The sequence below is a fragment of the Mesorhizobium atlanticum genome (genome assembly GCF_003289965.1).
GTDB classification, from domain to species: domain Bacteria; phylum Pseudomonadota; class Alphaproteobacteria; order Rhizobiales; family Rhizobiaceae; genus Mesorhizobium; species Mesorhizobium atlanticum.
In genome coordinates this window covers 565,678-677,010 of sequence record NZ_QMBQ01000002.1, presented here as the reverse complement: position 1 = coordinate 677,010, position 111,333 = coordinate 565,678, and the positions used below count along the sequence as shown (strand labels likewise).

111 protein-coding genes, 1 tRNA gene and 1 pseudogene (2 of these 113 cut by a window edge) are annotated in these 111,333 nt (G+C 63.5%); 63 read left to right on the top strand and 50 right to left on the bottom strand.

What is annotated here, in order from left to right; genetic code table 11:
* Both DPM35_RS08240 and petA read right to left on the bottom strand, forming a co-directional pair.
* Positions 1-729: the 5' portion of a cytochrome b gene (locus DPM35_RS08240; RefSeq protein WP_112126776.1), read on the bottom strand. 573 nt of this gene lie to the left of the window's left edge; only the first 729 of its 1,302 coding nucleotides appear in the window; it begins with the start codon at positions 727-729; its stop codon lies off the left edge, out of view.
* Between the two features lie 16 nt (positions 730-745).
* On the bottom strand, positions 746-1,306 hold the full coding sequence (gene petA / locus DPM35_RS08235) for a ubiquinol-cytochrome c reductase iron-sulfur subunit (protein WP_112126775.1): 561 nt from the start codon (positions 1,304-1,306) through the stop codon (positions 746-748).
* A gap of 311 nt (positions 1,307-1,617) precedes the next feature.
* On the opposite strand from petA, the gene DPM35_RS08230 reads away from it, so the two are divergent.
* Positions 1,618-1,962 (top strand): cupin domain-containing protein, encoded by a 345-nt coding sequence (locus DPM35_RS08230; RefSeq protein ID WP_112126774.1) that lies wholly within the window; start codon positions 1,618-1,620, stop codon positions 1,960-1,962.
* A 6-nt stretch (positions 1,963-1,968) separates the two neighbouring features.
* Here DPM35_RS08230 and DPM35_RS08225 read toward each other — a convergent pair whose 3' ends face one another.
* Genes DPM35_RS08225 through DPM35_RS08210 form a run of 4 tightly spaced genes read right to left on the bottom strand, consistent with a single transcriptional unit; the run spans position 1,969 to position 6,494 of the window.
* Positions 1,969-2,280, bottom strand: a complete 312-nt coding sequence (locus tag DPM35_RS08225; RefSeq protein ID WP_112126773.1) for a DUF6665 family protein — start codon at positions 2,278-2,280, stop codon at positions 1,969-1,971.
* A gap of 9 nt (positions 2,281-2,289) precedes the next feature.
* Entirely contained in the window at positions 2,290-4,173 is a 1,884-nt protein-coding gene (locus DPM35_RS08220) for an ABC transporter ATP-binding protein (protein ID WP_112126772.1), read from the bottom strand.
* A complete protein-coding gene (locus DPM35_RS08215; RefSeq protein ID WP_112126771.1) occupies positions 4,170-6,050 on the bottom strand; it encodes an ABC transporter ATP-binding protein in 1,881 nt (626 codons plus the stop codon). Before DPM35_RS08215 ends, DPM35_RS08220 begins: the two co-directional genes overlap by 4 nt.
* 27 nt (positions 6,051-6,077) lie before the next feature.
* The gene (locus tag DPM35_RS08210; protein ID WP_112126770.1) at positions 6,078-6,494 is read right to left on the bottom strand and encodes a hypothetical protein; all 417 of its coding nucleotides are present in this window, start codon (positions 6,492-6,494) and stop codon (positions 6,078-6,080) included.
* A gap of 467 nt (positions 6,495-6,961) precedes the next feature.
* Here DPM35_RS08210 and DPM35_RS08205 point away from each other — a divergent pair, with 467 nt between their 5' ends.
* The gene (locus DPM35_RS08205; protein ID WP_112126769.1) at positions 6,962-7,420 is read left to right on the top strand and encodes a tRNA (cytidine(34)-2'-O)-methyltransferase; all 459 of its coding nucleotides are present in this window, start codon (positions 6,962-6,964) and stop codon (positions 7,418-7,420) included.
* Positions 7,421-7,568: 148 nt separating this feature from the next.
* Positions 7,569-8,024 carry a redox-sensitive transcriptional activator SoxR gene (gene soxR, locus DPM35_RS08200; RefSeq protein WP_112126768.1) on the top strand — a complete coding sequence of 152 codons (456 nt, stop codon included), beginning with the start codon at positions 7,569-7,571 and terminating at the stop codon, positions 8,022-8,024.
* A gap of 9 nt (positions 8,025-8,033) precedes the next feature.
* Here soxR and DPM35_RS08195 read toward each other — a convergent pair whose 3' ends face one another.
* Positions 8,034-9,557, bottom strand: a complete 1,524-nt coding sequence (locus DPM35_RS08195) for a helix-turn-helix transcriptional regulator (RefSeq protein ID WP_112127110.1) — start codon at positions 9,555-9,557, stop codon at positions 8,034-8,036.
* Here DPM35_RS08195 and DPM35_RS08190 point away from each other — a divergent pair.
* Together DPM35_RS08190 and DPM35_RS08185 are read left to right on the top strand one after the other, a co-directional pair.
* Positions 9,556-10,980 carry a YadA-like family protein gene (locus DPM35_RS08190; protein WP_181591964.1) on the top strand — a complete coding sequence of 475 codons (1,425 nt, stop codon included), beginning with the start codon at positions 9,556-9,558 and terminating at the stop codon, positions 10,978-10,980. The two genes, DPM35_RS08195 and DPM35_RS08190, sit on opposite strands and share 2 nt — an antisense overlap.
* Positions 10,965-11,612: a hypothetical protein gene (locus DPM35_RS08185; RefSeq protein WP_425373344.1), complete on the top strand. Its 648-nt coding sequence runs from the start codon at positions 10,965-10,967 to the stop codon at positions 11,610-11,612. Before DPM35_RS08190 ends, DPM35_RS08185 begins: the two co-directional genes overlap by 16 nt.
* Before the next feature lie 15 nt (positions 11,613-11,627).
* On the opposite strand, the gene DPM35_RS08180 is transcribed toward DPM35_RS08185, so the two are convergent.
* On the bottom strand, positions 11,628-11,885 hold the full coding sequence (locus tag DPM35_RS08180) for a hypothetical protein (RefSeq protein ID WP_042639873.1): 258 nt from the start codon (positions 11,883-11,885) through the stop codon (positions 11,628-11,630).
* A 284-nt stretch (positions 11,886-12,169) separates the two neighbouring features.
* On the opposite strand from DPM35_RS08180, the gene hemF reads away from it, so the two are divergent.
* The 5 genes from hemF (at position 12,170) to DPM35_RS08155 (ending at position 15,956) form a co-directional block, all read left to right on the top strand.
* Positions 12,170-13,084 carry an oxygen-dependent coproporphyrinogen oxidase gene (gene hemF / locus DPM35_RS08175; protein ID WP_112126766.1) on the top strand — a complete coding sequence of 305 codons (915 nt, stop codon included), beginning with the start codon at positions 12,170-12,172 and terminating at the stop codon, positions 13,082-13,084.
* A 256-nt stretch (positions 13,085-13,340) separates the two neighbouring features.
* Positions 13,341-13,601 (top strand): DUF1344 domain-containing protein, encoded by a 261-nt coding sequence (locus DPM35_RS08170; protein WP_112126765.1) that lies wholly within the window; start codon positions 13,341-13,343, stop codon positions 13,599-13,601.
* Between the two features lie 277 nt (positions 13,602-13,878).
* Positions 13,879-14,064 (top strand): DUF1059 domain-containing protein, encoded by a 186-nt coding sequence (locus DPM35_RS08165; protein ID WP_112126764.1) that lies wholly within the window; start codon positions 13,879-13,881, stop codon positions 14,062-14,064.
* Positions 14,065-14,339: 275 nt separating this feature from the next.
* Complete coding sequence (locus DPM35_RS08160) at positions 14,340-14,918, top strand: hypothetical protein (protein WP_112126763.1); 579 nt, start codon at positions 14,340-14,342, stop codon at positions 14,916-14,918.
* Between the two features lie 78 nt (positions 14,919-14,996).
* Complete coding sequence (locus DPM35_RS08155; RefSeq protein ID WP_245431473.1) at positions 14,997-15,956, top strand: S8 family serine peptidase; 960 nt, start codon at positions 14,997-14,999, stop codon at positions 15,954-15,956.
* 25 nt (positions 15,957-15,981) lie between these two features.
* Here DPM35_RS08155 and DPM35_RS08150 read toward each other — a convergent pair whose 3' ends face one another.
* From DPM35_RS08150 to DPM35_RS08140, 3 genes are read right to left on the bottom strand one after another with little or no spacing between them, the layout of a single operon-like run.
* On the bottom strand, positions 15,982-17,250 hold the full coding sequence (locus tag DPM35_RS08150) for a CCA tRNA nucleotidyltransferase (RefSeq protein WP_112126761.1): 1,269 nt from the start codon (positions 17,248-17,250) through the stop codon (positions 15,982-15,984).
* Positions 17,247-17,879 (bottom strand): CoA pyrophosphatase, encoded by a 633-nt coding sequence (locus DPM35_RS08145; RefSeq protein ID WP_112126760.1) that lies wholly within the window; start codon positions 17,877-17,879, stop codon positions 17,247-17,249. Before DPM35_RS08145 ends, DPM35_RS08150 begins: the two co-directional genes overlap by 4 nt.
* A complete protein-coding gene (locus DPM35_RS08140) occupies positions 17,879-18,523 on the bottom strand; it encodes a DUF1285 domain-containing protein (protein WP_112127109.1) in 645 nt (214 codons plus the stop codon). Before DPM35_RS08140 ends, DPM35_RS08145 begins: the two co-directional genes overlap by 1 nt.
* A gap of 154 nt (positions 18,524-18,677) precedes the next feature.
* Here DPM35_RS08140 and DPM35_RS08135 point away from each other — a divergent pair, with 154 nt between their 5' ends.
* Genes DPM35_RS08135 through DPM35_RS08120 form a run of 4 tightly spaced genes read left to right on the top strand, consistent with a single transcriptional unit; the run spans position 18,678 to position 25,557 of the window.
* Complete coding sequence (locus tag DPM35_RS08135; protein WP_112126759.1) at positions 18,678-19,682, top strand: AAA family ATPase; 1,005 nt, start codon at positions 18,678-18,680, stop codon at positions 19,680-19,682.
* Positions 19,682-20,656, top strand: coding sequence for a DUF58 domain-containing protein (locus DPM35_RS08130; RefSeq protein ID WP_112126758.1), 975 nt, complete (start codon positions 19,682-19,684; stop codon positions 20,654-20,656). Before DPM35_RS08135 ends, DPM35_RS08130 begins: the two co-directional genes overlap by 1 nt.
* Entirely contained in the window at positions 20,653-23,466 is a 2,814-nt protein-coding gene (locus tag DPM35_RS08125; protein ID WP_112126757.1) for a DUF4159 domain-containing protein, read from the top strand. Before DPM35_RS08130 ends, DPM35_RS08125 begins: the two co-directional genes overlap by 4 nt.
* A gap of 3 nt (positions 23,467-23,469) precedes the next feature.
* Positions 23,470-25,557 (top strand): hypothetical protein, encoded by a 2,088-nt coding sequence (locus tag DPM35_RS08120; RefSeq protein WP_112126756.1) that lies wholly within the window; start codon positions 23,470-23,472, stop codon positions 25,555-25,557.
* A gap of 49 nt (positions 25,558-25,606) precedes the next feature.
* On the opposite strand, the gene clpS is transcribed toward DPM35_RS08120, so the two are convergent.
* The 4 genes from clpS to DPM35_RS08100 form a co-directional block, all read right to left on the bottom strand.
* Positions 25,607-25,912, bottom strand: coding sequence for an ATP-dependent Clp protease adapter ClpS (gene clpS / locus DPM35_RS08115; RefSeq protein ID WP_112127108.1), 306 nt, complete (start codon positions 25,910-25,912; stop codon positions 25,607-25,609).
* A gap of 128 nt (positions 25,913-26,040) precedes the next feature.
* The gene (locus tag DPM35_RS08110; RefSeq protein WP_112126755.1) at positions 26,041-26,367 is read right to left on the bottom strand and encodes a hypothetical protein; all 327 of its coding nucleotides are present in this window, start codon (positions 26,365-26,367) and stop codon (positions 26,041-26,043) included.
* 153 nt (positions 26,368-26,520) lie between these two features.
* Positions 26,521-26,820 (bottom strand): hypothetical protein, encoded by a 300-nt coding sequence (locus tag DPM35_RS08105; protein ID WP_112126754.1) that lies wholly within the window; start codon positions 26,818-26,820, stop codon positions 26,521-26,523.
* Between the two features lie 38 nt (positions 26,821-26,858).
* Entirely contained in the window at positions 26,859-27,167 is a 309-nt protein-coding gene (locus tag DPM35_RS08100; RefSeq protein WP_112126753.1) for a hypothetical protein, read from the bottom strand.
* Between the two features lie 237 nt (positions 27,168-27,404).
* On the opposite strand from DPM35_RS08100, the gene DPM35_RS08095 reads away from it, so the two are divergent.
* The 3 genes from DPM35_RS08095 (at position 27,405) to DPM35_RS08085 (ending at position 29,995) form a co-directional block, all read left to right on the top strand.
* Positions 27,405-28,121, top strand: a complete 717-nt coding sequence (locus DPM35_RS08095) for a response regulator (RefSeq protein ID WP_112126752.1) — start codon at positions 27,405-27,407, stop codon at positions 28,119-28,121.
* The gene (locus tag DPM35_RS08090) at positions 28,118-29,527 is read left to right on the top strand and encodes an ATP-binding protein (protein WP_112126751.1); all 1,410 of its coding nucleotides are present in this window, start codon (positions 28,118-28,120) and stop codon (positions 29,525-29,527) included. The genes DPM35_RS08095 and DPM35_RS08090 overlap by 4 nt, the downstream gene beginning before the upstream one ends.
* Before the next feature lie 93 nt (positions 29,528-29,620).
* Positions 29,621-29,995: a YciI family protein gene (locus DPM35_RS08085; protein WP_112127107.1), complete on the top strand. Its 375-nt coding sequence runs from the start codon at positions 29,621-29,623 to the stop codon at positions 29,993-29,995.
* Positions 29,996-30,016: 21 nt separating this feature from the next.
* On the opposite strand, the gene DPM35_RS08080 is transcribed toward DPM35_RS08085, so the two are convergent.
* Both DPM35_RS08080 and DPM35_RS08075 read right to left on the bottom strand, forming a co-directional pair.
* A complete protein-coding gene (locus DPM35_RS08080) occupies positions 30,017-31,498 on the bottom strand; it encodes a pyridoxal phosphate-dependent decarboxylase family protein (protein WP_112126750.1) in 1,482 nt (493 codons plus the stop codon).
* Between the two features lie 79 nt (positions 31,499-31,577).
* A complete protein-coding gene (locus DPM35_RS08075; protein ID WP_112126749.1) occupies positions 31,578-32,663 on the bottom strand; it encodes a PLP-dependent cysteine synthase family protein in 1,086 nt (361 codons plus the stop codon).
* A 171-nt stretch (positions 32,664-32,834) separates the two neighbouring features.
* Between DPM35_RS08075 and DPM35_RS08070 the strand changes: the two genes are divergently transcribed.
* Positions 32,835-34,907 (top strand): BTAD domain-containing putative transcriptional regulator, encoded by a 2,073-nt coding sequence (locus DPM35_RS08070; RefSeq protein WP_112126748.1) that lies wholly within the window; start codon positions 32,835-32,837, stop codon positions 34,905-34,907.
* Positions 34,908-34,998: 91 nt separating this feature from the next.
* Here the strand turns inward: DPM35_RS08070 and DPM35_RS08065 are convergent, their stop codons facing one another.
* From DPM35_RS08065 to DPM35_RS08045, 5 genes are all read right to left on the bottom strand, one after another.
* A complete protein-coding gene (locus DPM35_RS08065) occupies positions 34,999-36,036 on the bottom strand; it encodes an MBL fold metallo-hydrolase (RefSeq protein WP_112126747.1) in 1,038 nt (345 codons plus the stop codon).
* A gap of 181 nt (positions 36,037-36,217) precedes the next feature.
* Entirely contained in the window at positions 36,218-38,251 is a 2,034-nt protein-coding gene (locus DPM35_RS08060) for an autotransporter family protein (RefSeq protein ID WP_112126746.1), read from the bottom strand.
* 111 nt (positions 38,252-38,362) lie between these two features.
* Positions 38,363-39,544, bottom strand: a complete 1,182-nt coding sequence (gene choV, locus DPM35_RS08055; RefSeq protein ID WP_112126745.1) for a choline ABC transporter ATP-binding protein — start codon at positions 39,542-39,544, stop codon at positions 38,363-38,365.
* Positions 39,541-40,395 (bottom strand): choline ABC transporter permease subunit, encoded by an 855-nt coding sequence (gene choW / locus DPM35_RS08050; protein WP_112126744.1) that lies wholly within the window; start codon positions 40,393-40,395, stop codon positions 39,541-39,543. The genes choV and choW overlap by 4 nt, the downstream gene beginning before the upstream one ends.
* Before the next feature lie 201 nt (positions 40,396-40,596).
* Positions 40,597-41,532, bottom strand: coding sequence for a choline ABC transporter substrate-binding protein (locus DPM35_RS08045; protein WP_112126743.1), 936 nt, complete (start codon positions 41,530-41,532; stop codon positions 40,597-40,599).
* A 251-nt stretch (positions 41,533-41,783) separates the two neighbouring features.
* On the opposite strand from DPM35_RS08045, the gene DPM35_RS08040 reads away from it, so the two are divergent.
* Complete coding sequence (locus tag DPM35_RS08040; protein ID WP_112126742.1) at positions 41,784-42,395, top strand: thymidine kinase; 612 nt, start codon at positions 41,784-41,786, stop codon at positions 42,393-42,395.
* A 97-nt stretch (positions 42,396-42,492) separates the two neighbouring features.
* On the opposite strand, the gene DPM35_RS08035 is transcribed toward DPM35_RS08040, so the two are convergent.
* Positions 42,493-43,389 (bottom strand): DMT family transporter, encoded by an 897-nt coding sequence (locus tag DPM35_RS08035; RefSeq protein ID WP_112126741.1) that lies wholly within the window; start codon positions 43,387-43,389, stop codon positions 42,493-42,495.
* 101 nt (positions 43,390-43,490) lie between these two features.
* Between DPM35_RS08035 and DPM35_RS08030 the strand changes: the two genes are divergently transcribed.
* The 9 genes from DPM35_RS08030 (at position 43,491) to DPM35_RS07990 (ending at position 54,481) form a co-directional block, all read left to right on the top strand.
* A complete protein-coding gene (locus tag DPM35_RS08030) occupies positions 43,491-44,348 on the top strand; it encodes a LysR substrate-binding domain-containing protein (RefSeq protein ID WP_112126740.1) in 858 nt (285 codons plus the stop codon).
* Positions 44,349-44,435: 87 nt separating this feature from the next.
* Positions 44,436-44,825, top strand: a complete 390-nt coding sequence (locus tag DPM35_RS08025) for a c-type cytochrome (protein WP_112126739.1) — start codon at positions 44,436-44,438, stop codon at positions 44,823-44,825.
* A gap of 276 nt (positions 44,826-45,101) precedes the next feature.
* Positions 45,102-46,190, top strand: a complete 1,089-nt coding sequence (locus DPM35_RS08020) for a hypothetical protein (RefSeq protein ID WP_112126738.1) — start codon at positions 45,102-45,104, stop codon at positions 46,188-46,190.
* Between the two features lie 136 nt (positions 46,191-46,326).
* Positions 46,327-47,475 (top strand): hypothetical protein, encoded by a 1,149-nt coding sequence (locus tag DPM35_RS08015; RefSeq protein ID WP_112126737.1) that lies wholly within the window; start codon positions 46,327-46,329, stop codon positions 47,473-47,475.
* A 24-nt stretch (positions 47,476-47,499) separates the two neighbouring features.
* On the top strand, positions 47,500-49,404 hold the full coding sequence (locus DPM35_RS08010; protein WP_112126736.1) for an AAA family ATPase: 1,905 nt from the start codon (positions 47,500-47,502) through the stop codon (positions 49,402-49,404).
* A gap of 61 nt (positions 49,405-49,465) precedes the next feature.
* Positions 49,466-49,873: an endonuclease domain-containing protein gene (locus tag DPM35_RS08005; protein WP_112127106.1), complete on the top strand. Its 408-nt coding sequence runs from the start codon at positions 49,466-49,468 to the stop codon at positions 49,871-49,873.
* Positions 49,874-49,943: 70 nt separating this feature from the next.
* Entirely contained in the window at positions 49,944-51,251 is a 1,308-nt protein-coding gene (locus DPM35_RS08000; RefSeq protein ID WP_112126735.1) for a DUF6638 family protein, read from the top strand.
* Positions 51,252-51,356: 105 nt separating this feature from the next.
* Positions 51,357-52,481 (top strand): DUF2333 family protein, encoded by a 1,125-nt coding sequence (locus tag DPM35_RS07995; RefSeq protein ID WP_112126734.1) that lies wholly within the window; start codon positions 51,357-51,359, stop codon positions 52,479-52,481.
* Positions 52,482-52,801: 320 nt separating this feature from the next.
* On the top strand, positions 52,802-54,481 hold the full coding sequence (locus DPM35_RS07990) for a formate--tetrahydrofolate ligase (protein ID WP_112126733.1): 1,680 nt from the start codon (positions 52,802-52,804) through the stop codon (positions 54,479-54,481).
* A 64-nt stretch (positions 54,482-54,545) separates the two neighbouring features.
* Here the strand turns inward: DPM35_RS07990 and DPM35_RS07985 are convergent, their stop codons facing one another.
* On the bottom strand, positions 54,546-55,187 hold the full coding sequence (locus DPM35_RS07985; RefSeq protein ID WP_112126732.1) for a cysteine hydrolase family protein: 642 nt from the start codon (positions 55,185-55,187) through the stop codon (positions 54,546-54,548).
* Positions 55,188-55,314: 127 nt separating this feature from the next.
* Here DPM35_RS07985 and DPM35_RS07980 point away from each other — a divergent pair, with 127 nt between their 5' ends.
* Positions 55,315-56,292: a helix-turn-helix domain-containing protein gene (locus DPM35_RS07980; protein ID WP_112127105.1), complete on the top strand. Its 978-nt coding sequence runs from the start codon at positions 55,315-55,317 to the stop codon at positions 56,290-56,292.
* Here the strand turns inward: DPM35_RS07980 and DPM35_RS07975 are convergent.
* Positions 56,279-56,836, bottom strand: coding sequence for a sugar O-acetyltransferase (locus DPM35_RS07975; RefSeq protein WP_112126731.1), 558 nt, complete (start codon positions 56,834-56,836; stop codon positions 56,279-56,281). The genes DPM35_RS07980 and DPM35_RS07975 overlap by 14 nt on opposite strands.
* A gap of 133 nt (positions 56,837-56,969) precedes the next feature.
* Here DPM35_RS07975 and DPM35_RS07970 point away from each other — a divergent pair, with 133 nt between their 5' ends.
* The 6 genes from DPM35_RS07970 to DPM35_RS07945 all read left to right on the top strand — a co-directional run bounded on the left by DPM35_RS07970 (position 56,970) and on the right by DPM35_RS07945 (position 64,707).
* Positions 56,970-57,431 (top strand): DUF4126 domain-containing protein, encoded by a 462-nt coding sequence (locus DPM35_RS07970; RefSeq protein ID WP_112126730.1) that lies wholly within the window; start codon positions 56,970-56,972, stop codon positions 57,429-57,431.
* The gene (locus DPM35_RS07965) at positions 57,428-58,804 is read left to right on the top strand and encodes an FAD-containing oxidoreductase (RefSeq protein WP_112126729.1); all 1,377 of its coding nucleotides are present in this window, start codon (positions 57,428-57,430) and stop codon (positions 58,802-58,804) included. The genes DPM35_RS07970 and DPM35_RS07965 overlap by 4 nt, the downstream gene beginning before the upstream one ends.
* Positions 58,805-58,998: 194 nt before the next feature.
* Complete coding sequence (locus tag DPM35_RS07960; RefSeq protein ID WP_112126728.1) at positions 58,999-60,171, top strand: MFS transporter; 1,173 nt, start codon at positions 58,999-59,001, stop codon at positions 60,169-60,171.
* Positions 60,172-60,261: 90 nt separating this feature from the next.
* The gene (locus tag DPM35_RS07955) at positions 60,262-61,317 is read left to right on the top strand and encodes a succinylglutamate desuccinylase/aspartoacylase family protein (RefSeq protein WP_112126727.1); all 1,056 of its coding nucleotides are present in this window, start codon (positions 60,262-60,264) and stop codon (positions 61,315-61,317) included.
* 237 nt (positions 61,318-61,554) lie between these two features.
* Positions 61,555-63,744 carry an anthranilate synthase gene (locus DPM35_RS07950; RefSeq protein WP_112127104.1) on the top strand — a complete coding sequence of 730 codons (2,190 nt, stop codon included), beginning with the start codon at positions 61,555-61,557 and terminating at the stop codon, positions 63,742-63,744.
* 33 nt (positions 63,745-63,777) lie between these two features.
* A complete protein-coding gene (locus DPM35_RS07945; protein ID WP_245431472.1) occupies positions 63,778-64,707 on the top strand; it encodes a cation diffusion facilitator family transporter in 930 nt (309 codons plus the stop codon).
* A 186-nt stretch (positions 64,708-64,893) separates the two neighbouring features.
* Here DPM35_RS07945 and DPM35_RS07940 read toward each other — a convergent pair whose 3' ends face one another.
* Positions 64,894-65,994, bottom strand: coding sequence for a hypothetical protein (locus DPM35_RS07940; protein ID WP_112126725.1), 1,101 nt, complete (start codon positions 65,992-65,994; stop codon positions 64,894-64,896).
* A 98-nt stretch (positions 65,995-66,092) separates the two neighbouring features.
* Here DPM35_RS07940 and DPM35_RS07935 point away from each other — a divergent pair, with 98 nt between their 5' ends.
* The 7 genes from DPM35_RS07935 to DPM35_RS07905 all read left to right on the top strand — a co-directional run bounded on the left by DPM35_RS07935 (position 66,093) and on the right by DPM35_RS07905 (position 70,527).
* On the top strand, positions 66,093-66,527 hold the full coding sequence (locus DPM35_RS07935) for a DsrE family protein (RefSeq protein ID WP_112127103.1): 435 nt from the start codon (positions 66,093-66,095) through the stop codon (positions 66,525-66,527).
* A gap of 81 nt (positions 66,528-66,608) precedes the next feature.
* On the top strand, positions 66,609-67,382 hold the full coding sequence (locus tag DPM35_RS07930) for an SDR family NAD(P)-dependent oxidoreductase (protein ID WP_181591963.1): 774 nt from the start codon (positions 66,609-66,611) through the stop codon (positions 67,380-67,382).
* Between the two features lie 51 nt (positions 67,383-67,433).
* The gene (locus DPM35_RS07925) at positions 67,434-67,745 is read left to right on the top strand and encodes a putative quinol monooxygenase (RefSeq protein WP_112126723.1); all 312 of its coding nucleotides are present in this window, start codon (positions 67,434-67,436) and stop codon (positions 67,743-67,745) included.
* 147 nt (positions 67,746-67,892) lie between these two features.
* Complete coding sequence (locus DPM35_RS07920) at positions 67,893-68,138, top strand: type II toxin-antitoxin system Phd/YefM family antitoxin (RefSeq protein WP_112126722.1); 246 nt, start codon at positions 67,893-67,895, stop codon at positions 68,136-68,138.
* A complete protein-coding gene (locus DPM35_RS07915) occupies positions 68,135-68,521 on the top strand; it encodes a type II toxin-antitoxin system VapC family toxin (protein WP_112126721.1) in 387 nt (128 codons plus the stop codon). Before DPM35_RS07920 ends, DPM35_RS07915 begins: the two co-directional genes overlap by 4 nt.
* A gap of 100 nt (positions 68,522-68,621) precedes the next feature.
* On the top strand, positions 68,622-69,725 hold the full coding sequence (locus DPM35_RS07910; protein WP_112126720.1) for an AbrB family transcriptional regulator: 1,104 nt from the start codon (positions 68,622-68,624) through the stop codon (positions 69,723-69,725).
* Positions 69,726-69,774: 49 nt separating this feature from the next.
* Positions 69,775-70,527 (top strand): SDR family NAD(P)-dependent oxidoreductase, encoded by a 753-nt coding sequence (locus DPM35_RS07905; protein ID WP_112127102.1) that lies wholly within the window; start codon positions 69,775-69,777, stop codon positions 70,525-70,527.
* Positions 70,528-70,550: 23 nt separating this feature from the next.
* On the opposite strand, the gene DPM35_RS33280 is transcribed toward DPM35_RS07905, so the two are convergent.
* From DPM35_RS33280 to DPM35_RS07885, 5 genes and pseudogenes are all read right to left on the bottom strand, one after another.
* A complete protein-coding gene (locus DPM35_RS33280) occupies positions 70,551-70,676 on the bottom strand; it encodes a hypothetical protein (RefSeq protein ID WP_425373350.1) in 126 nt (41 codons plus the stop codon).
* An 80-nt stretch (positions 70,677-70,756) separates the two neighbouring features.
* Positions 70,757-70,987: pseudogene (locus DPM35_RS33275) on the bottom strand (hypothetical protein); the annotation flags it as partial.
* 50 nt (positions 70,988-71,037) lie between these two features.
* The gene (locus DPM35_RS07895) at positions 71,038-71,352 is read right to left on the bottom strand and encodes a nuclear transport factor 2 family protein (RefSeq protein ID WP_112126719.1); all 315 of its coding nucleotides are present in this window, start codon (positions 71,350-71,352) and stop codon (positions 71,038-71,040) included.
* The gene (locus DPM35_RS07890; protein WP_112126718.1) at positions 71,352-72,128 is read right to left on the bottom strand and encodes an esterase family protein; all 777 of its coding nucleotides are present in this window, start codon (positions 72,126-72,128) and stop codon (positions 71,352-71,354) included. Before DPM35_RS07890 ends, DPM35_RS07895 begins: the two co-directional genes overlap by 1 nt.
* A gap of 4 nt (positions 72,129-72,132) precedes the next feature.
* Positions 72,133-73,299, bottom strand: a complete 1,167-nt coding sequence (locus DPM35_RS07885) for an ATP-grasp domain-containing protein (protein ID WP_112126717.1) — start codon at positions 73,297-73,299, stop codon at positions 72,133-72,135.
* A 492-nt stretch (positions 73,300-73,791) separates the two neighbouring features.
* On the opposite strand from DPM35_RS07885, the gene leuA reads away from it, so the two are divergent.
* From leuA to DPM35_RS07860, 4 genes are all read left to right on the top strand, one after another.
* Positions 73,792-75,468, top strand: a complete 1,677-nt coding sequence (leuA, locus tag DPM35_RS07875; RefSeq protein WP_425373349.1) for a 2-isopropylmalate synthase — start codon at positions 73,792-73,794, stop codon at positions 75,466-75,468.
* A 196-nt stretch (positions 75,469-75,664) separates the two neighbouring features.
* Positions 75,665-77,455 carry a tetratricopeptide repeat protein gene (locus tag DPM35_RS07870; protein WP_112126715.1) on the top strand — a complete coding sequence of 597 codons (1,791 nt, stop codon included), beginning with the start codon at positions 75,665-75,667 and terminating at the stop codon, positions 77,453-77,455.
* 291 nt (positions 77,456-77,746) lie between these two features.
* A complete protein-coding gene (locus DPM35_RS07865) occupies positions 77,747-78,550 on the top strand; it encodes an alpha/beta fold hydrolase (protein ID WP_112126714.1) in 804 nt (267 codons plus the stop codon).
* A 147-nt stretch (positions 78,551-78,697) separates the two neighbouring features.
* The gene (locus DPM35_RS07860) at positions 78,698-79,315 is read left to right on the top strand and encodes a hypothetical protein (RefSeq protein ID WP_112126713.1); all 618 of its coding nucleotides are present in this window, start codon (positions 78,698-78,700) and stop codon (positions 79,313-79,315) included.
* Here DPM35_RS07860 and DPM35_RS07855 read toward each other — a convergent pair.
* The gene (locus DPM35_RS07855) at positions 79,305-80,237 is read right to left on the bottom strand and encodes a metallophosphoesterase family protein (protein WP_112126712.1); all 933 of its coding nucleotides are present in this window, start codon (positions 80,235-80,237) and stop codon (positions 79,305-79,307) included. The two genes, DPM35_RS07860 and DPM35_RS07855, sit on opposite strands and share 11 nt — an antisense overlap.
* 170 nt (positions 80,238-80,407) lie before the next feature.
* Here DPM35_RS07855 and DPM35_RS07850 point away from each other — a divergent pair, with 170 nt between their 5' ends.
* Complete coding sequence (locus DPM35_RS07850; RefSeq protein ID WP_112126711.1) at positions 80,408-80,911, top strand: NUDIX domain-containing protein; 504 nt, start codon at positions 80,408-80,410, stop codon at positions 80,909-80,911.
* Here DPM35_RS07850 and DPM35_RS07845 read toward each other — a convergent pair whose 3' ends face one another.
* Positions 80,912-81,898 (bottom strand): glutathione S-transferase family protein, encoded by a 987-nt coding sequence (locus tag DPM35_RS07845; RefSeq protein ID WP_112126710.1) that lies wholly within the window; start codon positions 81,896-81,898, stop codon positions 80,912-80,914. It abuts the gene before it with no gap.
* Positions 81,899-82,188: 290 nt separating this feature from the next.
* Here DPM35_RS07845 and DPM35_RS07840 point away from each other — a divergent pair, with 290 nt between their 5' ends.
* From DPM35_RS07840 to DPM35_RS07815, 6 genes are all read left to right on the top strand, one after another.
* The gene (locus DPM35_RS07840) at positions 82,189-82,794 is read left to right on the top strand and encodes a GNAT family N-acetyltransferase (RefSeq protein ID WP_112126709.1); all 606 of its coding nucleotides are present in this window, start codon (positions 82,189-82,191) and stop codon (positions 82,792-82,794) included.
* Between the two features lie 27 nt (positions 82,795-82,821).
* Positions 82,822-83,583: a 3-hydroxyacyl-CoA dehydrogenase gene (locus DPM35_RS07835; RefSeq protein ID WP_112126708.1), complete on the top strand. Its 762-nt coding sequence runs from the start codon at positions 82,822-82,824 to the stop codon at positions 83,581-83,583.
* A gap of 6 nt (positions 83,584-83,589) precedes the next feature.
* Positions 83,590-84,774 (top strand): CaiB/BaiF CoA transferase family protein, encoded by a 1,185-nt coding sequence (locus tag DPM35_RS07830; protein WP_112126707.1) that lies wholly within the window; start codon positions 83,590-83,592, stop codon positions 84,772-84,774.
* A gap of 39 nt (positions 84,775-84,813) precedes the next feature.
* Positions 84,814-85,584: a HugZ family pyridoxamine 5'-phosphate oxidase gene (locus DPM35_RS07825; RefSeq protein WP_112126706.1), complete on the top strand. Its 771-nt coding sequence runs from the start codon at positions 84,814-84,816 to the stop codon at positions 85,582-85,584.
* A 158-nt stretch (positions 85,585-85,742) separates the two neighbouring features.
* Positions 85,743-86,081: an ArsR/SmtB family transcription factor gene (locus DPM35_RS07820; RefSeq protein ID WP_112126705.1), complete on the top strand. Its 339-nt coding sequence runs from the start codon at positions 85,743-85,745 to the stop codon at positions 86,079-86,081.
* A gap of 53 nt (positions 86,082-86,134) precedes the next feature.
* Entirely contained in the window at positions 86,135-86,932 is a 798-nt protein-coding gene (locus DPM35_RS07815) for a TrmH family RNA methyltransferase (RefSeq protein WP_112126704.1), read from the top strand.
* 42 nt (positions 86,933-86,974) lie between these two features.
* Here DPM35_RS07815 and DPM35_RS07810 read toward each other — a convergent pair whose 3' ends face one another.
* Both DPM35_RS07810 and DPM35_RS07805 read right to left on the bottom strand, forming a co-directional pair.
* Positions 86,975-88,114 carry a coiled-coil domain-containing protein gene (locus tag DPM35_RS07810; RefSeq protein ID WP_112126703.1) on the bottom strand — a complete coding sequence of 380 codons (1,140 nt, stop codon included), beginning with the start codon at positions 88,112-88,114 and terminating at the stop codon, positions 86,975-86,977.
* Positions 88,115-88,248: 134 nt separating this feature from the next.
* Positions 88,249-88,785 (bottom strand): DUF1134 domain-containing protein, encoded by a 537-nt coding sequence (locus DPM35_RS07805; protein WP_245431486.1) that lies wholly within the window; start codon positions 88,783-88,785, stop codon positions 88,249-88,251.
* Between the two features lie 384 nt (positions 88,786-89,169).
* On the opposite strand from DPM35_RS07805, the gene chpT reads away from it, so the two are divergent.
* Entirely contained in the window at positions 89,170-89,799 is a 630-nt protein-coding gene (gene chpT, locus DPM35_RS07800) for a histidine phosphotransferase ChpT (protein ID WP_095817211.1), read from the top strand.
* A gap of 229 nt (positions 89,800-90,028) precedes the next feature.
* Positions 90,029-90,397 (top strand): response regulator, encoded by a 369-nt coding sequence (locus DPM35_RS07795; protein ID WP_112127101.1) that lies wholly within the window; start codon positions 90,029-90,031, stop codon positions 90,395-90,397.
* 71 nt (positions 90,398-90,468) lie between these two features.
* Here DPM35_RS07795 and ctrA read toward each other — a convergent pair whose 3' ends face one another.
* On the bottom strand, positions 90,469-91,164 hold the full coding sequence (ctrA, locus tag DPM35_RS07790) for a response regulator transcription factor CtrA (RefSeq protein ID WP_006203583.1): 696 nt from the start codon (positions 91,162-91,164) through the stop codon (positions 90,469-90,471).
* A gap of 448 nt (positions 91,165-91,612) precedes the next feature.
* On the opposite strand from ctrA, the gene DPM35_RS07785 reads away from it, so the two are divergent.
* The gene (locus tag DPM35_RS07785) at positions 91,613-91,990 is read left to right on the top strand and encodes a flagellar export protein FliJ (protein ID WP_112126701.1); all 378 of its coding nucleotides are present in this window, start codon (positions 91,613-91,615) and stop codon (positions 91,988-91,990) included.
* Between the two features lie 102 nt (positions 91,991-92,092).
* Here the strand turns inward: DPM35_RS07785 and DPM35_RS07780 are convergent, their stop codons facing one another.
* Positions 92,093-92,491, bottom strand: coding sequence for a winged helix-turn-helix transcriptional regulator (locus DPM35_RS07780; RefSeq protein ID WP_112126700.1), 399 nt, complete (start codon positions 92,489-92,491; stop codon positions 92,093-92,095).
* 90 nt (positions 92,492-92,581) lie between these two features.
* Between DPM35_RS07780 and DPM35_RS07775 the strand changes: the two genes are divergently transcribed.
* Positions 92,582-93,508 carry an NADP-dependent oxidoreductase gene (locus DPM35_RS07775; protein WP_112126699.1) on the top strand — a complete coding sequence of 309 codons (927 nt, stop codon included), beginning with the start codon at positions 92,582-92,584 and terminating at the stop codon, positions 93,506-93,508.
* Positions 93,509-93,584: 76 nt separating this feature from the next.
* On the opposite strand, the gene sciP is transcribed toward DPM35_RS07775, so the two are convergent.
* Positions 93,585-93,860 carry a CtrA inhibitor SciP gene (gene sciP, locus DPM35_RS07770; RefSeq protein ID WP_006203587.1) on the bottom strand — a complete coding sequence of 92 codons (276 nt, stop codon included), beginning with the start codon at positions 93,858-93,860 and terminating at the stop codon, positions 93,585-93,587.
* Between the two features lie 254 nt (positions 93,861-94,114).
* Between sciP and mnmA the strand changes: the two genes are divergently transcribed.
* Entirely contained in the window at positions 94,115-95,305 is a 1,191-nt protein-coding gene (gene mnmA / locus DPM35_RS07765) for a tRNA 2-thiouridine(34) synthase MnmA (protein ID WP_112126698.1), read from the top strand.
* Positions 95,306-95,334: 29 nt separating this feature from the next.
* Here mnmA and DPM35_RS07760 read toward each other — a convergent pair whose 3' ends face one another.
* Positions 95,335-96,300 carry a Gfo/Idh/MocA family protein gene (locus DPM35_RS07760; RefSeq protein WP_112126697.1) on the bottom strand — a complete coding sequence of 322 codons (966 nt, stop codon included), beginning with the start codon at positions 96,298-96,300 and terminating at the stop codon, positions 95,335-95,337.
* A gap of 252 nt (positions 96,301-96,552) precedes the next feature.
* On the opposite strand from DPM35_RS07760, the gene DPM35_RS07755 reads away from it, so the two are divergent.
* Positions 96,553-96,629 (top strand) — tRNA-Met (locus tag DPM35_RS07755).
* Here the strand turns inward: DPM35_RS07755 and DPM35_RS07750 are convergent.
* The 4 genes from DPM35_RS07750 to DPM35_RS07740 all read right to left on the bottom strand — a co-directional run bounded on the left by DPM35_RS07750 (position 96,586) and on the right by DPM35_RS07740 (position 99,686).
* Positions 96,586-98,211, bottom strand: coding sequence for a recombinase family protein (locus DPM35_RS07750; RefSeq protein WP_112127100.1), 1,626 nt, complete (start codon positions 98,209-98,211; stop codon positions 96,586-96,588). The two genes, DPM35_RS07755 and DPM35_RS07750, sit on opposite strands and share 44 nt — an antisense overlap.
* On the bottom strand, positions 98,208-98,495 hold the full coding sequence (locus tag DPM35_RS07745; RefSeq protein WP_146767927.1) for a hypothetical protein: 288 nt from the start codon (positions 98,493-98,495) through the stop codon (positions 98,208-98,210). Before DPM35_RS07745 ends, DPM35_RS07750 begins: the two co-directional genes overlap by 4 nt.
* Before the next feature lie 307 nt (positions 98,496-98,802).
* Positions 98,803-98,949, bottom strand: a complete 147-nt coding sequence (locus tag DPM35_RS32370) for a hypothetical protein (RefSeq protein ID WP_181591962.1) — start codon at positions 98,947-98,949, stop codon at positions 98,803-98,805.
* A complete protein-coding gene (locus tag DPM35_RS07740; protein WP_181591961.1) occupies positions 98,946-99,686 on the bottom strand; it encodes a hypothetical protein in 741 nt (246 codons plus the stop codon). Before DPM35_RS07740 ends, DPM35_RS32370 begins: the two co-directional genes overlap by 4 nt.
* 158 nt (positions 99,687-99,844) lie before the next feature.
* On the opposite strand from DPM35_RS07740, the gene DPM35_RS07735 reads away from it, so the two are divergent.
* Positions 99,845-100,060: a helix-turn-helix domain-containing protein gene (locus DPM35_RS07735; protein WP_198419714.1), complete on the top strand. Its 216-nt coding sequence runs from the start codon at positions 99,845-99,847 to the stop codon at positions 100,058-100,060.
* Between the two features lie 369 nt (positions 100,061-100,429).
* On the opposite strand, the gene DPM35_RS07730 is transcribed toward DPM35_RS07735, so the two are convergent.
* Positions 100,430-101,341 (bottom strand): LysR substrate-binding domain-containing protein, encoded by a 912-nt coding sequence (locus tag DPM35_RS07730; protein WP_112126695.1) that lies wholly within the window; start codon positions 101,339-101,341, stop codon positions 100,430-100,432.
* A gap of 104 nt (positions 101,342-101,445) precedes the next feature.
* Between DPM35_RS07730 and DPM35_RS07725 the strand changes: the two genes are divergently transcribed.
* On the top strand, positions 101,446-102,594 hold the full coding sequence (locus DPM35_RS07725) for an acyl-CoA dehydrogenase family protein (protein ID WP_112126694.1): 1,149 nt from the start codon (positions 101,446-101,448) through the stop codon (positions 102,592-102,594).
* 434 nt (positions 102,595-103,028) lie between these two features.
* Here the strand turns inward: DPM35_RS07725 and DPM35_RS07720 are convergent, their stop codons facing one another.
* The 6 genes from DPM35_RS07720 to DPM35_RS07690 all read right to left on the bottom strand — a co-directional run bounded on the left by DPM35_RS07720 (position 103,029) and on the right by DPM35_RS07690 (position 110,292).
* Complete coding sequence (locus DPM35_RS07720; RefSeq protein WP_181591960.1) at positions 103,029-103,403, bottom strand: nitrile hydratase accessory protein; 375 nt, start codon at positions 103,401-103,403, stop codon at positions 103,029-103,031.
* Positions 103,390-104,049 carry a nitrile hydratase subunit beta gene (gene nthB, locus DPM35_RS07715; protein WP_112126692.1) on the bottom strand — a complete coding sequence of 220 codons (660 nt, stop codon included), beginning with the start codon at positions 104,047-104,049 and terminating at the stop codon, positions 103,390-103,392. The genes DPM35_RS07720 and nthB overlap by 14 nt, the downstream gene beginning before the upstream one ends.
* Positions 104,046-104,693 carry a nitrile hydratase subunit alpha gene (gene nthA, locus DPM35_RS07710; protein ID WP_245431470.1) on the bottom strand — a complete coding sequence of 216 codons (648 nt, stop codon included), beginning with the start codon at positions 104,691-104,693 and terminating at the stop codon, positions 104,046-104,048. Before nthA ends, nthB begins: the two co-directional genes overlap by 4 nt.
* A 320-nt stretch (positions 104,694-105,013) precedes the next feature.
* Positions 105,014-106,435 carry an FAD-binding oxidoreductase gene (locus DPM35_RS07705; RefSeq protein WP_245431469.1) on the bottom strand — a complete coding sequence of 474 codons (1,422 nt, stop codon included), beginning with the start codon at positions 106,433-106,435 and terminating at the stop codon, positions 105,014-105,016.
* A gap of 610 nt (positions 106,436-107,045) precedes the next feature.
* Positions 107,046-107,963: a ketopantoate reductase family protein gene (locus DPM35_RS07695; RefSeq protein WP_245431485.1), complete on the bottom strand. Its 918-nt coding sequence runs from the start codon at positions 107,961-107,963 to the stop codon at positions 107,046-107,048.
* Between the two features lie 814 nt (positions 107,964-108,777).
* Positions 108,778-110,292: a winged helix-turn-helix domain-containing tetratricopeptide repeat protein gene (locus DPM35_RS07690; protein WP_112126688.1), complete on the bottom strand. Its 1,515-nt coding sequence runs from the start codon at positions 110,290-110,292 to the stop codon at positions 108,778-108,780.
* A gap of 208 nt (positions 110,293-110,500) precedes the next feature.
* Here DPM35_RS07690 and DPM35_RS07685 point away from each other — a divergent pair, with 208 nt between their 5' ends.
* Both DPM35_RS07685 and DPM35_RS07680 read left to right on the top strand, forming a co-directional pair.
* Positions 110,501-110,797 (top strand): YjiS-like domain-containing protein, encoded by a 297-nt coding sequence (locus DPM35_RS07685; protein ID WP_181591959.1) that lies wholly within the window; start codon positions 110,501-110,503, stop codon positions 110,795-110,797.
* 116 nt (positions 110,798-110,913) lie between these two features.
* A protein-coding gene (locus tag DPM35_RS07680) for a response regulator (RefSeq protein ID WP_112126686.1) crosses the window boundary here: on the top strand, positions 110,914-111,333 show its 5' portion. 63 nt of this gene lie beyond the right edge of the window; 420 of the gene's 483 nt are visible here — the first part of the coding sequence; its start codon is at positions 110,914-110,916; the stop codon falls past the right edge of the window.

The following is a 111,333-nucleotide window of genomic DNA, read 5'->3' as shown; positions in this document are numbered from 1 at the left end:
GGTGGCGTAGGGCGTGAAGGCGACGGTGTCGGTCTTCGACTTGACCTCGATGCCGGTCGGGTTCGACTGGCCCACGACATGCAGCGCCCAGATATGCAGCACCACGACGCCGGCGATCATGAACGGCAAGAGGTAATGCAGCGCGAAGAAGCGGTTCAGCGTCGGATCGTCGACCGCGAAGCCGCCGAGCAGCAGCTGCTGGATCCAGTTGCCGACCAGCGGAATGGCGCTGAAGAAACCGGTGATGACGGTGGCGCCCCAGAAGCTCATCTGACCCCAGGGCAGCACATAGCCCATGAAGCCGGTGGCCATCATCAGGAGGTAGATGATGCAGCCGAGGATCCACAACAGCTCGCGCGGCGCCTTGTAGGAGCCGTAGAACAGGCCGCGGAAGATGTGGATGTAGACGGCGACGAAGAAGAACGAGGCGCCGTTGGAATGGAGATAGCGCAGGAGCCATCCCGAATTCACGTCGCGCATGATCTTCTCGACCGAATCGAAGGCGAGATTGGTGTCGGACGTGTAGTGCATCGCCAGCACGATGCCGGTCAGGATCTGCGAGGCGAGCATGATCGACAGGATGCCGCCGAACGTCCACATGTAGTTGAGGTTGCGCGGCACCGGATAGGCGACGAAGCTGTCATAGATCAGCCTCGGCAGCGGCATGCGCGCGTCGAACCAGCGCTCGATACCGGTCTTGGGCGTATAGGTCGAGTGTCCCTCGCTCATCGAAATGTCCCCTGCCTCAACCGATAAGGATCTTGGTATCGGAAATGAACTTGAATACCGGGATCGCCATGTTCTCCGGCGCCGGACCTTTGCGGATGCGGCCGGCGGTGTCGTATTGCGAACCGTGGCACGGGCAGAACCAGCCGCCGAAATCGCCTTCCTGGCCGAGCGGGATGCAGCCGAGATGGGTGCAGACCTGCACCATCACCATCCAGGCCTCCTTGCCGGGCGTGGTGCGGTTGGCGTCGGTCGCCGGCGCATCGGCCGGCAGGTTGGCGTTGCGCGCGATCGGGTCCTTGAGATCGGCGAGATTGACGGCTTCGCCGTCCTTCATTTCCTTTTCGGTGCGGTTGCGCACCACCACCGGCTTGCCGCGCCACTTGACGATCAGCGAAGAACCCGGCTGCAGCGAGGAGACGTCGACCTCGACCGAAGCGAGAGCCAGCGTCGAGGCGTCGGGGCGCATCTGGTCGATGAACGGCCACGCGACGGCTCCGGCGCCGACAACGGCGGCCATGCCGGTGGCTACATAGAGAAAATCGCGACGGTTGGGATCGTGGATGTCGGTTGCGCTCACGGGTGCCTGATCCTTTCGCCTCTTCCTAACCGGAGGCCGAGCCTTGTCCCCGCTCAATCGCACCTGCCCGACAGCGCATGGCGAACAGGCTAGCGAATTCCTCCGGCATTTGGATTTTCGGTTTATGCGTGCGGCCCGTTTTTGTCCAGACGGGTGAAGGCACAAGGGCAGATTGTCGCGGGGATGCGCAGCAGTGGCCGCCGGCTTGCCCTCGCAGGGCCGGCTGGGAACGTGAACCAACGGAAAATCAAAGGCGAATCGGGCCGGTGCTCGCCTCGACATGCCCTCCTGGCCCGGTCTATTGTCCGGCCATGGCGCATGTCATCGAACGCGACAGCTGGGCCGAAGCCCCCGACCGCTGGAAAGGCGAGCTGCAATGCGGCCAGTTCGGCGCCAATTCCTGCCTGATCTTCAACTATCAGGAAAAGATCGGCGCCGGCCCGCGCCTGCACAAGCACCCCTATGCGGAGATTTTCGTGATCCGTTCCGGCACCGGCCTGTTCACGATCGGCGACCGGGAAATCAAGGCTTCCGCCGGCCAGATCCTGATCGTGCCGCCCGGCACACCGCACAAATTCACCAATCTCGGCCCCGGTCCGCTCGAAAGCACCGACATCCACGAGAACGGCCACTTCATCACGGAATGGCTCGAATGACTGGTTCTAGCTGGCGCCGAGCCTGACCAGCACGGCCCTGGGTATATCGTACTCGCGGATCACCGCATCGTGCTTGCGCAGACCGCAAAGCTCGCGCTGGATGAAATAGGCGTGGACGGCCGCGGCCGCTTCCTTGAGCAGCCGGTTGCGATGGTCGCCTTCGCCACCCTCGCGCAATCTGGCAAGGGTTTCCTCCACGCGTTGGCCGGCGCGGCCAAGCGCTGCGGCTTTCTCGGCGAGGATTTCGTGGCCGAGCAGGTCGAGCGCGCTTTCCTGCGCGCCTGAGCGTCCGAAATTGGTGGGCATGCGTACCGACATGGGGCCGTTCTACTCCGCCGGCCGCGTCTCTTCCAGCGCGCTTTCCTCGTTGAACAGGAAGCCGCCGGACTGCCGTTTCCACAGCCGCGCATAGAGCCCGTCGAGCGCCACCAGCTCGTCATGCGTGCCCTGTTCGACGATGCGGCCGCCGTCGAGCACCACCAGCCGGTCTAGCGCTGCGATGGTGGAGAGCCGGTGCGCGATGGCGATCACCGTCTTGTTCTCCATCAGCCGGGTCAGATTTTCCTGGATCGCCGCCTCGATGTCCGAATCGAGCGCCGAGGTCGCCTCGTCGAGAATCAGGATCGGCGCATCCTTGAGGAACACGCGGGCGATGGCGACGCGCTGCCGCTGGCCGCCGGAGAGTTTCACGCCGCGCTCGCCGACATAGGCCTCGTAGCCGGCGCGGCCTCTGGTGTCGCGCAGTCCCAGGATGAAGTCATGCGCCTCGGCCTTTCTCGCCGCAGCGATCACCTGCGCGTCGGTCGCGTCCGGCATCCCGAGCTTGATGTTGTCGCGTAGCGAGCGGTGGAACAGCGCCGTGTCCTGGCTGACGACGCCGATATTGCCGCGCAGCGAGTTCTGCGTCACATGCGCGATATCCTGGCCGTCGACCAGGATCTGGCCGCCTTCGAGGTCGTAGAGGCGCAGGATCAGATTGGCCAAGGTCGTCTTGCCGGCGCCGGACGGACCGACGAGCCCGACCTTCTCGCCCGGACGCACGACGAGGTCGATGCCGTCGAGCACGCCTGCCCCTTTGCCGTAGTGGAAGATGACCTTGCTGACGTCGATGCGGCCGCCGGTCACGACCAGTTCCTTGGCGTCCGGTGCGTCGGTCAGGCCGAGCGGCTGCGAGATCAGCGCCTTGGAATTCTCCAGCACGCCGAGATTCCTCAAAATGCCGTTGAGCTGCATCATCAGCCGCCCAAGCAGCATGTTGAGCCTCAGCACCAGCGACAGGGTGAAAGCAACGGCGCCGACGGTGATCGAGCCTTCGACCCAGAGATAGATGGCGAAGGCGGCAATCGCGGTGATCATGACGCCGGAGAGCATGGTCAGCGCCATGCGCACGCCGGTCAGGCGGCGCGTGAACGGCCGCAGCGCGTCGAGATAGATGTCGAAGCCGCTGCGGATGTAGCGATCGTCGCCATCGGCCGAAAACAGTTTCAGCGTCTGCACGTTGGAATAGGAATCGACGATGCGGCCGGTGATCATCGAGCCGGCCTCGGCGGTCGCCTCGGCATGCTTGCGGATTGCCGGCAGGTAGAGCTTCGCCAGCCAGCCGAACGCGGCGATCCACACCACCACCATGACCGCCAGCCTGAGATCCAGCCCGGCGACCAGCGCCAGCGTCGTGACCGTGTAGACGATCATGAACCAGACCACCTCGATGAAGCTCTCCATCAGGTCGCCCGTCGCCTGCCCCGCCTGCCAGACTTTTGTGGCGATGCGGCCGGCGAAATCGTTCTGGAAGAAGGCATAGGACTGGCGCGAGACATGCCGGTGCGCCTGCCAGCGCACCAGATTGTAGAAGCCCGGCGTGATGGTCTGCTCATCGACCAGCGCCGACAGGCCGACGACGGCGGTGCGGATGACGAGCACCACCGCGCCCATGAACAACAGCTCGGGTCCGGCCGCGGTCCAGAGCGCATGCCAGCTGCGCTCGCCGGGCAACTGGTCGAGGATGTCGACCAGCCTGCCGACGAAATAGAACAGACCGGCCTCGACCAGCGGCGCGATGCCGCCGATGATCAGCATGGCGAAGAAGGCGAGCTTCGCCTGTCCGACATAGTGCCAAAGGAACCCGCCGACGCTGGCGGGCGGCCGCAGATTCGCGGGCTCGCGGAACGGGTAGACCCAATGCTCGAACCAGCGATAGATGGCCTGCATCATTCGGCGGCTTCACCTTTGGCAATCGCATCGTTGGCGGCGTCGGCCGGTGCGTCATCGAGCAGGAAGCCGCCGGACTGACGCTGCCAGAGCTGGGCATAAAGCCCGCCCCTCGCGACGAGCTCCTCATGCGAGCCTTCCTCGATGATGCGGCCCTTGTCCATGACGACGAGCCTGTCCATCGCCGCGATGGTCGACAGACGGTGCGCGATGGCGATGACGGTCTTGCCCTGCATCAGCCTGTAGAGGTTCTCCTGGATGGCCGCCTCGGCTTCCGAATCGAGCGCCGAGGTCGCCTCGTCGAGGATCAGGATAGGTGCGTCCTTCAGCATGACGCGAGCGATCGCGATGCGCTGCCGCTGGCCGCCGGACAGTTTGACGCCGCGGTCGCCGACATGGGCGTCGAAGCCCTTGCGGCCATTGTGGTCCGAAAGCCTGCCGATGAAATCGAGCGCCTCGGCCCGCCGGGCCGCCTCGATGAGCATCTCCTCGGTCGCGTCCGGCCGGCCGTAAAGGATGTTCTCCTTCACCGAGCGGTGCAGCAGCGAGGTGTCCTGCGTCACCATGCCGATCTGCGCGCGCAGCGAATCCTGCGTCACCGCCGCGATCTCCTGGCCGTCGACGAGGATCCTGCCGCTTTCGAGGTCGTAGAAGCGCAGCAGCAGATTGACCAGCGTCGACTTGCCGGCGCCGGAACGGCCGACGATGCCGACCTTCTCGCCGGGCTTCACGGTGAGCGACAGGTTCTCGATGACGCCCTTCTGCTTGCCGTAATGGAAGCGGACGTCGTCGAAGCGGATTTCGCCCTGGCTGACCGTGATGTCCTTGGCGCCCGGCTTGTCCTCGACCAGGCGCGGCAGTGAGATCGAGGCGATGCCGTCCTGCACCGTGCCGATATTCTCGAACAGGCCCGACATTTCCCACATGATCCACTGCGACATGCCCCACATCCGGAGCACCAGGCCGATGACCACGGCGACGGCGCCTATCGTGACCGCCTGGCCGAGCCACAGCCACAGCGAGATCGCCGTCACGGAGAACAGAAGCAGCGAGTTCAGGATGTAGAGCAGGCCATAGAGCACCGTCACCACCCGCATCGAGCGGTAGACTGTGTCGAGGAAGCTCGCCATGCCTTCCCTGGCAAAGGTCGCCTCGCGGCGCGCATGCGAAAACAGCTTCACCGTCTGGATATTGGTGTAGCTGTCGACGACGCGGCCGGTCATGGTCGAGCGCGCATTGGCCTGCTCCTCGCCGACCTTGCCCAACCTCGGGATGAAAAAGCGCAAGAGCCCGATATAGCCGACCAGCCAGACGGCAAGCGGCGCCGCCAGCCGCCAGTCGGCCGAGCCGACGATGAACAGCATGCCGATGAAATAGACGATGACGTAGTTCAAGACGTCGATCAGCTTGATGACGCATTCGCGCACGGCGAGCGCCGTCTGCATCAGCTTGGTGGCGATGCGGCCGGCGAACTCATCCTGGTAGAAGGCCATCGACTGTTTCAGCAGATAGCGATGCACCTGCCAGCGGATGCGCATGGGATAGTTGCCCATCAGCGTCTGCTGGTTGAGCAGCGAATGCAGCCAGACCGTGCCCGGCAGCGCGAACAGCACGACGAAAGCCATGCCGGCAAGCTTCCAGCTCTCCGTCTGCAGGAAGGTTTCGCGGTTCTGCGCCGACAGCCAGTCGACGATGCGGCCGAGGAAGCCGAACATCCAGACTTCCGTGAAGGCGATCGCCGTCACCAGCACTGCATCGAGGATGATGTAGGGCCAGGCGCCGCGCGTATAATGCACGCAAAACGCGACCAGCGTCTTCGGCGGCTCGACCGGCTCCGCGGCGGGAAACGGATCGAGCCTCTGTTCAAACCAGCGGAACATTCCAGGCACTCACGATTCTATGCGCGCTCACGCGGCGCGGGATTGATGGGCAAGGCTTTTCGACCGCGCGCCGCGACGGGCCGGCGATACGGAATCATCCGCATCGCCGGCCTTGCTGCTCGCAATATAGGGTTTCGCCGGCTTTTCGCCGACAGGCTCGCTCGACGATCCTGACGGCGCCGTGCTTCCCGACGAAAAGCCGGAGTCTGCCCGGTTCCTGTCGCCCGGCCGGAACAGACGGATGATCCGACGCACCAGCGTGGGCCGGCTGTGGTCGGGCACCGCTCGCGAGAAATCGACATCCGGCAGCATGCCGCGATGCGGCCTGCGCCGTTCCTCGGCATGCACCGCCGACGAATAGGTCTCGCCGATCAGCAGCGCCCAGGTTGCCACCTTGCGCTCATGCAGGCTTCTTGACCCTGGTATCTTGTAGGGATCGAACATTGGTCCGTCCTCCATATGCAAATGCGTTAAAAAGGGTGATGCGGCCTCGACCACTGGCATGCGACCGAAGGCTCGGATCGAATCGGCCGGAACGGGACAGCAAGCGTCGACTGGGACGCGGCAAGCGTCGGCCTCGACACGTTCGGGTTGGGCGTGGCGCCCCTTTGTCAGTTTGAAAAACATCGCAAGATTCCTTCGGAGGCCGAAAACTGGGTTCGGCGGGAATCGGTGCGATGAGGACTTAAAGTGTCAGAAGAATCGTCGTACCGAAACCGCCATTGGGCATACGAGGGCCCAGGAGAGGCGCTGGATGTGCATGGTCATCATGTATTCCCCTCCATTCGGTTCGGGTTGACGATGGTGGGCATATACTCGACTTCGCAGAAAATGGCCACCCGCCAGCCTAGAAATCGCCGAAAGCCGGAGATGCCTGTGGCCGATCTGCCACTTATTAGCAGAATGCGAAAATGAACGATCGTCTCCGCATCGCGCTCTACCAGCCGGATATCGCCGGCAACACCGGCACAATCCTGCGCTTCGCCGCCTGCCTCGACATCGGCGTCGATATCATCGAGCCGGCCGGATTCCCGCTCTCCGACCGGGCGCTGAAACGGGCCGGCATGGACTATCTCGAAATGGCGGCGCTTTCCCGCCATGCCGACTGGCACGCCTTCGAGGAATGGCGAAAAGCGCATGCGCGCCGCTTGGTGCTGCTCACCACCAAGGCCACGATCGCCTATACCGGCTTTGCTTTCGCCGCTGGCGACATTCTTCTGTTCGGCCGCGAATCCGCCGGCGTCACGGAAGAAGTCCATCAAGCGGCGGATGCCCGACTGACCATTCCGATGCGGGCTGGCGCGCGCAGCATCAATGTCGCGCTGTCGGTCGCCATGGTCGCGGGCGAAGCGCTCCGCCAGCTCGGCTAGGACGCGCCGGGTTTCCTCGCTATCCCGAACGGCTGTCCCTTCCGCCGTCATTTTCACCCAGGCGCACATCGCCTTCTCCTGCGTTTGCCATATCGTCCTCCCTTCGCTACAAGCTCAACTAAACTTGAGGTCAAGCGGGAATTCGAAAATGGCTCCAGTGCGGGAATTGACGGTCGGCCAGGTCGCCATGCGCAGCGGCGTCGCGGTATCGGCGCTGCATTTCTACGAGGCGCGTGGGCTGATCCGCAGCCACCGCACGTCCGGCAACCAGCGGCGCTACAGCCGCGACGTGCTGCGGCGCGTGGCGATCATCCGCGTCGCCCAGGAGGTCGGCATCTCGCTTGCCGACATCGCCCGGGCGTTCCAGTCCCTGCCCGAAGAACGCACGCCGACGCGCGAGGACTGGCACCTGCTGTCGACGGCCTGGCGCGACGAGCTTGACCACAAGATCGCCCAGATGAAGAAATTGCGCGATGGCCTGACCGATTGCATCGGCTGCGGCTGCATGTCGATCGACAAATGCCCGCTGAGGAACAAGGAAGACCGGCTGGCGAAGGAGGGAACAGGCGCGCGCAGGCTGGTTCTGCCGCATCCGGCCGAATGACCCACAGGCTCAGCGGGAAAAGCCGCGAACCAGCGCGACCAGGGCAGCCTGGCTATGCGCCTCGGTCTTTTCGAAGGCGCTTTTGAGATTGTGGCGCACCGTGCCGGGCTTGATCCTGAACCGGCCAGCGATGACGTCGACGCTCATGCCCTCTGCCAGCCGGCAGACGATCTCGCATTCGCGGCGGGTCAGGCCAAAGGTTTCGATCAGCGCGGTCTGATCGATCGCCGGGCGCACCTCGGGCTCCCTGATGAAGATGACAACACGCGGCGCGCGTAATCCCGGCGCCGCGAGACCGAGGCGCCAGACCGGCATGATGTCGAGCAACAGTGGCAGCCGCTGTCCGAGGCGCGGCAGACGCAGCCGCTGTTCCTGGTGCGTCGGGGAGGCCACTGCCGTGGCGATGGCCTTGCGCAATTGGTCTGTCAATGAAGGCGTCGCGGCCTGCAATCCGCTCGCAGCCTGCGTAAGCCCATCGCCCCGGGCGAGGATTTCCATGGCGCGCGCGTTGACGATCAGGGGGCGGCTTGCGGCATCGAGCACGATCGCGGCCTCGCTCAAGCGTTCGATGACGGTCGCCAGTCCCACCGCCTGGTCGTTGTCGATCCGCAGCCGCTGATACAGCGTTTGAGCGCGCCGCACATGCGGGAAAAGTCCTTCAAGCACCCGGGTCTCATGCTGCAGGAATCCGCCTCTGCCCCGTGTTCGGCATATCCACATCCCGAACGGCAAGTCCTCGCCGCGATTGGCGATGGCCGTGCCATAGAACGTGCCCATCGGCCGAATGATTTCATTATAGAAGCTGGACCGTTCGAATTCGGCATCTGTCAGGACCCTGCCCTGCACGACCGCGCGCCCCGATGGCAAAGTGGCAAGATAAGGATTTAGCAGCGGCGCGAGAAAACCCACGGCTTCCGGTGACAGGCAACGATTGAGATCGGCATCGCTCATTCCCGTTTGCGCGACGAATGGCGCCTCCGGCACCGGCTTGCTGGTCCCGCTCATTCCCGTTTGAGCGATGACCGGCATCTGCGAGACAGGCCTGTTGGTCATGACGACATGGCCGTGATCGGCACGTAGCAGGCCGGTCAGGCTGGTGAGCGCAACTGTCCACAAGCCGGGCTCGAGCGCCGCCTGGTAGATCATGTCGATCAGGGCAAGTGCTTCGCCGTCCACGTCCTGCGCCCACGGTTCACGTCCCGGTTGCACCTTTGCATAAAATGACGCGGAGACAAGGGAGGCAGGGTCCCGTTCTGGCGTCTTCTCAAGGTCTATGGCCAATGGGTGTGGTGCTTCCGCCACACCGCCCCTTAGTTGCGAGACCCTGCCCATATGGGCAATGCGGACAGCGCCTGTTTGTCGGATCAGTTTCGCGAAAGGCGCTTCGGAGTTGCGCCGGGCGAAGGCGGCGGGGTGGTTTGTGAGGAAGACATCGAAACCGGTTCTTGAAGCGCTTGTTCGGCAGGCTGCCGGCTGCGCCGTTTCGGCGGGCAAATTGCCATGCCTTGTGCTCGCGGTGGCCGTCTTCGGCATGTCGCCGGCCTTGGCGGAATGCTATTCCACCGCGACCGGACTTGCGGGAGACTGCACCGCGGTGGTGCCAACCGGTCCTTTTGCCACCGCTTTTGGGAATACCGCAAGCGCCAACGGCTTCCGTGCGACCGCAACCGGCGCATTCAGCACTGCGGATGGCGCCGCCGCTACCGCGACCGGGGAGCTCAGCCAAGCCACCGGTGACCATGCCACCGCGACAGGCGCAGACAGCCATGCGACAGGCACGGACGCGACAGCAACGGGTGACAGCAGCAACGCGATCGGCGTCAACGCGACCGCGACCGGGCAAGACAGCCAGGCCATCGGCGCGCAGGCGACGGCGACAGGCCAGGGCAGCATCGTCAACGGCGACAACGCCACGGCGACAGGGCAGAACGCCAACGCGATCGGCATCAATGCGACCGCGACCGGGCAAGGCAGCCAGGCCCTCGACGCGCAGGCGACGGCGACAGGCCAGAACAGCTACGCCCACGGCAACAACGCCACCGCGACAGGCCAGAACAGCAGCGCCAATGGCGTCGACGCCACCGCAACGGGCCAGAACAGCCAGGCCGTCGGCGCGCAGGCCACCGCAACCGGCCAAAGCAGCGTGGCCACCGGCGAGAACGCAACGGCCACCGGCCAGAGCGCCAACGCCTATGGCGCCAACGCAACGGCGACGGGCGAGTTCAGCACGGCCGACGGCGCCAACGCCACAGCCAACGGTCAACACAGCAATGCCACGGGCGCCAATGCCACCGCCATGGGCCAGAACAGCATGGCTGCGGGTTCGGCAAGCGCCTTTGGCCAGGGCAGCCGGGCACTGGGCGATCAGGCTACCGCCATCGGCAATTCGAGCCAGGCGATCGCGCCGGGCGCCACGGCGCTTGGCGACAGCGCCACCGCGGCCTATGCCGGCTCCGCCGCCATCGGTGCCGGCGCAACCACCACGGCGGCCAACCAGATGTCGTTCGGCACCGCGTCGAATACCTACCGCATGTCCGGCATCGACAGCGCCGCCAGCAAGGCCGCGCAAGCGGGAACGACGCATTTCGTCACCTCCGATGCCGGCGGCAACCTGGCGACGTCCGCTTTCGGCCCGGACGACATCACCAGCCTCGACGGCCGTGTCGGTGCTCTGGAGGGCAGCATCGGCAATCTGGGCGGCGAGATCGGCGAGACGCGCGACGAGGCGCGTGGCGGCACCGCCCTGGCGCTGGCGGCGGCCGGGTTGCGCTATGACGACCGGCCGGAGAAGCTCTCGATTGCCGGGGGTGTCGGCTATTTCAAGGGAATGACCGGCCTGTCGTTCGGCGTCGGTTACGCGACCAGCACCGACTTTCGCGTGAACGCCGCCATATCCGGCGTTCCGCAGCGTGGCGATGTGGGCTTCAGCGCTGGCGTTTCATGGACCCTGAACTGATTTGGGTCCGGCCAAGCCGGGCCACGCTGCGAGCGACCATTCCTTGCAAGCTCCTCGCAGCGCTGCTGGCGCTGACGGCGACACTGGCGGGTCCGCCGGCGGGCATGGCGGTCGCGCAGACGCAGGGAACCGACAAAACCCAGGCGCCAAAGCCTGCGCCGATCGATCGCAATGGCGTGCTCATCCTCATCCGGTCCGCGCTGCTTGCCCTCGACCAGGCCAACAAGACCGGCAATTACACGGTGCTGCGCGATCTCGGCGCGCCCGGTTTCCAGGTCAATACAGCGGCGCGGCTGGCGGAGATTTTCGCCAAACAGCGCGAGCAGAATCTCGACCTGTCAGGTGTCGCGGTCATCGACCCGCAGCTCAGCCTGCTGCCGCAGATCGAGCCCAATGGCATGATGCATATGGCAGGGTCATTTCCCTCGATCCCCTCGCCCGTCAATTTCGAGCTTGTCTTTACATCCGTGAGCGGACAATGGCGGCTGTTCGGCATCAGCGTCTCGATTGGTCAGACGTCCACGCCGTCGCCAGTCGCCCAGGCGACAAGTCCGCTGCCCCCGGAGGACGGCAAGTCGTCGCGTGTCGGCAAGCAGAAACATCGCCCCCTGGCTACGCCCAAGCAGCCATAAAGGCATCGCGGCGCCTCAATCGGCGGCCGGCAGCCGCCGCATGGTGAATTCGATCACATCGCCCGGACGTTCGAACCAGCTTTCGATCTCGGTCCAATAAGCCTGCTTGGGGAAGCGCTCGAACCATTCCTTGGCCTTGAGGCGCGCCGCCGGGCGTGGCAGCACAAAGGTCTCGCGCAGAAAACCGTCGCGCGGCAGGTTTGCGCGCTCGGCGCGAGAGCGCTCCAGCCTCTTCTTCAAGCCATCCAGCGGCGGTCTTGCCGGGGTGCGCACGAAGGAACTCCTTTGCACCTTGGTCAGACAGGACTTGACCCTTGTCTTTAAGAGATTAGGGATCGCGCGCAGAAAAAACTAGTGGTCCGATTCCAACACTCGCCTGCATATCCGCAAGCGCCGTTGCGAGTGTTGGAATCATAAGGACCACTAGCAAACTCATGTTTCTAGTGGAGTTTTCGAATTTGACATTTGCATCGTGCCCTGCGCCACGCGGTGTGCAAATGTCAAATTCACTCCACTAGGTCATTTGTCAGGCAAGTGCGCCTATAGCGGAGACTGAATTGGAAAGACCTGACCTTCCGGTGGGGCTGCCGGCCGACATCGAACAGAAGAAGATGAAGGCCCGCCTCTGGTTCGAAGCGCTGCGCGAGCGTATTTGCGCCACCTTCGAGCAGATCGAGCAGGAACTCACCGGCCCGCAAGCGGCATGGTCGCCCGGCCATTTCGAAAAGACTCCCTGGGAGCGCGACGAAGGCCGCGGTGGCGGCGGCACCATGTCGATGATGCGCGGCCGCGTCTTCGAAAAGGTCGGCGTGCACACTTCGACCGTCCATGGTGAATTCTCGCCCGAATTCAGGAAACAGATTCCCGGCGCCGAGGAAGACCCGCGCTTCTGGGCGAGCGGCATCTCGCTGATTGCACATCCCTGGAACCCCAACGTGCCGGCCGTGCACATGAACACGCGCATGGTCGTCACCACGCGCCAGTGGTTCGGCGGCGGCGCCGATCTGACGCCGGTGCTCGACCGCCGCCGCACCCAGGACGATCCCGACACGATCGCCTTCCACCGCGCCATGCAGTTCGCCTGCGAGAAGAACGTCGCCGTCGCCGACTATCCGAAATTCAAGGCCTGGTGCGACGAGTATTTCTTCCTGCCCCACCGCAACGAACCGCGCGGCATCGGCGGTATCTTCTTCGACTGGCTGCATTCGGACGAGGACAAGGGCGGCTGGAACGCCGATCTCAATTTCGTCCAGGATGTCGGGCGCTCCTTCCTGGTCGTCTATGCCCATCTGGTTCGGGGCAACTTCAACCAGAACTGGACCGACGGCGAGCGCGACGAACAGCTGATCCGGCGCGGCCGCTACGTCGAATTCAACTTGCTTCACGATCGCGGCACCATCTTCGGCCTGAAGACCGGCGGCAATGTCGACTCGATCCTGTCCAGCCTGCCGCCCGAGGTAAAATGGCCGTAACGATCCGGTGAACGCGGCCGTGGCCGCATTGCTGTCCCATTCGCCGAATCTTGGCAGGGAATGTGGCGAGCACGATATCTTTTTCGTCTAATATCCTTTTGAAAAAATTGGGTTATTTAAGGTCGCCGGGTCGGGAAGCGCCGGCGGCAGAGGTGGCGATCATCGCGTCCCACGACCGCGACTCGACGCGACTTGACGGCCCTGATCAAAGAGGGTGCCTGATCCAACGGGCGCCCGCATTCCAGGAGAGCATGCCATGCGCAAGCTTATCGTGACGGCGGCAGCGGCCGCCTTTCTCGCCTCCGGTGGCGCCGCGTTCGCGGCGGTCAAGCACACCACCGGAACCGTGAAGAGCTTTGATGGAACGGCCATGAGCCTGGTTCTCGACGATGGGTCGACCTTCACCCTGTCCAAGGCCTTCAAGGATCCCGGCATTCAGGCCGGCGAGAAGGTTCGCGTGTCCTGGGACATGAGCGGCAAGAAAAAAATCGCCGAAGCCGTCAAGGTCATGAAGTAACGGCTGGAGCAATTCCAGGAAAACCGCGCGGCGAGGCGTAGCAGGCTCAGGCGGCGCGAAGGGCGGAGCACCAGTGCTTCGCCCTTCGTTTCATGCTTTTACCACGCCGACCGCGCTCGGCCACTTCTTCGTGCAACCGAAAGCGACGGCGTGTGTTATTGATATCCATCCGGGCAATCCCGCGAAAACGCGCATCGGCTTTCGGCGGGATTGCATGAAGACAAATGGCTGGAGCGCTCTGGCTGAGCAGCCCCATCGCGAGGAAAGGAAAACCCCCATGAAGGAATTTCAATGCGGATCGCTGGTCCCCGGCTGTGAATGGCACACGCGCGCCGAGGAAGAAGCGGAGGTCATGCGCCGTGCCGTCGAGCATATGCGTGAAACGCATGGCGAGACCATCATCCGCGAGACGATGATCGAGGCGATCCGCTCGCGCATCCAGAAGGTCCGCGACGCCGCCTAAGCGGCTACATCGCCGAATTCGGACCACGCAAGCCGACAGGCAACAGCCAAACGTTGGTTCCGGCATGCCCTCTCCGCGGGCGGTCGTTTGGATCGCCGGCGGAGGCATTTTTCCGCATAATTCAAGCAAATTCTTATATTCGTAGCAGCTTGGATAACTTCCCGGTAACGGTCCGCGTGCGACTCTGCCGCATATGATCCGGCCAGAGGCGGCTGCCCGAGGAGCCCTTCGCCATCAAGGCGCCGGCCGGAGTGGTGGGGCGAGGTGCTTCGCGCATGCGCGAGCGGTCCAACATCGGAGCAGGTCTCTGCGCGGCGGCGCTCCTTCTGTGCGCTCCTTCCTTTGCGTCCACGGCACTGGCCCAGGAATGGACGACCTCGCTCGTCGATATCCATCAGGGCTCTCCGCTCAGCGACAAGGCCAGGGGCCTCGGCAATGGCGGCTATGAATTGCAGAGCGGAAGCTGGGTCTCCTTCAGCCGTTGGTATCACGCGAGCTGGGTCGACATGCATGTCGACTTCCTCACTCAGATCACGCCCGATACGGGCCTTCTCTGGGGGTTCGGCACCGGCGAGCAAGCCGAGAAATACAGCATCGGGCCTAGCCTGAAGCTTGGCTTTCTCACCCAGATCCATCCCAACCCGAACAGCACGCTATCGCTTTCGGTCACCTCGACCATCGGCGGCGGCCTCACTGAAAAGCCTTGCGAAGCCGACTATGGGGACCTCGGCACCTACAGCGTCAATTGCCGGCTCGCGGCGGGCATGACGGCGCCGGAGGAAACCTTGAAATACCTGGTCAGCGCCAAGCCGGAGACCATGCATCTCTGGTTGAATTATCGTCTCACTTTCTGATCGCGGGAGCCGCAAATGAACACCATCTCGTGCCTGAATTCACGCCCGTCCCGGTCCCCGTTGAACTGGGGAATGACGTTGGGCGTTGCAGCCGCCCTTGCCATGCTTTCGGCGCCGATTGCTTCGGCGCAGGAGGCTCTCAGCCCGGACGAGATGGCCGCCCTCTGTCATGGCGGCTCCTCCATCTGCGTGAGCGCCACGATCCCGGTCGCGCGCACGACGCAGGCCGTGCAGAGCTGGATGAGCCCCGACGTCGGCGCCGCATGGGCCACCGGTTACAAGGGCCAGGGCGTCACCATCACCATGGTCGACGACTTCAGCAGCACGTCGCGCTTCTCCGGCAATTTCGGCATCGGCGTGCAGACGCAGCGGCACGGCGAATGGACTCGCGAGGAAGCGAGCATGATCGCCCCATCGGCGACCATCCGCTCCAAGGATTTCTCGACGGGTTCGGCCGTCTCGCTGGCACGCGGTCTCAACGTGCTGAACCTCAGCTACGGCATGTACACCACCGCGGGCTACAGTGTGAATCAGATCTGGTGGGCCCCGGAAGAGGCCTCGATCATCAACTATGCGACCAGGGGAACGGCCGTCGTCTCCAAGGCGGCCGGCAACGACGCCGTCGCCGTCGGCGCGGCCATCAACGGCCAGCAGGACTATCTCGACCTCGCCTTGATCGGCAAATCGACGGCGATCTTCGTCGGCGCGCTATCGACGAACGGCACGACGGCCAACAAGGCTCAGCTTGCCTGGTATTCCGACTACGCGGGCACCAATACGCAGGTGCAGAGCCACTTCCTGGTGGTCGGCGTCGAAGGCGACAAGACCGGTCTTTACGGAACGTCGTTCGCCGCGCCGATCATCTCGGGCTACGCCGCGATCATCGGTAGCAAGTTCACGAAAGCGACGCCGGTTCAGATCACCAATGACCTGCTCAACACGGCCCGCACCGACACGCTGGCCAATTACGACCCGTCCATCTACGGCAAGGGCGAGGCAAGTCTCTCGCGGGCGCTGGCTCCCGTGGCGATCCATTGACAGGCGGCGTCCGCTCCCGCTGGAACTAAATTTCCAGAGCCTGCGCGGCGCGTTCCATCAGCGCGTCGCGTTCCAGCATGAAGCCCGACCCGACCCATTCCCTTTCGAGATTCTTCAGCGTCGCGCCGAGCTTCGGCCCCGGTGACGCGCCAAGGCCCGTCAGGTCGGCGCCTTTGATCGGAAACACCGGCTTTGCCCACTTCAGCGTGAAGTTGAGCAGGCGCGAAAGGCCGCCCGCCTCCATCATCGCCTGATTGTCCTCGACGGCACGCGTCCGCGCGGCGGCAAGCGCCAGCCGAATACGATCGAGGTAGCCGTCGCGGTCGCCGTAATAGAGTTTCTTGGCCAGTTCGGTCTCGGTCATCTTCGCGTCCGGAGCGATGGTCAGCGCCCAATGCCGCAGGCGAGAGGCCTCGTCATTCGAAAGCCGCAGCCGTTCGCCAAGCGTCTTCATGCGCGCGGCATCGGGCGGGACGATTGCCTCGAGCCGCAGCATCGGATCGGCGGCCCAGCCGAGATCCTTTCCGGTCCTGGCCAGGCCGTGGATGGCATCGATGCCCCATTTCTCGCTTTCCGGAAGAACGGCGGTCAGCACGCCGGCCTGGCGCATCCAGAGCAGGGCGCGCGAAGGGTCCGGAGCCGACAGCAGCTTCTTCAGCTCGGACCAGACGCGTTCGGCCGAAAGCTGGGCAAGCCCCTCCTTCAGCCTGGCGCAGGCCTTCAAGCCTTCGGCATCGGGCCGGCCGTCGCCATACCAGGCGAAGAAGCGGAAAAAGCGCAGGATGCGCAGATAATCCTCGCGGATGCGTGCCTCCGCGTCGCCGATGAAACGCAGCCGCCGCGCCTCGATATCGGCAATGCCGCCGACAAGATCGACGACCGAGCCGTCGGCCTCGGCATAGAGCGCGTTCATGGTGAAGTCGCGCCGTTCGGCGTCAAGCTTCCAGTCGCGCCCGAAAGTCACTTTCGCCCGGCGGCCGTCGGTCTCGATATCAGCGCGCAGCGTGGTGACTTCATAGGGCTTGCCGCCCGCAATGACGGTGATGGTACCGTGTTCGATGCCGGTCGGCGCCGTCTTGAAGCCGGCCGCCTCGGCGCGGCGGATGGTCTCTTCGGGCAGTGTCGTCGCGGCGATGTCGATGTCGGCCACGGGCTGGTCGAGCAGCGTGTTGCGCACCGCGCCGCCGGCGACACGCGCTTCCTCGCCGCCCTGCTTCAGCGCGGCCAGCAATTGCTGCAGGGCCTTGTCGCCAAGCCAACCGGCCCGGCCCGAAAGGGACACCTCGACGCTCACGCATAAAGCCTTTCATACAGCGTGCGGATGATGCCGGCGGTGACGCCCCAGATTCGCTGGTCGCCATAGGGCATATCGTAAAAGAACCATTCGAGATCGTTCCACCTGCGGCTGTCGCGCGTGTGGTTGGCCGGGTCCATCAGGAAACTCAAGGGAACCTCGAAGGCCGCGTCGACTTCGTCGGCGTTGAGCGTCAGCGAAAAGCCGGGACGCACGACGGCGAGCACCGGCACGATGCGGTAACCGCTGCCCGACACATAATCCGGCATGCGGCCGATGATCTCGATATGGTCGCGGTCGAGGCCGATCTCCTCGAAGGTCTCCCGCAGCGCGGTTGCCTCGGGGCCGGGGTCGGTGGGATCGATCGTGCCGCCCGGAAACGCCACCTGGCCGGAATGGCTGCGCAGCTTCTCGGCGCGCTTGGTGAGCAGCACCATGGCGCCCTCGGCGCGGTCGACGACCGGGATGAGCACGGCCGCGTCCCGCAGCGGCTTGACGTGCTGGAGCCTGGGGTGATCGGGATTGAAGCGATGATCGCCGAAATCCTCACCAGGGGTGATCGCGGCCTGCGCGGCGGCCCGCGCCCGGAAATCCGCAATCGAAAACGGCGCCCGCGTCACCTGGTCCATCACGCGCTCAGCCGTTTCAGTTTGTCGGCCGGCATGATCGGATAGACCTCGCCGCCTGAGCGGACGGCAAACATCGCCTTGCCGTCGATGTCGATCTCCTCGCCATGCTCGACCAGCTCATACATCACCGCCCGCGCCACCAGCGCCTCCAGCCGTCCGCGCACCAGCACATAGGGTTTCAGCCCGCCGGTTTCGTTCTCGTCGACGAAGCGCAGCGGATGGCCGGGCCCGGCGGTCACCACATCGCCGACATTGGTGCGGAAAGTGATGACTTGTTCGTCGCCGCTCCCGGACGCATTCATTTCGACGGCGATGAAGGGCGCGTCGACGACGCGGATTCCGACCCGCTCGACCGGCGTCACGAGATAGGTCTTTCCGTCCAAATCCTTGCGCAGCACGCTGGAAAAGAGCTGCACCAGCGGCATGCGGCCAATCGGCGTGCCGAGATAGAACCAGGTGCCGTCCGCCTTGATCTCCATGTCGAGGTCGCCGCAGAAATCCGGGTTCCAGCGCTCGACCGGCGCCGGCCCCTTGCCCGCGCGGGCGGCACGCGAAATCAGCGCCTCAAGTCCGAGCGCCTCGGTAGCGCTAGTCAAGCTCTGTGCGCTCGGGCTTTGTTGACGATGTTCGCTGCGTTCGGCCATGGTCACGAAATAGTCACTGTTGTCCCGATTGTCAGCCTTGTCCGCCCAAGTCTGTGATTTAAGTTCGAATGCAGGCGCCAGGCGAAGCCGAATCGCGGCATCCTGCGACATTGAGAATGCAGGCCGGCATTTCCAACCACAAGGATCGAACGGCATGAGCGTGATGATCAAGGAAAGCCCGATCAGCGAGAAAGCGATGATCGAGGAGGCCGAAAAGGCGCTGGCCGACATCTCCAGGGTCCGCGATTCGGTCGGCCGGGTGATCTTCGGCCAGGAAGCGGTCGTCGAGCGCACGCTGGTGGCGCTGCTGGCCGGCGGCCACGCGCTGCTGGTCGGCGTGCCGGGCCTCGCCAAGACCAAGCTGGTCGAGACGCTGGGCATCGTGCTCGGCCTCGATTCGCGCCGCGTCCAGTTCACGCCCGACCTGATGCCGTCGGACATCCTCGGTTCCGAGGTTATGGAACAGGACGAGTTCGGCAAGCGCTCCTTCCGCTTCATCTCCGGGCCGATCTTCACGCAATTGCTGATGGCCGACGAGATCAACCGCGCCTCGCCGCGCACGCAGTCCGCGCTGCTGCAGGCGATGCAGGAATACCACGTCACCATAGCCGGCGCCCGCTACGACCTGCCCTCGCCCTTCCACGTGCTGGCGACACAGAACCCGCTCGAACAGGAGGGCACCTACCCGCTGCCCGAAGCCCAGCTCGACCGCTTCCTGATGCAGGTCGACATCCTTTATCCGGAGATCGATGCGGAGCGCCGCATCCTGCTTGAAACAACCGGCATCGACGAAGCCAGGGCCGACAAGGTGCTGCAGCCGGCGAGACTGAAGGAGATCCAGACGCTGATCCGCCGCATGCCGGTGCCGGAAAGCGTCGTCGAGGCGATTCTCAAGCTGGTGCGTTCGGCGCGGCCCGGCCAGGGCAATGCCGAGACGGACAAGCATGTCGCCTGGGGGCCGGGGCCCCGCGCCAGCCAGGCGCTGACCCTGTGCGCCCGCGCCCGCGCCCTATATGATGGTCGATTGGCACCGTCGGTGGACGACATCCGCGCCTTGGCGGAGCCGGTGCTGCAGCACCGCATGGCGCTGACTTTCGCCGCCCGCGCCGAAGGCACTTCGGTGCGCGACGTGGTGGCGAAGCTGGCAAAAGGCATCTGATGGGTCGAATAGGCGAGGTCCAGGCACCGGTTGCGACGCGCGACGCGCTCGCCCGCGGCCGGTTGCGGGCTTCACTGGTGCCGGACCTGCTGGTCGAGGCACGCCGTATCGTCAACACGGTGATCGCCGGCTGGCACGGCCGCCGCAAGCGCGGCATCGGCGAGAATTTCTGGCAGTTCCGGCCCTATGTCGAAGGCGATTCCTCGCGCATCGACTGGCGCCGCTCAGCCAGGGACGACCATACCTATGTGCGCGACCGCGAATGGGAAGCCGCGCACACGGTCTGGCTCTGGGCCGACCCCTCGCCTTCCATGCTCTACAAATCCGCCGGCGCCGGCGTTTCCAAGGAATCGCGCGCGCTGGTGCTGGCACTCGCCCTGGCCGAGCTTTTGTCGCGCAGCGGCGAGCGCATCGCCTGGCCCGGCCTGACCGACCCGTTCACCGCCCGCAACGGCGCCGAGCGTATTGCCGCCCAGCTGAGCCACGCCGCCGCGCTGCCGGCCAAACCCGACCTGTCGGCCATCCGCCGCTTCTGCGACATCGTGCTCGTCAGCGATTTCCTCGACCCGGTCGAGGAAACCATGACCTGGCTCGAGGTGCTTGCTCGCCATGGCGTGCGCGCGCATCTTATCGAGGTCGCCGACCCGGCCGAGGAAACCTTCCCCTATGCCGGCCGCACCGAGTTCACCGATCCGGAGACCGGCGACAAGCTGACCGCCGGCCGCGCCGAGATGCTGGCCGAGGAATACCGCCTGCTTTACCGGGCCCGCCGCGAGGAGCTGGCCGCGTGGTGCAAGCGTCTCGGCTGGAGCTTTACCGTCAATCACACGGACCGTCTCGCTTCCGAAGCGCTGGTGCGCGTCCACATGGCAATGACCGCCGACGGCAGTCATGCAGGGCTGACCGATAAAGGTCATGCAGGGCTGACCGATAGAGGTCATGCCCCGCAGACCACCGGAAAGGCGGTCGCATGAGCTGGCTGCCGCTTTCCTTCGGGGCGCCCATGGTGCTGTGGGGCCTTCTGGCGCTACCGGTGATCTGGTGGCTGCTCAGGCTCACCCCGCCCAAGCCGCAGACGGAAGTTTTTCCGCCGTTGAAGATCCTGGCCCGGGTCCTCAGACGCGAGGAAACCCCGCAGCAAAGCCCGTGGTGGCTGACGCTGCTTCGGCTGCTCATGGCGGCGCTTGTGGTGATGGCGCTGGCCGAACCGGTCTTCAATCCGCGCGAAAAGCTGCCGGCGGAAGGTTCCGCCGTGGCGCTTGTCATCGACAACAGCTGGGCAAGCGCCGCCGACTGGGGCAAGCGCGTCGCCACCGCCCAGCGGCTGATCGCCGACGCCGGATCGAACGGCGTGCCGATCGTGATCGCCTTCACCGCCGAGAAGCCCAACGCCGAGATCGGCCCCTTCGATGCCTCGGCCGCGCTCGACCATCTGCGCGCCGCCAAGCCACGGCCGATCCCGACCGACAGGCCCGCCGTCTATGCCCGCGTCGCCGCGGCGCTGGAGCGCCTGCCCGGCGCCAGCGTTGCGGTGCTCGCCGATGGCCTTGCCGCCAAAGGCGACGAAGCGGCTTTCAAGATGCTGCTCGAAAAGAACGCGAAGCGGCTGGTCTGGGCCACGTCCGACCGGCTCTCCCTGACCGGCCTGATTGGCGCCGACAACCAGGTCGACGGCTTCGCCTTGACCGCCATCCGCGCGCCAGGCAATCCGGCGCAGGTCAGCGCGGGCGCCTTCGACGACAAGGGCCGCCGCATCGCCGATGCGACGCTGACCTTTGCGCCTGGCGAAGCCACCGCGACGGCGACGATGGCGGTCCCCTTCGAGCTGCGCAACGACTTCGCCTCGATCGCACTCGACGGCGAGCACCAGGCCGGCGCCGTGCGCGTGCTGGACGAGAGCTCCAAACGCCGCCGCGTAGGCCTTCTGTCGCAGACCGAGGCCGACCAGGCGCAGCCGCTTCTGTCGCCGCTCTACTATATCCGCCGTGCCCTCCAGCCTTTTGCCGATCTGGTCGAGCCGTCGAGCGCCGATCTCGCCGATGCCATCCCGCAGCTTCTCGACCAGAAGCCGGCGATGATCATCATGGCCGATGTCGGCACCATCCCGGAGCAGGTCAAGCAGCGTCTGGTCGACTGGGTCGACAAGGGCGGCACCCTGGTGCGGTTTGCCGGCCCACGTCTTGCCGCGGCCGGCAATGACGACGACCTTTTGCCGGTCCGGCTGCGCAGCGGCGAGCGGGCGCTCGGCGGCGCGCTGTCCTGGACGACACCGCAGGCGGTCACCGAATTCCCGAAGAACGGTCCCTTCGCCGATCTCTCCCCGCCCTCCGAGGTAACGGTCAGCCGGCAGGTTCTGGCCGAGCCGACGCCCGACATCGTCGAGCGCACCTGGGCCACGCTTGCCGACGGCACGCCGCTGGTGACGGGCATGAGAAAGGACAAGGGCACGCTGGTGCTCTTCCATGTCACGCCGGAGGCGACCTGGTCGAACCTGCCGATTTCCGGCACTTTCGTCGAGATGCTGCGGCGCGTCGTGCAGCTGTCGCGCAACCAGGGCGCGGCGATCGCCAATGCCGAAGCCACTGCCGCGTCGCTGGCACCCTACCGTATGATCGGCGCCGACGGCATGCTCACACCGCCCTCGCCCGATGCCCGGCCGCTGGTGCCCGGCGCTGGTCCGCTGCCGGTGACGCTGGAGAACCCGCCCGGCCTTTACGGCTCCGAGACCGGCGTCTTCGCGCATAATCTTCTCGATGCGTCGAGCAGCTTCGCGCCGCTTGTTCGCCCACAGGTTTCGCTGCCGGTGAGCGCCATCCCCTATGCCTTCGACGAATCGGAGAACCTTAAAGGCCCGCTGGTCGCCGTCGCGCTCCTGTTGATGGCGCTCGACACTCTGGCCGTGTTCTGGATGGGCGGCCTGCTGGCGCGCCGGCCGCGCCGCGCGGCCGTGGCGACCACAGCGGCCGTTCTGGTCGTGCTGGGTGGCCTCTTCGGCCACGCCGATCTGGCCCGCGCCGACGATTCGAAGCCAGGCGACGCCCAGGCGATCGACGACATTTCAAAAACCCGCATCGCCTATGTCATCACCGGCGAGCCGGGCGTCGATTCGATCAGCCGCGCCGGCCTTGAAGGCCTCACCCGTTTTCTGATCGAGAAGACCGCGCTCGAGCCCGGCCCGCCGGCCGGCGTCGACATCGCCAAGGACGAGCTGTCCTTCTTTCCTCTGATCTACTGGCCGATCGATGCATCGGCGCCGATGCCCAGCCAGGCGGCGATCGCCCGCATCGATGCCTATATGCAGCAGGGCGGCACGGTCCTGTTCGACACGCGCGACCAGTTCTCCAACGGCATCGGCGCCGGCTCGGCGAGCCCGGCAACCGAGCGGCTGCGCGACATCCTCGCCAATCTCAACGTACCGCCGCTGGAACCGGTGCCGTCGGACCACGTGCTGACCAAATCCTTCTTCATCCTTCCGGAATTCCCCGGCCGCTTCAGCGGCAGCCCGCTCTGGGTCGAGGCCTCGCTCGACGCCAGCAACACCGAGAACCGACCCGTGCGCACCGGCGACGGCGTTTCGCCGATCATGATCACCGCCAATGATTTCGCCGGTGCCTGGGCGGTCGACGAGAACGGCGATCCGATGCTGCCGACCGTGCCGCCGGACCCGATGCAGCGCGTCTACGCGCTGCGCGCCGGCGTCAACATCATGATGTACATGCTGACCGGCAACTACAAATCCGATCAGGTGCATGTGCCCGTGCTGCTCGAACGGCTGGGGCAGTAGCTCATGAACTGGTCGATCTCCTTCGAACCGCTCGTCTCCTGGCCGCTCTTCGGCCTGCTCTTCGTGCCGTTGCTGCTGCTGGCGCTGGTCGGCCTGTGGTTCCGCCAGCGCGGTTCGGCGCTGCGCTTCATCGCGCTGCTCGCGCTTGCCGCGGCTTTGCTCAACCCGGTGTTCCTCGCCGAGGAGCGCGAGGCGCTGAAGAGCGTCGTTGCGCTGATCGTCGACCGCAGCCAGAGCCAGGATATCGGCGACCGCGCCAGGCAGACCGACGAGGCGCTGGCCGGGATGCAGGAGCGTCTCGGCCGCTTCAAGCAATTCGATGTCCGCGTCGTCGAGGCTGGCAAGTCCGAAGCCGCCGACGAACGCACCGAAACCAGGCTGTTCAGCGCGTTGGAGGGCACCTTCCGCGACGTGCCGCCGTCGCGCATCGGCGGCGCGATCATGGTCACCGACGGCGAGGTGCATGACGCACCCGGCGGAACGCCGGAATTCAACGCGCCGCTACATGCGCTGATCACCGGCAGCGAGCATGAGAAGGACCGCCGCATCCGCTTCGAGAACGCGCCGCGCTTCGGTCTCGTCGGCAAGCCGCTCGACATGACCTACCGTGTCATTTCGACGGAAGGCAATGGCGCGCCGGTGGACGTGCGGGTCTCGGTCAATGGCGAGCAGGTCTCGGTCGAGCACGCGACCGTCGGCCAGCCGATGAAGCTCTCGGTCACCGTTCCCAATGCCGGCCGCAACATCGTCCAGCTCGGCATCGACCGCGAGCCCGGCGAGCTGACCGACGCCAACAACCGGGCGATCGCCCTGGTCGACGGCATCCGCGAGAACCTGCGCGTGCTCCTGGTCTCCGGCGAGCCGCATGCCGGCGAGCGCACCTGGCGCAACCTTTTGAAGTCGGACGCGTCGGTCGATCTCGTCCACTTCACCATTCTGCGCCCACCGGAAAAGCAGGACGGCACGCCGATCAACGAGCTGTCGCTGATCGCTTTCCCGACGCGTGAGCTGTTCGTCGAGAAGATCAAGGATTTCGACCTGATCATCTTCGACCGCTACCAGCACCGCGACGTGCTGCCGATCCTCTATTACGACTACATCTCCGAATATGTCGAAAAGGGCGGCGCGCTGCTGATTGCCGCGGGTCCCGAATATGCCGGGGAGAACTCGATTGCCCGCACGCCGCTTAACGCCGCGCTGCCGGCCATGCCGACCGGCGAGGTGGTGGACAAGGCCTTCTATCCGCGCCTGACCGATCTCGGCCAGCGCCATCCGGTCACGCGTGGGCTCGACGGCTCGGCAAGCGAGCCGCCGCATTGGAGCCGCTGGTTCCGCACCATCGGCGTCAAGAATCCGGAAGGCGAAGTGGTGATGAAGGGCGCCGACGACCGGCCCCTGCTCCTGCTCGACCGCAAGGGCGAAGGCCGTGTCGGCATGCTCCTGTCGGACCAGGGGTGGCTGTGGGCGCGCGGCTTCGAAGGCGGCGGCCCGCATGTCCAGCTCTACCGGCGCATCGCCCATTGGCTGATGAAGGAACCGGAACTGGAAGAGGAACGGCTGACCGCCGACGGCCGCGGCATGGTGCTGGAGATCCGCCGCCAGACGATGAGCGACGATCCGGGTCCCGCTCAGGTCATCACGCCGTCCGGCAAGACGGTGACGGTGAAGCTCGAGAAAGCCGAGCCCGGCATCTTCACCGGCAGCCTGCGGACCAGCGAGATCGGCCTTTACCAGATCGGCAATGGCGACTTGACCGCGCTTGCCCATGTTGGCCCGATCAACGCGCCGGAATTCTCCGACGTGATCTCGACCGAGGATCGGCTGAAGGCACCGGCCGAAGCGACCGGCGGCAGCGTGCGGCGGCTGGCCCCGTCATCCGCGCTCGCCAATCTCGCCGGCGGCGTGACGCTGCCCTCGATCGTGCCGGTCCGCTCCTCGGCGGCGGCTTCGGGCGACGACTGGATCGGCCTGCGCACCACCGACGACAGCACGCTCAAGGCCGTGTCGCGCGTGCCGTTGTTCGGCGGCTTCCTCGGCCTCGGCCTCTTGCTGCTCGCCATCGGCTCGATGTGGTATCGCGAGGGGCGGTAGCGCCATGTTCCCCTTCTCCCCTTGTGGGAGAAGGAAAGGCGCCTGCCCCCTACTCTTCCGGTTCGACGGTGAACAGCAGCGGATAGCCCTTGGCCTTGCCGGCGTCGGTCGCCCGTGTCGCCTTTGTTTCTGCGACATCCTTGGTGAACACCGCGACCACGCAGACTCCGCGCGTATGCGCCGTGATCATCACACGATGCGCCTGATCCTCGCTGAGCTTGAATTCGCCCTTGAGCACGGTCACCACGAACTCGCGCGGCGTGAAATCGTCATTGACCAGGATGACCTTGTAGAGCTTCGGCCGCTCTGTTTTCGGCTGCGTCTTGGTGCGCGGTTTGAGGACTGTTTCAGGCATCGGCATCCGCCAGCGATGAACTGGGTTTCACATCACTTTGTCACGCGGGAACGCGCTCGTCCATTTGACGGCGCAACGGCGACAAGGCCAGGGCAATGAACTCTATGTGGGGAAGCGCTGGCTGCCGGTCAACGGCCATGGCGCCCGGCTGCGCGAGACCTGCCGGAGCCGCCGTCGTCAAGCCCCGATCCGCGCTCCAGGAGCGCGAAGACCATCCAGGCGACAAAGCTTATGACGGTTGCGCCGGTGAGCACGATCAGGAGCCAGGATCGTGCCGGCGTGATGTAGTCGAAGCTGGAGGAGATCAGCGGAGCGAAGAGCTCGGGTTCGGTTCTGCCGCTGGCGGGATCCGGCACGGGGCTGGCGGTGAAGATGATCAAAGCGCGCGCCACCGCGGTGGCGATCAGACCGCCGAGGGTCAGCGAACGCATCAGGGACGAAAACCGCTTCTTCATGCGGATTGTCCTACAGCACCGGCATTGCGATCAGGTTAAGGATTGAACGCGGTGCGGCTGAAGCCTTGCCGGTTTCGGGCTCCTGCCGCCAAGAAGCCGCCCCGGCCGAAACCGGCTGGAGCGGCCTTCGTCAAAATGGTGCCGAGATCTGGATCAGGGCTTCTTCTTGGCAGCCGGCTTTGCAGCAGCAGCCGGCTTCTCAGCGGCGGGCTTGGCCGCCGGCGCCTTCTTCGGGGCCGGGCACTTGTGCTTCTTGGTCGGCTTGCAGACTTTCTTCGTCGCTACCTTCTTCGGCGCGGGCTTCGCGGTCGCGTCGGCCGCCGGAGCGGTCGTGGTCGTCGTGGTGGCGGCGGCCGGAGCGGCGGTCGTGGTGGCGGCGGCGTTGCCGAGAGCCGGCATCGAGAAGGCCAGGGCAACACCGAGGCCGAGGGCGGAGAGGAGAGACTTTTTCATGGCTTGCTTCCTTTTTTGTGCGGGTCGGGAGTCGGGCGTCACTGATCTGGGTCGACCGGTGTCACTCCAAGCAGCTTCAAAGCGTTTGCGAGCATCCGGATGCCCTGCGCCTGTTTCTTGTTGGCGCAGAACCGGTCTCCCTTTCTTTGCAGTGCCTTCGCCGCGGTGACCTGCGTTGCCGCGGCATGGGTTTCGAGGGCTTCGTCAACTTGACGGCTCAGATTGGTGCAACGCTCGGTCCGGGTGAGCGGTGGCGCGACCTTTGCGGTGGTTGAGGCGCCGGTCGCCGCCGTGATGAGCGATATGCTGAGCAAAGCACCCGTCACGCTGATCCAGAACCTCTGCATTGATCTCGTCCGTTACTCCGGAGACTTGCGTCGCAGCCATCACTTGACCGCCACGGCACCGGTTATGGCCTTTAAATTTTTCACCAGTTTTTCCAGACTGTAGAATTTTGTTTCTGGATTGTTTCTGGGGGAGCCGGCCGTCACACCGATAGCGGCCACTGGCCAAGATGTGGCCCGAATTCTATCGTGTGGGTGGTCGGCGAAGGGATTGCTTGGCCAACAGATGACAGGGTTCCAGTGAAATCCGATGCACACATACTGATCGTCGACGACGACAAGGGCATACGCGATCTGCTGCAGGAGTTCTTCCAGAAGCGCGGGCTGCACACGACGGTGGCCGGCGACGGCGTTGAAATGGAAGCGGTCCTGCGCCGCACGCCGGTTGATCTGATCGTTCTCGACGTGATGCTGCCCGGCAAAAGCGGGCTCGAGCTTTGCCGCGAGATCCGCGCCAACTACACCACGCCGATCATCATGCTGACCGCGGTCACCGAAACGACCGACCGCGTGGTAGGCCTCGAAATGGGCGCCGACGACTACGTGCCCAAGCCCTTCGATCCGCGCGAGCTTCTGGCCCGCATCCGCGCCGTGCTGCGCCGCAATGGCAGCGCCGAGCCGCGTCGTCCGGCCGCCAAGCAGGTCTACCGCTTTGCCGGCTGGACCATGGACTGCGCGCGACGCCGCCTGACGGCGCCCGACGACGTCCGGGTGGAACTGACCATGGCGGAGTTCAACCTGCTGCAGACCTTCGTCAAGAGCGCGCAGCGCGTGCTGACCCGCGAGCAGCTGATCGAGCTGTCCGGCGGTGACACGGGCTACAGCTTCGACCGTAGTGTCGACATCCTGGTGAGCCGCTTGCGTCGCAAGATGGAAGACGATCCGAAGATGCCGAAACTGATTCTGACCGTGCGCAGCGGCGGCTATCAGTTCCTGCCCGAGACCACGTCCGAATGAGACGCTTCCTGCCGCAGACCCTGCCTGTCTGGGTGCTGCTCATCGTCATTGCCGGCCTCATGATCAGCCAGGTCGCGACGCTCTACATCGTCGCGCGAGATCGCGCCACCGCCAACGGTATCGTCGATCTCTACCGGCTGAACGACCGCGCCTATTCGCTGGTGCAGCTGATGCACGACGCCACGCCCGAGGAGCGCAAGGCAACCGCGTCCGGCCTGTTCAACTCGACCTATGCGCTGACGGTTTCGGACACGCCCGCCGTCACCTCTTCGATCGCCGGCGACGACGAATTGGCCGAGCTGGAGGACATACTGGTCGGACGCCTGTCGAAATTCGGCATCACAGACGCGCGCGTGCGGCGCGATCCGGCCACGCAGGAGTCCGACGTCCCGGCCGGCCAGGCGGTCAACAAGGATGTCGGCCAGGTCGAGCGCGACCTGCTGGTGCTGGGTGCGGATTTCGCCCAGAGCGACAAGCTCACGGCATCGTTGCGCTTTTCCGATGGACAGTGGCTGAATTTCACCGAGCCGATCACGCCTCCGGGGCCGATCCTCAGCGTCGACAGCCTGCCGCTCTATTCACTGATCGCCGGGTTGGTCGTCGTGATGTCGATCTGGTCGCTGCACCGCCTGACCGCACCCTACCGGATGATGGAAACGGCGGTGAAGCGCATTGGCAACGACTTGAAGAGCCCGCCGATCGCCGAAACCGGCAGCCGCGAGATTCGCGCCGCCGCGAAGGCGATCAACGCCATGCAGATGCGGCTGCGCGACTATGTCGAGGATCGCGAGCACCTTGCGGCGGCGCTGGCGCATGACCTGCGCACGCCGCTGACCCGCATGCGCCTGCGCCTCGAACTGTTGCGCAGGTCGCCCGCGCGAGATGCGCTTGCGCACGACCTCGCCGACATCGAAAGCATCGCGAGCTCCGTCATCGACTTCGCCAAATTCGAGGTGACCGAGGAAAAGGCCGAGCGCATCGATTTCTGGTCGCTGGTGGAATCGGTCGCGGACTCTTTCGAAGACGCGTCCTTCGACGAGGATGCGACGCCTTCGCGCGGGCTGATCTGCATCGCGCGGCCGGTGGCGCTGCGCCGCTGCATCACCAATCTCATCCAGAACGCGGTGACCTACGGCAAGAAAGCGCATCTTGGCGTGCGGCGAACGGGCGACACCATCACGCTGTCGATCCGCGATGAGGGCCCCGGCATCCCGCAAGCGAAGCTGGACGCGGTGTTCGCCTCCTTCGTGCGGCTGGAGGGTTCGCGCAACCGCACGACCGGCGGCCTTGGACTCGGCCTCACCATCGCTCGCAACATCGCCCGCGGCGCCGGTGGCGAGGTCAATCTTTCCAACTATCCGGGCGGTGGCTTGCTGACCGAACTGCGGCTGCCCGTGGCAGCTTGAGTCAGCAGGCGGCTTGCTGGTCCCGATCCGCCACTGGATCGGCCGGCTCTCCTGGTGATAGTGCCGCCGGTCTTGGCCATGAGGAACCGCATCATGTTCTACGCTATCCTTGCCTATCACGTCGAAGACACCGTCCAGTCCTGGACGTCCGACGAGGATGCGGCGCTGATGAAGGACCTGCTCGAGCTCAACGACAGGCTGACCCGAGAAGGCAGGCTCGGCCCGGCGGCCAGGCTCGGCGCGACCGCGGAGGCCGTGACGCTGCGCGGTCCCGGCGACGGCATGATCATCGACGGTCCTTTCGCCGAGACCAAGGAACAATTGCTCGGCCTCTATGTCCTCGACTGCGCCGACCAGGACGAAGCGATCACCGCCGCGCGCGACCTCAAGCGCGTCAACCCCACCGCCGTCTATGAGATCCGGCCGATCGTGCTCTATCTGCCGGGCGCCGCGCTGGCGGCTGGTTGAAACACGCTTTGGCCGCACAATTCAGATTGGTGAGGCGGCAGCTTCGATTTCCCGTCCCAGCCGAAGCATCTCGCGCACCAGCAGGTCGAGATCTTCGCGGCGCGTGCGGTGATTGGCGATCGCCACCCTCAGGCAGTGCCGGCCGTGCACCGTGGTGTCGGAGAGAGCCGCGATACCCTCTTCCTGCAGTCTCAGCATGATCTCGGTGTTGAATGCCTTGAGGCTTTCCTCCGGTGTGCCGTTCAGCCGATGGCGGAAGCTGACGATGTTGACGGTGGTCGGCGCCATCAGCTCGAGCGCCGGGTCCGCCTCGATCAGCCCGGTGAGGTAACGAGCCTGGGCGATGCTCTGGTCGATCAGCCGGCCGAACTTTTCGACGCCATGCTCCCTCAGCGCCATCCAGATTTTTAACGCGCGGAAGCCGCGTGAGGTCTGGAGGCCGTAATCGAACAGCCATTCTCCCGACGCGAGGCCGCGCGGCGCCGATTCCAGATATTCCGGCGTAACGGCAAAAGTGTTGCGGTGCTGGGATGCGTCTCGCACCAGCGCGCAGCCGGCCTCGAACGGCGCATGCAGCAGTTTGTGCGGATCGAGCGCGATCGAATCCGCCTGTTCGATGCCGGCAACGAGCAACCGGTTCTCGGGCGCGATCGCGATCAGCGCGCCGATGCAGCCGTCGACATGGAACCAGAGGTCTTCCCCGGCCGCGACTTCCGCCAGCGCCTGCAGGTCGTCGATCGCGCCGGTGTTCACCGTGCCGGCGGTGCCGATCACGCAGGCCGGCTTGAAGCCGGCATCGCGGTCCTCCGCGATTGCCGCCTTCAGCGCCGCGATATCGATGCGAAGGTCCGCATCGGTCGGTATCCGCCGCAGCGCCCGGTTGCCGAGACCAAGCGCCTCCATGCCCTTGCGGTGGCAGGAATGGACCTGGTCCGAGGCGTAATAGCGCAGCGGCTTGGGTATGGCGCTTACGCCACGCTCGCGCACGTCGACGCCGGCCTTGACGTTGCGCGCCACAGTCAGGCCGATGATGTTGGCCATCGAGCCGCCGCTGACCAGCGTGCCGCTCGCCGCCGCCGGAAAGCCGACCATCTCCTTCAACCAATTGACCACCTGGCTGTCCATCAGCCCCGCGGCGTGGTTGCCGCCGCCGAGATTGGAGCCCTGTATCGCCGCCAGGAAATCGCCGAGCGCGCCGGTGAAGTTGCTGGATCCCATGTACCAGGACCAGAAGCGAGGATGGATGTTGCCCATCGGGTAAGGCATGACGTTGCGCGCCACATCGTCATAGACGTCGGCCACCGGCGCCGGCTCGCGGGGCAATGGCGCCGAGAAGAAAGATCGCACCTTGTCTGGCATCTCGCGCCAGACCGGACGCTCGCGCACATCCTTGAGATAGGCGATGGCGTCGTCGAGGATGCGGTGCGACAGCGTCCCCATATCGGCCCAGTCCGGCGGATCGAGCGTCTCGTCCGCGGCCGCCGTTTCCTGAAAGCTGTCCATTCCTATCTCCCGCCGGCATGGGTGATCATGCGCAAATAGCGACGCCGCCGTTTGAAAGGCGGCGTCGCGATATCCATCTTCAGGCGTCGAACTGGCAGCTCGGCGTCGATCGCGACAGCGCGGTTTCCTCGGCGTCCATATCGGCCTCGATGCCGTCGAAGAGCGGCGTCGACATGTAGCGTTCGCCGGTGTCGGGCAGCATGCACAGGATCACAGAGCCGGCCGGAGCCTTGCCGGCGATCTGGCGTGCCACGGCGAAGGTGGCGCCGCCGGAAATGCCGGTGAAGATGCCTTCCTGCTGCGCCAGCGCCTTCGCCCATTTGATGCCTTCGGGACCGGGGATCGGCACCACTTCATCGTAATAGTGCCGGTCGATCGCCTCCTGCAGGACATTAGGGATGAAGTCCGGCGTCCAGCCCTGGATCGGATGCGGCTCGAAAGCCGGATGGCTGGCTGCCGGAGCCCCACCGGCGCCGCGCTCCTGGGCCTTGCCGCTGCCGATCAGCTGCGCGTTCGCCGGCTCGGCAAGCACGATCTTCACCTCCGGCCGCTCGCGGCGCAGCACCCGGCCGACCCCGGCCACCGTGCCGCCGGTACCATAGCCGGTGACAAGGACGTCGAGCCTCGAACCAGCGAAATCGTTGATGATCTCGCGGCCCGTGGTCGCCTCGTGGATGGCGGCATTGGCCTCGGTCTCGAATTGGCGCGCCAGGAACCAGCCATTGGCCTCGGCAAGCTCGACCGCCTTCTTGTACATGCCAAAGCCCTTCTGGGCGCGTGGCGTCAGCACCACCTTGGCACCGAGCATGCGCATCAGCTTGCGCCGCTCGATGGAGAAGCTGTCGGCCATCGTCACCACCAGCGGATAGCCTTTCTGTGCACAGACCATGGCAAGGCCGATGCCGGTATTGCCGCTCGTCGCCTCCACGACCGTCTGGCCGGGCTTGAGCTTGCCGCTGCGCTCGCCTTCCTCGATGATGTTGAGCGCCAGCCGGTCCTTGACCGAGGCCGCCGGATTGAAGAACTCGGCCTTCACATAGATCGTCGCGTGACCCGGCCCGAGATTGTTGATGCGGATGACCGGCGTGTCGCCGACCGTGTCGAGAATGCTGTCGAACAGCCGGCCGCGGCCGGCCGTGGTCCTGATTTTCAATTGATGCAGCATGGGGCTTTCTCCTCGAAATTTCACATGCCGGTTACAAACCGGCGGATTGGGCGGCGCGGTTTCGACACCTTGCCGCGCTAGTTGTGTCTGACTTGCCGGCATTTCGGCAAAGGCCGCATACGGCTCGAAAACTCGCTGCAGGATGCGCCCTGTCGTGTTTGGTGATAGAACATGGACCAGCCAGTCAGCGTGGGAGCGAGCGTGGAAACGGACGTGGAATCCGTTTGGTCGGCCCGGAAAAGCAAGGCAGCCCGCCTTTCGATCAGGCTGCTCGGCCCGCTCGCGATCATGCGCGACGATGTTCCCGTCGCGCTGCCATCGTCACGCAAGCTGCGCGCGCTGCTTGCCTATCTGGCGCTGGCGCCCCGCCCCGTCAGCCGCAGCCGGCTCTGCGAGCTTCTATGGGACGTCCCCAACGATCCGCGCGGCGAGCTGCGCTGGTGCCTCAGCAAACTGCGTGCCGCGCTCGACGAACCGGGCTTGCACCGCATCGAGACCGAAGGCGACACCGTTGCGCTTCGCCTCGGCGATATGAGCGTCGATGCCGTCGAGGCCGCCGGCGCGGTGGCGGAAGGAATCGAGACGCTCGGCCTCGACCGTCTGCGGACGCTTGCGCAACTGTTCGCCGGCGACTTCCTCGATGGGCTGGAGGTCGATCGCAGCCCGCATTTCGGCAGCTGGCTGACCGCGCAGCGCCGCCGTTTCAGCGCATGCCATGTCGCCGTCCTGGAGCATATCATCGGCCTTGTCCCGCAGGGAGCCGATGAGGCCGGCGCCTATATCGACAAATGGCTGGAGCTTGCGCCCTTCGACGGTCGCGCGCATGTGGCGCTGCTGGAAAACCTCGCCCGGAGCGGGCAGATCGGCGCCGGCGAGGAGCACCTTGCCACCGCTGCGGAGCTGTTTCATTCCGAGGATCTGGATTTCACGCCGCTACGCGAGGCCTGGCAGGAGATAAGGGCCCGGAACGCCGGCGCAACGCCAGGCACCAGATCCGAGCCTGCCTTCCCTTTCCCGGAATCGCCAGTCGCCGCGATCGAGCCCGAATCCGCGGCGACACGCCGGGCTTCGCTCGCGGTGATGCCGTTTGCGGAGAGCGCCGGCACCGGCGGCTTCCGTGGCGGGCTTGCCGACGGCCTCACGCACGACATCATCACGCGGCTTGCCAAGCTTCGCGATTTCTTCGTCATCGCCCGCGGCTCGGTCTTCGCGCTCGCCGAAAAGAACATCGCGCCGGAAGATGCAGGACGCAGGCTGAATGTCGACTATGTCGCGACAGGCTCGGTGCGCAGCCTGCCGGGACGTTTCGTCGTGTCGGTCGAGCTTGTCGAGGTGCGCACGGCAAGGATCGTCTGGGCCGAGACCTTCGAGCACAAGCCCGACGACATCTTCATCGTCATCGAGGATATCGGCAACAGCATCGTTTCCTCCATCGCCGCCGAGATCGCCACGGTGGAGCGCAACCGCGCATTGCTGAAGGCGCCCAATTCGCTCAACGCCTGGGAGGCCTACCATCGTGGCCTCTGGCACATGTATCGCTTCACCCGCCAGGAAAACGAGCTGGCGCAGCATTTCTTCGGCGAGGCGCTGAAGCTCGACCCCACTTTTGCGCGTGCCTATGCCGGCATGTCCTTCACCCACTGGCAGAATGCCTTCCAGCGCTGGGGCGACCGCGATCGTGAGACCGCGCTTGCCTTCGAAAGCGCCGGCCAGAGCCTCTTGGTCGACGACCGCAACCCCGCCGCCCACTGGGCAATGGGCCGCGCGCTGTGGCTGCGCGGCGAACAGGACGGCTCGCTGCTGGAACTGGCGAATGCCGTCGACCTCAGCCCCAACTTCGCGCTCGGCCATTACGCGCTGTCCTTCGTCCATTCGCAGTCGGGCGATCCGCAATCGGCAATCGGCTCATCCGACCATTCGCGCCATCTCAGCCCCTTCGATCCGCTGCTGTTCGGCATGATGGGCGCGCGCGCCATGGCGCATGCCAGGCTCGGCGAATTCGAAGCGGCCGCCGAATGGGCGCTGAAGGCGGCCGCGAGGCCCAACGCCCATGTCATCATTCTGGCGATCGCCGCGCACTGCCTAGCGCTGGCCGGTCGGCAGGACGAGGCGCGCACCTTCGCCGCGACGATCCGCAGCACCTTGCCGAACTATCGTGCCGACGATTTCATCGCCACGTTCCGCTTCGACCGGGATGGGGAAGCCCTGTTCCGGAACGGCGCCAAGTTGATCGGGCTGAACTGAGCCGCCAAGCCGGCTTCGCCTGCATTCGGCAGACCCCTAAGGTGTGTTGAGATTCAGGTCAGGCCGAGTCGAAAATGAATATCAACACGCCTCAGTGCACGAGCGGGCCGCTGGCCTTCCGCCAGGCGTCGATGCCGCCTTGGATGTGGCGGGCGCTGGAAATCCCGACATCCTGCGCCGCCTGCACGGCCATCGCCGAACGCTCACCGAAGGCGCAGTAGAACAGCAGCTGCTTGCTCGTTGATTTCGCCAGCTCGTGCAGCATGCCGCCGGCGGCGATGTTTTCCTGCAGCCGCGCATAGGGCAGATGGATGGCGCCGGGGATGACGCCGTGGCGCTCGCGCTCCGACTGCTCGCGCAGGTCGATCAGCGCCACGTCGGGTCGCCCCACCAGCGCCAGCGCCTGTTCTGCCGTTACCGCCCAGCCGCGGCTGGCGATGTCGTCCTGATGCAGCCCAACCCGCATGTTGGCGGGCACGGCCACGTCCATCATCTTCGGGTTGGACAAATTGAGATTGTTCATGATGTGGACATACTCGTCGACCGATTTCACCTGCAGGCGCGGGTTGAAGGCCTTCTCCTCGCCGATCGTCGACACGGTCTCGCCCTTATAGTCATGCGCCGGGAAGATCAGCGTCTCGTCCGGCAGCTTGAGCAGGCGGCCGAAGATCGATTCATATTGCTGCCGCGGATCGCCGTTCTGGAAGTCGGTGCGACCGGTGCCGCGGATGAGCAGCGTATCGCCGGTGAAGACCCGGTCGGGCAGGACGAAGCTGTAGGAATCGTCGGTGTGGCCGGGCGTGTAGATGACGTCGAGCGCCAGCCCCTCGATGCCAAGCTTGTCGCCGTCGGCAAGCCGCATCGACACCACGTCGGCCTTGGTCTGCTCGCCCATCACGGTCACGCAATGCGTCCTGTCGCGCAGGGCGCCGAGGCCGGTGATATGGTCGGCGTGAAGATGCGTGTCCACCGCCTTGACCAGCCTCAGGTCCAGCTCATTGACCAATTGCAGATAGCGCTCGACCTTCTCCAGCACCGGATCGATGATCAGCGCCTCGCCGCCGCGCCGGCTGGCAAGCAGATACGAGTAGGTGCCCGAGACGGAATCGAAGAGCTGGCGGAAAATCATCGTCGCGTACCCCGCTGCATTTTCACCGCCGGGCATCGCCCTCGCGGCCGTAGCAATATTCTACTGCATAGGCTTCTGGAATCAGAATGGATTTCGAAAAATATAGACACTGGTAGACGGCCTTCCCCGCACCACGAGACACCAGCCCTCAAATGCGATACGGGCTGGTCGATCAGAACCCTCAAAAAGCCTTGCTGAGGCGAGCCTGGCCTCGGAGAGTGAAGGCGTTGTCGGTGCCGTAACCCGCCTCGAAGCCGGCATCGAGCGTCAGGCCAGCGCCCACCTCCGCCGCGACGTCCGCGCCGGCAAAGCCGCGCAACACGAATTTTCTGCCGCCCGCGGGAAAAGAGATGTCCTGGCCGAGCAATGTCGCCGACACGTAGTCGCTGCTTTGCGCGATCGCGTCGACCCCGGCGCGAAGCGTGGTTTGCCAGGCCTGGCTCGGCGTGCTGACGGGAGCGAGCGCCAGCGCGAGCTGGCCGCGCGCCTCCAAGACGTTGACGTCACGCCGCGAGACCCCGAGATTGCCGTCCGAGCCGGTCTCCGCGTAGTCATCGATGAAGAGCCCCGCATAGCGCAGCCGCACGCTGGGCATCAGTGTACCGGCCCTCACCGGCAGCCGCATGCCGAGCGTGACTGACGGGCTGAGGAAAACGCCGTTGAAATCGGCCCGCGCCGTCTCGATGCCGCCGAGCACCAAATTGTTCGCGACAAGGCGGCGGCTGCGCTCCTGCAGCACGCCGGCGACGAAGGCCGCTTCGGCGAAATGCGCACCTGCGTCATAGTCGAGATAGCCGCCGGCGAACGCGCCGCGATGGACGATCTCCTGCGCATCATCGTCGACCTCGGTCGATCCGGCGGCGCCGCCGAGGAACAGGCCACCAAGGAAGCCGTCGCCCGAGTGCCTTTCAGCGCCGGCGACCACGCCGCCCAGCGCTTCGCTGAACCCGGCTGATGCTCCGGAGCTCGCCTGGGAGCGTATCCCGCCGAAGGTGGAGATCCAGGCGTCAGGACCTTTCCGCGGCGCAAGCAAGTCATCGCCTGGGGCGGGCAAACGCGCCTCGACGACGCCGGCTATGCCCTCGACAAGGTCCTCGAGCAGCGGCGCGCTGCTCGCAAATCCGGTGATGTCGACCACCGCCGCGCTGTCGCTGCTTGTCACGAACGGCCTGCCGCCTGTGAGAATGGTTTGCGGCAGGCCGCTCCCCGAAAAACTCAAGACGGCATTCAGCCCCGGACCGAAGGTGACCGTGTTGCCGCCGCCGGAAAAGACAATCGGCCCCTGGATGGCCGTCCCGCCCAACAGGTTCAGCGTGGCGCCGGGCGCACCGAAATAGATCGCCACGCTCTGGTCGCTGAAGACGCGACCGGAATTGGTGATGACGGAGTTGCCAGCCTGGGCCGCAATGCCGACACCGCCCAGCCCCCCTACGATCACCGAACCGGAATTGGTGATCGTGGCGTTGCCGAACAGCGTACTGATACCCGTCGAAGCTGTCCCGAAGACATTGACCGTGCCGCTGTTGGCGATGGTGATGTCATTGCCGCTGGCGCCGATGCCGACCGAAGCCAGGCCCGACACAACGATCGACCCGGAATTGTCGAGTCGCAGCCCGTTGCTCTGCCAGAGAATCCCCCCGGCCGCTGTGCCATAGGCCTCGATGGAGCCGCTGTTGTCCACCGTCAGGTCCGGCCCATCGCCGATTATGCCCGCGGCAGCGGTGCCGGAAACGCCGATAAAGCCATGGTTGTCCACATGCCCGCCCGGAGCATCGCTGATGATGCCGTATGTGGCGACGCCAAGCGCTTCTATCGAGCCGCTGTTCACGATACGCGCATTGCCGCCCTCCGACAGGACGCCGATCGAGCCACCGCCTATCGCCAGGATCGCTCCGTTGTTGAGGATGGTCGCGTTGGGCCCTTGCGAATGCACATTGGCGGCGCCGCCGCCCAATGTCGCGATCAGCCCGTAATTGGTCAGCCGCTGACCCGAATTGAACATCCGCACCGCATCGACGCCGGCACCGAATGTTTCGATCGCTCCATTCGCCTGCACGATGCCGGTGTCGCCGGCATTGCTCATCGTCTGTTGGCCGGCGATGCCGCCATTGCCGATGACAAAATCTTGGGCGAACACCGCGCCGCTTCCAAGCGAGACGCCGGCGACAATCAACAGCGCTATCGCGCCTGGAACCCCTATGCGCGACGTCGGCATCACCCCTCTGGCGCATGGCCACGCAACAGGTGGATTCTGCGCCCGAGGGAAGCGAAAGACAAGCCGCGGGCAGCGCGCGGACCGGAGATCCGGCGTGCCCGCGAAAGAAGCCTATCGCCGCAGTACGGCGCTCAGGACGTCGCGGATGCCGATCGCGCCGACGAAACGCGAGCCCTCGTCGAACAGCGCCACCGGCGCCGTCTGCGAGCGGTGCATGGCGAGCATCACCGTTTTCAGCGGCGTGCCGGGATTGGCCCAGAACACCTGCGCGCCTTCCTCCGGCTGGCGCTCGACATCGGCGCAGGAGACCCATACCGCCGGCTTGCCGTCGCGCTCGGCCGCGGCCACCAGGCCATGGTCGTCGATCTTGAAGCGCGTCGTCTTGCGCCGGTCGAGCCACACCCAGCCGTTGTCGCCCTGCTCCAGGTCGCGGCGATCGCGCATCACGTTCCACGCCGTCAGCACCGACAGCGGATTCACATTGGCGATGAAGTCGCGGACATAGTCGTTGGCGGGTCTGAGAACGATGTCCTCCGGCGCTCCGGTCTGCACGATGCGGCCGCCTTCCATGATCGTGATGTGGCTGCCGATCTTCAGCGCCTCCTCGAGGTCGTGGCTGACGAAGATGATGGTCTTCTTGAGCTCGGCCTGAAGCTGCAGCAATTCGTCCTGCAGCTTGGTGCGGATCAGCGGGTCGAGCGCCGAGAACGGCTCGTCCATCAACAGGATCGGCGCCTCGGTGGCGAAGGCACGCGCCAGGCCGACACGCTGCTGCATGCCGCCCGAAAGCTCATGCGCGTATTTCTTCGACCACTGATCGAGATGGACAAGCTGCAGTTGCTTCTGCACCCGCGCCTTGCGCTCGGCCTCCGGCACGCCGGCAAGCTCGAGGCCGAAGCCGACATTTTCCTCGACGGTGCGCCACGGCAGCAGCCCGAACTGCTGGAACACCATGGCCACCTGCTTCTGCCGCAACCGCCGCAAGGTCGCCTCGTCGCAGGTGACGACATCGACGGTGCGGTCGCCGTCCTTGACCAGCACCTGGCCGCGCGACACGACGTTGAGCCGGTTGACGGCTCTGAGCAGCGTCGACTTGCCGGAGCCGGACAGGCCCATCAGCACCGAGATCTCGCCTTCATGCACGGTGAGGCTGGCGCCGGCGCAACCCAGCACATTGCCGGTCTTTTCCAGGATCTCGGCGCGCGTGGCGCCCTGGTCGATCAGCGCCAGCGAACCGGCCTGATCGGCGCCGAAGACGATGTCTACGTTCTTGAAATCAACCGCGACGGTCATTTCTTTCCTCCAACGCCGATGCGGGTCATGCGGTCGAGCACGATGGCGAGCACGACGATTGCGAGGCCTGCTTCAAGCCCGAGATCGATGCGGCGCGAGCCGAGCGCGCGGTTGATTTCCGTGCCGAGGCCGCCGGCGCCGATCAGCGCGGCGAACACCACCATCGACAGCGACAGCATGATCGATTGCGTGAGACCCGCCATGATGGTCGGCAGCGCCGACGGCAGCTCCACCTTCCACAGAAGCTGGCGCTTGGTGGCGCCGAAGGCCTCGCCCGCTTCGATGATCGCCTTGGGCACCGAGACCACGCCGAGATGGGTGAGCCTGACTGCCGTCGGGATGACGAAGATGATGGTAACGATGAGACCGGGCGCGTTGCCGAGCCCGAACAGGGTGAGCACCGGGATCAGGTAGACGAAGGTCGGCAGCGTCTGCATCAGGTCGAGCACCGGCAGCATGAAGCGGTAGACCTTCGGCTTGTGCGCGGCCCAGATGCCGAGCGGCACGCCGATCGCCATCGCCATGGCCGCGGCGGCAACCACCAGCACCAGCGTCTGCACCGTCTGCTTCCACAGGTTCTGGTTAATGATGAAGATCAGGCCGAGGAAGACGCCGATGGCGAGCGGCCGCGACCGCTGCAAAAACCACGCGATGATCGCGATGACCAGCGCCAACAGCACCGGCGGCACCATCAGCAGGAGATTCACCGCCCCATCGAGGATGAAATTCAGCCCGTTTGAAAACGCCCGGAAAATCGTGTCGAAATTGTCGGTCAGAAAGCCGAAGAAGGCTTTGCCCCATGGCCCGATGGGGATTTTGTAGTCGGTCAGGAATTTCGAAATCGGATCCATCTTTCCCCTCTCGGCTGCGCCGCACTTGCCGTACGGTCACCTTCTCACAGGATAACGCATGTCACCCAAAAGTGTGCAGCGGGTTTGGGAAAATGACATGCGTAAAAACAGAGACTTAAAGCGCAACGCGCTTTAAGAAAAAGGGCAGCCTTTTCTACTGGCTGCCCTCTTCCGGATGATCATTCCGGACTCAAAGCCGGCTCAGCTCCCGAGCGCGGTCTTGACGGCGGCAGCCGCGTCGCCGCCATCAAAGGTAGTGACGCCGGCAATCCACGGCGCAACGGCGTCGGGATGCTTCTTCAGCCAGTCTTTCGCCACCGTCTGGGCATCGCCGCCCTTCAGGATCGCGTCCATCATCTCGCCTTCCATGTCGAGATTGAATTTCAAATTGGCGATGAACTTGCCGGCGTTCGGGCATTCGGTAGTGTAGCCCTTGCGCACGTTGGTGTAGACGGTGGCGGCGCCGAAGCCGCTGTCGCCCATGCCGTCGAGATAGGTGATCTTCATGGCGCCCATCACCGGATGCGGCGTCCAGCCGAGGAAGGCGATCCACTCATTGTTCTTCATCGACTGCTCGGCCTGCGTCAGCATGCCGGCTTCCGACGACTCGACCAGTTCGAAGCCCTGGAGATTGTCCTTCGGGTTCTTGATCATGTCGAGGATGATGCGGTTGCCGTCATTGCCGGCCTCGATGCCGTAGATTTTGCCGTTGAACTTGTCCTTGAACTTGCCAAGATCGGTCAGCGTCTTGACGCCGGCGTCCGCGACATAGGTCGGCACCACGATGCCGTAGCCGGCGCCGGTCAGGTTGGTGCTGATCGTCTCGACCGAACCGTCGGCAGTATAGTCCTTGATGTCGTTGGTCATCGACGGCATCCAGTTGCCGAGGAAGACGTCGAGGTCCTTGTTCTTCAGTGAGGCCATGGTGACCGGCACCGAGAGCTGGATCGTCTGCGGCTCGTAGCCGAGCGCGGTGAGCAGCACCGAGGCGAGGCCCGTCGTGGCCTGGATGTCGGTCCAGCCGACATCGGACAGGCGAACCGCCTTGCAGCTCGCCGGATCGCCGGCATAAGCGGCGGTCGTGGTCAGAAGCGCCGCAAGGCCGATGCCTGTGACGATAGATTTCATACGCGACATGAACTTTCTCCCATTGCAATTCTTGAGGCGATGCGAAGTCACGGTTCTTGCGCCCGCCTTGTTTCGTCAGCCAAACACCATTTTGAAGCTGTTTCAAGCGGTTCAACATCACGATGAACGGCGCGCGCTGGCCATTAAGCGACATGACAGGCTTTTGACCGACATCGGATTTTAGACTGCAGGGAGGTTTTTGGTGGACGGAGCCTCGGCCCCCCTCCCGGAGCGCCGACATGTGAGCTTAGAAGGATGGCATGGCCAAGCTCTACTTCAACTACGCGACGATGAACGCCGGCAAGACGACAATGCTCTTGCAGGCGTCCTACAATTATCGCGAACGCGGCATGTCGACGATGCTGTTCGTCGCCGGCCACTATCGCAAGGGCGACAGCGGGCTGATCTCGTCGCGCATCGGTCTCGAATCCGAGGCCGAGATGTTCCGCGACGGCGACGACCTCTTCGCCAGGGTCGCCGAGCACCACGAACACACGACCGTGCATTGCGTGTTCGTCGACGAGGCTCAGTTCCTCGAGGAGGAGCAGGTCTGGCAGCTCGCGCGCATCGCCGATCGGCTGAACATCCCGGTCATGTGCTACGGCCTGCGCACCGATTTCCAGGGCAAGCTGTTTTCCGGCTCGCGCGCGTTGCTCGCCATCGCCGACGACCTGCGCGAGGTGCGCACCATCTGCCGCTGCGGCCGCAAGGCCACGATGGTGGTCAGGCTCGGCTCCGACGGCAAGGTGGCCAAGCAGGGCCAGCAGGTCGCCATCGGCAAGGACGTCTATGTCTCGCTCTGCCGCCGCCATTGGGAAGAGGAGATGGGCAGGGCTGCCCCCGACGATTTCATTGGCTTCACCAGCAGTTGACACTAAAGCGGATATCCGTGGGGATGCCCCGCGGATATCTGCTTTGTTTTCCGCAGGTTTTGATCGCAAACCGTGGGACACTGCGGAACCTGCCAATTCAGGCGGCCGAGACACGCCGCATCGGAAACCGCCAGCCAAGCCGCACGCCGAGGCTTGCCAGCGCAATCAGCGCCATGCCGGCAGCCTGCGCCGGTCCGAGTGGATGACCGTACAAGGCCCAGTCGATGATGATGGCCACGACCGGATAGATGAAAGTGAGGATGCCGATCACCGGCGTCGTCAGGCGCGGAAAGGCGCTGTTCATCAGCACATAGGCGATGCCGGTATGCAGGATCCCGATCCCGGCCAGCCAGCCCCACGATGGTGGCGCAATGGGATGGCCGATGTCGGCGAACGGGGCGAGCAACACGACCCCGACCAGCGTCTGGCAAAGCACCGTGATCTCCGCGCGCTGTTGTCCCAGGCCCTTGGCGAGAATCGTCGCTACCGCATAAAGCAGCGCGGCGCCGAGCGTCAGCGCGATGCCCAACGCCCATTTCGCGTCGGCATGGCCGTGCGTGGCAACCAGGCCGGCGGCGAGCGCGACGCCGACGAATGCGCCAAGCATCCATAGCAGCTGGTCGAGCGAGATGCGCTCCTTGAGGAAGACAACGCCGATCAGCACCACGAAGAACGGCTGCACATGGTAGACGATGGTCGTCGTTGCGATCGATGTCATGGCGAAGCCGGCGAAGAAGGCCGTCCAGCTCAGCACCATGCAAACGCCGCCGAGCGCGGCGAGCGCAAGCCGGGATGGCGACAGCGTCCGGTCCGGCAGATAGCCGCGCAGCAGGCACCACGCGGCCAGGAACAGGGAGCCGAACACGCATCGCCAGAAGACGACGGTGACGGGATGTTGGCCCGACTCTGTGACGAAGGCGCCGACCGTGCCGGCAATCACCATCGCCAGAGCGAGGCTCGCGGCGGGGAAGCGGGCGATCGATATATCCCTCATCACTTGGCTCTCCAGACCGGTCGAAGATCATCTGGCCAGCCGGAGCGATTTCAATCAAGCGAATAGATTTGTGGGCATCTATTCGATATGCTGATAGCACCATGGCCGTTCCGCTCGACCTCAATCTCTTGAAAACCTTCGTCGCCGTCGTCGAGAGCGGCAGCCTGTCCAATGCGGCGCCTCGCGTCGGCCGCAGCCAGTCGGCGGTCAGCATGCAGATGCAAAGGCTGGAGGATATGGTGGGCAATCAGCTTCTGGTGCGGGGCCCTAGAACGGTCACTCCCAATGCGGCCGGCGAGGACTTCCTTATCTATGCGCGCCGGCTGCTGAAGCTGTCCGACGAGGCATGGGCGAGCGTCACCCGGCCGAAGGAAACAGGCAGCGTGCGCCTCGGCGTTCCGGACGACTACGCGGCCTTCCTCCTGCCGCCGGTGCTGTCACGCTTTGCCGAGGATCATCCTCTGGTCACCGTCGAGCTCGTCTGCGAGCAGTCGACCGCGCTGGTGAAGACCCTGGCGGAGGGACGGCTCGACCTGGCGATCGTCACTCGCCTGCCGGATCAGCCGCTCGACGTGATCAGGCTGGAGCGCTTTGTCTGGGTCGCCTCGCCCAACCACGTCGCCTGGCAGAACGATCCTCTGCCCGTCGCCCTGTTCGAGCCTGGCTGCGCGGCGCGAATGAATGTCCTGCAAGCACTTGGCGGTGCCGACCGATCCTACCGCTGCACCTATTCCAGCGCCTCCCTGCTTGGACTGGTCGCGGTCGTCCAGGCCGGGCTCGCTGTCGCCGGCCTGGCCCAGCGAAGCGTGCCGCCGTCGCTGCGCATCATCGGCGCCAATGAGGGGCTGCCGGTGTTGCCGGATCTCGAGATCGGTATCCTGCGCAACCCGTTATCGACGACACCGGCGGTCGATCGTCTGCATGATTTCCTACGCCGCGACCTGGCGCAGCAGGCCTGAGCCGCGCGGATCGCCGCGGCCCCGGGTGTGGCGTTTGCCGGGGCTTCGCCCTATAAGGCCGACAGTCAGAACTCTCCGGGGTCAGCCATGCTTCGAGCCATTTCGTCCGCCGCGCTTTTCCTGCTTGCCGGCGGCCTTGCCGCGCATGCCGGCGGCGATGCGGCGCTGGGCAAGAAGGTCTTCAATCGCTGCATCGCCTGCCACGAGGCCGAGACGGATCGCGACAAGGTCGGTCCGCATCTGCTGGGTGTCGTCGGCCGCAAGGCCGGCTCGGCGGAGAGCTTTGCCGGCCATTATTCGCAAGCCATGAAGAATGCCGGCGCCGGCGGCCTTGTCTGGGACGAAGCCAATCTCACCGAATATCTCAAGGCGCCCAGGCAGAAGGTTCCCGGCAACAGGATGGCCTTCACCGGCCTGACCAGCGACGACGACATCGCCAATGTGATTGCCTATCTCAAGGCCGATCCGAAGCCCTGATCGGCGCGGGGGAAACCGGTATTATCGCCGAAAGAGATTTGTCGGGCGCTGTTTGATAGTCGTTCGCAAAAACAAGAACTTAAGGCATATCAGCTAAAGCTGTTTAAACGTGGCACACGTTACTGGGCGCCTTACGCATGCTTGCCTTGTCTTTCAAGGACCTGACCAGTTCTTTTGTTTTGACGTCCCTCCTTGTCTTCCTTCTTTCAATCCCTTGAAGCCCCACATATATTCGCCGCCACGACATGGAAACGGATGCCGAAGCGGGAGGCCCCAATGGCGACATTGCAGAATTTCGATGCCGAAATTGCCAAGACCAAGCAGGTCGTGCAGGACATGCGCACCAAGATCGAGCAGTCCGGCACGGTGCTCGACACGCTTGCTCAGGCCGACAAGAAGATCGGCGACGCCAATTTCGACATCGAGAACGCCCGCATCGAGGACGTGCTCAAGCAGCAGAAGGTCATGGAAGGCAACATCGCCGACCTCATCATCGGACTTGAAGACGCCACCAACGTCTTCGGCGCCGAATTCGAGAGCATGAAGAACTATACCGGCTGGGAAAACTTCGTCGGCGTGTTTTCGGCGCAGCGCAAGCAGCGCATGCGCACCGACCGTGTCCGCAACATGTCTTTGGCCGGCAACCTGCAGGAGCTTTTGGCGAAGTCGGATACCATCGTCGGCATCCTGAAGGCGCAGAAGCAGGTCCTCGACCAACGCTACAAGACTTCCGAGACCAGCCTGTCGCAAGTGATCGAGCGCCGCAAGACGACCATGACCAATCTGGAAGCGGTGCAGAAGCGCATCGAGGAATTGAACCCGCTGCTGCTCGACATCGAGAACAAGATCGCCGCCTCGACGACGCAGAAGGAGCGTACCGAGCTTGAGGGCGAGCGTTCCAAAATGGCGACCGAGTACAACGAAAAACAGGCCAAGGAGCAGGAACTACTGGCCGAAAGCCAGACGCTGGAGCGCTACACTTCGATGTTCCAGACCTTCGTCGATTCGCTCAACAACCAGATCGCCGCGCAGTCGACGCTGATCAACAAGCTGACCATCGACACCGAGCAGCGCATCGTCCTCTACAAGGCCCTGGAAGATTCGCTGAAGACCGCCGCACAGCAGGACGTCGCCCACAAGATCAACACGCTGGGCAGCCAGGTCGACAACACGGCCGAGGAGACCATGGCCGGCATCGGCGCCGCCTCGCAGAAGCATATCGGCGACCTGCTCGAGATGCATGAGAAGAACATGGTGGCTTCAGCCGACATCCAGCGCCGCAAGAAGCTTGCCGACGACGCTTTCGCGCGCCGCTTCGACGAGGTGATGAAGAAGCACAATTCGGCAAACTACGTGCAGTCCTAAGCTGGTTCCGCAAAAGTGTTCCACGGTTTTGCGGTCAGCACCTGCGAAAAACAAAGGAACCCAAGCAGCTATTCGTGGGGTATCCCACGAATAGCTGCTTGGGCAGCGGCGCTGATTTCATCTCCACGGCAATCCCATGACACCTGAGAACGACGCGGCGGCACGCTATTTCTCCGCCATCACGGCGGCGCTTGGCGGACTGGAAGTGTTCATGCGCGACGACCGCTCGCCGCTTTACCGGCACGGCATCGTCGCGAAGATCGTCGCGGAGTATATCGCGCGGCTGGACAAGTCCTTTGCCTGCTGGCGCAACCGGCTGGGCTTCATGGACACTTTCCGGATATCGCGCGCCGACAGCGGCTACCCCGTCTTCCAGAACCTACTCGAATTGGAAAACGACCGCCAGCAGGCGGATGCCCGCCTGGCCAACATCCCGCAGGCCGGCGAGCTGCGCGAGGAGATGGCCGACTTCATCCTGCGCCACAAGGAATTTCCCGAGGCGCTGCAGAAGTCGATGGCCGAGCGGCTCTATCTGGAAGACGTCAAGAGCGAGGCGACCTTCGGCCCGTTCACGCTGGCGCAGACGGCGAACGTCTCGGTCAACCCGAAGACCATGCGGCCCTATTACCTCGTCCATTGGGCAACGTTCGACGGCAGCGCCAACCTGCCGCTGATCTACATGGTGACGGTCGAGGACTCGTCCGAAAGCATGGTGCGCCAGCTGGTCGACAGCAGCACCGGCAAGCTGAACGAGAAGGTCGAGATCCCGCTGCCCGTCGACGGCCTGCTCAATCCCGAGCTTGCGCACCGCTTCGACGACTTCACCGAGAAGAACTCCGCCTACACGCTCTCGCCGGCAACGATCGCGGTCAATCTCGACAAGGACTTCGAGCCGCTGCATCCCAAGCAGTTGCGGCGCGTCGTGCTTGGTCCCTTCTACTCGGCCGGCATCACCGACAACAATTCGACCGTGGCCGAGGTGCTCTCCAAGGTGCGCAAGCCCGAGAATGCCTGGCTGCTCACCTGGACAATCCAGGAGGTCTTTTCAAAGAGCGAGAAGCCCGGCCGCAGGGGTCTTTTCTCCAGCGAGAAGACGACGCAGGAATTCTTCATCAACACCGACGACCTCGAAGCGGCGCGCCAGGGTGTCTCAAGCTACGAGAACCACGCGCTGATCCCGCATGAGGCCTATCAGGCGCTCTACGCCGCGGGTGAAGCGCAGAAGATCTTTTCCGGTTACAAGGTCCACATCCTGTCCAACGGACAGGTCATCAGCGACGTCTGACCGTCAAACCGCGGAGCATCCTTCATGGACACCGGCCTGACCACGATCTCGGAAGCCGCAATCGAAAAGCACCGCGCCATTGCGCAAAGCTTCATCACCCGTATCGTCGTGCTGGAGGACCCTTCGCGCGAATCCGGCACCGCGCTTGCCGGCACCAACCGTCGCTTCGTGTCGACCGTGTCGGTCGGCTCGGTGCGCCGCACGCGCGAGGTCGAGCTGACGAAGACCGTCGCAGCGATCCATCCCGACGACCAGTTGATGAGCATCCCGCAGCACACGCTGCTCTATCGCGCCCGCCGTGGCCTGGCGATCGCGCTCGCCATTTCCGATGTCTTCGCCGAAGGTTCGGACCTCGAAAGCCTGCAGGCAAAGAATGCCCGTGCGCCGTTGGAGGGCGACGAGGCGTCGACCTTCAAGAAGCTTCTGTCGGCCTCGGCTTACGTTTCCGCCTTCAGCTTTGCCTCCTACCTGTATCAGCTGATCGACAGCGACGGCGAGGCGCCGAACGACATCCCCGAGCCCGACTTCCTGTTCGACACGCCGCAGGACGCGGTGAAGTCGATCGTCGCCGGCCTCGACAAGGCGATTGCCGGCTCGAAGGACGATGGCGACCTGACGACGCGGGCGCGGGCTTTCGCCCGCGTCGCCATCGACGGGCTGCTGGCGCGCAAAGGCCGCTTCGACGGCATCGGGCCGTTTGAGAACGCGCATATCCGCATCGACATCGACGACTTCACTCTCGACGGCTTCGACGTCGCGCCCGGCAAACGCTCCAAGCCGCTGGTGATGACCTTCAAGAAACCTGAAGAGGTCGTCGGCAACCACATCGCCAAATTCCAGTCGGTCAGGCTGGCGAAAATGCTGATGGCCTATGATTTCGAGCGCGAGCTCAACCCCTTCGTCGAACTCGGCGGCTTCCTCTTCACCTTCATCGGCGACGGCGCGCCGGGCACCGGCAAGACGACGCTGATCCAGATGATCGCCGGCCTCGTCAACGGCTACTGCCAGGTCGCCGGCTATCCTTTTGCTTACGAGAATTTCGGCGTCGACCAGATCTCGTCCTATCAGGGCAAGTCCGGCCAGAACTGCCGCCAGTTCATCAACAACGTGCTCAATCCGCGCGTCATCGGCTTCGGCACCATCGACGATATCGACCAGGTCGCCGCGCGCCGCTCCGACGACCGCGCTTCGGCCGGCCAGCAGGAGATCACCGGCGTGCTGATGGACGCTTTCGCCGGCGCCTCGACGGTCGTGCGCGGCAACTGCTCCTTCGGCATGTTCTCCAACTATCCGGAAAATGTCGACGACGCGCTGCGCCAGCGCGCCGGCGCGCGCTGGCTGGTCGACGGCCCCCAGACCCGCGACGACTATATCGACATCTTCGTGCTGCTCGCCGGCAAGAACCACAAGATCCCGCTGGGGCAGCACGAGCTCTATGCCGCGCAGGAAATCCAGCGCGCCGTGGCCGAGGCCTATGAGGAGCATGAGAAGCCGCAGGAAGACGGGCTGATGAAGGTCTATGAGCGCTACATGAAGGAGAATGGCGCGCCCAAGACCATGGCCGATGTCGGCACCTATCTGCACATGATCAAGGACGCCGAGCCGCGCTTCACCGGCCGCGCCATCAAGAACGTCACCGACGCGATAAAAATGCGCGCCATGGATATCGAACTGCCCGACGACTGGTTCGAGAAGCCGGAAGCCTTCATGCACAAGAGCTACGACGACAAGAAGGCGATGATCGAGGAACTGCGCGGACCGTTCTCGATGGACATGGTCATGCAGGAGATCAACCGCTACGCCGATTCCGAATTCCGCTATTCCGACAAGTCCGATGACGCAGCGGTGGAGAAGCTCCTGCGCGACGCGCGGCTGCGCGAGCGCGCGGCGCGTGAAATGGAGGAATTGAAGAAGAAGGGGACGTGGTGATCTTTTCCTTCTCCCCGTTCACGGGGAGAAGGTGCCCGAAGGGCGGATGAGGGGCAGCGCCATGCGTGGCAGAAATGAGCCAAAGGTTACGAAAGCCCGTGAGCTGCGGCAGGTCGAAAACGATGCGGAGGAACGGCTGTGGCATGAACTGCGGGGGCGGCGATTGAATGGCCACAAGTTTGTTCGCCAACTGCCGATCGGCCCCTATTTCGCGGACTTCGCTTGCCGCAAAGCCAATCTGGTTGTCGAGGTTGACGGCAGCCAACATGCCGGTCGATCCAGGGATCGATACAGGGACGAGACGATGAACGGAAATGGCTGGTCAGTATTGAGAGTATGGCACGCGGATGTTTTGACCAGCCTTTCGAGCGTGCTGGACACAATTGTTGCAGCCCTGGATGGTCGGTTGGATCGCAAGATGATTGGTTTCGATGCAAAGTTTTTGCCGGCAGCAAGATCGGAGCAATGACGATGAACGCCGGCGCCGCCCCTCATCCGCCCTTTGGGCACCTTCTCCCCGTGAACGGGGAGAAGGGAAGATGACCCGCCCCGCCAGAAAACCCGACCTCCTGCGCGACAACGAGCTGATCTACGGCAGGCTGCTCGCCGTCGACGAGCCGCATCTCATCCAGCGCTACAACAAGGCGCTTGTCGCCTTCGGCCTCGAGCCGACCAAGCTGAAGAGCTTCCAGATCGACCGCACCGGCTTTTCGCCCGAAATCGCCGAGGAATGCGGCGACTTCGACTATCTCGACCCCAACGAGGTCAACCGCCGCTTCATCATCCTGACGCCGTCGCAAATCGACCTGCCCGTGGTGCACACAGCCTTCTCCAACACCTCGCAGCTGATGTTCGAGTTCATGTCGAAGAACCAGCGCGCCATCGACGCGCTGACCATCAAGGATGTGATCTACGGCGAGATCGAGGACTCGGTTCCCAAGGTCAACGACATCGAGGACCTTTTGTCGATCAACCAGGTCGAGTTCAAGGTGCTGTCGGCCGAGGACGTGCTCGGCAAGGCGGCCGAGCTCGGCAAGCTGGTCGACCGGCTGAAGCAGGAGCCGGACGCCTGGCGCGACAACGCCATGCTGCAGCGCATGGTCGATCTCGCCAAGGTCTGCGGCGACATCCGCGAGAACGCGCTGGTCCCCGACCAGGTGATCTTCCGCCACAACGCCTACTGGACCAGCCATTTCGGCGGCCTCTACGTCTTCGTCGATCCCGATATGACGACGGTGATCTGCGATCCGGCCGCTCCCGGCTTCCGCCGCTCCCGCCCCTGGCAGGTCAGCTACCTGTCGATCAACGACGCAGACAAGGTGTTCCGCTTCCTCGCCGCCACCGGCCGCCTCGACCTGCCGCGCGCCTCGTGGATCGAGGCCTCCGGCTATCTCGAGCATCGCGCCGAGATGATCGTGCGCGCGCTGATCCGCGATGCCGAGCCCAACCGCAACCTGACAGATGTCGACAAGGTCTGGCTGCAGACCTGGATCCACAGCCATGCCGATCTGATCGCCCAGGACGGAAACTTTCCCTTCCTCAACGCCGCCAAGCGCGAGATCGCCCAATTCGGCCATCTCAAGATCGAGGACGTGCCGCCGCGCCAGCGATTCCTGGTCGTGCGCGCCAAGCCCGATCACCCCGATGCATGGCTGACCAACCAGTTGATCTCCGATTTCGTGCCGCAGGACTTCGTCTCGCGCTACGTCTTTAACAAACCTGGTTTCTACAAGGACTATGACGGCTTGAGCGACGCCTGGCGAAGCCATGTTGTGGACGTTCTGAAAACCACATATTTGAAGGACAAGGCGGCGTTCCGCGCACGCCTTTACGGCTTGACTGACTAGAAAAGTGTGGGCGATTTTCCGTCCGGAATTGCGCCAAAACAAAGGGTTAGGGCAGAGCGCCGTTTCCCTTGAAACGGTGAAATGCTCTAAGGGGGTGCCACAGCCATGCTCGACCCGATCGTGAACTTCTTCACCCGGATCTTCCAGTGGATCGGCCGCGGTATCGGCTTCATTATCGGCATTATCCTTTGGCCGTTCATGTGGGTTGGTCGCTGGTACGGACAGCGTGGCTGGATCCTGAAGGCCGTGGTCGGCCTTGCCCTTGTGGTGCTGATCGGCCTCTACGCCAATTTCTTCTACGCCACCCAGTGGTGGAACAATTTCAACCCGAACTATCCCGACGCCTACACGTTCGAGAAGCGCAACGTTTCCGCCGGCGAGCAGGTTTCCGCCGGCGCCGGCACCGACACGGCCAAGACCTGCGGCAACTCGGCGATCGCCCAGGTTGCCGCCGATCTGACGGACTTCAATGTCAACCAGAATGCCTGGATCTCGTCGATGATCCTCTACAAGCTCGGCCTGTTCGGCATCGACTGGGACAACACGCCCTGGATGGACAACAAGGCATCCTTCCAGCGCGGCATCAATCAGGCGGTGCGGCGCACCGCGACCGAGCTTGCCGACAATCTCGGCCGCGTGCGCACGACCTCCCAGATCGATGCCGACCTGCAGGACGCGCGCGGCAATCTGCAGTTCGACGAGTACACCTGGTATTTCGGCCTGAACCCCTTCGGCCCCAAGACGCCGACGCCGAGCTATTATCGCGACGCGGTGCGCAAGCTGCGTTCCTTCAATGCGCGTCTCGCCACCTGCCAGGCGACGTTCGACGCGCGCGCCGACAACCTCAAGCAGTATATCGACCGCATCGCCTCGGATATCGGCTCGACCTCGGCGATCCTCAAGGAGCGCGCCGAAAACCACAACAATGGCTGGTTCGATACCCGCGCCGACGACCGCTTCTGGTTCGCCTATGGCCAGCTCTACGCCTATTACGGCCTCATGAAAGGCGCCCAGGCCGACTTCGAGGACGTGCTCAAGGAAAAGCACCTGCAGAGCCTGTGGGATACGATGGATTCGCAGTTCGTTTCGGCACTCCGCATCCAGCCCTTCATCATCGCCAATGGCCGCGAGGATGGCTGGCTGCTGCCGACGCATCTGACGACGATGGGCTTCTACATCCTGCGCGTGCGCTCCAACATGGTCGAGATCAGCAACGTTCTCACCCAGTAGCCCGGCTCTCGGTGGTCAGGGGCGATGGCGGATTTGCGCCTTCGCCCCTGTCGCTTTTCGCGCATTGGGCGGCTGTTTTGAGACGGCGAAACGCCTCCCGCTCTGGCTTCTATACGGCGCAACGACCGGGCCCGAGACGACCGCCTTGGAAGAGGCCCGGCGAGAGGAACACTCTTTCTTAACAGGAAACATAGTTGCATGGAAGTTGACGCCGCGCCAGCGACAGGGTTAGAACATGCCCTTGCGTCCGGGCGGCGGTTCGACCATGCACGAATGATCGAACCCCTCCCCTCCACCGCCTACTCCAGAGGAAAGCCGTCATGGCCGAAGTGAAGTCCGACATCGAGATCGCGCGCGCCGCCAAGAAGAAACCGATCCAGGAGATCGGCGCCAAAATCGGCATCCCGACCGAGCATCTGCTGCCCTATGGTCACGACAAGGCCAAAGTCTCGGCCGAGTTCATCAAGTCGGTGAAAGGCAACAAGGACGGCAAGCTGATCCTGGTCACCGCCATCAACCCAACGCCCGCCGGCGAAGGCAAGACGACCACCACGGTCGGCCTCGGCGACGGTCTGAACCGCATCGGCAAGAAGGCGATCGTCTGCATCCGCGAGGCCTCGCTCGGCCCGAACTTCGGCGTCAAGGGTGGTGCTGCCGGCGGCGGCCTTGCCCAGGTGGTGCCGATGGAGGACATGAACCTCCACTTTACCGGCGATTTCCACGCCATCACCACCGCGCATAATTTGCTGTCGGCGCTGATCGACAACCACATCTACTGGGGCAACGAACTCGGCATCGACACCCGCCGCGTCGCCTGGCGCCGCGTCATGGACATGAACGACCGCGCGCTGCGCGAGATCATCTGTTCGCTGGGCGGCGTCGCCAACGGCTATCCGCGCGAAGCCGGCTTCGACATCACCGTCGCCTCGGAAGTGATGGCGATCCTGTGCCTTGCCACCGACCTCAAGGACCTCGAGAAGCGTCTCGGCGACATCATCGTCGCCTATCGCCGCGACAAGTCGCCGGTCTATGCCCGCGACCTCAAGGCCGACGGCGCCATGGCCGTTCTGCTCAAGGACGCCATGCAGCCCAACCTGGTGCAGACGCTGGAGAACAACCCGGCCTTCGTCCATGGCGGCCCGTTCGCAAACATCGCGCATGGCTGCAACTCGGTCGTCGCCACCACGACCGCGCTGAAGCTCGCCGACTATGTTGTCACCGAAGCCGGCTTCGGCGCCGACCTCGGCGCCGAAAAATTCTTCGACATCAAGTGCCGCAAGGCGGGGCTGAAGCCGTCGGCGGCGGTCATCGTCGCGACCGTGCGCGCCATGAAGATGAATGGCGGCGTCAAGAAGGAAGACCTCGGCAAGGAGAATATCGAGGCGGTCAAGAAGGGCTGCCTCAATCTCGGCCGCCACATCGAGAACGTGAAGCAGTTCGGCGTGCCGGCGGTGGTGGCGATCAACCACTTCACCACCGACACCGAGGCCGAGATCCAGGCGATGAAGGACTTCGTCAAGGCGCAAGGCGCCGAGGCGATCCTGTGCAAGCACTGGGCGCAAGGCTCGGCCGGCATCGAGGACCTCGCGAAGAAGGTGGTCGAGATCGCCGAGTCCGGCGCTTCGCAGTTCTCGCCGCTCTATCCGGACGAGATGCCGCTGTTCGAGAAGGTCAACACCATCGTCAAGCGCATCTACCGCGGCGACGAGGCGATCGCCGACAAGTCGATCCGCGACCAGCTGCATGCCTGGGAACAGGCCGGCTACGGCAACCTGCCGGTCTGCATGGCCAAGACCCAGTACTCCTTCTCGACCGACCCGAACCTGCGCGGCGCGCCGACCGGCCACACCGTGCCGGTGCGCGAAGTCAGGCTCTCGGCCGGCGCCGGCTTCGTCGTCATCATCTGCGGCGAGGTCATGACCATGCCCGGCCTGCCCAAGGCGCCGTCCTCGGAAAAGATCTTTCTCAACGAGCAGGGGCAGATCGAGGGCCTGTTCTAAGCCTCCTTCAGACCGGAAACGATCAGGGGCGTCGCTATTGCGGCGCCCCTTTTTGCTTGCCGGACTAGGCGGCGTTCCGCTGCAAGGCCCGCTGGTTCGATGCATAGATCGTGTCGCGCTCGGGCAGCTTCCCGGTCTTCAGGCAGTCGATCCATTCGGCAGTCTTCAGCACCGCGGCGAAGCGCGACTGCAGAATGATCGTCACCACGCGGTGGATGTCCTCCGCCGACGCATAGCCGGCGCTGTTGGCATAGGGCACCGATCCGCTGGCATCGGAAAGGAACTCGACGGCAAAGCCCATATGCACCGCATGGATGATGCTCGACAGATCGCAATTGTGGGTCATGTAGCCGGCGACCACAATCGTATCGATGGCGTTGGCGCGCAGCCAGGCCTCGAGATCCGTGCCGGTGAAGGCGGAGGGAAGCGTCTTTTCGACATAATGGTCGCGGGGGCGCCCGGCGATCTCGGTATGCAACTCGCCGCCGTGGCTGCCCCTGGCGAAGATCGGCGAGGTCTCGGGCGCCATTTGCTTGATGACGACGACCTTGATGCCGGCCGCCGCGGCGGCATCCATGGCGCGCGCCACATTGACGACAGTCTCGGCGAAGGGCGGATGCTGGATAGCGAGATTGCCGCCGTCATAGTCGTTCTGGACGTCGACGACGACGAGCGCGCGGCGCGGCTGGGTGGCTGGTGCGGGCATGGTGATTTTCCTTTCGACCGGGTTGATGGCGCAAAGCTAGGCCGAACATCGGCACGCAGAAAGTGGCCCGATTGACATCATTCGAAAGAATTGGGACATTCGCCAACCAACGCAAACGATGTCCGACATGAAGAACCCGATCATCGCCGCTGTCGCTTTCGACGGCATCAGCCCGTTTCATCTCTCCGTGCCCTGCCTTGTGTTCGGCGCCGATCGAACCAAGCTTGGACTGCCACGCTTCGACTTCCGCGTCTGCGCGATTGAGGAGGGACCCATTCAAACCGATGCGGGGCTGAGCATCGTCGTGCCGCATGATCTTTCCGCACTCGAAGAGGCCGATATCGTCATCATCCCGAGCTGGAAGGACCTCGATGCCCCTCTGGCCGCGCCGTTCAAGGAGGCACTGCAGGGCGCGCATCGGCGTGGCGCGCTGATTGTGGGCTTGTGCCTCGGCACCTTCGCCATTGCCGGCGCCGGATTGCTGGCCGGGCGCAAGGCAACGACCCACTGGGCCTATACCGATCAGCTCCAGGCGCTTCACCCAGACATCGCTATCGACGCCGACGTGCTCTATGTCGACGAAGGCGACATCATCACCTCGGCCGGCGTCGCCGCCGGGCTCGACTGCTGCCTGCACATCGTACGTGCCCGTTATGGCGCGGAGGCCGCCCTTCGGCTTGCCCGCCATGTGGTGCTCTCGCCGCACCGGCAGGGCGGGCAGGCGCAGTTCATCGAACGCCCGCTTGCGCCGACGCCGAACGCGGACCGTTTCACGCACGCGCTCGATCAGGTGCGCGCGACGCTCGGCGAAGCGCACAGTCTCGACAGCGTCGCCGACGCGGCCGGCCTCACCCGCCGCACCTTCACGCGCCGTTTCCAGAAAACCACCGGCACCAGTTTCGGCGACTGGCTTGCCGACCAGCGCGTCGCGCTGGCGCAAAGACTGCTGGAACAGACGGACAAGTCGATGGACATGGTGGCCTTCGAAGCCGGTTTCGGCAGCGCCACCTCGCTGCGCCAGCATTTTGCCGCGCGGCTGAAAACCTCGCCGATGCAATATCGGCGGGAGTTTTCCAGAACCGCGGGCGCGCTCAGCGCGGCGTGACCACTCGCGCCGGGTTGCCGACGACGGTCTTGCTGGCCGGCACGTCGCGCGTCACGACGGCGCCGGCGCCGACGATGGCGCCCTCGCCTATGCTGACGCCGGCGAGGATCACCGCACTGCCGCCGATCCAGGCGTAGTCGCCGATCGTCACCGGTTTCGCGATCTCCAGCCCGGCCAGCCGGCCGGAAGCTTCGCGATGATGCTCGGCGCAGTAGATCTGCACATTGGGGCCGAGCAGCGTGCCCTTGCCGATGCGCACCGGCGCGGTATCGAGGATGGTGCAACCGGCGTTGAGGAAAGTGCCGTCGCCGAGAAACAAATTGAAGCCATAGGCGCAATGGAACGGCGCCTCGATGCGAGCCCCCTCGCCCGCGCCGCCGAGCAACGTCCGTAAGGCCGGAGCGATATTGCCGCGCTGCCGGGGCGCCAGGCCGTTGTGCTCGAACACCGCATCGCGTGCGGCAAGGCGCAATGCCTCCAGCTCATCGTCGATGCAGGTGTACCATTCGCCCGCCGCCATCTTCGCGCGCTCGCTTGTCGTCATACGACACCTCCGGATCTCTTCTTCTGCCAAAGCATATTCGATTGTCAGACAAAAGCCTCGTGGCCAAACGCCTGGCTTGTGCTAGCTTGCCGTTGCGAGACCATGCGACGGTCTCAATTTGAGGGGGTCGACCATGCTTTACATTCTTGCACTGCTGATAGGCGTCATTGCCGGCCTGCGCGCCATGACAGCGCCCGCCGCCGTCGCCTGGGGCTCCTATCTCGGCTGGCTGCCGGTCACAGGCACGTGGGCGAGCTTCATGGGACACTGGATCGCCGTCGGCATCTTCACCATTCTGGCGATCGTCGAATTGGTCACCGACCAGTTGCCGTCGACACCGAGCCGGAAGGTGCCGCAGCAGTTCGGCGCCCGCATCGTCATGGGCGCCTTCACCGGCGCGGTGATCGGCGCCACCGCCGGAGCCGCCATCGGCGGGCTCATCGCCGGCGCGATCGGCGCGGTGATCGGCACGCTGGGCGGCGCCGAGGTGCGCGGCCGGCTGGCCGCGGCCTTCGGCAAGGATCCGCCCGCCGCCTTCATCGAGGATGCGGTGGCCATCATTGCCGGGCTGCTGATCGTGGCTGCCGTCGCATGAGCGCCAAAGCCTTCGACGCCATCGTCATCGGCGCCGGCCAGGCCGGCACCCCGCTCGCCGGCCGGCTCAACGCGGCCGGCATGAGCGTGGCACTGATCGAACGCAAGCTCGTTGGTGGCACCTGCGTCAACACCGGCTGCATCCCGACCAAGACGATGGTGGCGAGCGCCTATGCCGCCCACCTGGCCCGCCGCGCCGCCGACTACGGCGTCACGGTGTCCGGTGCCGTCGGCGTCGACTACAAAGCGATCAAGGCACGCAAGGACAAGGTTTCGGGCGCTTCCCGTACAGGGCTGGAGACCTGGATCGCGGGAATGGAGAAGTGCACGCTCTATCGCGGCCATGCGCGTTTCGTCACCGCCAACACCGTGCGTGTCGGTGACGATCTGCTGACCGCGCCGAAGATCTTCCTCAACACCGGCGGCCGCGCGTCCGTGCCCGACCTGCCCGGCGTCCACGACATCCCCTATCTCACCAATTCCTCGATGATGGATCTCGATGTGCTGCCCAGCCATCTGATCGTCGTCGGCGGCAGTTACATCTCGCTCGAATTCGCGCAGATGTTCCGCCGCTTCGGCTCCGAGGTCACGGTGATCGAGAAGGCGCCGCGGCTGACCGGCCGCGAGGACGAGGAAACCTCCGCCGCCATCCAGTCCATTCTCGAAAATGAAGGCATAGCCGTCCATGTTGGCGCCGACGACATCGCGTTCGCCAGGAAAGGTAACGAGATCGCCGTCACCTTCTCCGCCGGCAAGCCGCCGGCGGTCGGCTCGCATGTGCTGCTGGCGCTCGGCCGCGTCCCCAACACCGACGACCTTGGCCTCGACAAGGCCGGTGTCGAGGTCGACCAGCGTGGCTTCATCGTCGTCGACGACCAGTTGCGCACCAGCGTGCCCGGCATCTGGGCGATGGGCGACTGCAACGGCAAGGGCGCCTTCACCCATACCTCCTACAACGATTTCGAGATCGTCGCCGCGAACCTGCTCGACAACGATCCGCGCAAAGTCAGCGACCGCATTGAAGCCTACGCGCTCTATATCGATCCGCCACTCGGGCGCTGCGGCATGACGGAAGCCGCTGTGAGGAAATCCGGCCGCCGCGCGCTGGTCGGACAGCGGCCGATGACCCGTGTCGGCCGCGCGGTCGAGAAGGGCGAGACACAAGGCTTCATGAAGATTCTGGCTGATGCCGACACCGGCGAAATCCTCGGCTGCACCGTGCTCGGGCCGGGCGGCGACGAGGCGATCCACTGCGTGCTCGACCTCATGTATGCCAAGGCTCCGATCTCGACGCTGGCGCGCGCCATGCACATCCATCCCAATGTCTCGGAGTTGCTGCCGACCATCGCCCAGGAGCTGAAGCCGCTGGCTTAGAGCAATTCCAGGAAAGGTGCGGCCGGTAGGCTCGGCGCCTTCGCCGTAGCCTTCCGTCCGGAGTTGCATAAGGCAAAAACTCCCCGCAAGCCCGATCTTGTCTTTCTGCATTGCTGCGTTGCAACAATGACGCTTGTGCGTTGAGCGTATCCAAAGTCAGTCTCGGTTTTGAACCGATTCAGTCCGGACATCCCATGCCGCTGCCGATCCTGGCGCTTGCCATTGCCTCCTTCTGCATCGGCACCACCGAATTCGTGATCATGGGCCTGCTGCCGGAGGTCGCGGCCGATCTCGGCGTCTCGATCCCTTCGGCTGGCCTTCTGGTCACCGGCTATGCGTTGGGCGTCGTCTTCGGCGCGCCGATCGTGGCCATGGTGACCGCCCGCCTGCCGCGCAAGCCGGTGCTCATCGGCCTCGCCACCCTCTTCGTCATTGGCAACCTCTTCTGCGCAATTGCGCCGAACTACTGGCTGTTGATGGCGGCGCGGGTCTTCACCGCTTTCGGCCACGGCGCCTTCTTCGGCATCGGTTCCGTCGTTGCCGCCAGCCTCGTGCCACGCAACAAGCGGGCGAGCGCGATTGCGCTGATGTTTGCCGGCCTGACGCTGTCCAACATTCTCGGCGTTCCCGCCGGCACGGCGCTGGGCGAAGCCTTCGGCTGGCGCGCCACCTTCCTCGCCGTCGTCGGCATCGGCCTGATCTCGGTCGCGGCCATCGCCTGGCTGGTGCCGTCGGATGTCGCCGAGCCGAGCGGCGGCGGCCTGCTCGGCGAATTGCGCGTGCTCGGCAGGCTGCAGGTCTGGCTGGCGATGCTGATCGCCTCGCTCGCTTCCGCCAGCTTGTTCGCGGTCTTCACTTACATCAAGCCCTACCTCACCGACGTGTCCGGCCTGTCGACCGCGACCGTCACCTGGGTGCTGCTGCTCTTCGGCGCCGGCATGACCATCGGCAACATCATCGGCGGCAGGCTGGCCGACTGGAAGCTGATGCCGACGGTGATCGCCACGCTGCTCGCCATGGCCCTGCTGTTCGTCGTCTTCGCCAAGCTCGGTGCGATTGCAAGCGTGGCCGTGGCCATCGTCTTCCTGTGGGGCATGCTGATCTTCATCGTCGTGCCGCCGCTGCAGATCCGGGTCGTCGAGGCGGCCGCCGAAGGGCCGAACCTTGCCGCCACGCTCAACCAGGGCGCCTTCAATGTCGGCAATGCCGGCGGCGCCTGGATCGGCGGGCTCGCCATCTCCTGGGGCGTATCCTACGCGAACCTGCCGCTGGTGGGCGCTACGCTCGCGCTTCTGGCCGTCGCCGTGGCCGTGCTGTCGCAGGCGCTCGACCGCCGCACGGTCCCGCAACCGCAGCCGGCGGAATAGCGGCGTCTGCCCCGACAGCCCAGGCGGCTGGACCACTCGACATCCCAACCGCAAACATGCATTTGGGTGGCTTCTTCATCCGGAGGCCCCATGCAGAAGACGATCGAGCGCATCGCCGGCGACGCCGAAGGCACGATTTACGAATTCGCGGTCTTCCGCTTCGAGGGCAAGGACAAGGCGGCCCCCTCCGCCTATCTGCAGGCCGCTCTCCATGCCGGCGAGCTGCCGGGCGTCGTCGCTATCGACGCGCTGATGCCGATGCTTGCCAAGGCCGAGACCGAGGGCCGCATCAAGGGTCCGATCACCATCGTGCCTTGGGCCAACCCCATCGGCCGCGCGCAATATCATTTCGGCGAGCATCAGGGCCGCTTCAACCTCGGCACCCGCACCAACTTCAACCGCTCCTTCCCGTTGCTTGCGGCTCCCGACGCCAGGCTATTGCCGGATGTCAGCCTCGGCGGCGCCGATCGCCGGCTGAAGAACCGGCTCGTCCAGCTCTCGCTCGGCAGCGACATCGTGCTCGATCTCCACTGCGACGACGAAGGCCTCGCCTATCTCTACATCCACACCAGCCTGTGGCCGCATATGGCCGACTGCGCCGCCGCCATGGGCGCCGAGGCTGTCCTTTTGTGGAGCGAGGACAGCACCGGCACCTTCGAGGGCGCCTCGATCATGCCCTACCAGAACGTGCCCGCGAGCGTCGCGCGCTTCGACCGCCGCGTCGTCAGTACGGTCGAATACCGCGGCATGCTCGATGTCGATGGCGCTTTGGCCGCTTCCGATGCCGAGGGACTCTACCGCCTGCTGGTGACGCGCGGCGTTATCCAGGATCCATCGGTTCCGAAATTCGGCAAATTTGCCGGCCCTGTCGTGCCGCTCGAAAACATCGACATGATGCCCGCGCCAAGGGCCGGCGCGATCCTCTACGAGGTCAAGCCCGGCGACCGCGTCAAGAAGGGCGACAGGCTGGCGACGATCGTGCATACGCCGGGCGAAGCCAACGGCCGCACGGAAGTGTTTGCCCCGCAATCGGGCTTCATCCTGACCCGCCGTTCGCGCCGCATCATCCGCGCCGGCGAGGACCTTTTGAAGCTCGCCGGCGACGGCAAGAGCAGCGACGCGCGCTCCGGGACGCTCGAGGACTGAGACGGGCGGTCTTCACCATCCAGGTGAAATCCAGTTGCACCGACCTCCATTCGCCGCTATGGGAGTCGGCATGAACATGCGTTCGAACAAGACCATTTGGTGGTGGGGCTGCTGACAGCGGCCGGTTCGTGCGTGTGCGCGTGAAAATGAGGGTGGCCGCAGCGGAATGTCCGGGCGGCCATTTGTTTTTTAGAGCCATTCCCGGGTCCGTTGCCCAAAACGCTGATGGAGACGGCAATGACGACTAAAGTTCTGGACAACGGGGCCGAGCGCTTCGTCACTGCCGGCGGCGTGACGATCACCCGCGAACGGCACGACAGGCCCTATGAAGGCGCGATCGACGCCTATGTCGACGGCCTGAATTCACGCCGCGGCGCGGTGTTTTCCTCCAATTATGAATATCCTGGCCGCTACACGCGCTGGGACACCGCCATCATCGATCCGCCGCTGGTGATTTCGGCGCGCGGCCGCGCCATGCGCATCGAAGCGCTGAACAAGCGCGGCGAAGTGTTGCTGCCGGTGATCGGCAAGACGCTTGGCGCGCTGAGCGAAGTGACGATCGTCGAAACTTCGAAGACGCTCATCCGCCTCGATGTAACAAAACCGGGCCGTGTCTTCACTGAGGAGGAGCGCAGCCGCGTTCCGTCCGTCTTCACCGTGCTGCGCGCCATCACCGCTTTGTTCAAGACCGCCGAGGACGCCAATCTCGGCCTTTACGGCGCCTTCGGCTACGACCTCGCCTTCCAGTTCGATCCGGTCGACTACAAGCTCGAGCGCAAGGAAAGCCAGCGCGACCTGGTGCTGTTCCTGCCCGACGAGATTCTCGTGGTCGACCATTATTCGACCAAGGCCTGGACCGACCGCTACGACTATTCCGGCGACGGCTTTTCGACAGAAGGTCTCACCCGCGACGCCCATGTCGAGCCGTTCAAGACCGCCGACCGTATCCCGCCACGCGGCGACCACGAGCCGGGCGAATACGCCAACCTGGTGCGCCGGGCGATGGAGAGTTTCAAGCGCGGCGACCTGTTCGAAGTCGTGCCTGGACAGATGTTCTACGAGCGCTGCGAGACCCAGCCCTCCGACATCTCGCGCAAGCTGAAATCGATCAACCCCTCGCCCTATTCCTTCTTGATCAATCTCGGCGAGAACGAATATCTGATCGGCGCCTCGCCGGAGATGTTCGTGCGCGTCAACGGCCGCCGCGTCGAAACCTGCCCGATCTCGGGCACCATCAAGCGCGGCGACGACGCCATTTCCGACTCCGAGCAGATCCTGAAGCTGCTCAACTCCAAGAAGGACGAGTCCGAGCTCACCATGTGCTCGGATGTCGACCGTAACGACAAGTCGCGCGTCTGCGAGCCGGGCTCGGTGCGCGTCATCGGCCGCCGCCAGATCGAGATGTATTCGCGTCTGATCCACACCGTCGACCATATCGAGGGCCGGCTGCGCGAAGGCATGGACGCGTTCGACGCCTTCCTCTCGCACGCCTGGGCGGTCACCGTTACCGGCGCGCCGAAGCTTTGGGCCATGCGCTTCATCGAGCAGAACGAGAAGAGCCCGCGCGCCTGGTATGGTGGCGCGATCGGCATGGTCAATTTCAACGGCGACATGAACACCGGGCTCACGCTGCGCACCATCCGCATCAAGGACGGCATCGCCGAGGTGCGTGCCGGCGCCACGCTGCTTTTCGATAGCGTGCCCGAGGAAGAAGAAGCCGAAACCGAACTGAAGGCATCCGCCATGCTATCCGCCATCCGCGACGCCAAGACCGGCAACGCCGCAGGCGCCGAGCGCGCCACCGCGCGCGTCGGCGACGGCGTCAACATCCTGCTCGTCGACCACGAGGACTCCTTCGTCCACACGCTGGCCAACTACTTCCGCCAGACCGGCGCCAATGTCTCCACCGTGCGCACGCCGGTGCCGGAGGAAGTCTTCGACCGGCTGAAGCCCGACCTCGTCGTGCTGTCGCCCGGCCCAGGCACGCCGAAGGATTTCGATTGCGCCGCCACGATCAAAAGGGCGCGCAGCCGCGACCTGCCGATCTTCGGCGTCTGCCTCGGCCTGCAGGCGCTCGCCGAAGCCTATGGCGGCGAATTGAGGCAGTTGCACATCCCCATGCATGGCAAGCCCTCGCGCATCCGCGTCTCGAAACCCGGCATCATCTTCTCGGGGCTTCCCAAGGAAGTGACCGTCGGCCGCTATCATTCGATCTTCGCCGATCCGGTGCGGCTGCCCGACGGATTCGTTGTCACGGCCGAGACCGAGGACGGCATCATCATGGCCTTCGAGCACCGCAAGGAGCCGATCGCGGCGGTGCAGTTCCACCCGGAATCGATCATGACGCTCGGCCACAATGCCGGCATGCGCATCATCGAGAACATCGTCGCGCATCTGCCGCGCAAGGCCAAGGAAAAGGCCGCCTGAAGGCGGCGCGTCGGGATGAATGCGGCAATGACGATGACGACGACGCAAGCAAAGGCGGCGACCAGGCAAAAGGTCGCCAGCCTTGCGTTCTGGTCGATCGTCGTCGCCGGCGTCGTGTTCGTCCTCAAGGTCGTCGCCTGGTACATCACCGGCTCGGTCGCGCTCTATTCGGACGCGGCGGAATCGATCGTCAACGTGATTGCCTCAATCGCCGCTTTCTGGGCGATCCAGATCAGTTACAAGCCCGCCGACCAGGACCATCCCTTCGGCCATCACAAGGCGGAATACTTCTCGGCCGTGCTCGAGGGGGTGCTGATCGTCGTCGCGGCGCTCCTGATCATCAACGAGGTGTGGCGATCCTGGCAGCAGCCGACGCCGCTCGATCAGCCTTGGCGGGGCCTTGCCGTCAACGGCGTCGCGACGGTTATCAACGCCATCTGGGCCTGGATGTTGATCCGCGCCGGGCAGAACGCGAAATCGCCCGCCCTGACCGCCGATGGCCAGCACATCATGACCGACGTCGTGACGTCCGTCGGCGTGCTCGGCGGCCTTGTCGGCGCCGTGCTTACGGGCTGGCAGATCCTCGATCCGGCATTGGCCGTGATCGTCGCGCTCAACATCCTGTGGCAGGGCTGGCATGTCATCGGCTCGTCGATGAGCGGCCTGATGGATCGCGCCGTCGACAGCCAGGAAAACATGCAGATCCGCGACATCATCTCGGCCAATTCGAAAGGCGCGCTCGAGGTGCATGACCTGAAGACGCGCATTGCCGGGCGCGCCACCTTCATCGAGTTCCACCTCGTCGTCGACGCCGACATGACGGTCGGCGCCAGCCATGTCATCTGCGACCGCATCGAGGACGCGCTGAAGGCCGAGATCCCCTCGGTGCGTGTCACCATTCATGTCGAGCCCGACGACGAGGCCAAGCTGCCGAAAGGCACAACGGCGGTGCCTTTCGCGTAAGGAAAATCTTCGTCATTCCAGGACGAAGCAGCCGCGGAGCGGCGTCGCGAAGACCCTGGAATCCATGCCGTTACCTTTGCCAAGGGGTGCAACGGAGCAGAATTCTGCACAGTTTCAACGCGTTAGCGTCACGGAATGGATTCTATGGTCTGCGCCGCGTCGCTTCGCTCCTTGCTGAAGCGGTTGTTACGGTGCGCAGGCCGACTGCGGCATCGGCTGCAGCCGGTAGATCTTGTCGTCGGACTTCGTTTTACCATTCGCTGCCTTCGAGCAGAGATCGACCACCGCAACCGCATTGTTGGGGTTGGCCAGCATAATCGTGCCGTTGGCGCCGCGCTTGAGGAAGATCTCCTTCTGCGAGATGTCGCAGGCGAAATCGCTCATCTTCGAGCTGGCCGAGCAGCGCCACTGGTCTGCCTCGCCCTGGCAGGAATAGGTCTGCGTGACCTTTTTGCCTTTCTGCCGCGTCGTCACCGACACGGCGATATCCGCCCCGTCCGGCCAGTTCGCGGCATCGCCGCTGGCGGCGAAGGAGGCGAGCTCGACCGGGCCACGGAAGACGCGAATCGATTGCGTCAGCTGGTTGGGATGTGTTTTCAGATGCGCGTCGTCATAGTCACGCCCGAAGCAGAAGGGCTGGTCGGGCTTAAGCCGCACCCGCAGCGGATCTCCCAGCGCCGGATCGATCGGATCGATGCGCGCGAACTCCGACTTGCAGGCGGCAGCGGGCATCGGATCCAGCTTGAAATTGTCGTCCTCGCTGCCGAGCGCCTGCTTGTTGTATTCGGCCTTGCTCATCGATTCCGACGCGTCGGGATCGAGATAGACGTCCTGCGAGAGGCCGGACAGAAGAAGCTTCCCCTTGTCGTCGACCTTCAGCGAAGCCAGCGTGCGGTCGCAATCCATGCCACAGCGGATGCCGCTCGACGGATCGCTCGGGTCGTTCTTGTTGCACCAGCTGCTCGCCCATTCGGGTTTTTTGCCGTCGCGCACCGTGGTGGTGAGGAAGCCGTTGTAGGAGTTATCCTGGTTGGCAGGCGGTTCTTCATTCGGCCGGCTGACCGGATCGTGACCGTAGAAGAAGAAGATGCGCGCCACTTTCTGGTGCGGATGCGCCTTGAGATGGGCGGCGTCATAGACGCGGCCGAAACAGGCATCGGCGCCGTTGGGGCTCAGCTCTTTGAGGCTGAGAGTGTTGTCGGCGCGCGCCGCACTGGCGAAAACGGCAAGGGCAGCGCAAAGCAGCGCGCCAGCCACGGTCCTCGCTACCATGGTCCTCGATGTCATGTGATCCTCCTCCCACCGACCGGACTGGGGTATGCTAGTCCAGGAGTGCCGCCCGGACCATGCAAAATCATGCGAGGCGGCAAGGCAAGGAGGATACGATGCTGCGCCGTGACATCTTTCGCGCCGGTCTTGCCGGCGCCGCAAGCCTATTCGGCCTGAGCCGGGCAAACGCGGCGGCGACGGAGGAGAAGCTGAAAGTGGCCTATCACCTTAGCGACGCGGACAAGGTCAATTTCGTCCTCGGCAACATCAAGAACCACTATGAAGGCACCGGCGGCGATGTCGATATCGTCCTTGTGGTGCACGGTCCGGCTCTGACCGCCTTCAAGTCCAAAAGCGCTTCAGGCGCGATTTCCAGCCGCTTTGCCGGCCTCGTCCAGCAGGGGCTCGTCCCGCAGGCCTGCGGCAACACCCTGCACGGCATGGAGATCACGCTGACCGACCTGCTGCCGGGCTTCGAGCTTGCCGAGAAAGGTGGCGTCGTGAAGCTCGCTGAACTGCAGCGGCAGGGCTATGTCTATCTAAGGCCCTGAAGCGCCCGCGCTTGAACGCCAACACTTGAACGGCAGGCCGGCAATGGCCTACGAAATATGCCAACCAGGAGGCCAGCCGACATGACGACACTCGCCATCCCTGATCTTGCCGGCAAGGCGGTGCTGGTCACCGGCGCTTCCACCGGCATCGGTGCAGCACTTGCCCGTGCCTACGCGGCGCAGAAGTGCCGCGTCGCTCTGCATTACAATGCGAGCCGCGCGCCCGCCGAAGCCGTGGCCGAATCCATCCGCGACGATGGCGGCGAGGTGTTTCTGGTTCAGGGCGATTTTTCGATACCTGCCGACGTCGAGCGTGTGGTCGAAGGGAGCGCAAACCATTTCGGCCGGCTCGACGGCCTGGTCAACAATGCCGGCGGCATGCTCGGCCGCGTCGCCTATGCCGATCAGGACGAAGCGCATTACGACGCGGTTATGGACCTCAATGCCCGCTCCGTGCTGACCGCCTCGCGCAAGGCGATTCCATGGCTGAAGCGCCAGGGCGGCTTCATCATCAACACCACCTCGATCGCCGCCCGCAACGGCGCCGGCGGTGGCGCCGGCCTCTATGGTTCATCGAAAGCCTTCGTTTCCAACGTGACGCGCGGCATGGCGAAGGAACTGATCGGCTTCGGCATCCGGGTCAACGCGGTCGCGCCGGGCACGATCCTGACGCCGTTCCACGAACGCTATTCGAGCGCCGAGCAGATCAAGGCGATGGTCGCGACCATTCCTCAGGGTCGCGCCGGAACGGCCGAGGATTGCGTCGGCGCCTACCTGTTCCTGTCGTCCGATCTGTTGAGCGGCTACATCATCGGCCAGGTGATCGAGGTGAATGGCGGCCAGTTGATGCCGTGACCTGGCGATTGCATACTTGATTGAGCGTGCAACCCGGAGGGAGATCAAGGCATGTACGGACTGATCGGCAAGATGCGGGCGGCGCGCGGCCAGCGCGATGCGGTCATGGACGTGCTGCGCGAAAGCACTGCCGCGCTCCCCGGCTGCCTGAGCTACATCATCGCCACCGATCCGGCCGACGCCGATGCCATCTGGGTCACCGAAGTATGGACCGACCAGGCGAGCCACAAGGCCTCGCTTCAGCTGCCGGAAGTCCAGGCCGCGATCGCCAGGGCGCGTCCCTTCATCGCCGGCTTCGAATTCCAGATCGAGACTCATCCGGTCGGCGGCTTTGGACTGCCCGCCCCCGAAAAGACCGGCTGATCGCTTCGGATATCTCAAACTCGCCGGGCTGAGTCGCGGCCTTCTACAACATCGTTGTTGGCGGCAGATATCCAGTTCCCGACCACTTGCAATGCCAAAGCGATTGAACTAAGTCTATTGGACTAAGTCTGAGTGGAGTGGCCAGCGATGCAGACCGTAAACATCCACAATGCCAAGACCAATCTCTCACGTCTCGTGGACCAGGCTGCCAAGGGTGAGCCGTTCATTATTGCCAAGGCGGGCAAGCCGCTGGTCAAGGTCGTTCCCATCGATCAGCCAGCCGCGACACAGAAAAAACGGCTTGGTTTCATGGTGGGCCAGTTTTCCGTGCCCGACGATTTCGACCGCATGGGTCAAGATGAGATTGAGCAGTTGTTCGGCCTCAAAACATGAAGTTGTTGCTCGACACTAACTTGCTGCTGTGGGCGGCCAGTGAGCCAGACCGACTGCCGCTTACGGCCGTGGCCGAGATCGAGGCTCCATCAAACGAATTGCTGTTCAGTGCTGCCAGCCTCTGGGAGGCCGCCATCAAGCGTGGCCTTGGGAAAGACGGCTTCACGGTTGATCCGCGCTTGCTTCGGCGCGGACTTCTCGACAACGGCTATGGCGAATTATGCATCACCAGTGAGCACGCCGTCGCTGTCGACGGACTTCCGTCCATCCACAAAGATCCCTTCGACCGAATTCTTATTGCCCAAGCGACCGTGGAAGGCATCACCTTGCTGACTGTGGACGATCTTGTCGCCCGTTACCCTGGTCCTGTCCGAAAGGTCTGAGCAGAGATCCTTCAAGGGAGGATCGGTTAAAGGATGACGGGTTTCGTTTTCCTGTGTATTCAGGTTTCGCATTTCCCGCCTCCGGGTTTAAGACCAAAAGATGGATTCCCCACCGGAGCAAGCATCCCAGGCCCAGGCGCCGATCGAACGCATGGCGCGCCTGCGCCCGCCGCGGCAATGGCTGGTGCTTTTGGTGTTCTCGCTGCTCTTCGCCGGCGCGCTGGAGCTCGCCGCCCTGCCGGCGGCGCTGCTGATCGGCCCTATGCTTGCCGCGATCCTGACTGGCACCAACGGCGCCACGGTGCGCGTGCCGCGCCTCCTGTTCGGATCGGCCCAGGCGATCGTCGGCTGCCTGGTGGCGAATTCGATCTCCGCCGACATCTTTGCGGCCTTCTACAAGGAATGGCCGCTCTTCCTCGGTGTGGTGATGGCAACCGTTACCGCCTCCAGCCTGCTCGGCTGGCTGATCAGCCGCTGGCGCATCCTGCCCGGCACCACGGCGGTCTGGGGCTCCTCGCCTGGTGCCGCCACGGCCATGGTGCTGATGGCCGGCGCCTTTGGCGCCGACCAGCGTCTCGTCGCCTTCATGCAATATCTGCGCGTCATCTTCGTCTCGATGACCGCCGCGCTCGTCGCCAGAATGTGGGTCGGCACATCCGGCGTCGAGGTGCCGCCGATCGTCTGGTTTCCGCCGATCGATGCCTTCGCCTTTGCCGCCACCATCGGCATCGCGATCGTGGGCGGCCTGGCAGGAAAGCTGGTCAGGCTGCCCTCCCCGTTCTTTCTCGGCACCTTCATTTTCGGCGCGGTCATCCATCTCGGCCTCGGCGTGCCGATGCAGTTGCCGCCCTGGCTGCTCGCGATCAGCTACGCCATGGTCGGCTGGTCGATCGGGCTGAACTTCACCCGTCCGATCCTGCGCCACGCGGCGCGCGCCCTGCCGCAGGTCGTTGGCTCGATCGTCGCGCTGATCGCCTTTTGCAGCGGCATGGCCTTCGTCATCAGCCGCCTGCTCGGCATCGATCCGCTGACCGCCTATCTGGCGACCAGCCCCGGCGGCATGGACAGCGTCGCCATCATCGCCGCCGCGGCGCGCCACATCGACATCTCCTTCGTCATGGCCTTGCAGTCGGCACGCTTCCTGGTCGTGCTGCTCATTGGGCCAAGCGTAGCCAGGCTGGTGGCGCGAAACGTCAGGGCCTGATCCGCGCTATTGCAGGGCGGGAGCGAGGAAGATGCCCATGAACCGTCGTGTGAATGCTGTCGATCTTTCCGGCCGCGTCGCCGTGGTGACGGGCGGCGCGCAAGGCATCGGCCTTGCGGTCGCGCGACGTTTGTTGTCGTCGGGCGCCAGCGTGGCCATCTGGGACATCGACCAGGCCGCAATGGCCAAGGCCGTAGCCGAACTCGCTTCGCTTGGCCGCGTCGAGGCCATCCTTTGCGACCAGTCGCGGATCGAGGCCGTCGATCGCGCGGCCACCCAGACCGAGCGGACGCTTGGCCCCGTCGATCTTCTCGTCAACAATGCCGGCATTGCCGGGCCGGCGGCGACCGTGGTCGACTACGATCCCGCGGCGTGGCGCCAGATCGTCGATATCGACCTCAATGGCGTCTTCTATTGCTGCAAGCGCCTGGTGCCCGGCATGGTCGCGCGCAACTATGGCCGCATCGTCAACATCTCCTCGGTTGCCGGCAAGGAGGGCAATCCCAACGCCGCCGGCTATTCGGCTGCCAAGGCCGGCGTGCTGGCGCTGACCAAATCGCTCGGCAAGGAGCTCGCCGGATACGACATAGCCGTCAACGCGCTGACGCCCTCGCCCGCCCGCACCCGCATTCTGGAGCAGCTTACCGAGGCCCAGGTCGCCTACATGCTCGGCAAGGTGCCGCGCGGCCGTTTCGTCGAGGTCGAGGAGGCGGCCGCCATGATCGCCTTCATGCTGTCGGACGAGAACTCCTTCACCACCGGCGCCACCTTCGACCTCTCCGGCGGTCGTACCACCTACTGACCGCAGGCCGCCCGCCGCGAAAGCTATCGCCCGACGGCAAGCCGCTCGGGCAGGAAATCGACGAAGACGCGCACCTTGGGCGAGAGGTGGCGATTGGATGGCCACAGCATGCGAAACCGGCCGCGGCCGTCGACATGTTCGTCGAGCACGGTCCGCAGCCTTCCGTCATCAGAGCCTCCCGCACCAGGAAATCGGGCATGCAGGCGATGCCGAGCCCGGCAAGCGTCGCGCCCTTCAATGCCTCCATGTTGTTGCAGGTCAGCATCGAGCGCATCTGCGGCGCGGCGCTCCCGGTGATGAACGGCCAATGGAGCAGCCTGCCGCTGTTGAGAAAGCCGAAATGGATGCCGAAATGCGCCGAAAGATCCGCCGGCGTTCGGGGCGTGCCATGGCGGATCGGCGCCGGAGCAGGACGTCGCTCCTGTGCCGGCGTGCCAGGAAGGCTGACGCCCCCAGCCAAGGCAGGGCATCCGGCTTCTGCGCCGGACGCCCTGCTTGACGCGTCGGCCTTCAACTGATGATCAGGCGCTCGATCCGGTCGCCGTCCAGCGTGAAGGCCATGTCGCCCTCGCCGTTGAAGCCATTGCCGGTCACGGCGACACGGGCATGGTGGACGCCGTCGCGCTGCGCGACGCTGACGATGCGGAGATTGGACTGCACGCCGATATTGTCCGACTGGTTCCACCGCGCCACGCCGTCGCGGCCATGGAAATCGCTGCCCCAGTCGCTGAGGAAAGCCTTCTCGGTGAACGTGTCGAGAAAGGCTCGAGTATCGCCGGCATTGGTGGCTTCGACAAAGCGGCGGATCGGGTCGGGCGTGGTCATCAATCCAGCCTGTGCATCAGATCGTCATCCAGCCAGCGGCCGAAGAAATAGACCAGTTGCTTGTGCCACCACGGCCAGTCATGGCTGACGTCGCCACCCCAATAGTCGACCCAGGCTGGGATAGATTTGTCGCGCAGCACCTGCTCCAGCTCGCGCGTCTCGACCAGCATGCGCTCTTCCCAGGCGCCCTGGCCGCAGCAGAAGATCAGCCTGAGCGCCCTCAGCCGCCCGAGCAGCTTCTGGTCGACGATGCCAGGCAGGTAGTCGAGCGGCGAATTGAAATAGATGTTGCCTTCCAGCGCCCGGCCGAAAAAGTCGCGCGCCGAATAGACGCCGGACAGCGAGATGACGCCGCTTGCCAGTTCCGGGAAGCGGAACACGAAGTTCGACGAATGGTAGCCGCCCATCGAGCAGCCGCTGAACAGCGGCTTGAGATTGCGGCCGCCATTGGACTTGGCGGCGACCGCCTGCAGCTCCGGCAGCGCCTCTTCCCGCACATAACGGAAATAGGCCTCGTGCCGCGCGATGCGATGCGCCGCATCGGCATGCTTGTTGAAGAAGGATTCTGAATCGATGCCGTCGAGCGTGAAGAGCTGGATGCGGCCCGTGTCGATGAACTCGGCAAGCGCCGCGACCCCGCCCGAATCCTCGAACTGGTAGAAGCGCCCTTGCGAGGTCGGGAACACCACCACCGGGCGCCCGGCATGGCCGTAGCGCTTGTATTCCATGTCGCGGCCGAGATTGCGGGCTTGGCCCTTGTGATAGGAGACGTCCATGGGCTCAGGCCTTTTCCGCGTGGATATAGTCGACCGCCTGGCGCAGCGCCTTCTGATCCTTCGAACGCATCTGGTAGGCGTAATTGCCCATGGCGCGGCTGAAGACCTCTTCGATGGCCTGGTGATGGACGATCTTGTCGCCATGGGCGGCTAGCACGTCCGCGTGGCTGTGCAAATAGTCGATGTGGCGTTTGCGGCTGGCATAGGCGGTGAAATACTTGCCCTTGTAGGGACCGCCCGCGGCATCCTTGACCACCATGTCGGCCCATGCGGCATAGACGTCGATGTCGAATGTGTAGTTGATGGCGTCGGTCATCCAGGCGCCGGGCGGGCGCATGTTGACCTCGAGCGCGATGATGCGGTTGTCCTTGGTCTCGAACAGCTCGATATGGAAGAAGCGTTCGCGCACGTCGAATGCTTTGAGGATCTTGCGGCCCGCCTCCTCGACCGCAGGCGTGATTTCGGGGAAGCAGGTGTAGCTCATGTGGCGGTCCTTGTTGACCGCGTCCATGATGCTCTGGTCATAGCGGTGGCTGGCCGCCAGCACCACCTCGCCGTCGCGGTTGACCAACCCGTCGAAGGTCACCACCAGCCCCTCGATGAACTGCTCCATGACGAAGGTGACGTCCTCCGGCTTGTCCCTGAAGAACTGGTCGAGTTCCCTGGCATTGGAGATCTTGAAGGTGTTGGAAGCGCCGGAACCCGAATCCGGCTTGACCACCACCGGATAGCCGACACGCCGGATGAAGGTCATGGCGCCGGCGCGGTCGGAGCATTTGCGCTGCGGAATGGTTTCGACGCCGCTCTTGCGGAAGAAGGCGCGCATGCGGCTTTTCCGCTTCAAATTCTTCACGAAGTCGAGCTTGGTACCATAGATGTTGAAGTCGGTGCGGATGTTGGCTTCGAGCTCCAGCCAATGCTCGTTGAGCGACTCAAAGCGGTCGATGCGACCCCATTTGTGGATGAAGTGGCCCATCGCCCGGAACACGGCGTCGTAATTTTCCATGTCGGCGATGCGGTAATATTCCGAAAGCGCCGCCTTCAGCTTGCCGTTCAGGGTCTCGTAAGGCGCATCGCCGACGCCAAGCACGGTGGCGCCGGCTTTCTTCAGCCGGTCGCAGAAATCGGCGCCGTTGGCCGGAAAATGCGGCGAGAAGAACACGAAATTCATGGGCGACCCTCCCCGGAGCTTCGCTCGGTAACCAAGCGTTCGAAACCAAGTCTGGCGCATTTACGAGGCGCGGGGAAGACGTCGGCGCCGCGAGGAGACCGGGCGAGGCGCATTCGTTCCTCCGTCCCGCTTGCCTCCGACGGGCCGCTCCTGTAAGAGAGCCGCCATGACCACGCGCGTCCGCTCCGTCGCTTCTTCTCGCACCGGCTTTGCCGGCGAGACCGCGCGCGCGCTCGCTTCGACCCTGCTTCTTCTCGGCCTTATCGGCGATCGCCGGGTTCGCTGAAGGAGCGCCCGGCGGTCGATACCCGCCGCCTCAGGCGCATGCTCCTTGGCAAAGTCATAATCAAGCGAATGAAATTCTGGTAGAGGCGACGCTCGCCATCAATCCGCCCAAGGCGAACATGCGGGCCGCCCGGAGAAGAAACGATGAACGCACGAGAAGAAATCCGCGCCGGCGAGGCTGAAGCCGGGAAGCGCGCGGCCGGCCACATGCCGGATGCAGCCCGCAAGTACCAGTCCTACCCCACCGTCGGCCTGACCGATCGCACCTGGCCGAACAAGGTGATCGACAAGGCGCCGATCTGGTGCTCGGTCGACCTGCGCGACGGCAACCAGGCGCTGATCGACCCAATGGGTCATGAGCGCAAGGCGCGCATGTTCGCGCTGCTCCTCGACATGGGCTTCAAGGAAATCGAGATCGGCTTCCCCTCGGCTTCGCAGACCGATTTCGATTTCGCACGCTGGTGCATCGAGGAAGGCGGCGTGCCCGGCGACGTGTCGCTCCAGGTGCTGGTGCAGTGCCGGCCGGAACTGATCACGCGCACTTTCGACGCCCTGAAGGGCGCGCACCGCCCGATCGTGCATTTCTACAATTCGACCAGCGAGTTGCAGCGCCGCGTCGTCTTCGAAAAGGACGTTGCCGGCATCAAGCGCATTGCCACCGACGCCGCCAAGATGATCACCGACATGGCGGCCAAGGCCGGCGGCGGCTACCGCTTCGAATACTCGCCGGAAAGCTTCACCGGCACCGAGCTCGAGGTCGCGCTGGAGATCTGCAACGCCGTCACCGAGATCGTGAAGCCGACGGCCGACAACAAGCTGATCATCAACCTGCCCTCGACAGTCGAGATGTCGACGCCCAACGTCTATGCCGACCGCATCGAGTGGATGTGCCGCAATCTCGACAACCGCGAGAACCTGATCATCTCGCTGCATCCGCATAACGACCGCGGTACCGGCATCGCCACCACCGAGCTCGGCCTGATGGCCGGAGCCGATCGCGTCGAAGGCACGCTGTTCGGCAATGGCGAGCGCACCGGCAATGTCGATATCGTGACGCTGGCGCTCAACATGTTCACCCAGGGCGTCGATCCGGAGCTCGACTGCTCCGACATCAACCGGATGAAGGATGTCTATGAATATTCGAACCAGTTGAAGATCCCGGAACGCCATCCTTATGTTGGCGAACTGGTCTACACGGCATTCTCCGGCTCGCATCAGGATGCCATCAACAAGGGCATGAAGGCGCTGAAGAAGGCCAACACACCGCTCTGGGAAGTGCCTTATCTGCCGATCGACCCGGCCGATGTCGGCCGCACCTATGAGGCGATCATTCGCATCAACTCGCAGTCGGGCAAGGGCGGCATCGCCTATGTGCTGCAGGCGGATTACGGCCTCAATCTGCCGCGCAATCTGCAGATCGAGTTCAGCCAGGCGATCCAGGCGATCACCGACGCGGAAGGCAAGGAAGTGCCGGCCAAGCGCATCCATGAACGCTTCCTCGAAACCTATGTCGATCAGCCCGGCGCACGGCTTAAGTTCGTCGACCATCGCACCTTCCCCGACACCCAGGTGAAGGGCCGGCGTATCGTGGAGGCGGATATCCTCGACAACGGCAAGGAAGTGACGATCACCGGCTCGGGCACCGGCCCGATCGACGGCTTTGTCGATGCGCTCTCGCGCCATGTCGGCGTCGACATGTCGGTGCTCGACTATTCGGAGCATTCCTTGCAGCGCGGCTCCAACGCGTCGGCCATCTCCTATGTCGAGATGGAATATCCGGGCGGCAAGCTGTTCGGCGCCGGCATCAACACCAACATCGTCGCCGCCTCGCTGGAGGCTGTGGTTTCGGCCGCAAACCGCATCATCGGTGGGAAGGCCGGCTGACCAGCCAGGCTTCCGAACACGGCGCGTCCGCGAGGCGCGCCGTGTTGCAAAACAGACGCAATTTGCCCGTCGTTCGTTAACCGGCGGGGGAATTTCCGGTAGCTTACGCGATCACATAACAGAAGCATCCTTGTGCGCCCGCGCGGGCGCTATATTATCGCGTCCTAACCTGTGCCGACTTCGAGAGGATCGACACTTGGAGCATGCCCCGCCTGCCGCCCCCGCAGTGCGCGAGACATTGGAGCGACTGCTTGCCAGCGAAACGTTCGGACGCTCCGAGCGTGCCCGCAGGCTTTTGCGCTATCTGGTCGAACGCGAGCAGGCCGGCGAGGCGGACAGGCTGAAGGGCGTTTCCATCGCCATGGATGTCTTCGGCAAGGACGGCGATTTCGACGCCTCCACCGATGCCGTGGTCAGGGTCCAGGCCGGCCGCCTGCGCGAGCTTCTGGACCAGTACTTCGCCAACGAAGGCGTCGCCGAGCCGGTTCGCATCGCGATCCCCCGCGGCGGTTATGTCCCCTCCTATGAACTGAACGCAATCCGCCTGCCCGGCGACGCAAAATCCGCCACCGGCAACATCGCGCGCCAACCCCAGGCATCGGCCGAAGCCGCCCCGGCCGCGGCCGAATATCTCGACAGCGCGACGCCGGGTGAACCGGTGGCCCCCATTGCGCCAGCCGCACCTGCGCAATCATTGACACGGCAACTGCGATTCTTCTGGGCAGCCATGGTTCTGGTCATTGCCATGCTCGGCGTGCTTATCCTTCGCCAGGGCGATGCCTTCCTCGGCGGCGGCGACGCGGCGGCAACGGCCGAAACAGCGGGCGCTGCCAGCATCGCCGCCCAGCCGATATTCGACTCCTTGCCGCTCATCTACATTGCCATGAAAGCCGATGGAGCGGAGGCGGCTCGCGTCGCAGCGTCGCTGCGCGCCGGCCTTGCCGGTTTCGACACCATCGACTTCATCGGGCGCGACGCGGATTCAACGCGCGATCAATCGGCCGACCCGATCAGTTTCGTCTTCGATATTGTTCCCGGCCCCGCCGCCGGCGACGTCACTGTCGAGCTGCAGAGCGTCGCGACTGGCCGGGTCCTGCTGTCGCGCAACCTGACATCGGCCGAAACCGCGCCTAGCGTGGTTGAAAGCAACGTCGCCAGCCTCCTCACCTCGACCGTTCCCGCTTCCGGCGCGATCTACAGCTACATCGACCAGAGCGACATCCGCACCAGCCAGATCGGATGCCTGGTCCTCGATGACCACTACTATCTCGACATGAACGCCAAGACGCATGAAGCTGCCTATCGCTGCCTGGAGAAGCTGGCCAGCGAAGGCACCAAATCATCGCTTGTCTACGCTGAGTTGGCCGCGCTTCACGGGGAGGCCGTCACCGCCCGCTATCCCTATCCGCCCGATGCGACGCTCGAAAAGGCCATGTCGCTTGCGCACCGCGCCGTCCAGATGGGGCCCATGAACTCGCACGCGCATCGCGCCCTCGGCTACCTCAACTCGCGCCTCGGCAACGCGGACGAAGCGATCCGCTTGACGCGCAAGGCCTACGAACTCAACCCGTATGATCTCGGCATGGCCGCCGCCTACGGCTACGGGCTGATCTTCGCCGGCAAGTACGATGAGGGAACGCCGATCCTGGGCCACGCGGTCGAGGCCTTCAGTGGCCATCCGACCTGGTGGGATTATGGCCTGTTCGTCGGCGCCTTCATGCAGGGTGATATGAAGAAGGCCGCCATAGCCAGCGAGTCGCTGCGCACGACGGCATCCAAGTCGCACTATCTGGCCGCGCGCCTGATCGGCGCCAAGATTTCGGGTCGGGACAAGCTGGCGGGCGAGCTTGCCAACGAGCTCATCACCGAATTCCCGAAATTCGCCGCCGACCCGCGCGCGACATTCGTCGACCGCAAATATCCGGCGGATCTCACCGATCGGCTGGTGCAATCCTTGCGTGCCGCCGGGATCGGCAATCCGAGCTAAGGAACTTTCCGGAAAAGCGTGGGCGGTTGGGTTCGGCGGCCGCGCCATAGCCTTCGCGTCGGAATTGCGCCAAAACAAGGAGATGGGCACGCCTTCCGCCCGTTTTGGTCCCCCCAATGGCCGCAGCAGGGAGTATCACGCTGTAATCCGACACCCATTGGGGCGGGCTTGCGCGTCGAGCGCCTGACAGACCGCTCGGTCGCGAAAATTTTACTGGCCATTGGTCTGGATCGAGAGCAATTCAGCCATGATTTGCGATAGCTGCTTATCTCACTTTACCGTTCCATTTTCATGCTTCCATTCCCTTATGCCGTCGAAGGCGGCTCTGGTCCGAAGACGATCGTCTTTCTGCACGGCTTCGGAGCCTGTGGTGAGGTTTGGCGTAACGTCGCGGCATCGCTCGCGCCGGAAGCGAAGGTGCTTGCTTACGATCTGCCGGGCCATGGGCGGTCCTTGGAATGTGAAGGCATGGGCGGCGCCAAGCCCGCCGCGCGAGCCATCCTCGCCGATCTGGCCGCCCGCCGGCTGCGCAAGGTCCATCTTGTCGGTCATTCCATGGGCGGCGCGATCGCGACGTTGATGGCGCTAGCCGACCCCGGCAGGGTCGCTTCGCTGACTTTGCTGGCCCCCGGCGGCTTCGGCCCGGAGATCAACGCAGCCCTGCTGCGCCGCTATGCGGCGGCTTCTGGCAGGAAGCAGGTCCGAGCCTGCCTTGCAGCCATGTCTGGGCCGCGAGCCGTGCCGTCCGACCACGTGGTGGATGCCCTCTGCCGGATGCGCAAACAGCCCGGCCAGTTGCAGGCCCTGATCGACATGGCGGCGGCGATGACCAGGGATGACCGGCAAGGCGTCATCCCCCGGGCGCAACTGGATACGCTCGACATGCCGGTGATGGTCGTTTGGGGAGCGGAGGATCCACTCCTGCCTGTCGGGCAGGCCGAGGCTCTGCCGTCGCACTTCCATCTGCACCATGTCCTTGACGCGGGTCACATGCTGGTCGAGGAGGCTCCGGACCTGATCGCCGAGATCGTGCGTCGCAACACGCGTCGGCGCGTCAGGCGGTTGCGTCCGGCGCTGGGCGCCGAGGCCAGTTGATCGCGGGGCCGGGTTGGCTCCCAACCAGCCGAAAAGATCCGAAACGGGGTTCCGTCTGGACCGAAGCCGCGGCGCGGCATGTCATCGGCGTGCATTTTGCCGGCGACTGTGTTAACTCGCTGTTAACCAGCAGCGAGGCAGCCGCCCATGAAGGATGCAGGCGACATAGTCACCCCGATCGAGCCGTCGCGAAAGCTTTCGGATGCCATACGCGACGTCAAGAACGCCTTCGCCGACCGCGATGATGTGGTTGTCGACATGCGCGAGGCGCACCGCATGCGGCTCGATCTGCTGGCAGCCGAGCTTGCCCCCATCTTTGCCGATGTCCCGGCCGACATTGACAGCTTCGACTTCGCCGTCTCGTCGGGCCTGCAGCCGCGGCTATGGATCGACGCGGTGAGCCACGTCGCCATGGGACGCGACCGCCGAACCTATCGCTTCCTCAAGGACACGCGCGTCGGCCGCGTGGTGCTGGCTGAATCGACCGAGATGAAAGCCGTCGCCGACGCTGTCACGCGCTACGTGGCCGAACGTGTCGTCGAGCGGCAGCGCATGATGGAGGGCGGTATGGAAAGCGCCGTTCCCGGCCTGCATCGACACATGGTCCAGGAAGCGGAGCCGCCTATCCGATCCGAGAACGGCCGCAACGGCTGGACGACTTTCTTCGCCGGCCTCGGCCTGATCGCCGCCGGCGCCCTTGTCGGCCTGGCGGTTTCGCTGGCCTTGTTCTGGGACCGCATCATGCAGATGAAGATCAGCTTCTGACGAGTTGGCGCCCGTCTGCCGGCACGTCGAGGTCCATGGTCTGGAGGTCCGAAGGCGGCATAGCCGGTCCGGTCAGGCCGCGCCTGGTCAGGCGCAGGCGCCAGTTGCCCCTTTCACCACCGATTTCGAACAAGTTGTACTGCGCCGCCGGATGTTTGCCACCCGGTGCCTGGCCGGCGGCGGCAACACCGACCACCGGCACCTTGGCGCCGCGTGTGCCGATGGTGAACAAGGACGGCAGGTGCGAGTGGCCGTGCAGGACGAGTTCCGCGCCATGCCGGCGAATGACCTTGTGAAAACGGGCAATGCCGAACAGGCGCTTGTGCTGCGGGACCGCGCCGCGCACCGGCGGGTGGTGGATCATGATGATCCGGAAGAGCCCCTGTTTCGCAGTATCATCGAGGACCTTGCCGAGCCGTTCGGCCTGCCCTTCCATGAAGAAGCCGTTGGCCATGAAGGGTGCGGTGGCGCGCGCCGTGGTGACGCCGATCAGCGCGACATCGCCGCGCACGCGCAAATAAGGAAAGGAATTGCGGTCGACCGGACTGTTGACGCCGTCGCCCGTCATCCAGGGAGCCCATGCCCGGCAGACCTTGTCGAAGGCGCCCGGCACATAGGCATCGTGATTGCCGGGGACCACGGAAACGTCGTGCGGCGATCCGAGCGTCTCCAGCCAGTGCTTGGCCATCTCGATCTCGCCGTCGAGCGCCAGGTTGACGAGGTCGCCGGTGACGGCGAGATGGTCCGGCGCGTTCGCCTTGATGTCGGCGACGATTGTGTCGATGACGGCGTCATGCATATGGCGGCGTCGGTTGCGCTGCCAGTTGACATAGCCCAGCACGCGCTTGGACGCGAGGTCGCGATAGGTTACATCGGGCAACGGTCCCAGATGAGCATCGGAAATATGCGCGAGCCTGAACATGGCCCCTTCTTAAGCGACGCCGCCGAGGCTTTCCACTCACCCTTTGCTGTTCCCCCAAGCAGGTTCCGCAAAGCCGTCCCACGGTTTTGCAGCCAGAACCTGCGAAAAACGAGGAAGGCTAAGCAGTTGTTCGTGGGACAACCCACGAAAATCTGCTTGCGGATCGTTGCATGAACCGGCGCGCCGATCCGGAGGAGGCCTTCCGCCAGACCGGCTGGCCGGGGCTGCGCGCCAGGTTCTTCCATTTTTATTTTCTGCTGCGCCGCCCGATGACGCTCGGTGTACGCGGCCTGGTCTACGAACGTGCCTCCAACGCCGTCTTCCTGATCCGCCATACCTATGTACCGGGCTGGCAATTGCCCGGCGGGGGCGTCGAGCCCGGCGAGACGCTCGAAGAAGCGCTGGCGCGCGAGCTGGCCGAGGAAGGCAACATCGCGCTGACCGCGCCGCCGGTGCTGAAGTCGATGCATTTCAACCGCCGCTCCAGCAAGCGCGACCATGTCGGCCTTTATCTGATCGAGGCCTTCAGCCAGACGGCCCGGAAACTGCCCGATCATGAGATCGCCGAAGCGGGCTTCTTCCCGCTCGACCGCTTGCCCGAGGGCACGACCCCGGCGACACTGCGACGGATAGCCGAGATTTTTGACGGTGAGCGGATCTCACCCTACTGGTAGTCACGCCGCCTTCCTGAACCTGCCCCGGTCATGCGCAGCCGCATAGTCGAGCTCCGGCCCCACCGGAACGATCCCCGTCGGATTGATCGATCTGTGGCTGCCGTAATAATGCGACTTGATGTGGTGCAGGTTGACCGTGCCCGACACACCGGGCACCTGATAGAGATCGCGCAGATAATTCGACAGGTTCGGATAGTCGGCGATGCGGCGCAGATTGCATTTGAAGTGGCCGACATAGACCGGATCGAAACGAACCAGCGTCGTGAACAGCCGCCAATCGGCCTCGGTGATGTGTTCGCCGGCCAGATAGCGCTGTCGCGACAGCCTCTCCTCGATCGTATCGAGAGCCTGGAACAATTCACTGAAAGCTTCCTCATAGGCTTTCTGCGTGGTGGCGAAACCGGCGCGATAAACGCCGTTGTTGATCGCCGGGTAGACCTGCGCATTGATCCGGTCGATCTCCGCGCGCAGCGCCGCCGGATAGAAATCGAGACCCGCATCGCCCCATTCGTCGAAGGCGGAATTGAGCATACGGATGATCTCGGAGGACTCGTTGTTGACGATGGTCTCTTGCTTCTTGTCCCACAGCACCGGCACCGTCACGCGGCCTGAATAGGCCGGATCGGCCTTGGTGTAGACCTGATGCAGGAAATCGAGGCCGTAGAGCTTGTCCCCGGTGGCGCCGTCCTCGGCTTTGAACGTCCAGCCGTTTTCGCCCATGAAGTGGTGCACCACCGATACGGAGATGACGCCGTCGAGCTTCTTCAGAGCACGGAAGATCAATGTGCGATGTGCCCATGGGCAGGCGAGCGAGACATAGAGGTGATAACGGCCGGGTTCCGCCTTGAAGCCACGCCTGCTGCCTTGCGCCGGACTGCCGTCACGCGTGATCCAGTCGCGCCATTGTGACTCTCTCCGTATGAACCGTCCGCCGCTGTCGGTGTCGAACGGGCGGTCCTGCCATTTGCCTTCGATCAGCAATCCCATGCGGAAATCTCCCTGCGGTTCGCAATAATCTAGGCCGATAGGCGGGTTGGCGAAGCCCTTCGGCGCTGAACAGTTCGTCAAATGACGAACCAGTTCGTCAAATGACACAAAGAAAGGCAAAAAGCGCCGATTGCAGCGGCACAAAATTGGTGCTAGCGGAGGCGCCCATGTTCGACTTTGCCTCGATCCGGTTCGACCGACGACGAAAGGGCGCCCGCGCTTAACAAGCGCTGACTGGCGAACGCTGCCGCTTGCAGCAAACCTTCCTCGTATACCGGAACGCAAAGACCATGAGCCTTGCCGACGTGAAATACCTGCCGGAAACCCCGGCACATGATGCTGAAATCGAAGCCATCAATGACCAGGCCTTCGGCCCGGGCCGTTTCGTGCTTGCCGCCTACAAGATCCGCGAGTCGGGCGGGCATGACCGCTCGATGTCCTATGTCGCCGTCAAGGACGATACGGTCATCGCTTCGGTGCGCATGACGCGCGTGGCCGCGGGCGCGGGGCGCGCCATGATGCTCGGCCCGCTTGCGGTGCGCCCCGCCTTCAAGAACCTCGGCATCGGCCGCAGGCTGGTCGCGATCGCGCTGGAAGCGGCCAGGAAGGCCGGCGCGCCTGCCGTCATTCTGGTCGGCGACGAGCCATATTATGGACCGCTCGGCTTCAAGCGCTTCCCGCGCGGGCAGATCACCATGCCGCGCCCGGTCGATCTCGACCGGCTGCTGTATCATGAGATCAAGCCGGGCGCTGTCGCCCGCTTCGCGGGTGATGTCTGCCACGCCAACATGGCAAGGGTCCCGGAATTTGCCCCGGCCCTGACGCGGCCGGCCGGCAATGCACAGCTATCGATCGAGCAGGCCATTGCGGTTGCGCCTCCCCTGCGCGCCTCGTAGCATAATTCGAAACCCTGGGAGGCTTGCATGAACCCGAACGGCCAGATCGCAATCGTCACCGGCGGGGGATCCGGCCTGGGAGAGGCGACGGCGCGCGCGCTTGCCGCTAGGGGCGCCCGTGTCGCCATCCTCGATGTCGGCATCGAGCGCGCCACGAAAGTCGCAGCCGAGATCGGCGGCATTGCCGTCCAATGCGATGTCTCTAGCGGCGACAGCGCGACAGCCGCGATCGCGGAAGTGGCCGGAAAGCTCGGCGAACCGCGCATCCTGGTCAATTGCGCCGGCATCGCCATCGGCGTGAAGACGATCGGCAAGGACGGACCGCATCCGCTCGACCAGTACCGCAAGGTTATCGAGATCAACCTGATCGGCACCTTCAACATGATCCGCCTCGTTGCCGATCGGGCGGCGAAGCTCGATCCGCTTGCCGGGGGCGAGCGCGGCGTCATCGTCAACACCGCCTCCGTTGCCGCCTATGACGGCCAGATCGGGCAGGCCGCCTATTCTGCTTCCAAGGGCGGCGTCGTCGGCATGACGCTGCCGGTGGCGCGCGATCTTGCGCGCTCCGGCATTCGCGTCTGCACCATCGCGCCCGGCATCTTCAAGACGCCGATGATGGCCGGCATGCCGCAGGAAGTGCAGGATTCGCTCGGCGCCGCCGTGCCCTTCCCGCCCCGGCTCGGCGAGCCGGCGGAATATGCGGCCCTTGCGCTGCACATTGTCGAGAACCAGATGCTGAACGGCGAGACCATCCGCCTCGACGGCGCCATCCGCATGGCGCCGAAATAAGCCGAGATGACTGGCTCGCCGACAGGCGCCGGAGCTTCCACCGAAAAGACCGGCCCGCTCGCCGGCCTGAAAGTCATCGAGATAGCCGGGCTCGGCCCGCTGCCGCTTGCCGCCCTGATGCTGTCCGAGATGGGCGCCGAGGTGCTGCGCATCGAGCGCGCCGATGCCGGCCAGCCGCTTCTGAACCTGCCGGAAGAATACGACCTCGACCGCCACGGCCGTTCCGTCCTCAAGCTCGACCTCAAGCGTCCGGCGGGCACGGAGCTGTTGCTGCGGCTCGCGGCATGGGCCGACTTGCTTGTCGAAGGCTTCCGCCCCGGTGTGATGGAGCGCCTCGGCCTCGGTCCCGATATCCTGCTCCAACACAATCCGGCGCTGATCTATGGCCGCCTGACCGGGTTCGGCCAGGACGGACCGCTATCCGGGCGAGCCGGGCACGACATCACCTATCTCGCTTATGCGGGCCTGCTGCACGCGATCGGCAGGAAGGACGCGCCGCCCGTGCCGCCGCTCAATCTCGTCGCGGATCAAGGCGGCGGCGCCATGATGCTCATCACCGGCGTGCTTGCCGCCCTTTTCCAGCGGTCGCGCACCGGAAAGGGCCAGGTGGTCGATGCCTCGATGATCGAGGGGGCCTCAATGCTCGCCGCGCCGATCCACGCTTACATGGCGGCGGGCCTGTGGAGCGATAGGCGCGGCGAGAACCTGCTCGATTCCGGCGCGCCGTTTTACGAGACCTATGAGACGGCGGACGCAAGGCACATTGCCGTTGGCTGCCTCGAACCGCGCTTCTTCGCCGAATTCGCCAGGCTGCTGCCGCTCGCCGGGCATTTTGTTGGCAGCCAATACGACAAATCGTCGTGGCCCGCGATGCGCGCCGCAATTGCCGGCCGGGTCAGGGAGAAAACGCGCGACGAGTGGGCCGAGCTTTTCGCCGCGTCCGATGCCTGTGTCGCGCCCGTGCTGTCGCTGGTCGAAGCCAGGAACCACCCGCACAATCGCGCCCGGCAAAGCTTTGTGACGTCCGGCAGGCTCGAGCGCCCAGCGCCGGCGCCGCGTTTCTCGCAAGACCCGGCAGCGGCTGCGGCGGCACCGACCGCTGCCGATCGCGAAACCGCAAGCATATTGGCCCGTCTTGGCTTCAGCCGGGAGGAAATCGCAGCCCTTGCATTGGCGGGTGTACTCGGCTGATAACCGGAGAACAGAAATCAACTTATCTCGGGTGAGCCTGTGACCGAACCGAAAAAAGATGTCATTCGCCAGACCGACGCCGAAGCGATCAGGCTGGCGAAAACCCTGATCCGAGCAGCGCGTTTCGGCGCGCTCGCGGTTATCGAGCCCGGCACCGGCGCGCCGCTGGCGAGCAGGGTCGGCGTCGCCACCGACATCGACGGCGCGCCGCTTATCCTGATCTCGATGCTGTCCGCGCACACCGGTGCGCTTGTCGCCGATCCGCGCTGCTCGCTGCTGCTTGGCGAGCCTGGCAAGGGCGACCCGCTGGCTTATCCGCGCATCAGCCTGGCATGCCGGGCCGTACGGCTTCAGCGGGGATCGGCCGACCAGGTCCGAGCCGAGCGCCGCTACCTCAATCGCAATCCGAAGGCCAAGCTTTATGCCGGACTCGGCGATTTCTCGTTCTTCCGGCTCGAGCCTGGACGCGCCAGCCTGAATGGCGGCTTCGGCAAGGCCTATCTTCTCGAGCGCGATGATTTCATCACCGGCGGCGCCCTTGTCGAAGAACTAGCCGGCAGCGAGCAGGCAGCACTCGATCACATGAATGCCGACCATCGCGACGCGATTGCCCTTTATGCCCGTCACTTCGGCGGCGCCGTGGGCGACGACTGGATCGTCACCGGCTTCGATGCCGACGGCATGGATCTCGCCGCCCCGGACGCGACCTGCAGGATCTTCTTTCCCCAGCCTTTGCAAGCGGCGCGCGAATTGCGTTCGGTGCTCGTCGAGATGGCCAAGGCGGGACGCGCGGCAGAGCAAGAGCGTTAGTTGATCGCGCGCCGGCGAAAGCAACGCTTGAGATTTAAACGAAATGATCTACCTTTGTTATGGCGCTGATTCAGCAGCGCCTGTCGACATCTGAACATTGTGGAATCAGGCGCCATTGCCCCCTGGCGCCAGGATGAGCCAGGACCCTTGGGGGATCTATGATCTCAAACAAATTAATCGCCAATGCGGAATCGGCCGCCGCGTTTCTCACTCTCCTGGGCAACGAAAAGCGCCTGCTGATCGTCGCCTATCTGATCGACGGCGAAATGTCGGTCGGCGCCATTGCCGAAAAGGTGCAACTCAGCCAGTCCGCGCTGTCGCAGCATCTCGCCAAGCTGAGGGCGCTCGATCTTGTCGAGACCCGGCGCGACCGCCAGATGATCTACTATTCCTGCAAATCCGAAGCGGTGCGCGAATTGCTGCGTATGCTGGAAGGCATTTTCGGCGACGGCGATCTCTCCCAGATGGCTTATCGGTTGCGCCGCGCCGGGGCTTGACCCGCGCCGCCAGTGGCTCATTACCTCGCTGACCAATCTTGGGCGAGGCCTGTATGAACATCATCCCTATCGACGATCCTGGGGACCCGCGCGTCGCCGCCTATCTCGACATCCGCGAGCGTGACCTCGTCGGTCGCCATGGCCGCTTCGTCGCCGAGGGCAAGGTGGTGCTGGACCTATTGCTGTCGGCAGGGCGCTTTGCCGCCGAGTCGGCCCTGATCCTCGAAAACCGGCTGGCGGGCCTGCAGCCGATCCTGCACAAGGCGCCTTCGGATTTCCCGGTCTATGTCGCGGCCGGTGAGGTCATGGACCGGATCGCCGGCTTCCACATGCATCGCGGCATCCTGGCGATCGGCATGCGCGGCGATCCGGCGCCCGCCGAGCTTCTGCTGCAGGGCCTGCCCCGGCACGCCTTGGCTGTCGTCCTCGTCGGCATATCAAATCACGACAATATGGGGGCGATCTTCCGCAATGCCGCGGCCTTCGGCGCGGACGCGGTGCTGCTCGACCGAACCTGCTGCGATCCGCTTTACCGCAAGGCAATCCGCATTTCCGTCGGCGCGGCGCTGAAGGTTCCCTTCGCGTCCTTCGACGATACCGCAGCCTTCACCGCCACGCTCGACCGGCTTGGTTTCAGCCAGTTCGCGCTCTCGCCGCGCGGCACCACCGACATCCGGGCCGCGCAGCATTCCGCCAGACTGGCGCTTTATCTCGGCACTGAAGGCGAAGGCCTGCCGCCGGATTTGCTTACCCGCCTGCACACGGTAAGGATCGCCATGGCAGAAGGCTTCGACAGCCTGAACGTCGCGGCGGCTTCGGCGATCGCCCTGCATCACTTCTCCGCCCGGTAGCAGTCCACGGAACGATCCGGGAGCACCCCGCGATCGTCTTCCTCAGTTGGACGAGCCGGCCTTCTGCAAAGCCCTCACGCGGTCGGCAAGGCTGATGCCGTGCCCGTTTTGCTGCCCGTCACTCGCCAGGGCCTTGGCGATGGGGGAATCCGGCCCGTCGAGTTTCATCGTCAGGTTGACGACCTCGGCCGCCAGTTCGTTCATTTGCTCGCGAAGGCCGACGCCGGAGCGCGGATCTCCCGCCGATTCGGATTTCGCTGCTCCAGAGGCGGCAAGGTCGGTTTTCAGCCGCTTGTTTTCGCGCGCCAGCGCCGTCAGCCTCGCCTCCAGTCGTTCACGGTCGCCCTCCAGCCTGGCGATTGCCTTGTCGACATCGTCACTTTTCGTATCGGCGCCTGCAGAAAGCTGCGCCACGCCGTTTACGGCGGCCTCCTTTGACCGTTCGCGCATTCGAGCGAGCTCCTTGTCGCGCCGGTCGAGCTTCTCCTCACGGTCTGCAAGCGTGGCGAGCAGCCGCTCCACCTTCTTCTCGAGCTCGGCCGTTTTCTTCTTTTCGACCTTCAGCGCTTCGCGCGCGGCCTTGCTTTCCGACGCGATCTCCTGGTTGCGCCGGTCCGCTTCCTTGCGCTGGCCTTTGAGCAACGCGATGTCGCTGGCGAGTTTTTCCAGTTCCGATTCGCGGGCAACCAGCTCGATCTGGCGGTTCGAGGACGAGAAACTGGCGTCATCATACATCTGCTCGAGCTTTTGCAGCTCCAGCGCGCGCTTCTCCAACGCTCGCTCGGCCTGCGCGTGCTTTTCAGAAATGCGGTGCAACTCCTCCTCGCGCTGCCTGAGCTCCGCATTTTTGGCCTGCAGATCGGAGAGCGCCTGATTCTTGTCGTTCTTTTCGACCGCGAGCCCCTTCAAGGCCTCGTGCCCGCGAGCGATCTCCACCACCTGCTCGGCCACCTTCTCCTGCAGGTTCTTGACGGTTATCTCCAGCCGGCGCGTCGTCATTGCATATTCCGCCCGGACCCGGTCCTTGTCCGCCTGGATCTCGGCAGGCGTCAGCGGCAGCGACGCCTCAAGGCGTCTGCGCGTCAGCACGACGGCCCGCCGCCAGACCGCCGGCGCGATCAGCGACACCAGAAAAACGGCGCAAAGGAAACCGAGTGCGAAGAACAGGACCGACTGGACCAAGGCGAGCTATCCACTTTACGGAGCGGCAATCGCTGGATTGTGCCACCTTGGCATGGCGGAAATTCAACGCCGCGGCAAGAGCTTGCCACGGCGTGATCAGCACAGTCCGAGCGATTGTAACGGGCAGAGCCCGATCAGAACGGGTTCCAGGTCGGTCTTTCGGTGAGCTTCAGATAGCCGAGATTGACTCCGAGGCGGGCGCCGACGCCGGTGCGGATCGGCACGATCAGCACGCGGTTGCTCTGCAGCACGTTGAAGCCCACGCCGGCTATGACATAAGCGGACCCGGCCACGCCGCCGAAGCGGTTGTAGAGGCTGCTGATGTCGTCGAGATTATAGACCAGCATCATCACCCGAGAGCCCTCGCCGCCGAAGTCCCAGCCGAGCGACGGCCCTTGCCAGAACACCTTATGGTCGCCGGCGTTCTTGGTGTAGAGCGTCCCCTCGCCATAGGTCAGGCCGCCGATGAGGGCCCCGGATCCCTCCTCGCCCAGCAGGTAGCCGTTCGGCAGGCCGTAGGACGCGAATATCTTCTCGACGACGGTGGCCAAGCCACCGGATGTCTCGCCGAAGAATTTATGACCGGAATCGATGATTTCCTGCGCTGTGTACTGTTGAGCCCGCGATGCCGCGGTCGAAAGGACCAAAGCCCCCAGGAGTGTGATGGTCATGGTGAGGACACGGACGAATGTCCGGTCGTAGTATCGGGAAAACATGCTTCCAATCTCCGTCAGGGAGCACTTTCGCCGACGCCTCGCACCCTTGCGGCTCTTGGCGGCCGTTCAGGGTGGCTATCACGGGCAAACTATGCCGTAATCCTTTTTCAACCATTAAGCTTCCACACGAAGATGGCGGTTCGAAGGCTGAGCTTTAGCCCCCACCACCGGTTTTCCCCCTGTAAACGCGCCATTTTCACCCTCGGCAATTTTGGATTTGTTGCTGCGCGCTCAGGCGCTGTGTATTCAGAAGGCCTTGGAAAGGCGCGTGATTCGTGTGGGCGGGCGCGAGAACGGTTGCTCGGCCATGAACAAGTGACTTAAGCAGGGATTTCACCGATGGCCGAGCTCTTCACGCTTTCCGCGCCCGATCTTGCGGCGCTGCTTTGCAGCCGCGTCTGCCACGACATCATTTCGCCGGTCGGCGCAATCAACAACGGCCTGGAACTGCTCGATGAAGGCGGCGCCGACGAAGACGCCATGAAGCTCATTCGCCAGAGCGCCAAAAACGCCTCGGCACGGCTGCAGTTTGCCCGCATCGCTTTTGGCGCCGCGGGTTCCGCCGGCATGATGATCGACACCGGTGATGCCGAGGCCGTGGCCATCGCCTTCTTGAAGAATGAAAAACCGGAACTGGTATGGAACGGCTCGCGCGCGCTGCTGCCCAAGAACAAGGTCAAGCTGCTGCTCAACCTCATTCTTGTCGCCCATGCGGCGATCCCGCGCGGCGGCAAGCTGGTGATCACGCTGGAGAATCTCGAAACCGAACCGCGCTTTTCGCTGTCGGCCAGTGGTCCGATGCTGCGTGTGCCGCCGAAATTCCTCGAACTGCATTCCGGCCATAAGCCCGAGGAGCCGATCGACGCCCATTCGGTCCAGCCTTACTATACGCTGCTCCTGGCGCGCGAGGCCAACATGACGATCTCGATCCACGCGACCGCCGACGAGATCGTGCTCAGGGCTGAATAATATCAAGAAACGCTACAGCATCGCTTATCCATGATGCTTGCGCCCGCGGTGCAGGCGCGCCAATGTTTGCATCCGTTGCGACAGCCGGGCCAGGGTTCGGGAGGGCATGAAACGCCTCTTTGGAAAAACTTTACCTAACGGCTTTTCGGCTTCTTTACCAGATTGGCCTATGGTGCTGCCCTGTTACCCGGAGGTTGCCGGTTCGGCAGATGGCAAAGAGGACCCGGACATGAAGCGCTGCCTGTTCGTCGATGATTCGAGCGTCATCAGGAAGGTCGCAAAACGTATTCTTGGCGGCTCGGACATGATTGTCGTCGAGGCGTCGACCGGGATCGAGGCAACCGAAATCTGCGCCGACGACATGCCGGATGTCATCGTCATCGACGGCGGGCTGGCCGACGTCCCGGCCGTGGACCTTATTCGCCGCATCCGCGCTATAGAAGCTCCTATCAAGCCGCAGATCCTGGTCTCGCTGATCGAGGTCGATGCCGCGGCCATCATGCGCGCCAAGCGAGCCGGCGCCCAGGGCTATCTGCTGAAGCCCTTCAACCGTGCGCAACTGCTCGAGAGCTTCCGCTTCCTGAAGATAGCCGCCTGATTCGCAGGGACCGATTCCAAACAAAAAACCCGGCTTGAGCCGGGTTCTCTGTCTCAAGGCGCTTTGATCGCTCAGGCGCTGACGCGGATATCTTCCGGCTCGCGCAGCACATAGCCGCGGCCCCACACTGTCTCGATGTAGTTCTGGCCGCCGGACGCCGCGTCCAGCTTCTTGCGCAGCTTGCAGATGAAGACGTCGATGATCTTCAGCTCCGGCTCGTCCATGCCACCGTAAAGATGGTTGAGGAACATTTCCTTGGTGAGCGTGGTGCCCTTGCGCAGCGAGAGCAGCTCCAGCATCTGATATTCCTTGCCGGTCAGGTGCACGCGCTGCCCACCGACTTCGACCGTCTTCGCGTCGAGATTGACCACCAGGTCGCCCGTGGTGATGACCGACTGGGCGTGGCCCTTGGAGCGGCGCACGATGGCGTGGATGCGCGCCACCAGTTCGTCCTTGTGAAAGGGCTTGGTCATATAATCGTCGGCACCAAAGCCGAGGCCGCGCACCTTGTCCTCGATGCCGGCCATGCCGGACAGGATCAGAATCGGTGTCTTGACCTTGGAGAGGCGCAGCGTGCGCAGGACTTCATAACCCGACATGTCGGGGAGATTGAGATCCAGAAGGATGATGTCGTAATCGTAGAGCTTGCCGAGGTCGACACCTTCTTCGCCGAGATCGGTCGTATAGACGTTGAAGCTCTCCGATTTCAGCATCAATTCGATGCTCTGTGCGGTTGCACTGTCATCTTCAATCAGCAGAACACGCATTTCATTCCCCTTTTCTGCTGCCGGGCCGTGTCACGACCCGTCCGGGACCCGGAGCAGTGATTGCCTGAACAGAAGGTGCCACCGACTGGTTAACAAATCCTAATTTCGTGTCGTCCACGATACCAGATTTTTTAACCCCTTTCTACACCCACTTGAATCTAATAATGAATCACAGACGCAAACCGCTAATGCACCACATCAAAAAGTCAGCCTAAGTGACTCCAGAGACTCGCTGGCCCGGGCTTTCGCCGAAGCCGGAATTTTTACCCGGCCTTAAGTCCTCGCCCGTATGATTAACAATGCCCGTAAACGAATGGTTACCGCCGGCAAAAATCTTTAGGGCTTTGTTTCCTATAGCCCAGGGAAAGCCGGGGGAAACGGGCAGCGCTTGGGTCGTTCCGGGCGGACTGGACGGTATTGCAGGTGTGCGTTTGCGGAGTTTCGAGTCATGAAGTCACGTGAAAACCTCGTTCGGCTGAAACAATTTCAGGTGAATGAGAAGCGGCGGCAGCTCTTGCAGCTGGACATGATGATAGCCGAGTTCGAACGCATGGCCGTCGAGCTGGAGGCGCAGATCATCGCCGAGGAGAAGAAAGCCGGCATCACTGACATCAACCATTTCGCCTATCCGACCTTCGCCAAGGCGGCCCGCCTTCGCCGCGACAACCTTAGAAATTCACAAAGCGACCTCGCCCAGCAGCGAAGCACCGCCGAATCATTACTTGGCGAAGCTGAAGCGGAGCTTTCCAAGGCGGAGATGCTGGAATCGCGCGACACCAAGATCCGCGACGCCGAAACGAGCGGCCGCAGCGCCATGATCGGCTGATCGCCGGCATATTTGCAGTCATTGCGGGAGACATGTCGAGCCGAGGCAGCCGGCCCGCAGCTTCAGCACCGCCAACCGGTCGAATCGGCCTCGCCGCCTGCTTCAGGACGCGGCCATCTCATCATGATCAGCCGATGCCCGGCCGCGGGCTTCTTTGATTTCCGGCGCATGCTCTTCGGCCCAGGATCGGATTTGGCTGAGCAGCCCCGCCAGGTTCTGGCCAAGCTCCGTAAGCTCATACTCCACGCGCGGCGGAATGACGGGAAACACCTCACGCCGCACAAGACCGTCGCGCTCCAGCACGCGCAGCGTCTGCGTCAGCATTTTGGGCGTGATGCCTTCCATCTTGCGCGCCAGCTCGCCATTGCGCAGCCGGCCGCGCCGCAATGCGCAGACGGTAAGATAAACCCATTTGCTGGCCAGCATCTCGAGCACGGTGTGCGACGGGCAGGTGCGCCGGAACGCATCGTAGCCGAGTGGGGAGTCGTCTTCACTATCCATAAGGTGCCTATATATAGAAAAGGTACATACTAGACAACAGAATATCACTATCCAAATGATAGCGGCATACCCATCGAGCAGGAGGCTTCCATGCGTGCCGTTATCCAGAATGCTGTCGGCGGACCCGACGTCCTTTTCGTCGCCGAGCAGCCCGACCCCTCGCCCAAACCCGGTGAAGTGCTCGTCCGCGTCAAGGCGGCGGGTATCAATCCAGTCGACGGCGCCGTTCGCGGCGGTTTCTACCCGCTGCTCGGCGAGCCGCCTTTCATTCTCGGCTGGGACATTTCAGGGACCGTCGCGGCGCTCGGCGCCGGCGTGACCGAGTTCAAAGTCGGCGACGATGTGTTCGGCATGCCCCACTTCCCCAAACAGGCCGGAGCCTATGCCGAGCTTGCAACGGCGCCGGTGGACGAGATTGCCGCCAAGCCTGCCGCCATCGACCATGCGCACGCCGCGGCGCTGCCGCTCGCCGGCCTGACGGCCTGGCAAGGTCTCGTCCGCCATGGCGACCTGCAGGCGGGACAACGCGCGCTGATCCATGCCGGCGCCGGTGGCGTCGGCCATCTGGCGGTGCAGATCGCCAAGGCGCGCGGCGCCTATGTCATCGCCACCACGAGCCCAGACAAAACGGATTTCGCCCGCGCGCTCGGCGCCGACGAGGTGATCGACTACACCAGGGACGATTTCACGCGGAAGGCCGGCAATGTCGATCTGGTGCTGGATCCGATCGGCGGCGACCACGCCGACCAATCGCTGGAAGTCCTGCGTGACGGCGGCGTTCTGGTCTCGCTGCTCAACGTTCACGATGCCACCAGGGCGAAGGCCAGCGCGCGCGGTATCCGCGTCGAGCGCATGTCCGTGGTGCCCGACCGCGATGGCCTGGTCGAGCTTGCCAGGCTGGTGGATGCAAGCAAGCTCTCGGCCCATGTGGCGAAGACCTTCCCGCTCGAACAGGCGGGAGCAGCCCATGCTTTTTTGGCCACGCGGCCGATCGGCAAGGTTGTGCTGACGGTCTGAGGTTTCACAGAAGCGAAAAGACAGAAGCGAAAAGGGCGCGGAACGCCGCGCCCTTTTCGTTTTATGCTTGTCCAGCCTAGTGCCGGTACTGCTGGATGCGGGTGGTGCGCAGCCCGGCAAGGCCATATTCGTCGATCGACGCCTGCCAGGAGAGAAATTCTTCGGTGGTGAGCTTGTAGCGCTGGCAGGCTTCTTCAAGGCTGAGCAGGCCGCCGCGCACGGCTGCGACCACTTCCGCCTTGCGCCGGATAACCCAGCGCCGCGTATTCGTCGGGGGCAGATCGGCGATCGTAAGAGGGCTGCCGTCGGGCCCAATAACATACTTGACTCTAGGTCTAACCAGATCGGTCATCGTACTCTCTACTAAAAACTCAAAGACCCAATCCCCGCCACAGTACCGCCACAGCTTTAAAAATTGCCTAAGCGAACCCTAATCACTAGGTAAGGATCGTGAACGCCCGGTTAGGATATCGTTTAGAATTTGAAACACCGGCGTCCAGGCCCTGATTTTGCCCATAAACCCGCCTTGGACCGCAAGCTGGCGCACGCGTGGCGCTTGACCTATATTCCGGCCATTGGCATTGAGCGCCGCACAGTGAAAGCACCATGAACAGCCTCGATCTTCCCGGCCGCCCCGAAGAAACCCGCGTCGTCGTCGCGATGTCGGGCGGTGTCGATTCGTCTGTGGTCGCCGGCATTCTGAAGCGCGAAGGCTATGACGTCGTCGGCGTGACGCTGCAGCTCTACGACCACGGCGCGGCCACCCATCGCGCCGGTTCGTGCTGCGCCGGCCAGGACATAGACGACGCCCGCCGCGTTTCCGAAACGCTCGGCATTCCGCACTATGTGCTCGACTATGAGGAGCGCTTCCGCAAGGCGGTCATCGATCCCTTTGCCGAGAGCTACGTCGCCGGCGAGACGCCGATCCCCTGCGTTTCCTGCAATCAGACGGTGAAGTTCGCCGATCTGCTCGCGACCGCGCAGGATCTCGGCGCCGACGCCTTGGCCACCGGCCATTATATTCGTTCGCGCGCCAATGGCATGCACCGCGCGCTCTACCGGCCGGTCGACGCCGACCGCGACCAGAGCTACTTCCTGTTCGCCACGACGCAGGCGCAGATCGATTATCTGCGCTTCCCGCTCGGTGGTCTTTCCAAGCCGCAGGTCCGCGCCATTGCCGAGGAGATGGGGTTGACCGTCGCCGCCAAGCAGGACAGCCAGGACATCTGCTTCGTGCCGCAGGGCAAATATTCCGACATCATCGCCAAGCTGAAGCCCGCGGCCGCCAACCCCGGCGACATCGTCCATATCGATGGCCGCGTGCTCGGCCGCCACGAAGGCATCCTGCGTTACACGATCGGACAGCGCCGCGGCATCGGCATCGCCTCCGGCGAGCCGCTCTATGTCGTCCATCTCGATGCCGACCGGGCGCGCGTCATCGTCGGCCCGCGCGAGGCGCTGGAGACGCACAAGATCTATCTGCGCGCCATGAACTGGCTGGGCGACCGGCCGCTGTCGGACGTTCCGGCCGGCGGAATCGAGCTTTTCGCAAAAGTCCGCTCGACCAGGCCGCCGCGTCCAGCCGTGCTGCATCATCGCAACGGCGTGACTTCGGTCGAGCTGGCCGACGGCGAGTCCGGCATCGCACCCGGGCAGGCCTGTGTGCTCTATTCCGACGACGGCAACGAGGCGCGGGTGTTCGGCGGCGGTTTCATCGAGCGTTCCGAGCGTGGAGCCGAGGCCGAGGCCATGCTGTCCAGGCTAGCCGCCAGACCGGCGCAGATCCCAGCCGAATAATCATCGTATCTGTCAGCTGACGAGTCCGCTCAGTCGGACGCGCCCATATGGATCACCGTGCCGGCGGTCAGGATGCGCAGCACCCGGATCGCCTCCTCGCCGTCGGTGCGCGGCTCGGCGCGTGTCTCGATGCATTGCATGAAATGGGCAAGCTCTCGCGTCAGCGGCATGCCCTCGCCGACCGGTACGTAGGAGGGCTCGTTGGCCGTGAACGCCCATTGGCCGCTGTCCTGCCAGACCGCGTGGCGGTAGACGGCAAGCTTGCGCTCCCAAGGCTCGACGTCGTCGAACACCGCCATAGCCTTGGTGCCGACGACCGTCAGGCGCCGCTCGCGATAGGGATTGAGGCGCGAGGCGAAGAGATGGCTTCGCAGGCCGTTCGGGAAACGCATATGCAGATGCGCGAAGTCGCTGAGATTGTCGAGCAGCGCCGCTCCCTCGCCCCTCACCTCGATCGGCTCGGTGCCGGTGATGGCCAGGATCATCGACAGGTCGTGCGGCGCAAGGTCCCAGAGCGCGTCGTTCTCGGTGTGGAACTTGCCGAGGCCGAGCCGGTGCGAATGGATATAGCGCACCTCGCCGAGCTCGCCATTGTCGATCAGCCCCTTCAGCGTCTCGAAGGCTGGATGGAAGCGCAGCACATGGCCGACCATGAAGACGCGACCATTGTCCTTGGCCGCCTTCACCGCGCGCTCGGCATCGGCGACGGTCAGCGCGATCGGCTTCTCCACCAGCACGTCCTTGCCGCTTTCGACGGCCCGCACGGCGGTGTCGGCATGGAATTGCGGCGGCAGCGCCATGACGATGGCGTCGATATCGTTTCGCTCGAACAGTCTGTCCGGCTCGATCGCCAGGCAATCCTGCTCGCTGGCGAAACCTTCGGCGCGAGCGCGGTTGACGTCGGAAACGGCATGCAGCGCGCCAAGCGCCTTGAGGGTGCGGATATGGTTGCTGCCCCAGTATCCGCAACCAAGGACGGCGATGCGCGGCTTCATTCGTTCAAACTCTAGAATTTCATGGCCGAGACATAGCGACGTGCCCCGCCGAACTCAACCCCGGGTCATGGCCTGAGTGTCTGTCCGGCAAAGCTTTTCTGGGATGAGAATATACGGGCTGGATTATGCCGGCATGTCGGCCTCATCCGAGCTTGACAGGCTCACCCTCCCAACCTTATATCCGCGCGACCTCGGCGAACGCCTCGCGACGCCCGTCCATTCAGGACGGTTTTCCGGGCCATTTGCCACCCTGGCGGGGTAGCTCAGTTGGTTAGAGCACGGGAATCATAATCCTGGGGTCGGGGGTTCAAGTCCCTCTCCCGCTACCATCAATACAGCGTTAGGCGCCTCTTCTGGCTTGCGGTTTGCTAGGTTAAGGAGCTCCGCCAACGCACCGTGGACCTTGAGCTCAATCTGCCCCCTGCCCTCGGTCGGAATGATTTCGATCTTTGCAACTAGCGAGCGGACGATCCTCGCTGCCTCGTGACGCTCGCGTTCGTCGGATTGCAGCGCCTGCTGGAGTTCTGACACTTTCCGGCGATAAGCCTCGACCGCGGCCGGGTGAAACTCCACAATGCTTTCAGCGGCCGCCATGGCTTGAAGCTCTCGCGCTAGACTTTCCTTCTCGCTCTCGAGGTCCAGCAGCTTCGATCTCATGCTGGCCGTCGAGACACCGTCGGCAATGGCACTAACGATATTGGCGATCTGCCTGTCGATGTCGATGAGCCGCTTCTCAGCTTCCCTATTCCGTTGGCGGTTCATGGCATTCAGCCGCTTTTGCTCCGCGTGATATTCTGCAAGGAAGCCCGCAATAGCATCTGGCGCCAGCAATCTCCGCTGGACGCCAGCAAGCACACGCTTTTCGAGGTCACCAACACGGATCGTTCTGCTGTTGGTACAGGTACCTTTCTCACGATGCGCGGCACAGGCCAGTTGGTCCTGATTCTTCACGGTATAAGAGGCGCCACAGCAACCGCACCGCACGAGCCCTGAGAACATATGTTTCGGCCGTCGGCGATGGTGGAGTTTCGCACCTCCATATAGCTTCTTACGAGCTTGGGCTGCTTCCCATAGCGCATCATCCACAATGCGTAAATGCGACACCTCCCTGACCTGCCACGTTTCGGGCGGGTTCAGCCGCGAGATGCGCCTGCCGGTTTCTGGATCTTTGACCATCTTGATACGATTGAAAACGAGCAGACCGATATAGATTTCGTTGTAAAGGAAGCCGCTTCTTCGCTTGAGATTGCCGTTGATCGTCGAGGCGCCCCAAGCGCCACCAAAGGGCGATGGGATACCTTCGTTGTTGAGGTCAGCAGCTATCGCACGCGCAGATCGACCACCCGCGAACTCCTGAAAGATTCTGCGCACGACTTGGGCTTGATCCTCGTCGATCTCGCGCAGACCGCGGATCGGTTCGCCGTGTTCGTTGAGCTTTTTGACCACGCGATAGCCATAGGAAAGGCCGCCAGCCGCATAGCCATTCAATATGCGTCCGCTTTGACCGCGCCTGATTTTAACCGCAAGATCACGCAGGAATAGCGCGTTCATCGTTCCCTTGAGGCCAACATGCAGTTCGTCGACTGCACCCTCTGAGAGCGTGACGAGGCTGACACCTGCGAAGCGCAGCCGCTTGAAGAGACTAGCCACGTCCTCCTGGTCACGTGAGAGGCGATCAAGCGCCTCGGCAAGAACGATCTCGAATTGCCCGCTTTGAGCATCACTCAGGAGCCGCTGAATGTCTGGTCGACGGACGATGCTTGCACCAGAGATGGCGGCATCGGCATAGGTCCCAACGACAGTCCATCTCTCTTTAAGTGAGTGTTCTCGGCAAAGTCGCAGTTGGTCGTCGATGGAGGCTTCGCGTTGGTTGTCGGAAGAATAGCGGGCATAGAGTGCGACACGGGTCATGGCGGCAGATCCTCTTTCTTATTCCGAGGGGGGTTGCCCTCCGGCCCCCTGCCCTCTCCCTCTCCCTCTCCCTCTCGGAGGACCGGCCGATTGTCGTTGGCCACCACCCCCGCCTCGAATGCTTCCCGCGCCAGTTGCCGGCCGATCAGCTGGGCGATATCCAGCACGACCCGATCCAGCCTGGCCGCCGCGGCAAGTTCGGAGCAACCCTCGCGATTGACGAGGTCGCCGTTGTCGTTGGCCGGAACTAGCACCTGTGGCCCAGTCCGGGTTTCTTCTGCCATCGCGCCGCTCCCAATGCTGGATCGACCCGCTATCAGATGCCTCTGGATGGCAAAGAAAAGCACGAAGTTCATGTCGTAGGGGCATAGCGTGCAATGACTTGCGCCGTGCGGTTTTGTCTCCCCAGCTAAGCCAAGAGAGGCAATGGTCGCGCTCAGTTTAAGGAACGCCCGTTGATCGGGGCCACCATGCCTTCCAACTCGGATTCCGGAGAATCCACTCGAAGACAATCAAAGACCTGAAACCAGAAGCGGTATTCCGGCATGTCGCCGTCGCAATTCGCCGCCAGAGCGCCCCAAGCAATCGCTGTTACAGCCAAATCGCCCACAGCGCTTTTGCCGCGTTGGCGACTTCAATAACGGACCATTCGCCAAACCTCGCGTCGGTTTCTGCTATCTCGCGGCGAATGGAAGCATCTTCAACGATGATCGGCGAACGGTCGATCAGCTTTTTCATGCTGCGCCTCCATCCGCTTCGGTCCTGGCATGCAAGCTGTCCCCTTCCCGTCGTCGAAGAGGCGCCGGCTGGAGCATCTCGTTTAGAAACATCTGCTCAGGAACAAGCCCTTGGCCGATGCGGATAACATCATCGAGGGCCGAACGTATCTGTGGCCAGGGAAACTCGGCATCGTCTTCCGAGGACCGCCCTTCTCTAAGCGCCGCATCAAGCTTAGCCACCACACCGACAAGGGAAGCCGCGGGGGTTTTGGACAATGCCTCAAGAAGGTCCTCCGCCCGGTCGGCCGCGTCTCGTTCTGCCCGCAACGTCGCCGAGTAGCCAATTTCCCTGTCGCCCTTATCCCATCGCATTTGATGGGCTGCGAAATCGGCCTCAGCCTTCGCGCGCGTCGCTGTGCCTTCCGGATCGAGATCAAGCACTTCGTGAAGAGCCTTGAGTGAATGCAGAGTTACGCATCTACCGTCTCGCAGCCGGACGGTCGCACAAGGGAAGCCAATGGCCTCGACAAGGTTCCGCTCCAGGCGCTGCTGCTGACGGCACAGCCGCACAGTCTCTTCCTGGGCTGCCTTCCATTTGCGCCCTGCCATCACTGCCGGATCAGCGGTTTGGTCCTTTTCAAGATCGATGCTGGCAACGGCGTTTCCCTGCCATCCCACAATTGCAATTGCCGTTCCTCCAAGTGCCCTCCTGCGGGTGACGAATGGCAGAGTCGTGTTAATCTCAGAATCAGCCATGATCCGAGCTCCCTGAAGCTTGGGTTGTGGTCAGGTCGGAATTGGTGTTCCAGCACCTCTTCCGGCCGTTTTTTGCTCAGTTAGAGACTACAGGTAGAGGCGTGGGTGAGCAACAAAAATCATCACTCAGTGATGAAATATACCCAGTCCAGTGCAGGATGGCTCGGGCGGCGCTTGGTTGGGGCATACGCGAACTAGCTGAAGTAGCACGCGTCGCAACGCAAACAATTACCCGGCTAGAACAAGGCGATCGTCTCAAACCCAAAACGCTTCAGGCTATTCGTGCGGCCTTCGAGGCGGCCGGGATCGAATTCATTTCACAGAATGGAGGGGGACCCGGCGTCCGCCTTGCCCGTCGACTGGACCACAACTGACGCAACCAACAGCCGTTCTTCGATCGAGCCCGTCGTCGGTATCTCCGAGAGCCTGGCTTGAGTCTGGTACGGGGCCGAGAGCTGACGGTCCTCCTTCGCCACAGAGTGCCAGAAAGCCGACACTTCGACCGGCAATCTAGTTGTCAGGGCACTTCGAACCCTCAAAGGGGCTCGCGCGGGACGGTTTGCGTATGAGCAGCTTTGCAGACGCAACCTGCCCTAGGACGATACGCCGTCGCTACCTAAACCGATCATTCACTGGGACCGACTTGCCGCAGCACAGCTACGGCATTCCTGCCAATCAGGGTCGGCGCGAAGTATCAATTGAGGTCATGGGAGCCGGCGCACGCGCATCTTTGACAATCGGCTTCACGCGGAGGCTTGTCGCTGCATCCAGCGAAGCAGGGCTTCCAGGGCCCCGCGCCTCGGGTGCCCTGCCCGATAGACAAAATAGAAGCCGTAGCCGGGCAGAACGATATCGCTGACTCGCAGAAGACGACCATCGCGAAGCTCCCGTGCAACGAGCACGTCACTACACAGCCCAAGACCCTGTCCGGCCACTATCGCTTCGATCCCGTGGTGCTCTTCGTGGAATTTCAGTTGCGGTGGCCGGACGGTGCCGCTAATTCGGTGGCCCGCCGCTCGGGCCGCAGTCTCCCAGTTACGCCAGGTGGGCGCACCTACGTCGGTCAGGGGCCAGCCGACCTCGACCCGTGGCAGGTCGAGGATCGCCTGAGGCTCGATCATGCGGACGCCTCCCTGAAGAATCGACGGCGCCGCAACGACGTAGAAGGTATCGCGAAGTAGCTCCACCGCGACTCCGTCTGTCGGGGATTGCCGCGCATAACGGATCGCAACGTCAACTTCGCCCGTGCGAAGGTTGAGTACCGTATCCGTTCCCACAAGCTCGAGCGTCGATACCGGCGCTTCCGCTCGCCAGCTTTCCAAGCGCGGCAGCAGCCAGCGCGCGGCGAAGGCGCTGGTTGCCGTCACCCGAAGATGGCCGATACGGTTGCCAGGGGTAAGGCGGGCAAGCTCGTCCGAGATCGACAGAAAGGCGTCCCGAACAACCGGCAGTAGCTGTGCGCCCGCAGTGGTGAGCTGCAACGGCCTCGGCTGGCGCTGAAAAAGGGACTGGCCGCAATAGCGTTCCAGTAGCCGTATCTGGTGGCTGACGGCTGTAGGTGTGACAGACAGTTCCTCGGCCGCCTTCCTGAAGCTCAGAAGGCGGGCCGCGGATTCGAAGGCCTGAAGCTCTCGAAGAGGCGGAAGGCGGTGCATGCGTCGAATTCTAGATGAATTGTACTCACGTTGCCCCAAATTCTTTGATGTTGCCCCACATCTCATCGAGTCCGATCATTCCGGCATTCTGAAAGGTGATCATCATGCTGGACGGACAATCGGCATCGACTGCTGCAACCATGATCGGAAGGTTCGAACAGATCCGCCCCTTGCTGGCAGAGCAATCCGAGCGCTTTGACGCGGATCGAAGGCTATCGGACGACGTTTTTGATAGCTTGAGCGAAGCGGGGTTCTTCCGCCTTCTGCTGCCGGCTCGACTGGGCGGATGCGAGCTTTCGCCCCTCGACTTCATGACCGTGGTTGAGCATGCCGCCGCATTTGATGGAACAATCGGCTGGCTGGTCGGAAACGGAGGCGGCATTTCGCGTGCTGGCGGCTATCTGCCGTTGGACGCCGCACAGAAGGTGTTCGGCAAACCGTCAGCATTCGTTGCCTCAAGCACAGGCGCGATTGGCAAGGCGGTCCGGGCTGAGGCAGGATACCGCATCACAGGCCGGTGGCCTTTTGCCAGCGGCGCGCCACACGCCACGACCTTCGCCCCGCTTTGCGAGGTGAACGAAGGCAGCGGGCAGATCGTTCTAGCGTTCCTGCCCCGTGGGTCTGTCACCCTGATCGACAACTGGCATGTTTCAGGGATGAAGGGCACTGGAAGCTGGGACTTCGAGGCAAACAACGCGTTCCTGCCAGCCGAATTCGTTTGCGACTTTCAGCCAAATCCCACCCACGCAGGTGTCGTCTATCGCCTTCCGGGCGTTTCCGCCTTTGTCTGGACCGTTGCCACGGTGCCGCTCGGGATCGCGAGGGGGGCAATCGACGCGCTCATCTCGTTAGGTTCTGGCCACCGTCGTCAGGGAATGACCGTCCCCGTCGCAGAACGCGACCTGGCTCACGCAGAAATCGGGCGCTGCCTTTCGCAGTGCAGGGCGGCTGGCGCCTACATGCGGTCAGCCATGTCATCATTGTGCTCGACCGTCGAAAGCGGGGGCTCTGATCTGGTTGCGGCTCGGATCAACTACCGGCTTGCCTGTTCTCACGCCGCTGAAGTCGCAGTGAGCGTCGTACTGCGGGTGAACGATCTGATCGGAGCCCGCGCCCTTGCCGAGTCCCAGCCCTTCGAGAGGCGCGAACGCGACGTTCGCGCGGCGGCCAAGCACATCGCCGTGAGTGCCGAGCAGTTTGTGATTGGGGGCCGCTACGCTCTTGGTGGCGATATCAGCCGCGCAAACTTCTAACAAGCAGCACGCACTAGTCCCGACATAATCCCGCCGCGACGGTCCGGGGCCGGCTGATCTTCGGCGTCGGGTCAGTGGTCATCTATTCCACTAGCTGATCCAGCCCACCGCATGATCGCGAGGATTGCCGTGGAGAAGCGCATCCCCTCAGGGGCGGCCGAGCCTATGGGCGCTGCGGGGCTATCGGGGGTCAGAGCAGAAAGTACAAAGAGGGCACTATGCCGTCATCTGACAGTTTCTGTTAGCCTTCGGTCGACCTAGCGCCCGACGCAGAAGCCCGAAATTCCACGGTTTCACGCGGCGACAATCCGGCCGCTAGCGCGCCAATAGCAGACGGCCGGGGCTTCAAGGTGGCGTGGGTAACGCCTGCCTCGCGCGAGAGGACTCAGACCGCCTGACTAGCGAGCGTAGTGGTGGTATTCTTGGTCGTTGGGTCAGTGATCGGCAGCTGGACCAGTGGCCGCAGCGAGAGTTACGGGCTGACCGTGCGGCGTGTTGAGGTACGCCCGCCGCCAAGCTTCCACGCGGGTGACAAGCGATCCGCCAGTCTCCGGCGACTTCTCGCCCACCAAGCGCTCCAGAGCTGCAAGCACAGCCTGATAATAGGTCTCCTCCGTGTCCGGTTCTGCCGCTACGGCAAAGCGGCGAATTTCGGCGGCGAGCGCATTTGCCCATTCGACTTGAGAATACATGCCGCTTTGAATTAGCGCATTGGCAATGCCGAGCGCCTCGGCATGCCACGGCACGGCGAACACCGTAGAACCGGGTTTGGGTTCGCGTGGTAGCAATGCGGCTTCAGGCTCGCTCAAGATAGCTCTCCCAAAGATCAAGATAGACGTGGTCCTTGCGGCCCGCTGCCCCCAGCCACAGGTCGGCAGCAAGAAACGACACCGTGTAAAGTGGCTGGGCAGGTCCGTCGCCGGCCATGTTGGTGTCAGGAAGGGTGTGGACGCCGCGAAATGACTCGATCTGGCCCTCGCGGCCACGCGCGTACTGGGGCAACCTAGTATGTCCGCTGGATCCGAAAGGAATCGTCTTAACTTTGTCGCCGGGAGCGAATGTCGGGCCTGTGTCCGACTCGCGATCAAAGCGGCTCATCGCCTTCGTCAGCGTCGCTACCTTTGCCGGTGTCATTGGCGGCGGCATGTTCGGAATGGCCTTGGCCGACTTGCCGGTCGCGAGCTCCTCGACAGTGACCGCCTCGGCGTCGACCATCAACACCGCGTAGGCGAGCAACCACTGGTCGTAGTAGCCGCGGGTCAGATACTCGGCGGGATCGATACATTCGCGAACATGCCGGAATAGGTCGATGCTGAACATCGCAGGCCGCGTGAAGGCACGGGTGATGCCGAACAGCCGCGCTTCCCAGGGGGCGTGAAAAGGTTCAGGCGGTTCGTTGACGTCGATCGGGCCGTAGCCCTGACGCCCGCCGAGGTCGTGGATGCCGTCCATCATCCTCTCCCGACGAGTCGCCCGAGGTCTCGTTCCGTGCCGATCATGGAGTTGCGCGTGACGAGGCGTGCGAGGCGTGCCACGTCCCAGTCTTCGGTGCCGGCAGGCCGCTCGGGTAGCACGAGATATCGGACCTCTGCGGTCGAGTCCCAGACACGAACCTCCACGTCGTCGGGAATGGCGTCTCCGAACTCTGCGATGACACCGCGTGGATCGCGAACGGCGCGCGAACGGTAGGCAGCGGTCTTGTACCAGTTGGGAGGGATGCCGAGGACGGCGTGCGGGTAGCAGGAGCAGAGCGTGCAGACGACGAGGTTGTGCACCGCCGGCGTGTTTGGGACGACCCGAAGGTGACCGCCGGCCCAACCTTCGAAGCCGAGCTCGGTGATCCCTGCGGTGCCGTCGGCGAACAGCCTGTCGCGGAAAGCCGGATCGGTCCAGGCGCGAGCCACCACCTCGGCACCGCGTTTCGGACCGATCTGCTCGGTGTAGACCTCAATCCACGCATCAACGGTATTTGGGTCGAGCAGCCCCTTTTCGACCAAAAGACTTTCCAGCGCCTTCACCCGCAGTTCTGGCGCGGACGGAAGATGGCTGTGCAGTTCGCGGTGTATCGCGCCGATCCGCCCGGAATGATCCTCGGACACTATAGCCTCCGACTTGCGACGATCAAATCCAGTGATCTCTCGAAATTTGCCTGTCGTCAACAAGGAGGCCTGGTAGCCATCGGAAGTTCCTTAAAGCCGGCAATTGGCCGATGGGCCGCTCGTGCCGACATTGTGGCTGATCATATGGCGGGCGCAGCTACAAAGTAGGTGAGGAGGCTAGGGCCAAGACGGTCATCGGTGACCATTTGGAGATAGGCCGAAAGGGCGCCGGAGGATCAACCTTCAAGGTCCAGCGCCGTGACTTGACCAGATTCTGCCTTTCCACGAAACGACGATGGAGGCCTGGCGCGAGGCGGGACTTACCGAGCCGCAGCGAGTGAAGGGTCCGGTTCAATATTCTGGTTTAGCCGGAAAAGATTTGAGGGATCGAAGCGTGCTTTAAGCGCTGAAAGTCGGTTGTATTTTTCTGCGCCGTAGGCGTGATACGAGACCTCCTTGCCGGTATCCGCCTGCTCATTCAGATAATTGCCGGCCTGAGATATCGCCGCCATGCGGCCACCTGCCGAACGCCCCCAAGCGATGCAACGGGAATCGTCCATCGGGTTGTCCCAAACCGGCTCGGCAACCCAGTAGAATTTCGCAGCCCGCCCCGAATAGGCAGTGGCGGCTTCCTCGACATCGCTTACCGCTCCGCCGAGTTGCAGCACATAGAATTCCGAGTCCGGCGTCGGCGCGGTCGCGATTGAATCCAGCAGGCAGTTGATGACGCGATCGTCAATGTCACCGAGGAATCCGCCCTTGGCGTAGTAGCGTCGGCCCCACGCAAAGTGGGCGTCATTGCGGCTTTGCAATTCGAGAAATGTCTGGCCGCCGACCATGATGGCATCGGGCCGTGCCAATGATCCATACGGTTGAATCGCAGCGAAGGCGTTTCCCGACGATCCGGACCAAAACGCGCTCACGGCGATGGCTGTTGACGTTATCGTGAGGGCAGTCGTCAGTTCACGCGGTGCTTCGGCCGCAAGATCGCGATAGCCCCTCAGAACCGCGCCGAATGCCGGACGCGGATACTTCCAGCGGCCGACCAGGACCGGTCCCAGTGGCTGCATCCTGAAGCGAAATTTCGTTACCACCCCGAAATTGCCGCCGCCCCCGCGAATGCCCCAGAACAGTTCGGGCTCAATGTCGGCGCTCGCATGCAATGCGCGGCCTTCGGCCGTGATGAGGTCCACGCCCAGCAGATTGTCGATCGTCAGGCCAAAGCGCCGGCTCAACCATCCCATGCCGCCACCCAGCGTGAGCCCCGCAATTCCTGTGTGCGAAATGACTCCGGCAGGAGTTACAAGTCCGGCAGCGGCACCGGCCACATCCAGATGTCTAAGCAGTGCACCACCCTCGACTTCCGCTATACGCGATACAGGGTCAAAGACGACACGGTTCATTGCTGACAGATCGAGGACGATTCCGTCATCACCGGTCGACAAGCCGGGGATGCTATGGCCACCGCACCGCACTGCCGGCAGAGCGCCGTATTCGGCCGCAAGCTGAACGACCTTTGCGACGTGGGCGACCGTTCCGGTGCGGACAATCGCGGCTGGTCGCCGATCCACCATGCCGTTCCATACCTTACGCAGCTGTTCGTATTCGGCCTGATGAGGCCCTATGATGATGCAATTCGGCCCGGCAGTCTCAAGTTCCTTGGAAATCCGCGCTAGTAGCATGCCGCCGTCCCCCAATGCCGTGATTGCGAACCCAAATCTCCACTTGTTCTTGATTTTCAACCTAACACAGTGCAGCCCGAGCTGTCTTGCCAGCGGCACGGCCCCAACGGGCCTGAGTAGTGCTGGCGATCCGTAGGTCCAGAGATGGCGCCCACAATCAGTTCCAGCGCGATCAGCACCAAACGTCCGCTTTAGGCAGAGGCACAGCTGATTTCGATGTCCGACATGCCGAATCGGATACGCGCGCCTCGCTCCGCCCAGCGGAATCAGCCATGACAACATTGTGGCTAATTAAACGACACCGTATTCTCGCTTAAGCGGTCTCAGCAGTTGGTCTGGCCCGCAGCTCGACCGCGATATTTCCAAGGATCGCCCCAATCACCAATGCGCCGCACGCGAAGGTTTCAGTCGCAGGCATCTCACTGAAGAACAGCCAGACCCATAGCGGACCCATCGGCATCTCCGCAGAGCTGAGCAAAGTGGCTTGAGCGGCGGGGAGGCGCCGGGCGATGGAAAATGAGGTTCGCGCCAACGATCTTGTGATAGGTTTGCAGCTCCTTGTTGAACATGTCTTGGGGGCCAACAGCGTCGTCGCCTGCCCTGACTAGCATTGTGTCGTTCAAGGAGCCTGCCATGACGTCCTCCCAACAGATGCGGCTATGACCGTGATTCAGAGATTGGAATTCTGGCGCTGCGTCCCCAGTGCATGCAGATGCAGCGCGCGAAACACCGCCGTGTGGCCCGGAGTGGCGACACCCAACTTCATTCCCAGTTGATGCATGCGCCCGGAAAGCCACGCCACCTCGATGGGTCTCCCACGTTCGAGGTCATTTGCCATTGAGGATTTCACATGCGGAGGAAACGCGGACCACCTGGTCTCGACGCGGCCCGGGAACCCGTCGGCCATTGGGTGGCCGGCCGCTGCGGCTACCGCCATCCCCTCATCCCTCAACTTTTCAATGAATATGCGTGCTTCCGGATCGGCCAGGATCGGACCGATGCCGGAGCGCATCAGCGCTGTTCCTCCCGAGAAGGCGCAAAGCGTTACAAACTTCTCCCAAAGCACTTCGTCGATGTCTGCGACTGGTTTGAGCTCGAGCCCGACGGCGCGATCACACAACTCCCGCAATTGCTCGATGATGGAATCACGTTGGCCGCCGACCAGGTTTTGCGGCAGCCCGCCGGAATGAACGACTTCGCCCGGCTTGCTGATGAAGCCGGAAAGATAGGTGGCGCCGCCGATCACGCGGTCGCGCGGCAGGTGACGACAAAGAATTTCGACGCTGTCGATGCCGTTTTGCAGCGTAACGATGCGCGTGTTGGCGCCCACGAGGGGTGCGATGGATGCAGCCGCCTCCTCGCTGTCGTAGAGCTTCACCGCAAAGATCACCAAATCGACCGGCCCGATATCAACTGCCGCTTTGCTAGCGGACACAGGCGCAAGAACAAAGCTGCCGAGGTCGCTCTGGATACTCAGACCAGTCTGGAGCATTGCCGCAAGGTGCGCTCCGCGAGCAATGAAGCTCACGTCACCCCCTGCCTGGGCTAGCCTGGCGCCAATATATCCGCCGATGCCGCCCGCTCCCATCATTGCAATTCGCATTGTCGTCCCCGAGACGTCAGCTGTCACCCCGCACGCGACCCGACGTGAACCGAGCGGCACACTAGAATATTAGCAATCATTAATACTATCAATTGTTGGGGTGATGGAGTCAGCGCGTAACCCCACTGCGACACGAAAGAGTTCGGGCAGGACGGCAACATGCTGAAGCTGATCGCGGCTCTTTCACCGGCATCGCGGGCTCCGAGCCTCCTGAGGAATGGGCCGCACGCGCGCATTTGGCGGCTGAGAAATTAACATAAGAATCGGCAATCTTGAAGAAGGGTGGCTTCATCCTCCGCTGCACTGGGGCGACTGGGCGAAGTGGCGCCTGCGGCCAACGGAAAGAACCGCAGCAGCGAACCGGCTCTTCATCCCTGGACTTGGCGTAAGCTCTGAAATCGTCGTGCGTCGAAGCTCTTAAGGCCTCGAACATTGTTCCTCACGGTCGGGCGAAGTGCGGTCAGACAGCGCTTACGAAAAGCTGCGAGAACAGTCCAGAATCGCGCGCCTGCGATGTTAGCAATGAGGCAATGTCTGGGCGGTCGTGGACAGAACGTGCCCGGCCACGACAAGCCCATCAGGAGAAGCAAGTTTCTCTTCATCTCCGAACTCGCCGACATCGGGCTGAGGCCGACGGATATCGCCAATGCGCTGTCGAGCATGGGTCCCGATAAGCAATCCGCTGTCGCGATCGGACGATGCAGACCGAATTGTCTCTGATCTCCACGGGTCGGAAGTCGCCGCCTCTGTTAGCGATCCATCAAGGATAAGGTGGAGAGCTCCTGGGTATTGAAGCCGATCAATCAGGCAATCCAGCCTTGCGATACCCATCGACAAAATGTTCCACCGTTCCGGCGTCCCGCGCCGGCTGGCGCGATGCCCATTGGCTCGTCGTAAAGCCGGGATTGTTCGCCAGAAAAATCTGGCCTTCGCGGACCGCTTCATCCAGCCGCCCTAGTTGCGCTAGACTCGCCGCCAGGATTCGCCGTGATCCGGTTCGATATGTCGCCTCGGTGCGCAATGTCTTTACCGCCGCCCCGTAGTCTCGCGCGGCATATTGCGCCAGACCAAGCTCCCAGTAGTACCAGCCTGACGGGTGCGGATTGAGGCGAAATGCTCTCTTTATCAGATCGATGGCCTCTGCCGCCCTTCCCGCCATTGCAGTCAATTCAGCACACATAATCATTGCATCGGCATGGTTCGGATCGAGGGTAAATGTTGCAGCGAACTCTCTCTCTGAATCAGCCCATCGCCCCGCGGAAGCTAGCAGGTAGCCGAATATCCAATGGTTTGAGCCATCATTCGGGTCGAGAGATACCGCTCTTTCCGCCAATCTTATAGCCTCGGCCAGGTTTGAATCGGCACTGTCGATAGCGTTGCTCCAAAGCGACCAAAGATTGAAGGCAAGCCACCGGATGGCTTCCGCGTAACCAGGATCCAGGGTCACTGCCTGCTTCAGCAGGAGGATTGATTCCCGAACCGCTTCCGGAGAACCGCCCATGGACGCAATCAGCGCCCTTGCCTTAACGCATAGGTCGTACGCATCGAGGTTTGCCGGGCGATTGCGCGGCGGGAGCGGCGGCGTCAACTTTCCGACCAACGCCTGCACAATCTTGTCTGCCACTTCATCTTGTACGGCGAAGACATCCTCGATGTTCCGGTCGAACCGTTCAGCCCACAGAAGATCGCCACCGATCGCATCAACCAGCTGAACATTTACTCGGATGCGGCCGGCCGCTCTTCTGGCGCTGCCTTCCAGCAGAAACCGGACACCCAGGTCGTGCGCGATGATACGCACGTCAGTGGTTTTGCCCTTATATGCCAGCGACGATTGCCGCGCGATGACCAGAAGCCCTGCGTTTCGCGACAGATCCGTGATGAGGTCTTCTGTCAAGCCGTCGGTAAATGCATCCTGCTCGGGGATGCCGTCTATGTTTACGAATGGCAAGACCGCAATCGAAGCCTTGGCCGGAATAGCGGGATCGAGATCCTTCGGCTGGGTATCTGCGGAGGCATGCACCCGGCTTTCGTCGACAAGATACCCCCGCCGCGGCAAGGTTCTGATCAATCCGTCCGCGCCCGGACCGAGGGCGCGTCGAATGTCCATGATGCATTGGGTGAGGGATTCGTCGGAAACGGTCACCGCCGGCCAGACTGCGGAAACGAGCTCATCCTTGTGCAATATCCTGCCAGCGTTCTCGATCAGGTAGATCAGCAGTGCGAGAGACTTGGGGCGCAAATTGACGTCGGCGCCATCACGTAGAAGCCGCCCCTGACGAAGATCTAGAACATGGCCATCGAATTCGAAAAACATGGCATGCCGACCATGTCTGAAGGCCAAGAAGTTGTCGACTGGCGTTTCACCTATCCAGCCAGTCGGCTGAAGTGCTCTTGAAGGCAAAATTTCGTTTCGATCTAAGCCAAGTTTCAGCGGCCCGTCACGACGCCGCGCTCGCCGATAGCAGATGATTTGCGGGTTCCAGGCGCGAGGTACGCGACCGGGAAATCCTCGGGATCGGAGAATGTCAATGTCTTCCTCAATCACTTTCCAGCGGCCAAAGTCTAACCAGCTCTCTGCGTCGTTGACCACGACCTTACTTCACCTCGCCAGCCTGCTGGTGAAAGGCCCAATCCTGCTCTGGCAATTCTGGCGCATGCGCAGCGAACTCTCGGCGCTCGCCCGAATGGACAGTCGCGAACTCGCCGACATCGGGCTGATGACCACGGATATCGCCAATGCCCTATCGAACATCGGCCCCGACAAAACCGAAATGCTTGCCCGCGTCGCTCACGATCGACGCTACCGGCAGGAAGAGTAGGGCAGAGGGCTCGGAAAGGCGCTGAAGTGATTGGGCTGAACCGGTCAATTCGAGCTTGAATCGGCTATCTGTCCTTGGAAAATCGTCCCTGCCCGGGAGTCCAGAGCGCCGGCCAAATGCCGCATTCATCCGCTGTTTTAGGGCTGACGGAACCTATATGCCACTTGCGCGTTCCCGGCGAAGTCGGGGGCGCATTGTATAATGAATATCGCGCGGTTCTGGTCGTTGAAGACGAAACTCTCATCCTAATGGATATCGAAGTGGCACTCGAGGAAGCTGGCTTTGCTGTGACGGGGGTGGCCAATGCAGAAAGTGCGTTGACCGCATTCAGCGCAGAGCCCGACAGGTTCAAAGCTCTGGTTACCGACATTCGTCTGGGCTTGGGGAAATCGGGTTGGGATTTAGCTCGCGAAATCCGGGCGACGAAGCCTGCTCTGCCAGTGATCTACATCAGCGGCGACAGCGACGTGCATTGGCCTTCTGAAGGTGTCCCCAACAGCATCATGATCTCTAAGCCGTTTTTCATGCCGCAAATC

Excerpts from the sequence above, each read along its gene's own strand:
- DPM35_RS08230 (WP_112126774.1), top strand. The coding sequence starts at position 1,618 with ATGGCGCATGTCATCGAACGCGACAGCTGGGCCGAAGCCCCCGACCGC.
- DPM35_RS08225 (WP_112126773.1), bottom strand. The coding sequence starts at position 2,280 with ATGTCGGTACGCATGCCCACCAATTTCGGACGCTCAGGCGCGCAGGAA.
- DPM35_RS08220 (WP_112126772.1), bottom strand. The coding sequence starts at position 4,173 with ATGATGCAGGCCATCTATCGCTGGTTCGAGCATTGGGTCTACCCGTTC.
- DPM35_RS08215 (WP_112126771.1), bottom strand. The coding sequence starts at position 6,050 with ATGTTCCGCTGGTTTGAACAGAGGCTCGATCCGTTTCCCGCCGCGGAG.
- DPM35_RS08210 (WP_112126770.1), bottom strand. The coding sequence starts at position 6,494 with ATGTTCGATCCCTACAAGATACCAGGGTCAAGAAGCCTGCATGAGCGC.
- DPM35_RS08205 (WP_112126769.1), top strand. The coding sequence starts at position 6,962 with ATGAACGATCGTCTCCGCATCGCGCTCTACCAGCCGGATATCGCCGGC.
- soxR (WP_112126768.1), top strand. The coding sequence starts at position 7,569 with ATGGCTCCAGTGCGGGAATTGACGGTCGGCCAGGTCGCCATGCGCAGC.
- DPM35_RS08190 (WP_181591964.1), top strand. The coding sequence starts at position 9,556 with ATGTCGCCGGCCTTGGCGGAATGCTATTCCACCGCGACCGGACTTGCG.
- DPM35_RS08195 (WP_112127110.1), bottom strand. The coding sequence starts at position 9,557 with ATGCCGAAGACGGCCACCGCGAGCACAAGGCATGGCAATTTGCCCGCC.
- DPM35_RS08185 (WP_425373344.1), top strand. The coding sequence starts at position 10,965 with ATGGACCCTGAACTGATTTGGGTCCGGCCAAGCCGGGCCACGCTGCGA.
- DPM35_RS08170 (WP_112126765.1), top strand. The coding sequence starts at position 13,341 with ATGCGCAAGCTTATCGTGACGGCGGCAGCGGCCGCCTTTCTCGCCTCC.
- DPM35_RS08165 (WP_112126764.1), top strand. The coding sequence starts at position 13,879 with ATGAAGGAATTTCAATGCGGATCGCTGGTCCCCGGCTGTGAATGGCAC.
- DPM35_RS08160 (WP_112126763.1), top strand. The coding sequence starts at position 14,340 with ATGCGCGAGCGGTCCAACATCGGAGCAGGTCTCTGCGCGGCGGCGCTC.
- DPM35_RS08145 (WP_112126760.1), bottom strand. The coding sequence starts at position 17,879 with ATGGACCAGGTGACGCGGGCGCCGTTTTCGATTGCGGATTTCCGGGCG.
- DPM35_RS08140 (WP_112127109.1), bottom strand. The coding sequence starts at position 18,523 with ATGGCCGAACGCAGCGAACATCGTCAACAAAGCCCGAGCGCACAGAGC.
- DPM35_RS08135 (WP_112126759.1), top strand. The coding sequence starts at position 18,678 with ATGAGCGTGATGATCAAGGAAAGCCCGATCAGCGAGAAAGCGATGATC.
- DPM35_RS08130 (WP_112126758.1), top strand. The coding sequence starts at position 19,682 with ATGGGTCGAATAGGCGAGGTCCAGGCACCGGTTGCGACGCGCGACGCG.
- DPM35_RS08125 (WP_112126757.1), top strand. The coding sequence starts at position 20,653 with ATGAGCTGGCTGCCGCTTTCCTTCGGGGCGCCCATGGTGCTGTGGGGC.
- DPM35_RS08120 (WP_112126756.1), top strand. The coding sequence starts at position 23,470 with ATGAACTGGTCGATCTCCTTCGAACCGCTCGTCTCCTGGCCGCTCTTC.
- clpS (WP_112127108.1), bottom strand. The coding sequence starts at position 25,912 with ATGCCTGAAACAGTCCTCAAACCGCGCACCAAGACGCAGCCGAAAACA.
- DPM35_RS08110 (WP_112126755.1), bottom strand. The coding sequence starts at position 26,367 with ATGAAGAAGCGGTTTTCGTCCCTGATGCGTTCGCTGACCCTCGGCGGT.
- DPM35_RS08105 (WP_112126754.1), bottom strand. The coding sequence starts at position 26,820 with ATGAAAAAGTCTCTCCTCTCCGCCCTCGGCCTCGGTGTTGCCCTGGCC.
- DPM35_RS08100 (WP_112126753.1), bottom strand. The coding sequence starts at position 27,167 with ATGCAGAGGTTCTGGATCAGCGTGACGGGTGCTTTGCTCAGCATATCG.
- DPM35_RS08090 (WP_112126751.1), top strand. The coding sequence starts at position 28,118 with ATGAGACGCTTCCTGCCGCAGACCCTGCCTGTCTGGGTGCTGCTCATC.
- DPM35_RS08085 (WP_112127107.1), top strand. The coding sequence starts at position 29,621 with ATGTTCTACGCTATCCTTGCCTATCACGTCGAAGACACCGTCCAGTCC.
- DPM35_RS08080 (WP_112126750.1), bottom strand. The coding sequence starts at position 31,498 with ATGGACAGCTTTCAGGAAACGGCGGCCGCGGACGAGACGCTCGATCCG.
- DPM35_RS08075 (WP_112126749.1), bottom strand. The coding sequence starts at position 32,663 with ATGCTGCATCAATTGAAAATCAGGACCACGGCCGGCCGCGGCCGGCTG.
- DPM35_RS08070 (WP_112126748.1), top strand. The coding sequence starts at position 32,835 with ATGGACCAGCCAGTCAGCGTGGGAGCGAGCGTGGAAACGGACGTGGAA.
- DPM35_RS08065 (WP_112126747.1), bottom strand. The coding sequence starts at position 36,036 with ATGATTTTCCGCCAGCTCTTCGATTCCGTCTCGGGCACCTACTCGTAT.
- DPM35_RS08060 (WP_112126746.1), bottom strand. The coding sequence starts at position 38,251 with ATGCCGACGTCGCGCATAGGGGTTCCAGGCGCGATAGCGCTGTTGATT.
- choV (WP_112126745.1), bottom strand. The coding sequence starts at position 39,544 with ATGACCGTCGCGGTTGATTTCAAGAACGTAGACATCGTCTTCGGCGCC.
- choW (WP_112126744.1), bottom strand. The coding sequence starts at position 40,395 with ATGGATCCGATTTCGAAATTCCTGACCGACTACAAAATCCCCATCGGG.
- DPM35_RS08045 (WP_112126743.1), bottom strand. The coding sequence starts at position 41,532 with ATGTCGCGTATGAAATCTATCGTCACAGGCATCGGCCTTGCGGCGCTT.
- DPM35_RS08040 (WP_112126742.1), top strand. The coding sequence starts at position 41,784 with ATGGCCAAGCTCTACTTCAACTACGCGACGATGAACGCCGGCAAGACG.
- DPM35_RS08035 (WP_112126741.1), bottom strand. The coding sequence starts at position 43,389 with ATGAGGGATATATCGATCGCCCGCTTCCCCGCCGCGAGCCTCGCTCTG.
- DPM35_RS08030 (WP_112126740.1), top strand. The coding sequence starts at position 43,491 with ATGGCCGTTCCGCTCGACCTCAATCTCTTGAAAACCTTCGTCGCCGTC.
- DPM35_RS08025 (WP_112126739.1), top strand. The coding sequence starts at position 44,436 with ATGCTTCGAGCCATTTCGTCCGCCGCGCTTTTCCTGCTTGCCGGCGGC.
- DPM35_RS08020 (WP_112126738.1), top strand. The coding sequence starts at position 45,102 with ATGGCGACATTGCAGAATTTCGATGCCGAAATTGCCAAGACCAAGCAG.
- DPM35_RS08015 (WP_112126737.1), top strand. The coding sequence starts at position 46,327 with ATGACACCTGAGAACGACGCGGCGGCACGCTATTTCTCCGCCATCACG.
- DPM35_RS08010 (WP_112126736.1), top strand. The coding sequence starts at position 47,500 with ATGGACACCGGCCTGACCACGATCTCGGAAGCCGCAATCGAAAAGCAC.
- DPM35_RS08005 (WP_112127106.1), top strand. The coding sequence starts at position 49,466 with ATGCGTGGCAGAAATGAGCCAAAGGTTACGAAAGCCCGTGAGCTGCGG.
- DPM35_RS08000 (WP_112126735.1), top strand. The coding sequence starts at position 49,944 with ATGACCCGCCCCGCCAGAAAACCCGACCTCCTGCGCGACAACGAGCTG.
- DPM35_RS07995 (WP_112126734.1), top strand. The coding sequence starts at position 51,357 with ATGCTCGACCCGATCGTGAACTTCTTCACCCGGATCTTCCAGTGGATC.
- DPM35_RS07990 (WP_112126733.1), top strand. The coding sequence starts at position 52,802 with ATGGCCGAAGTGAAGTCCGACATCGAGATCGCGCGCGCCGCCAAGAAG.
- DPM35_RS07985 (WP_112126732.1), bottom strand. The coding sequence starts at position 55,187 with ATGCCCGCACCAGCCACCCAGCCGCGCCGCGCGCTCGTCGTCGTCGAC.
- DPM35_RS07980 (WP_112127105.1), top strand. The coding sequence starts at position 55,315 with ATGAAGAACCCGATCATCGCCGCTGTCGCTTTCGACGGCATCAGCCCG.
- DPM35_RS07975 (WP_112126731.1), bottom strand. The coding sequence starts at position 56,836 with ATGACGACAAGCGAGCGCGCGAAGATGGCGGCGGGCGAATGGTACACC.
- DPM35_RS07970 (WP_112126730.1), top strand. The coding sequence starts at position 56,970 with ATGCTTTACATTCTTGCACTGCTGATAGGCGTCATTGCCGGCCTGCGC.
- DPM35_RS07965 (WP_112126729.1), top strand. The coding sequence starts at position 57,428 with ATGAGCGCCAAAGCCTTCGACGCCATCGTCATCGGCGCCGGCCAGGCC.
- DPM35_RS07960 (WP_112126728.1), top strand. The coding sequence starts at position 58,999 with ATGCCGCTGCCGATCCTGGCGCTTGCCATTGCCTCCTTCTGCATCGGC.
- DPM35_RS07955 (WP_112126727.1), top strand. The coding sequence starts at position 60,262 with ATGCAGAAGACGATCGAGCGCATCGCCGGCGACGCCGAAGGCACGATT.
- DPM35_RS07950 (WP_112127104.1), top strand. The coding sequence starts at position 61,555 with ATGACGACTAAAGTTCTGGACAACGGGGCCGAGCGCTTCGTCACTGCC.
- DPM35_RS07945 (WP_245431472.1), top strand. The coding sequence starts at position 63,778 with ATGACGACGACGCAAGCAAAGGCGGCGACCAGGCAAAAGGTCGCCAGC.
- DPM35_RS07940 (WP_112126725.1), bottom strand. The coding sequence starts at position 65,994 with ATGACATCGAGGACCATGGTAGCGAGGACCGTGGCTGGCGCGCTGCTT.
- DPM35_RS07935 (WP_112127103.1), top strand. The coding sequence starts at position 66,093 with ATGCTGCGCCGTGACATCTTTCGCGCCGGTCTTGCCGGCGCCGCAAGC.
- DPM35_RS07930 (WP_181591963.1), top strand. The coding sequence starts at position 66,609 with ATGACGACACTCGCCATCCCTGATCTTGCCGGCAAGGCGGTGCTGGTC.
- DPM35_RS07925 (WP_112126723.1), top strand. The coding sequence starts at position 67,434 with ATGTACGGACTGATCGGCAAGATGCGGGCGGCGCGCGGCCAGCGCGAT.
- DPM35_RS07920 (WP_112126722.1), top strand. The coding sequence starts at position 67,893 with ATGCAGACCGTAAACATCCACAATGCCAAGACCAATCTCTCACGTCTC.
- DPM35_RS07915 (WP_112126721.1), top strand. The coding sequence starts at position 68,135 with ATGAAGTTGTTGCTCGACACTAACTTGCTGCTGTGGGCGGCCAGTGAG.
- DPM35_RS07910 (WP_112126720.1), top strand. The coding sequence starts at position 68,622 with ATGGATTCCCCACCGGAGCAAGCATCCCAGGCCCAGGCGCCGATCGAA.
- DPM35_RS07895 (WP_112126719.1), bottom strand. The coding sequence starts at position 71,352 with ATGACCACGCCCGACCCGATCCGCCGCTTTGTCGAAGCCACCAATGCC.
- DPM35_RS07890 (WP_112126718.1), bottom strand. The coding sequence starts at position 72,128 with ATGGACGTCTCCTATCACAAGGGCCAAGCCCGCAATCTCGGCCGCGAC.
- DPM35_RS07885 (WP_112126717.1), bottom strand. The coding sequence starts at position 73,299 with ATGAATTTCGTGTTCTTCTCGCCGCATTTTCCGGCCAACGGCGCCGAT.
- leuA (WP_425373349.1), top strand. The coding sequence starts at position 73,792 with ATGCCGGATGCAGCCCGCAAGTACCAGTCCTACCCCACCGTCGGCCTG.
- DPM35_RS07865 (WP_112126714.1), top strand. The coding sequence starts at position 77,747 with ATGCTTCCATTCCCTTATGCCGTCGAAGGCGGCTCTGGTCCGAAGACG.
- DPM35_RS07860 (WP_112126713.1), top strand. The coding sequence starts at position 78,698 with ATGAAGGATGCAGGCGACATAGTCACCCCGATCGAGCCGTCGCGAAAG.
- DPM35_RS07855 (WP_112126712.1), bottom strand. The coding sequence starts at position 80,237 with ATGTTCAGGCTCGCGCATATTTCCGATGCTCATCTGGGACCGTTGCCC.
- DPM35_RS07850 (WP_112126711.1), top strand. The coding sequence starts at position 80,408 with ATGAACCGGCGCGCCGATCCGGAGGAGGCCTTCCGCCAGACCGGCTGG.
- DPM35_RS07845 (WP_112126710.1), bottom strand. The coding sequence starts at position 81,898 with ATGGGATTGCTGATCGAAGGCAAATGGCAGGACCGCCCGTTCGACACC.
- DPM35_RS07840 (WP_112126709.1), top strand. The coding sequence starts at position 82,189 with ATGAGCCTTGCCGACGTGAAATACCTGCCGGAAACCCCGGCACATGAT.
- DPM35_RS07835 (WP_112126708.1), top strand. The coding sequence starts at position 82,822 with ATGAACCCGAACGGCCAGATCGCAATCGTCACCGGCGGGGGATCCGGC.
- DPM35_RS07830 (WP_112126707.1), top strand. The coding sequence starts at position 83,590 with ATGACTGGCTCGCCGACAGGCGCCGGAGCTTCCACCGAAAAGACCGGC.
- DPM35_RS07820 (WP_112126705.1), top strand. The coding sequence starts at position 85,743 with ATGATCTCAAACAAATTAATCGCCAATGCGGAATCGGCCGCCGCGTTT.
- DPM35_RS07815 (WP_112126704.1), top strand. The coding sequence starts at position 86,135 with ATGAACATCATCCCTATCGACGATCCTGGGGACCCGCGCGTCGCCGCC.
- DPM35_RS07805 (WP_245431486.1), bottom strand. The coding sequence starts at position 88,785 with ATGACCATCACACTCCTGGGGGCTTTGGTCCTTTCGACCGCGGCATCG.
- chpT (WP_095817211.1), top strand. The coding sequence starts at position 89,170 with ATGGCCGAGCTCTTCACGCTTTCCGCGCCCGATCTTGCGGCGCTGCTT.
- DPM35_RS07795 (WP_112127101.1), top strand. The coding sequence starts at position 90,029 with ATGAAGCGCTGCCTGTTCGTCGATGATTCGAGCGTCATCAGGAAGGTC.
- ctrA (WP_006203583.1), bottom strand. The coding sequence starts at position 91,164 with ATGCGTGTTCTGCTGATTGAAGATGACAGTGCAACCGCACAGAGCATC.
- DPM35_RS07785 (WP_112126701.1), top strand. The coding sequence starts at position 91,613 with ATGAAGTCACGTGAAAACCTCGTTCGGCTGAAACAATTTCAGGTGAAT.
- DPM35_RS07780 (WP_112126700.1), bottom strand. The coding sequence starts at position 92,491 with ATGGATAGTGAAGACGACTCCCCACTCGGCTACGATGCGTTCCGGCGC.
- DPM35_RS07775 (WP_112126699.1), top strand. The coding sequence starts at position 92,582 with ATGCGTGCCGTTATCCAGAATGCTGTCGGCGGACCCGACGTCCTTTTC.
- sciP (WP_006203587.1), bottom strand. The coding sequence starts at position 93,860 with ATGACCGATCTGGTTAGACCTAGAGTCAAGTATGTTATTGGGCCCGAC.
- mnmA (WP_112126698.1), top strand. The coding sequence starts at position 94,115 with ATGAACAGCCTCGATCTTCCCGGCCGCCCCGAAGAAACCCGCGTCGTC.
- DPM35_RS07760 (WP_112126697.1), bottom strand. The coding sequence starts at position 96,300 with ATGAAGCCGCGCATCGCCGTCCTTGGTTGCGGATACTGGGGCAGCAAC.
- DPM35_RS07750 (WP_112127100.1), bottom strand. The coding sequence starts at position 98,211 with ATGACCCGTGTCGCACTCTATGCCCGCTATTCTTCCGACAACCAACGC.
- DPM35_RS07745 (WP_146767927.1), bottom strand. The coding sequence starts at position 98,495 with ATGGCAGAAGAAACCCGGACTGGGCCACAGGTGCTAGTTCCGGCCAAC.
- DPM35_RS32370 (WP_181591962.1), bottom strand. The coding sequence starts at position 98,949 with ATGAAAAAGCTGATCGACCGTTCGCCGATCATCGTTGAAGATGCTTCC.
- DPM35_RS07740 (WP_181591961.1), bottom strand. The coding sequence starts at position 99,686 with ATGGCTGATTCTGAGATTAACACGACTCTGCCATTCGTCACCCGCAGG.
- DPM35_RS07735 (WP_198419714.1), top strand. The coding sequence starts at position 99,845 with ATGGCTCGGGCGGCGCTTGGTTGGGGCATACGCGAACTAGCTGAAGTA.
- DPM35_RS07730 (WP_112126695.1), bottom strand. The coding sequence starts at position 101,341 with ATGCACCGCCTTCCGCCTCTTCGAGAGCTTCAGGCCTTCGAATCCGCG.
- DPM35_RS07725 (WP_112126694.1), top strand. The coding sequence starts at position 101,446 with ATGCTGGACGGACAATCGGCATCGACTGCTGCAACCATGATCGGAAGG.
- nthB (WP_112126692.1), bottom strand. The coding sequence starts at position 104,049 with ATGATGGACGGCATCCACGACCTCGGCGGGCGTCAGGGCTACGGCCCG.
- DPM35_RS07695 (WP_245431485.1), bottom strand. The coding sequence starts at position 107,963 with ATGGGAGCGGGCGGCATCGGCGGATATATTGGCGCCAGGCTAGCCCAG.
- DPM35_RS07690 (WP_112126688.1), bottom strand. The coding sequence starts at position 110,292 with ATGTTTTTCGAATTCGATGGCCATGTTCTAGATCTTCGTCAGGGGCGG.
- DPM35_RS07685 (WP_181591959.1), top strand. The coding sequence starts at position 110,501 with ATGTCAATGTCTTCCTCAATCACTTTCCAGCGGCCAAAGTCTAACCAG.